This is a genomic window from Mesorhizobium sp. WSM4808, from assembly GCF_055811675.1.
Genome location: NZ_JBVVQX010000004.1, coordinates 57,672 through 172,385, shown reverse-complemented (window position 1 = coordinate 172,385; position 114,714 = coordinate 57,672). Strand labels below are relative to the sequence as shown.

At 62.9% G+C, this 114,714-nt stretch carries 104 protein-coding genes and 1 pseudogene (2 of these 105 running past the window's edge); 59 read left to right on the top strand and 46 right to left on the bottom strand.

What is annotated here, in order from left to right; genetic code table 11:
• From AC0L2U_RS08530 to AC0L2U_RS08505, 6 genes are all read left to right on the top strand, one after another.
• Positions 1 to 47: the 3' end of an Lrp/AsnC family transcriptional regulator gene (locus AC0L2U_RS08530; RefSeq protein ID WP_127332244.1), read on the top strand. The gene continues 424 nt to the left of window position 1, outside the view; 47 of the gene's 471 nt are visible here — the last part of the coding sequence; its start codon lies beyond the left edge, outside the window; the stop codon is at positions 45 to 47.
• Between the two features lie 404 nt (positions 48 to 451).
• Positions 452 to 937 carry a dUTP diphosphatase gene (dut, locus tag AC0L2U_RS08525; RefSeq protein ID WP_127396467.1) on the top strand — a complete coding sequence of 162 codons (486 nt, stop codon included), beginning with the start codon at positions 452 to 454 and terminating at the stop codon, positions 935 to 937.
• On the top strand, positions 937 to 1,599 hold the full coding sequence (locus tag AC0L2U_RS08520) for an HAD family hydrolase (protein ID WP_127408497.1): 663 nt from the start codon (positions 937 to 939) through the stop codon (positions 1,597 to 1,599). The genes dut and AC0L2U_RS08520 overlap by 1 nt, the downstream gene beginning before the upstream one ends.
• Positions 1,600 to 1,671: 72 nt before the next feature.
• Positions 1,672 to 2,526, top strand: coding sequence for a hypothetical protein (locus tag AC0L2U_RS08515; protein WP_127808109.1), 855 nt, complete (start codon positions 1,672 to 1,674; stop codon positions 2,524 to 2,526).
• An 80-nt stretch (positions 2,527 to 2,606) separates the two neighbouring features.
• Positions 2,607 to 3,410 (top strand): isocitrate lyase/PEP mutase family protein, encoded by an 804-nt coding sequence (locus AC0L2U_RS08510; RefSeq protein ID WP_128287500.1) that lies wholly within the window; start codon positions 2,607 to 2,609, stop codon positions 3,408 to 3,410.
• A 14-nt stretch (positions 3,411 to 3,424) separates the two neighbouring features.
• Positions 3,425 to 4,423, top strand: a complete 999-nt coding sequence (locus AC0L2U_RS08505; RefSeq protein WP_127398287.1) for a proline racemase family protein — start codon at positions 3,425 to 3,427, stop codon at positions 4,421 to 4,423.
• 9 nt (positions 4,424 to 4,432) lie between these two features.
• Here AC0L2U_RS08505 and AC0L2U_RS08500 read toward each other — a convergent pair whose 3' ends face one another.
• On the bottom strand, positions 4,433 to 5,143 hold the full coding sequence (locus AC0L2U_RS08500; protein ID WP_473601733.1) for a sulfate transporter family protein: 711 nt from the start codon (positions 5,141 to 5,143) through the stop codon (positions 4,433 to 4,435).
• A 175-nt stretch (positions 5,144 to 5,318) separates the two neighbouring features.
• Entirely contained in the window at positions 5,319 to 6,236 is a 918-nt protein-coding gene (locus AC0L2U_RS08495; protein ID WP_127321750.1) for a DMT family transporter, read from the bottom strand.
• A 221-nt stretch (positions 6,237 to 6,457) separates the two neighbouring features.
• Here AC0L2U_RS08495 and AC0L2U_RS08490 point away from each other — a divergent pair, with 221 nt between their 5' ends.
• Both AC0L2U_RS08490 and AC0L2U_RS08485 read left to right on the top strand, forming a co-directional pair.
• Positions 6,458 to 7,450: an adenosine kinase gene (locus AC0L2U_RS08490; protein WP_292133643.1), complete on the top strand. Its 993-nt coding sequence runs from the start codon at positions 6,458 to 6,460 to the stop codon at positions 7,448 to 7,450.
• 391 nt (positions 7,451 to 7,841) lie between these two features.
• Positions 7,842 to 8,544 (top strand): annotated as a pseudogene (locus AC0L2U_RS08485) (antitoxin Xre/MbcA/ParS-like domain-containing protein).
• An 87-nt stretch (positions 8,545 to 8,631) separates the two neighbouring features.
• Here AC0L2U_RS08485 and AC0L2U_RS08480 read toward each other — a convergent pair.
• Together AC0L2U_RS08480 and AC0L2U_RS08475 are read right to left on the bottom strand one after the other, a co-directional pair.
• Positions 8,632 to 9,459 carry a hypothetical protein gene (locus tag AC0L2U_RS08480; protein WP_128289493.1) on the bottom strand — a complete coding sequence of 276 codons (828 nt, stop codon included), beginning with the start codon at positions 9,457 to 9,459 and terminating at the stop codon, positions 8,632 to 8,634.
• A gap of 190 nt (positions 9,460 to 9,649) precedes the next feature.
• Positions 9,650 to 11,929 (bottom strand): NADP-dependent malic enzyme, encoded by a 2,280-nt coding sequence (locus AC0L2U_RS08475; RefSeq protein WP_127395289.1) that lies wholly within the window; start codon positions 11,927 to 11,929, stop codon positions 9,650 to 9,652.
• Between the two features lie 213 nt (positions 11,930 to 12,142).
• Here AC0L2U_RS08475 and mutS point away from each other — a divergent pair, with 213 nt between their 5' ends.
• Positions 12,143 to 14,872 carry a DNA mismatch repair protein MutS gene (gene mutS, locus AC0L2U_RS08470; RefSeq protein ID WP_473601732.1) on the top strand — a complete coding sequence of 910 codons (2,730 nt, stop codon included), beginning with the start codon at positions 12,143 to 12,145 and terminating at the stop codon, positions 14,870 to 14,872.
• Here mutS and AC0L2U_RS08465 read toward each other — a convergent pair whose 3' ends face one another.
• The 3 genes from AC0L2U_RS08465 to AC0L2U_RS08455 all read right to left on the bottom strand — a co-directional run bounded on the left by AC0L2U_RS08465 (position 14,873) and on the right by AC0L2U_RS08455 (position 18,743).
• On the bottom strand, positions 14,873 to 15,718 hold the full coding sequence (locus AC0L2U_RS08465) for an aldo/keto reductase (protein WP_292660543.1): 846 nt from the start codon (positions 15,716 to 15,718) through the stop codon (positions 14,873 to 14,875). It lies immediately after the preceding gene.
• A gap of 84 nt (positions 15,719 to 15,802) precedes the next feature.
• Complete coding sequence (copM, locus tag AC0L2U_RS08460; RefSeq protein ID WP_127321683.1) at positions 15,803 to 16,195, bottom strand: CopM family metallochaperone; 393 nt, start codon at positions 16,193 to 16,195, stop codon at positions 15,803 to 15,805.
• 43 nt (positions 16,196 to 16,238) lie between these two features.
• On the bottom strand, positions 16,239 to 18,743 hold the full coding sequence (locus AC0L2U_RS08455; protein WP_473601731.1) for a heavy metal translocating P-type ATPase: 2,505 nt from the start codon (positions 18,741 to 18,743) through the stop codon (positions 16,239 to 16,241).
• 185 nt (positions 18,744 to 18,928) lie between these two features.
• Here AC0L2U_RS08455 and AC0L2U_RS08450 point away from each other — a divergent pair, with 185 nt between their 5' ends.
• The 7 genes from AC0L2U_RS08450 to AC0L2U_RS08420 all read left to right on the top strand — a co-directional run bounded on the left by AC0L2U_RS08450 (position 18,929) and on the right by AC0L2U_RS08420 (position 27,239).
• Positions 18,929 to 19,747 (top strand): glycosyltransferase family 25 protein, encoded by an 819-nt coding sequence (locus AC0L2U_RS08450; RefSeq protein ID WP_127395943.1) that lies wholly within the window; start codon positions 18,929 to 18,931, stop codon positions 19,745 to 19,747.
• A gap of 78 nt (positions 19,748 to 19,825) precedes the next feature.
• Positions 19,826 to 22,627 (top strand): [protein-PII] uridylyltransferase, encoded by a 2,802-nt coding sequence (locus tag AC0L2U_RS08445; protein ID WP_292696702.1) that lies wholly within the window; start codon positions 19,826 to 19,828, stop codon positions 22,625 to 22,627.
• 46 nt (positions 22,628 to 22,673) lie between these two features.
• Positions 22,674 to 24,281, top strand: a complete 1,608-nt coding sequence (gene murJ, locus AC0L2U_RS08440; protein WP_128289498.1) for a murein biosynthesis integral membrane protein MurJ — start codon at positions 22,674 to 22,676, stop codon at positions 24,279 to 24,281.
• A 172-nt stretch (positions 24,282 to 24,453) separates the two neighbouring features.
• Positions 24,454 to 25,521 carry a tryptophan--tRNA ligase gene (trpS, locus tag AC0L2U_RS08435; protein ID WP_127256391.1) on the top strand — a complete coding sequence of 356 codons (1,068 nt, stop codon included), beginning with the start codon at positions 24,454 to 24,456 and terminating at the stop codon, positions 25,519 to 25,521.
• A gap of 93 nt (positions 25,522 to 25,614) precedes the next feature.
• Positions 25,615 to 26,106: a universal stress protein gene (locus AC0L2U_RS08430; RefSeq protein WP_013528063.1), complete on the top strand. Its 492-nt coding sequence runs from the start codon at positions 25,615 to 25,617 to the stop codon at positions 26,104 to 26,106.
• 155 nt (positions 26,107 to 26,261) lie between these two features.
• Positions 26,262 to 26,831 (top strand): NifU family protein, encoded by a 570-nt coding sequence (locus AC0L2U_RS08425; RefSeq protein ID WP_023811631.1) that lies wholly within the window; start codon positions 26,262 to 26,264, stop codon positions 26,829 to 26,831.
• A gap of 81 nt (positions 26,832 to 26,912) precedes the next feature.
• Entirely contained in the window at positions 26,913 to 27,239 is a 327-nt protein-coding gene (locus AC0L2U_RS08420; protein ID WP_127269475.1) for an NIPSNAP family protein, read from the top strand.
• A gap of 111 nt (positions 27,240 to 27,350) precedes the next feature.
• Here the strand turns inward: AC0L2U_RS08420 and AC0L2U_RS08415 are convergent, their stop codons facing one another.
• Positions 27,351 to 27,968, bottom strand: coding sequence for a L,D-transpeptidase (locus tag AC0L2U_RS08415; protein WP_292660555.1), 618 nt, complete (start codon positions 27,966 to 27,968; stop codon positions 27,351 to 27,353).
• A gap of 226 nt (positions 27,969 to 28,194) precedes the next feature.
• Between AC0L2U_RS08415 and cueR the strand changes: the two genes are divergently transcribed.
• From cueR to AC0L2U_RS08395, 4 genes are all read left to right on the top strand, one after another.
• Complete coding sequence (gene cueR, locus AC0L2U_RS08410; RefSeq protein WP_128362966.1) at positions 28,195 to 28,617, top strand: Cu(I)-responsive transcriptional regulator; 423 nt, start codon at positions 28,195 to 28,197, stop codon at positions 28,615 to 28,617.
• Between the two features lie 58 nt (positions 28,618 to 28,675).
• The gene (locus AC0L2U_RS08405; RefSeq protein ID WP_127382669.1) at positions 28,676 to 29,107 is read left to right on the top strand and encodes an OsmC family protein; all 432 of its coding nucleotides are present in this window, start codon (positions 28,676 to 28,678) and stop codon (positions 29,105 to 29,107) included.
• A gap of 941 nt (positions 29,108 to 30,048) precedes the next feature.
• A complete protein-coding gene (locus AC0L2U_RS08400; protein ID WP_128289500.1) occupies positions 30,049 to 30,309 on the top strand; it encodes a hypothetical protein in 261 nt (86 codons plus the stop codon).
• A gap of 124 nt (positions 30,310 to 30,433) precedes the next feature.
• A complete protein-coding gene (locus AC0L2U_RS08395; protein WP_128289501.1) occupies positions 30,434 to 30,754 on the top strand; it encodes a hypothetical protein in 321 nt (106 codons plus the stop codon).
• A gap of 23 nt (positions 30,755 to 30,777) precedes the next feature.
• On the opposite strand, the gene AC0L2U_RS08390 is transcribed toward AC0L2U_RS08395, so the two are convergent.
• Positions 30,778 to 30,948: a hypothetical protein gene (locus AC0L2U_RS08390; RefSeq protein ID WP_164895742.1), complete on the bottom strand. Its 171-nt coding sequence runs from the start codon at positions 30,946 to 30,948 to the stop codon at positions 30,778 to 30,780.
• A 128-nt stretch (positions 30,949 to 31,076) separates the two neighbouring features.
• On the opposite strand from AC0L2U_RS08390, the gene AC0L2U_RS08385 reads away from it, so the two are divergent.
• On the top strand, positions 31,077 to 31,577 hold the full coding sequence (locus AC0L2U_RS08385) for an MmcB family DNA repair protein (RefSeq protein WP_164895743.1): 501 nt from the start codon (positions 31,077 to 31,079) through the stop codon (positions 31,575 to 31,577).
• 29 nt (positions 31,578 to 31,606) lie between these two features.
• On the opposite strand, the gene nhaA is transcribed toward AC0L2U_RS08385, so the two are convergent.
• From nhaA to AC0L2U_RS08360, 5 genes are all read right to left on the bottom strand, one after another.
• A complete protein-coding gene (gene nhaA, locus AC0L2U_RS08380; RefSeq protein ID WP_473601730.1) occupies positions 31,607 to 32,803 on the bottom strand; it encodes a Na+/H+ antiporter NhaA in 1,197 nt (398 codons plus the stop codon).
• 297 nt (positions 32,804 to 33,100) lie between these two features.
• A complete protein-coding gene (locus tag AC0L2U_RS08375; RefSeq protein ID WP_013528072.1) occupies positions 33,101 to 33,664 on the bottom strand; it encodes an ActR/PrrA/RegA family redox response regulator transcription factor in 564 nt (187 codons plus the stop codon).
• An 85-nt stretch (positions 33,665 to 33,749) separates the two neighbouring features.
• On the bottom strand, positions 33,750 to 35,081 hold the full coding sequence (locus AC0L2U_RS08370) for an ActS/PrrB/RegB family redox-sensitive histidine kinase (RefSeq protein WP_127808125.1): 1,332 nt from the start codon (positions 35,079 to 35,081) through the stop codon (positions 33,750 to 33,752).
• A 207-nt stretch (positions 35,082 to 35,288) separates the two neighbouring features.
• A complete protein-coding gene (gene hrpB / locus AC0L2U_RS08365; protein ID WP_127808126.1) occupies positions 35,289 to 37,751 on the bottom strand; it encodes an ATP-dependent helicase HrpB in 2,463 nt (820 codons plus the stop codon).
• 47 nt (positions 37,752 to 37,798) lie between these two features.
• Positions 37,799 to 38,689: a DMT family transporter gene (locus tag AC0L2U_RS08360; protein WP_127397038.1), complete on the bottom strand. Its 891-nt coding sequence runs from the start codon at positions 38,687 to 38,689 to the stop codon at positions 37,799 to 37,801.
• A gap of 28 nt (positions 38,690 to 38,717) precedes the next feature.
• Here AC0L2U_RS08360 and AC0L2U_RS08355 point away from each other — a divergent pair, with 28 nt between their 5' ends.
• The 17 genes from AC0L2U_RS08355 to AC0L2U_RS08275 all read left to right on the top strand — a co-directional run bounded on the left by AC0L2U_RS08355 (position 38,718) and on the right by AC0L2U_RS08275 (position 54,551).
• Positions 38,718 to 39,407, top strand: a complete 690-nt coding sequence (locus AC0L2U_RS08355) for a PIG-L deacetylase family protein (RefSeq protein WP_127273168.1) — start codon at positions 38,718 to 38,720, stop codon at positions 39,405 to 39,407.
• Between the two features lie 277 nt (positions 39,408 to 39,684).
• Positions 39,685 to 41,016 carry an ABC transporter substrate-binding protein gene (locus tag AC0L2U_RS08350; protein ID WP_027039732.1) on the top strand — a complete coding sequence of 444 codons (1,332 nt, stop codon included), beginning with the start codon at positions 39,685 to 39,687 and terminating at the stop codon, positions 41,014 to 41,016.
• Positions 41,017 to 41,142: 126 nt separating this feature from the next.
• Positions 41,143 to 42,090 carry a carbohydrate ABC transporter permease gene (locus AC0L2U_RS08345; protein ID WP_032901495.1) on the top strand — a complete coding sequence of 316 codons (948 nt, stop codon included), beginning with the start codon at positions 41,143 to 41,145 and terminating at the stop codon, positions 42,088 to 42,090.
• On the top strand, positions 42,087 to 43,037 hold the full coding sequence (locus tag AC0L2U_RS08340) for a carbohydrate ABC transporter permease (protein WP_013528079.1): 951 nt from the start codon (positions 42,087 to 42,089) through the stop codon (positions 43,035 to 43,037). Before AC0L2U_RS08345 ends, AC0L2U_RS08340 begins: the two co-directional genes overlap by 4 nt.
• Positions 43,034 to 43,240 carry a hypothetical protein gene (locus AC0L2U_RS08335; protein ID WP_127320730.1) on the top strand — a complete coding sequence of 69 codons (207 nt, stop codon included), beginning with the start codon at positions 43,034 to 43,036 and terminating at the stop codon, positions 43,238 to 43,240. Before AC0L2U_RS08340 ends, AC0L2U_RS08335 begins: the two co-directional genes overlap by 4 nt.
• 2 nt (positions 43,241 to 43,242) lie before the next feature.
• Positions 43,243 to 44,355, top strand: a complete 1,113-nt coding sequence (locus AC0L2U_RS08330; protein WP_127398595.1) for an ABC transporter ATP-binding protein — start codon at positions 43,243 to 43,245, stop codon at positions 44,353 to 44,355.
• Entirely contained in the window at positions 44,348 to 45,361 is a 1,014-nt protein-coding gene (locus AC0L2U_RS08325) for an ABC transporter ATP-binding protein (protein WP_127398593.1), read from the top strand. The genes AC0L2U_RS08330 and AC0L2U_RS08325 overlap by 8 nt, the downstream gene beginning before the upstream one ends.
• A gap of 55 nt (positions 45,362 to 45,416) precedes the next feature.
• The gene (locus AC0L2U_RS08320) at positions 45,417 to 47,060 is read left to right on the top strand and encodes a dihydroxyacetone kinase subunit DhaK (RefSeq protein ID WP_127808128.1); all 1,644 of its coding nucleotides are present in this window, start codon (positions 45,417 to 45,419) and stop codon (positions 47,058 to 47,060) included.
• Positions 47,061 to 47,132: 72 nt separating this feature from the next.
• Positions 47,133 to 47,735: a dihydroxyacetone kinase subunit DhaL gene (dhaL, locus tag AC0L2U_RS08315; RefSeq protein WP_127811273.1), complete on the top strand. Its 603-nt coding sequence runs from the start codon at positions 47,133 to 47,135 to the stop codon at positions 47,733 to 47,735.
• Positions 47,732 to 48,121 carry a dihydroxyacetone kinase phosphoryl donor subunit DhaM gene (gene dhaM, locus AC0L2U_RS08310; protein WP_013528085.1) on the top strand — a complete coding sequence of 130 codons (390 nt, stop codon included), beginning with the start codon at positions 47,732 to 47,734 and terminating at the stop codon, positions 48,119 to 48,121. The genes dhaL and dhaM overlap by 4 nt, the downstream gene beginning before the upstream one ends.
• Before the next feature lie 21 nt (positions 48,122 to 48,142).
• Positions 48,143 to 48,445 carry an HPr family phosphocarrier protein gene (locus AC0L2U_RS08305; protein ID WP_127271907.1) on the top strand — a complete coding sequence of 101 codons (303 nt, stop codon included), beginning with the start codon at positions 48,143 to 48,145 and terminating at the stop codon, positions 48,443 to 48,445.
• Entirely contained in the window at positions 48,429 to 50,015 is a 1,587-nt protein-coding gene (gene ptsP / locus AC0L2U_RS08300; protein ID WP_127808130.1) for a phosphoenolpyruvate--protein phosphotransferase, read from the top strand. Before AC0L2U_RS08305 ends, ptsP begins: the two co-directional genes overlap by 17 nt.
• An 11-nt stretch (positions 50,016 to 50,026) precedes the next feature.
• Positions 50,027 to 50,449, top strand: coding sequence for a hypothetical protein (locus AC0L2U_RS08295; RefSeq protein ID WP_473601729.1), 423 nt, complete (start codon positions 50,027 to 50,029; stop codon positions 50,447 to 50,449).
• A gap of 90 nt (positions 50,450 to 50,539) precedes the next feature.
• Complete coding sequence (gene dhaK / locus AC0L2U_RS08290) at positions 50,540 to 51,526, top strand: dihydroxyacetone kinase subunit DhaK (protein WP_473601728.1); 987 nt, start codon at positions 50,540 to 50,542, stop codon at positions 51,524 to 51,526.
• Between the two features lie 63 nt (positions 51,527 to 51,589).
• On the top strand, positions 51,590 to 52,615 hold the full coding sequence (locus AC0L2U_RS08285) for a nucleotidyltransferase family protein (protein ID WP_127808132.1): 1,026 nt from the start codon (positions 51,590 to 51,592) through the stop codon (positions 52,613 to 52,615).
• Positions 52,616 to 52,737: 122 nt separating this feature from the next.
• Positions 52,738 to 53,595, top strand: coding sequence for a glycosyltransferase family 2 protein (locus AC0L2U_RS08280; protein ID WP_245481811.1), 858 nt, complete (start codon positions 52,738 to 52,740; stop codon positions 53,593 to 53,595).
• Positions 53,592 to 54,551: a glycosyltransferase family 4 protein gene (locus tag AC0L2U_RS08275; protein ID WP_127808134.1), complete on the top strand. Its 960-nt coding sequence runs from the start codon at positions 53,592 to 53,594 to the stop codon at positions 54,549 to 54,551. The genes AC0L2U_RS08280 and AC0L2U_RS08275 overlap by 4 nt, the downstream gene beginning before the upstream one ends.
• 217 nt (positions 54,552 to 54,768) lie before the next feature.
• On the opposite strand, the gene AC0L2U_RS08270 is transcribed toward AC0L2U_RS08275, so the two are convergent.
• The 4 genes from AC0L2U_RS08270 to AC0L2U_RS08255 all read right to left on the bottom strand — a co-directional run bounded on the left by AC0L2U_RS08270 (position 54,769) and on the right by AC0L2U_RS08255 (position 57,741).
• On the bottom strand, positions 54,769 to 55,755 hold the full coding sequence (locus AC0L2U_RS08270; RefSeq protein ID WP_473601727.1) for a serine kinase: 987 nt from the start codon (positions 55,753 to 55,755) through the stop codon (positions 54,769 to 54,771).
• Entirely contained in the window at positions 55,752 to 56,186 is a 435-nt protein-coding gene (locus AC0L2U_RS08265) for a lasso peptide biosynthesis B2 protein (protein ID WP_128363470.1), read from the bottom strand. Before AC0L2U_RS08265 ends, AC0L2U_RS08270 begins: the two co-directional genes overlap by 4 nt.
• Positions 56,186 to 56,470, bottom strand: a complete 285-nt coding sequence (locus AC0L2U_RS08260) for a PqqD family protein (RefSeq protein WP_013528093.1) — start codon at positions 56,468 to 56,470, stop codon at positions 56,186 to 56,188. The genes AC0L2U_RS08265 and AC0L2U_RS08260 overlap by 1 nt, the downstream gene beginning before the upstream one ends.
• A gap of 239 nt (positions 56,471 to 56,709) precedes the next feature.
• A complete protein-coding gene (locus AC0L2U_RS08255) occupies positions 56,710 to 57,741 on the bottom strand; it encodes a DUF2259 domain-containing protein (protein WP_473601726.1) in 1,032 nt (343 codons plus the stop codon).
• A gap of 143 nt (positions 57,742 to 57,884) precedes the next feature.
• Between AC0L2U_RS08255 and AC0L2U_RS08250 the strand changes: the two genes are divergently transcribed.
• From AC0L2U_RS08250 to AC0L2U_RS08240, 3 genes are all read left to right on the top strand, one after another.
• Positions 57,885 to 59,792, top strand: coding sequence for a propionyl-CoA synthetase (locus AC0L2U_RS08250; RefSeq protein ID WP_292336381.1), 1,908 nt, complete (start codon positions 57,885 to 57,887; stop codon positions 59,790 to 59,792).
• Positions 59,793 to 59,905: 113 nt separating this feature from the next.
• Complete coding sequence (locus AC0L2U_RS08245; RefSeq protein ID WP_027039748.1) at positions 59,906 to 60,988, top strand: acyltransferase family protein; 1,083 nt, start codon at positions 59,906 to 59,908, stop codon at positions 60,986 to 60,988.
• 245 nt (positions 60,989 to 61,233) lie between these two features.
• On the top strand, positions 61,234 to 61,992 hold the full coding sequence (locus AC0L2U_RS08240; protein ID WP_127395428.1) for a metallophosphoesterase family protein: 759 nt from the start codon (positions 61,234 to 61,236) through the stop codon (positions 61,990 to 61,992).
• A gap of 76 nt (positions 61,993 to 62,068) precedes the next feature.
• On the opposite strand, the gene AC0L2U_RS08235 is transcribed toward AC0L2U_RS08240, so the two are convergent.
• From AC0L2U_RS08235 to AC0L2U_RS08210, 6 genes are all read right to left on the bottom strand, one after another.
• A complete protein-coding gene (locus AC0L2U_RS08235) occupies positions 62,069 to 64,456 on the bottom strand; it encodes a polysaccharide biosynthesis tyrosine autokinase (RefSeq protein ID WP_473601725.1) in 2,388 nt (795 codons plus the stop codon).
• A gap of 225 nt (positions 64,457 to 64,681) precedes the next feature.
• Complete coding sequence (locus AC0L2U_RS08230; RefSeq protein ID WP_127269746.1) at positions 64,682 to 65,578, bottom strand: UTP--glucose-1-phosphate uridylyltransferase; 897 nt, start codon at positions 65,576 to 65,578, stop codon at positions 64,682 to 64,684.
• Positions 65,579 to 65,652: 74 nt separating this feature from the next.
• Entirely contained in the window at positions 65,653 to 66,621 is a 969-nt protein-coding gene (locus AC0L2U_RS08225; RefSeq protein ID WP_127808139.1) for a glycosyltransferase family 2 protein, read from the bottom strand.
• Positions 66,611 to 67,561, bottom strand: a complete 951-nt coding sequence (locus AC0L2U_RS08220; protein ID WP_127321007.1) for a glycosyltransferase family 2 protein — start codon at positions 67,559 to 67,561, stop codon at positions 66,611 to 66,613. The genes AC0L2U_RS08225 and AC0L2U_RS08220 overlap by 11 nt, the downstream gene beginning before the upstream one ends.
• On the bottom strand, positions 67,561 to 68,556 hold the full coding sequence (locus AC0L2U_RS08215; RefSeq protein WP_473601724.1) for a glycosyltransferase family 2 protein: 996 nt from the start codon (positions 68,554 to 68,556) through the stop codon (positions 67,561 to 67,563). Before AC0L2U_RS08215 ends, AC0L2U_RS08220 begins: the two co-directional genes overlap by 1 nt.
• A gap of 40 nt (positions 68,557 to 68,596) precedes the next feature.
• Complete coding sequence (locus AC0L2U_RS08210) at positions 68,597 to 69,769, bottom strand: glycosyltransferase (RefSeq protein WP_473601723.1); 1,173 nt, start codon at positions 69,767 to 69,769, stop codon at positions 68,597 to 68,599.
• Positions 69,770 to 69,957: 188 nt separating this feature from the next.
• On the opposite strand from AC0L2U_RS08210, the gene AC0L2U_RS08205 reads away from it, so the two are divergent.
• Together AC0L2U_RS08205 and AC0L2U_RS08200 are read left to right on the top strand one after the other, a co-directional pair.
• Entirely contained in the window at positions 69,958 to 71,454 is a 1,497-nt protein-coding gene (locus AC0L2U_RS08205) for a lipopolysaccharide biosynthesis protein (RefSeq protein ID WP_127380405.1), read from the top strand.
• Positions 71,455 to 71,506: 52 nt separating this feature from the next.
• Positions 71,507 to 72,529 carry a phosphoribosyltransferase family protein gene (locus AC0L2U_RS08200; protein WP_127396117.1) on the top strand — a complete coding sequence of 341 codons (1,023 nt, stop codon included), beginning with the start codon at positions 71,507 to 71,509 and terminating at the stop codon, positions 72,527 to 72,529.
• 18 nt (positions 72,530 to 72,547) lie between these two features.
• Here AC0L2U_RS08200 and AC0L2U_RS08195 read toward each other — a convergent pair whose 3' ends face one another.
• From AC0L2U_RS08195 to AC0L2U_RS08160, 8 genes are all read right to left on the bottom strand, one after another.
• The gene (locus tag AC0L2U_RS08195) at positions 72,548 to 73,627 is read right to left on the bottom strand and encodes a glycosyltransferase (protein ID WP_127267654.1); all 1,080 of its coding nucleotides are present in this window, start codon (positions 73,625 to 73,627) and stop codon (positions 72,548 to 72,550) included.
• A gap of 74 nt (positions 73,628 to 73,701) precedes the next feature.
• Entirely contained in the window at positions 73,702 to 74,151 is a 450-nt protein-coding gene (locus AC0L2U_RS08190; protein WP_127267655.1) for a hypothetical protein, read from the bottom strand.
• A gap of 13 nt (positions 74,152 to 74,164) precedes the next feature.
• On the bottom strand, positions 74,165 to 75,607 hold the full coding sequence (locus AC0L2U_RS08185) for a GMC oxidoreductase (protein WP_127808143.1): 1,443 nt from the start codon (positions 75,605 to 75,607) through the stop codon (positions 74,165 to 74,167).
• A gap of 92 nt (positions 75,608 to 75,699) precedes the next feature.
• Positions 75,700 to 77,031, bottom strand: a complete 1,332-nt coding sequence (locus AC0L2U_RS08180; RefSeq protein ID WP_127808144.1) for a UDP-glucose dehydrogenase family protein — start codon at positions 77,029 to 77,031, stop codon at positions 75,700 to 75,702.
• Between the two features lie 67 nt (positions 77,032 to 77,098).
• Positions 77,099 to 77,956 carry an endo-1,3-1,4-beta-glycanase ExoK gene (gene exoK, locus AC0L2U_RS08175; protein WP_127808145.1) on the bottom strand — a complete coding sequence of 286 codons (858 nt, stop codon included), beginning with the start codon at positions 77,954 to 77,956 and terminating at the stop codon, positions 77,099 to 77,101.
• A 149-nt stretch (positions 77,957 to 78,105) separates the two neighbouring features.
• The gene (locus tag AC0L2U_RS08170; protein ID WP_127322326.1) at positions 78,106 to 78,501 is read right to left on the bottom strand and encodes a single stranded DNA-binding domain-containing protein; all 396 of its coding nucleotides are present in this window, start codon (positions 78,499 to 78,501) and stop codon (positions 78,106 to 78,108) included.
• A 291-nt stretch (positions 78,502 to 78,792) separates the two neighbouring features.
• A complete protein-coding gene (locus tag AC0L2U_RS08165) occupies positions 78,793 to 79,815 on the bottom strand; it encodes a glycosyltransferase family 2 protein (RefSeq protein WP_127808146.1) in 1,023 nt (340 codons plus the stop codon).
• A gap of 95 nt (positions 79,816 to 79,910) precedes the next feature.
• Complete coding sequence (locus AC0L2U_RS08160; RefSeq protein ID WP_127808147.1) at positions 79,911 to 81,041, bottom strand: nucleotidyltransferase family protein; 1,131 nt, start codon at positions 81,039 to 81,041, stop codon at positions 79,911 to 79,913.
• A 513-nt stretch (positions 81,042 to 81,554) separates the two neighbouring features.
• On the opposite strand from AC0L2U_RS08160, the gene AC0L2U_RS08155 reads away from it, so the two are divergent.
• The 6 genes from AC0L2U_RS08155 (at position 81,555) to AC0L2U_RS08130 (ending at position 87,476) form a co-directional block, all read left to right on the top strand.
• Positions 81,555 to 81,707 (top strand): lasso peptide, encoded by a 153-nt coding sequence (locus tag AC0L2U_RS08155; protein ID WP_013891488.1) that lies wholly within the window; start codon positions 81,555 to 81,557, stop codon positions 81,705 to 81,707.
• A gap of 137 nt (positions 81,708 to 81,844) precedes the next feature.
• Positions 81,845 to 82,159, top strand: a complete 315-nt coding sequence (locus AC0L2U_RS08150) for a PqqD family protein (RefSeq protein WP_127289880.1) — start codon at positions 81,845 to 81,847, stop codon at positions 82,157 to 82,159.
• Positions 82,143 to 82,721, top strand: a complete 579-nt coding sequence (locus tag AC0L2U_RS08145; protein WP_128363272.1) for a lasso peptide biosynthesis B2 protein — start codon at positions 82,143 to 82,145, stop codon at positions 82,719 to 82,721. The genes AC0L2U_RS08150 and AC0L2U_RS08145 overlap by 17 nt, the downstream gene beginning before the upstream one ends.
• The gene (locus AC0L2U_RS08140) at positions 82,718 to 84,640 is read left to right on the top strand and encodes a lasso peptide isopeptide bond-forming cyclase (RefSeq protein WP_127808149.1); all 1,923 of its coding nucleotides are present in this window, start codon (positions 82,718 to 82,720) and stop codon (positions 84,638 to 84,640) included. The genes AC0L2U_RS08145 and AC0L2U_RS08140 overlap by 4 nt, the downstream gene beginning before the upstream one ends.
• Positions 84,641 to 84,699: 59 nt before the next feature.
• A complete protein-coding gene (locus tag AC0L2U_RS08135) occupies positions 84,700 to 85,623 on the top strand; it encodes a phosphoenolpyruvate carboxykinase (ATP) (RefSeq protein WP_473563726.1) in 924 nt (307 codons plus the stop codon).
• A gap of 8 nt (positions 85,624 to 85,631) precedes the next feature.
• Positions 85,632 to 87,476: an ABC transporter ATP-binding protein gene (locus AC0L2U_RS08130; protein WP_127808151.1), complete on the top strand. Its 1,845-nt coding sequence runs from the start codon at positions 85,632 to 85,634 to the stop codon at positions 87,474 to 87,476.
• A 97-nt stretch (positions 87,477 to 87,573) separates the two neighbouring features.
• On the opposite strand, the gene AC0L2U_RS08125 is transcribed toward AC0L2U_RS08130, so the two are convergent.
• Entirely contained in the window at positions 87,574 to 87,849 is a 276-nt protein-coding gene (locus AC0L2U_RS08125) for a hypothetical protein (RefSeq protein ID WP_023811582.1), read from the bottom strand.
• Between the two features lie 601 nt (positions 87,850 to 88,450).
• Here AC0L2U_RS08125 and AC0L2U_RS08120 point away from each other — a divergent pair.
• On the top strand, positions 88,451 to 89,128 hold the full coding sequence (locus tag AC0L2U_RS08120; protein ID WP_127808152.1) for a sugar transferase: 678 nt from the start codon (positions 88,451 to 88,453) through the stop codon (positions 89,126 to 89,128).
• A 100-nt stretch (positions 89,129 to 89,228) separates the two neighbouring features.
• A complete protein-coding gene (locus AC0L2U_RS08115; protein WP_164761652.1) occupies positions 89,229 to 90,494 on the top strand; it encodes a polysaccharide biosynthesis/export family protein in 1,266 nt (421 codons plus the stop codon).
• A 191-nt stretch (positions 90,495 to 90,685) separates the two neighbouring features.
• On the opposite strand, the gene AC0L2U_RS08110 is transcribed toward AC0L2U_RS08115, so the two are convergent.
• The 5 genes from AC0L2U_RS08110 to AC0L2U_RS08090 form a co-directional block, all read right to left on the bottom strand.
• Positions 90,686 to 91,999: an O-antigen ligase family protein gene (locus tag AC0L2U_RS08110; protein ID WP_127395548.1), complete on the bottom strand. Its 1,314-nt coding sequence runs from the start codon at positions 91,997 to 91,999 to the stop codon at positions 90,686 to 90,688.
• 184 nt (positions 92,000 to 92,183) lie between these two features.
• A complete protein-coding gene (locus AC0L2U_RS08105; protein ID WP_127395547.1) occupies positions 92,184 to 93,011 on the bottom strand; it encodes an SDR family NAD(P)-dependent oxidoreductase in 828 nt (275 codons plus the stop codon).
• A gap of 88 nt (positions 93,012 to 93,099) precedes the next feature.
• Entirely contained in the window at positions 93,100 to 93,594 is a 495-nt protein-coding gene (locus AC0L2U_RS08100) for an acetone carboxylase subunit gamma (RefSeq protein WP_127328812.1), read from the bottom strand.
• Positions 93,591 to 95,795: a hydantoinase B/oxoprolinase family protein gene (locus AC0L2U_RS08095; protein ID WP_127395546.1), complete on the bottom strand. Its 2,205-nt coding sequence runs from the start codon at positions 95,793 to 95,795 to the stop codon at positions 93,591 to 93,593. The genes AC0L2U_RS08100 and AC0L2U_RS08095 overlap by 4 nt, the downstream gene beginning before the upstream one ends.
• 13 nt (positions 95,796 to 95,808) lie before the next feature.
• Positions 95,809 to 97,968, bottom strand: coding sequence for a hydantoinase/oxoprolinase family protein (locus tag AC0L2U_RS08090; protein WP_127808153.1), 2,160 nt, complete (start codon positions 97,966 to 97,968; stop codon positions 95,809 to 95,811).
• 112 nt (positions 97,969 to 98,080) lie between these two features.
• On the opposite strand from AC0L2U_RS08090, the gene AC0L2U_RS08085 reads away from it, so the two are divergent.
• On the top strand, positions 98,081 to 98,860 hold the full coding sequence (locus tag AC0L2U_RS08085) for a helix-turn-helix transcriptional regulator (protein WP_127397718.1): 780 nt from the start codon (positions 98,081 to 98,083) through the stop codon (positions 98,858 to 98,860).
• 52 nt (positions 98,861 to 98,912) lie between these two features.
• On the opposite strand, the gene AC0L2U_RS08080 is transcribed toward AC0L2U_RS08085, so the two are convergent.
• Together AC0L2U_RS08080 and AC0L2U_RS08075 are read right to left on the bottom strand one after the other, a co-directional pair.
• Positions 98,913 to 99,206 carry a type II toxin-antitoxin system RelE/ParE family toxin gene (locus tag AC0L2U_RS08080; RefSeq protein ID WP_348629729.1) on the bottom strand — a complete coding sequence of 98 codons (294 nt, stop codon included), beginning with the start codon at positions 99,204 to 99,206 and terminating at the stop codon, positions 98,913 to 98,915.
• Positions 99,203 to 99,484: a type II toxin-antitoxin system ParD family antitoxin gene (locus AC0L2U_RS08075; RefSeq protein ID WP_023811572.1), complete on the bottom strand. Its 282-nt coding sequence runs from the start codon at positions 99,482 to 99,484 to the stop codon at positions 99,203 to 99,205. Before AC0L2U_RS08075 ends, AC0L2U_RS08080 begins: the two co-directional genes overlap by 4 nt.
• Positions 99,485 to 99,763: 279 nt before the next feature.
• Between AC0L2U_RS08075 and AC0L2U_RS08070 the strand changes: the two genes are divergently transcribed.
• From AC0L2U_RS08070 to AC0L2U_RS08060, 3 genes are all read left to right on the top strand, one after another.
• On the top strand, positions 99,764 to 101,938 hold the full coding sequence (locus tag AC0L2U_RS08070) for an alpha-ketoacid dehydrogenase subunit alpha/beta (protein WP_127808154.1): 2,175 nt from the start codon (positions 99,764 to 99,766) through the stop codon (positions 101,936 to 101,938).
• Between the two features lie 84 nt (positions 101,939 to 102,022).
• Positions 102,023 to 103,585, top strand: a complete 1,563-nt coding sequence (locus tag AC0L2U_RS08065) for an ABC transporter substrate-binding protein (protein ID WP_292702040.1) — start codon at positions 102,023 to 102,025, stop codon at positions 103,583 to 103,585.
• A gap of 119 nt (positions 103,586 to 103,704) precedes the next feature.
• Positions 103,705 to 104,934 (top strand): aminotransferase class III-fold pyridoxal phosphate-dependent enzyme, encoded by a 1,230-nt coding sequence (locus tag AC0L2U_RS08060; RefSeq protein ID WP_128287583.1) that lies wholly within the window; start codon positions 103,705 to 103,707, stop codon positions 104,932 to 104,934.
• 33 nt (positions 104,935 to 104,967) lie between these two features.
• Here the strand turns inward: AC0L2U_RS08060 and AC0L2U_RS08055 are convergent, their stop codons facing one another.
• The gene (locus AC0L2U_RS08055) at positions 104,968 to 105,705 is read right to left on the bottom strand and encodes a GntR family transcriptional regulator (protein WP_127267755.1); all 738 of its coding nucleotides are present in this window, start codon (positions 105,703 to 105,705) and stop codon (positions 104,968 to 104,970) included.
• 146 nt (positions 105,706 to 105,851) lie between these two features.
• Between AC0L2U_RS08055 and otnK the strand changes: the two genes are divergently transcribed.
• Complete coding sequence (otnK, locus tag AC0L2U_RS08050) at positions 105,852 to 107,225, top strand: 3-oxo-tetronate kinase (RefSeq protein WP_128287584.1); 1,374 nt, start codon at positions 105,852 to 105,854, stop codon at positions 107,223 to 107,225.
• Positions 107,225 to 107,863, top strand: a complete 639-nt coding sequence (locus tag AC0L2U_RS08045) for a class II aldolase/adducin family protein (protein ID WP_127322881.1) — start codon at positions 107,225 to 107,227, stop codon at positions 107,861 to 107,863. The genes otnK and AC0L2U_RS08045 overlap by 1 nt, the downstream gene beginning before the upstream one ends.
• A 105-nt stretch (positions 107,864 to 107,968) precedes the next feature.
• Here AC0L2U_RS08045 and AC0L2U_RS08040 read toward each other — a convergent pair whose 3' ends face one another.
• The 5 genes from AC0L2U_RS08040 to AC0L2U_RS08020 are packed head-to-tail and all read right to left on the bottom strand — an operon-like array spanning position 107,969 to position 113,241.
• Positions 107,969 to 109,240, bottom strand: a complete 1,272-nt coding sequence (locus AC0L2U_RS08040; protein WP_473601722.1) for a CaiB/BaiF CoA transferase family protein — start codon at positions 109,238 to 109,240, stop codon at positions 107,969 to 107,971.
• A 37-nt stretch (positions 109,241 to 109,277) separates the two neighbouring features.
• A complete protein-coding gene (locus AC0L2U_RS08035) occupies positions 109,278 to 110,309 on the bottom strand; it encodes an ABC transporter ATP-binding protein (protein WP_127328823.1) in 1,032 nt (343 codons plus the stop codon).
• On the bottom strand, positions 110,306 to 111,382 hold the full coding sequence (locus tag AC0L2U_RS08030; protein ID WP_473601721.1) for an ABC transporter ATP-binding protein: 1,077 nt from the start codon (positions 111,380 to 111,382) through the stop codon (positions 110,306 to 110,308). The genes AC0L2U_RS08035 and AC0L2U_RS08030 overlap by 4 nt, the downstream gene beginning before the upstream one ends.
• A 3-nt stretch (positions 111,383 to 111,385) precedes the next feature.
• On the bottom strand, positions 111,386 to 112,228 hold the full coding sequence (locus AC0L2U_RS08025) for an ABC transporter permease (RefSeq protein WP_473601720.1): 843 nt from the start codon (positions 112,226 to 112,228) through the stop codon (positions 111,386 to 111,388).
• Positions 112,228 to 113,241 carry an ABC transporter permease gene (locus AC0L2U_RS08020; RefSeq protein ID WP_127380424.1) on the bottom strand — a complete coding sequence of 338 codons (1,014 nt, stop codon included), beginning with the start codon at positions 113,239 to 113,241 and terminating at the stop codon, positions 112,228 to 112,230. Before AC0L2U_RS08020 ends, AC0L2U_RS08025 begins: the two co-directional genes overlap by 1 nt.
• Before the next feature lie 185 nt (positions 113,242 to 113,426).
• Between AC0L2U_RS08020 and AC0L2U_RS08015 the strand changes: the two genes are divergently transcribed.
• On the top strand, positions 113,427 to 114,236 hold the full coding sequence (locus AC0L2U_RS08015; protein ID WP_127808161.1) for an IclR family transcriptional regulator: 810 nt from the start codon (positions 113,427 to 113,429) through the stop codon (positions 114,234 to 114,236).
• 132 nt (positions 114,237 to 114,368) lie between these two features.
• On the top strand, positions 114,369 to 114,714 hold the 5' portion of the coding sequence (locus AC0L2U_RS08010; RefSeq protein WP_127328828.1) for an SDR family NAD(P)-dependent oxidoreductase. It continues 407 nt past the right edge of the window; only the first 346 of its 753 coding nucleotides appear in the window; the start codon lies at positions 114,369 to 114,371; the stop codon falls past the right edge of the window.

The window sequence follows — 114,714 nt, the reverse complement described above, 5'->3', positions numbered from 1 at the left end:
TGGAGGAAATCAAGGAAACGACCGTCGTTCCGATGGAACTGCGTTAGGGGCAGCGCATGTGGGATTGGGTAGTGTCTCGGTATGAACTGGGCGCTTCTGGTCTTTAGGTCCGGTGGGCCTCGTGTAGCCTTAGCAATTCTGACTTGGCATCCACCAAAACCTGTTTCCAATGAGCGATATCGTCCGGCGTCGCTGGTTCTGGCAAAGCGTTTGCTGCATAGGCCTTCAACATGGCCTCAGCGAGACGCTTGCTAGACTCTGCAGTGCTTCTCAATAGGGCTAAGATGTCGGGTTGGTCATCGGCCTGATTATCCATGCGGCCAACATATCGAAATTCGAACAGTTAGGCGACAAACTACCGGACCGGCCATCGTGCCGCCCAAAAGAAAGCCGTTGATAGAATTACAGTCGAGTTGACCGAATCGCCGTTCGCGCCGATAGGATCGATTTTATGCGCGCAGCCCTTCAAACTTCCTCCGTCATCGGTCCGACCGTCGGCTTCGTCAGGTTGCCGCATGCTGAAGGACTTCCCCTTCCCGCCTATGAAAGCACTGGTGCCGCCGGCATGGATCTGCGCGCCGCTGTGCCGGACGACCGGCCGCTGCTGATCCTTCCGGGAAAGCGCGCTCTGGTGCCGACCGGGCTGATCCTGGAAATTCCGGAAGGCATGGAGGGCCAGGTGCGGCCCCGCTCCGGACTTGCTTTCAAGCACGGCCTGACCGTCCTCAACACGCCCGGCACCATCGATAGCGACTATCGCGGCGAGGTGAAGGTGCTGCTGATCAATCTCGGCGATGAAGACTTTGCCGTGACGCGCGGCATGCGCGTCGCCCAGATCATCTTCGCTGCGGTGGCCCAGGCGACCGTGGAAGAGCGCAGTCTGGCCGGTGGTACGGCGCGTGGCGCGGGCGGGTTCGGATCGACCGGCACCGCCTGATGCCTGAACTGCCTAAGCTTGTCATCTTCGACTGCGACGGGATCCTGGTCGATACAGAGAATTTGGCCAATCGGCGTCTCGCCGAATGGCTGACTGCTGCCGGCTATCCGACAAGCTTCGAATATTGCCGCAAGAATTTCTCCGGCCGCAGCATGGCGTCGGTGCAGAAAGAGATCGAAGAAGAGACCAGCGTCAGGCTCGGCGCCGGTTTCGTCGATCGCTGGAACGCCGGCCTGCCGGACCTGTTTGCCCACGGCGTCGAAGCGATCCCCTACGTCCGCGAGTTCGTCGAAGCCGTGCGTTCAGCCGGTATCGCCTATTGCGTCGCCACCTCGGCCCGGGTGTCGAAGATGCACATCACGCTTGGCCAGACCGGGCTGCTGCCGCTGTTCGAACACGCGATGTTTTCCTCGACCATGGTCAGCCGTGGCAAGCCGTTCCCGGACCTGTTCCTGCATGCGGCCAAGACCATGGGCTTCGCGCCTGCCGACTGCATCGTCATCGAGGACAGCGTCGCCGGCACGCAGGCCGGGATCGCCGCCGGCATGCGGGTGTTTTCCTACCATGCCGATCCCTATTCCGACCGCGCCGGCCTGATCCAGGCCGGCGGCATCCTGTTCGACGACATGCGCGAGCTGGCCGGGCTGGTGCCGATCCACTGACCTGATCTTCAGCCTGCAGCTGTACGCCTCGATTGTCCGTGCTAGCTTGGCGCCGCCAACTCGAGGCCACGCATGAACCCCAGCCTGCTCCGCCTCATCCTCGCCTTGATGCTGGCGCCGTTTCTATGGACCGCGGCCGGCGCGCAAGCCATCAGCTTTCCGGAGCTCGGCAGCGCTCTGCCCGGCCGCACGGATGTCACCTATCTCGACCTCGCGAGGATGGTCATTCCGGATCTCGCTGCGGACAAGGACGGCTTCTATAGGGGTGGGTTGCCGATCGAGATGCGTCATATCGAGGGACCGGACAGCGGCGGTTCGCCGCCCGAGACTTCGGGCTTTTCCAATGCCGCGGTGCTCGCCATCAAGGCCGGCGGCAAGGATCGGCTGACCATGCTGTTCGACCTTGGCGATTCTCCCGACAGCGCCGAAGGCTATGCGGTGCTGGCGCTCTACGACATCACGGCCAAGCCAAAGCTGCTCGACGCCGTCAATGTCGCGCTCGACCGCGGCACCTATTTCCACGAGCCGGGCAGACTTTCGGTCAGCGCCAACGATGACGTCCTCATCACCATGAGCGCGCATTTCAATTCGAGCCAGAACTATGTGATCACGCCGCTGATCATGATCCGCGACGACAAGTTCGAACCGATCGACATGATCTATACGTTCGACGAAAACCTGTGCGCCTACAGCCGCAAGCAGGACGTGACTTTGCAGACCGTAGGCGACGGCCAGCCTTATGCCGCCATCAAGGTGACCGTGACCGACTCTACTGTGCTGAACGGCGAAAGCTGTGACGACACTCCGCCCAGACCAGAGTCCCACGAGATTTCCGTCACCTATCACTGGGACAAGAAGACATCGCGCTACACCAAGGATTCCGACGCGCTGGACAAATTGGCAGGAGAGAACGCCAATCGCTTCTGAACCAACCGCATTCGTTTGCCCGGTCAAATCGGGCAGGATAAAATCCGCTTAGCCACACCGCACATGATGGGGGAACTACCATGGACAAGGGCAAGATCTTTCGCGACCTGCATGCCTCGACCTTCGTCATGCCCAATCCCTGGGATATTGGCACGACGAAGCTGCTGGCCTCGTTCGGTTTCACGGCGCTGGCGACGACCAGCGCCGGCTTTGCTTTTTCACGCGGCCTGCCGGATGGCGCCGTGACCTTCGACCAGATGATCCACCATTGCCGCGAGGTGACGGCGGCGACCAGCCTGCCTGTCTCCGCCGACCTCGAGAAAGGCAAGGGCGACAGCGCCGAGCAGGCCGCCGAAACCGTCTTCGCGGCCGAAGCGGCCGGCCTTGCCGGATGCTCGATCGAGGACCACACCGGCGATCCGGACAAGCCGATCTATGATTTCGCGCACGCCGTCGAGCGCGTTGCGGCGGCGGCGGAGGCGGCGCGGGCGCTGAAGCGCGATTTCGTCTTCACCGCGCGGGCGGAGAATTTCCTGTGGGGCAAGTCCGACCTCGACGACACCATCAAGCGGCTGCAGGCCTTCGAGAAGGCCGGCGCCGACGTGCTCTATGCGCCCGGCATCGGCGACGTCGAGATGATCCGCACGCTCTGCTCGGCGGTCAACAAGCCGGTCAATGTCATGGCAAAGCCTGGCTTCACCATCGCCGACCTCGCCATGGCCGGCGTCAAGCGCATCTCGCTCGGGCCGTGGCTGACCAATTTCGCCTATGGCATGCTGGAAACGGCGGCGCGCGAGATCCAGCAGGACGGCACCTTCGGCTTCACCCGCGCCGCCATGCCGTTCGGCAAATTGCAAGCCCTCTTCGGCAAGTCTTCAGCTTGAACGGGGCCCATCGCATGACGCTTACCGTCGTCGATATGCATACCGGCGGCGAGCCGCTCAGGATCGTCACCGGCGGCTATCCCAGTGTCCCCAAGGGCACGATCCTGGAAAAGCGCGCCTATGTGCGCGACCATCTCGATCATCTCAGGAAGATCCTGATGTTCGAGCCGCGCGGCCATTACGACATGTATGGCGCCCTGCTGGTCGAACCCGACCTGCCCGGCGCCGACCTCGCCGTGCTGTTCATGCACAATGAGGGCTATTCGACGATGTGCGGCCACGCCATCGTCGCGCTCGGCCGCTACGCCGTAGATGAAGGATTGGTGGCGAAACAGGAACCAATCACGACAGTCAATATCGAGGCGCCGTGCGGGCTGGTCGTCGCCTCGGTCGAGGTCAGGGACGGCAAGGCCGGTGCGGTGTCGTTCGAAAGCGTGCCGGCGTTCCTGTTCGCCGGCGGGCAGACGATAGAGCTGGCGGGCCACGGCACGATCGGCTTCGACGTCGCCTATGGCGGCGCTTTCTACGCGCTGGCCGATTGTCACCAATTCGGGCTCGAATTCGGCAAAAGCCGGGTGCGCGATTTCGTCGATGCGGCAACCGCGCTGACGGACAGGCTCAAGGCCGAATTTCCGCTGTCGCATCCCGACCACGGCGACCTTGCCTTCCTCTACGGCACCATCCTGACCGATGGCCGCGATGCTTTTTCCGATGGGGTGACCAAGAACATCTGCGTCTTCGCCGAGGCGGAGGTCGACCGCTCGCCGACCGGGTCCGGCGTCACCGCAAGGCTGGCGGCCATGCATGCCAAGGGCGAGATCGCGATCGGGCAGACGCGTATGTTCGAAAGCATTGCCGGCTCGCGTTTTTCGGGAGCCGTGGTGCGGACGGCGAAGGCTGGCCCGCACGGGGCGATCATCGCCCGCGTCGGCGGCCGCGCCTATTATAGTGGCAGGACGGAGTTTATCGTCGAAGCGGACGACGAGCTCGGACGCGGATTCCTGTTGCGCTGAAGAAAATGCTCAGCGGCGCGAGGAGCGAGCCACTTCCCGCACCGAGATCGCCTTGTGCAGATGCACCATCACGGCGGCGGCGAAGAGCGGCGTCAGCAGGTTGAGCAACGGCACGGCGAGGAAAGCCGCGATGAGCAGCCCGGCGAGAAACACCGTGCCGGCATAGTGCCTGCGCAAGGCCCTGGCCTCTTCTTCCCCGCGAAAGCGCATGGCAGCGAATTCGAAGAACTCGCGCCCGAGCAGATAGCCGTTGACGATAAAGAAGGCGGCTATGTTGACGCCCGGCACCAGCAGAAGCAGCAGGGCGACGATGTTGCCGAGAATGACGACGGCGAGGAATCGCGCCGACAGCACCAGCGAGCGCAGCGCCGGCATGGCGCGACCGGTCGGATCGCCGGGATAGTCGGTGCGCTCGACCACTTCGGCGATATCGTCGAGGAACAGGCCGGCGACAACAGCCGTCACCGGCGCGATGAGCAATGCCATGCCGAAGGCAAGCGCTATCGCGGCGATGATGCCACCCAGCCAGCCGGCCCAGGACGGTATGCCGGGCAACAGCGTCTGCAGCCACGGCAGGGCGAGCCACTCGACGAGGCTGGTCAGGCCGAACCACAAGGCGACAAGCGCCAGCAGCGTCAGACCCAATGTCTTGAGGAACACGGCCCGAAAGGGAGGCGAGAGCAGCTCGAAGGCCGCAGTGCGGGCAGCGTCGAAAATCACCGTGCTTTACCCCCAGGTCACACCAGACACCGTCGAAAAGGCGGATACTTCCGAGATAAGCAGAGCACGGCATGAGCGCAAGCAGGCCGGTTCTTTTGCTTTGACGCAGTCCCCAAGGGGAGAGCGCTATGCGCTTTTCCCGGGAAAACCGCTTCGAACTTGTCCTGGAATTGCTCTACCGCGCAAATGCTGGCTTTCGAACCGGAATGGTCATGGCGGCGACCCCAGCCACGACAAACCCCATGCCCAGCCATGCCGTCGAGCCTAGGCTTTCGCCGAGGAAAAGGGCGCCGATGCCGACGCCGATCGGCACCCGCAGATAGGCCTGCGAGGTGGTGCCGACCGAACCCAACGTGTGGATGAGGCGGAAATAGATGACGAAGGCCAATGCGGTGGAAAACACCGACAGGCCGAGCAGGGCCAGAATCGATGCGGCCGAAGGCGCCAGCGTCCACGGCTGGTCGAACACCAGACTGAGGGGCACGAGGATGACGGCGCCGCACAGCATCGAACCGGCGGCAGGCAGCATCGGATCGAGACCCTTGAAGCCGCGGCCGAAAATGGCGGCCCCGGCATAGCAGATTGTTGCCGCTACGATGGCCAACTGCGCCCACAACTCGTGACCGAGACCACCCAGTGCCTGCGTGCCTATGATGAGACAGATGCCGGCAATGCCGGCGCCGACGCCAATCAGCTTCCGCACCGTGACCGGCTCGTGGCGGGTGATGAGCGCTGTCAAGAGGAAGGTGAAGATCGGCGAGGTCGCGTTCAGGATGGTGGCGAGGCCGGCATCGACCGAACGTTCCGCCGCGGCGATCAGGGTGAACGGGATGACGCTGTTGAGGCAGGCCTGGAAGGCGAAGCGGCGCCAGCTTGCCGCATCGCCCGGCATGGCGAGCCCGCGCCAGCGGAGTATGGCAAACAGGATACCACCGGCAATCAGGGTGCGGGCGGCAATGAAGGTGACCGGCGGGATGGTTTCGACGCCGATCTTGATGAAGGTGTAGGAGGCGCCCCAGAGCACCGCCAGCACGACGAGCAGCGCAAGGTCGGTGGTCATGTCGTTCTTTGCAGGCTCGTTCTTTGTCGGCATGGCTCGCCTTCAAACGGGATCGGGTGAGCCAGGCTTGTAGGCGGTCCGGCGATGAAATGCTTCGGCCACGGTCGAATTGTCATAGCGCCTCGCGGCTGATGCGCCTTTTGCCTGTTCCGCCAAAGTTGCGTGTCACGCCCTAGGCAAACCGGTTTCAAATCGCTAGACCCGCGCCGGACCGGCGTGGCAAGAAGCCGGCTCGGGTTTTGGCGGAGATTTTGATGCCGGATTATGACGTGCTTTGCATCGGCAATGCCATTGTCGACATCATCGCCCAGTGCGACGAGGAATTCCTCGAGACCAACGGCATCATCAAGGGCGCGATGAACCTCATCGACACACAACGCGCCGAACTGCTCTACAGCCGCATGGGCCCGGCGATCGAGGCCTCCGGCGGCAGCGCCGGCAACACGGCGGCCGGCGTCGCCAGCTTCGGCGGCCGCGCCGCCTTCTTCGGCAAGGTCTCCAACGATGCGCTCGGCGAAATCTACGCGCACGACATCCATGCGCAGGGCGTCGCCTTCGACACCATACCGCTCAAGGGTGAGCCGCCGACGGCGCGCTCGATGATCTTCGTCACGCCCGACGGCGAGCGCTCGATGAACACCTATCTCGGCGCCTGCGTCGAGCTTGGCCCTGAGGATGTCGAAGCCGACAAGGCGTCTGGCGCCAAGGTCACCTATTTCGAAGGCTATCTGTGGGACCCGCCGCGCGCCAAGGAGGCAATCCGCCAGACGGCGAAGCTGGCGCACGCAGCAGGCCGAGAAGTGTCGATGACGCTATCGGATTCGTTCTGCGTCGACCGCTACCGCGACGAATTCCTTGAGCTGATGCGTTCGGGCACGGTCGACATCGTCTTTGCCAACAGCCACGAGATCAAGTCGCTCTACCAGACGTCGTCGTTCGACGAGGCGCTGGCCCAGATCCGCAAGGATTGCCGGATCGCCGCCGTGACCCGCTCGGAAAAAGGCTCGGTGATCGTGCGCGGCGACGAGACCGTGGTCATCAAGGCGACCGCCATCAAGGAACTGGTCGACACGACGGGCGCCGGCGATCTCTATGCCGCCGGCTTCCTGCATGGCTACACGCAAGGCCGCGACCTGCAGACTTGCGGCGACCTTGGCTCACTGGCGGCCGGATTGGTGATCCAGCAGATCGGCCCCAGGCCACGGCAGAATCTGCGCCGCGAGGCTGAGCAGGCGGGGTTGCTGTAGAGAAAGCTCTTCCCTTCTCCCCCTGTGGGAGAAGGTGTCGCCGAAGGCGACGGATGAGGGGTGCTCCAGCTTGGCACTGACGGTACTCCGTCCAACACCCCTCAACCGTCTTGGCGCTGCGCGCCAATCCACCTTCTCCCACAGGGGGAGAAGGGAAGGCCGCCTCCGCTTCTCACCGTCGCGCGGCTGTCACACATCGCACCTACACGCAATCGAGGCGCCTCGCGACTGACATTTCGGGCGCCAACAGCCAGTTGGGGTGTCAAGAAATGCAAGACAGCAAGCTGTCGGGCCGCTGTATCTGTTGCCGCCGCGATTTCCGCTTTCCGCTCTAGAAGTCCAACAACCGGCCGCATCCGTGGGAGGAGCGTGCGGCCCGGAAGACAGATGCATGAACAGATTTCAGACAACCGCCGTCAAGCAGGACGACTTCGCCGAGATGGTCGCGGAGGACGTCGAACGCGCGCTTGCCCACTATGACGAGGCCATCAACAGGCCAACCATGGTCTCGGTCGGCAAGATCGCCGGCAGCATAGCATCCGCCGTCACCTTGCTGTCGCCGAAGCACCAGCGCGCTATCGACGCTATCCATGCCGACCTTCCCGGCCTGGCCTCGAAATTCGTGCGCGCACTGGCGGCCGAGGCCGCGCGCCGCAGCGAAGCCGGCATTGCCGGCGCTACAAATCCACCGACGACCCTGTTGGCCGATGTCGAGCCCCCTTCGCTGCCAAAGTCCGACGACCTCGAATCGATGCTGATCGAGGACTGGGCGGGCCGCGTCGCCGGCTCGACCTACCTGGAAGAGAATTTACGTATCGCCCGCTCGACGCTGCATCGCTGGCAGCGGCGGGGCGACGTCATCGCCTTGCGCAAGGGCGGCCGCAAACATGTCTTCCCGCTGGCGCAGTTCGTCGACGGCAGGCCGGTGGCGGGCATCCGCGACGTGCTGTCCCTGATCAGCAATCCCAGACCTGGCGTGGCTGTGGCTGACGCGCCCCTCGGCGCAGCTCGATGGCCGCGTTCCCATCGACCTGCTCCGGCATGATCAGGTCGACGAGGTCGTCGAGGCCGCGCGCGTGTTCGCGCCGGGGTGAGGGAGTTATTGTTGCAGATAGTAGGATCGGTTAATGTCCTCCCGGGTCTGCGAACTATAGTTCGCAGACGGTAATAATACTGTTGCGCTACTCCAAGCGAAAAAGACCACGCATTAGACCCTTGAGTCTTCCACTTCCCAAGGAATCCTCTTCTGCAACCGGAACTGGCGCAATCTGTCCGATTGACTTACTGGGAAATCTCTTGACCTTCCCTCGTTTGTATTTGGAAACCATTTCCGATTTCCACTTCTCATAATTTCTTGTTTTAAGATTCCGTTTCGTCGATATTATCTGATTAAAATGCAAATCGAAATCACGTTCAAAAGCATTCGGAGAAGATACCAAATCGTGTATCAACATAGCGAGTGCTTCAAGCAGCGACAATTTGAACCGAACTGACAAAGCGTTCTCTTTTTTTAACGCTGCTATCATAGAGTTTGATATATCTGTCTCTTCCGAGTTCAGTGGCCTGCTCCACTGCCCGTGCGCCAGGGTATTTCGCATTTCAATTATAGGAGCCAAATCATTCTTAATAACGTCCGCAAGCGCACCATATCTCATTAGCGCAGTAGGCTTTAGCGTGTGCTCGGACAGATTTGCTTTCGGTACTCCGTAGCGCTTGCGGTATCCCAATTCGAGTGACGATTGCCACGACTCAATCTGTGAACGCTTGTCCGATATTTTCTTGCGGGCCGAGTCATCAAAACCAGAGGGCTCATATAGAAGCTTTTTTAAGCGGCACTCAGCCCAAGCTCCAGTGAGCAGCAAGAGGATTTTGATCAGCGTATCTGTTGACGGCTTATCTTCTCTGGCGAGGGCCGCACGTAGCTCTCGCTCAGTGTGAACGATGCCATCGTGCACAGCCTGCAAATTCAGAACGTGGGCTTTGTAGAGACCTGGTGCACTGAGGGCCATTAATTCAGAACTCCCGGCCACCAAAAGGCAATATCACTTGCCCTTTGGTGGCCGGGAATCGAACCCGACTAGACTCCTTGCGGCATGTTTCCATTACACCATCACCCAGACTCTTCGATCGCATAGCTTGCAATACTGGTCAAGTAATCATCAGCGAATAATTGACAGCAATACAGTTCTTGCCACAACGTCAAGTCCCCGCCGTATACGCCGCAATCGCCGCCATGTTGACGATATCGCTGTCCTTGGCGTTCAGCGACACGATCTGAACCGGCTTGTTCAGCCCCACCAGCAGCGGGCCGATCACGGTCGAGCCGCCGAGTTCCTGCAGCATCTTGGTCGAGATCGAGGCCGAGTGGAACGCCGGCATGATCAGCACATTGGCCGGGCCGGTCAGCCTTATGAACGGATATTGCGCCATGGCCCGCGCATTGAGCGCCACGTCGGCGGCCATTTCGCCGTCATATTCGAAATCGACGCGGCGCTTGTCGAGGATACGCACGGCTTCCTGGACGCGTTCGGAGCGCTCGCCCTGCGGATGGCCGAAGGTGGAATAGGCGAGCATGGCGAGCCTCGGCTCATAACCCATGCGGCGGGCGAAGCCCGCGGCCTCCTCGGCGATGTCGGCGATCTGCTCGGCATTCGGCATATCGTGCACGGCGGTGTCGGCGACCAGCACGGTCTTGCCTCGCGCCAGCACGATCGAGACGCCGATGACGCGGTGGCCGGGCTTGGCGTCGATGACGCGGCGGATGTCGTCGAGCGCGGTCGAATAGTTGCGGGTGACACCGGTGACGATGCCGTCGGCATCACCCAGCGCCACCATGCAGGCGGCGAAGTGGTTGCGGTCGTTGTTGATCAGGCGCTGGCAGTCGCGGAACAGGAAGCCTTTGCGCTGCATGCGCTCGTAGAGATAGTCGGTGTAGATGCCGTTGCGGCGCGACAGCCTGGCATTGATGATCTCGATGCCTTGCTTGTTGAGGTCGATGCCGGCGTGCTTGGCGTTTTCCTTGATGACGTCGTCGCGTCCGAGCAGGATGGCGGTGCCGAGCCGCTGGTTCACATAGGAGACGGCGGCACGCATGACCTGTTCCTCCTCGCCCTCGGCGAAGACGATGCGCTTGGGCTGGCGGCGCACCCGGTCGTAGATGCGCTGCAGGGTCGAGGCGATCGGGTCGCGGCGGGCCGACAGCTCCTGCGCGTAGCGGTCGAGATCGAGGATCGGCTTGCGGGCGACGCCTGAATCCATCGCCGCCTTGGCGACCGCGATCGGAATGGCCGAGATCAGGCGCGGGTCGAACGGCACCGGGATGATGTAGTTGGGGCCGAATTTCGGCCGGTTACCCTGATAAGCGGCGGCGACATCGTCGGGCACATCCTGGCGTGCCAATGCCGCCAGCGCCTGCGCGGCGGCGATCTTCATGTCGTCATTGATGGTGGTTGCCCTGACATCCAGCGCGCCGCGGAAGATGTAGGGAAAGCCGAGCACGTTGTTGACCTGGTTGGGATAATCAGAACGCCCGGTGGCCATGATGGCGTCGGTGCGGATTTCGGCGACCTCCTCCGGCGTGATTTCCGGGTCGGGATTGGCCATGGCGAAGATGATCGGGTTCTTGGCCATCGACTGCACCATGGCGGTGGTCAGCGCGCCCTTGGCGGAGAGGCCGAGGAAGACATCGGCGCCATCGAGTGCCTCGGCGAGGCTGCGCGCCTCGGTCTTGACCGCATGCGCCGATTTCCACTGGTTAATGCCTTCGGTGCGGCCCTGGAAAACGACGCCCTTGGTGTCGCACAGGATGATGTTTTCCGGCGCAAAGCCCATCGCCTTCATCAGCTCGATGCAGGCGATGCCGGCGGCGCCAGCGCCGTTGCAGACCATTTTTGTGGTCTTCATGTCGCGACCGGTGATCTCCAGCGCGTTGATCAGGCCGGCGGCCGAGATGATCGCGGTGCCGTGCTGGTCGTCGTGAAAGACGGGAATGTCCATCAACTCGCGCAGGCGCTGCTCGATGATGAAGCACTCCGGCGCCTTGATGTCCTCGAGATTGATGCCGCCGAAAGACGGCCCGAGGAAACGCACGCAGTTGATGAACTCGTCGGCGTCCTCGGTGTCGACCTCGAGATCGATGGAATCGACATCGGCGAAGCGCTTGAACAGCACCGCCTTTCCCTCCATCACCGGCTTGGAGGCCAGCGCGCCGAGATTGCCTAGACCGAGGATGGCCGTGCCGTTGGAGATGACGGCGACCATGTTGCCGCGCGTCGTGTAGTCGAAGGCGCGGCTGGGGTCCTCGGCGATGGCCAGAACCGGAACCGCGACACCAGGCGAATAGGCGAGGCTGAGGTCGCGCTGCGTTGCCATCGGCTTGGTGGCGACGACCTCCAGCTTGCCCGGCCGCCCCATGGCGTGGAATTCGAGCGCTTCCTGCGCACTGACGGACGGACCGCTGTTCTCGGTTTTCCTGGCCATGATGTTCTTGATTTCCTCGCCGGTGCAGCACCTCCTTGAAGCGGGTGCTTTGTTTCGGTCCGAATTAAGACCACGCGCCGCCGCGTGTAAACCGCCAGCGCGCGGGAATCGCCGTCCGCATCGGCAATTGCGGACAAGCTGCCGTCCCGTCGTCCCCTGTTTTTCGAAGCGCCGGCATTAAACCGCATCATCACATCTGCTAGCGTGCCGCGCATGAACATGCACAGCCCGAACGAGCCAGACGCCCCCGAGGCGATGACGCCGGCGCCGACCGTCCATGCCGGCGCCACGCCGATGATCGAGCAATTTATCGAGATCAAGGCGGCGAACCCCGATTCGCTGCTGTTCTATCGCATGGGCGATTTCTACGAGCTGTTCTTCGATGATGCCGAGAAGGCGAGCCGGGCGCTCGGCATCGTGCTGACCAAGCGGGGGAAGTATCAAGGGCTCGACATCCCGATGTGCGGGGTGCCGGTGCATGCCGCCGACGACTATCTGCAAAAGCTGATCGGCCAGGGCTTCCGCGTCGCCGTCTGCGAACAGATCGAGGATCCGGCCGAGGCCAAGAAACGCGGCGGCAAATCGGTGGTGCGCCGCGACGTCGTGCGGCTGGTGACACCGGGCACCATCACCGAGGACAAATTGCTGGCGCCCTCGGAATCGAGTTTCCTGATGGCGCTGGGGCGGGTGAAGGGCGGAGCCGATCACAGTTTCGCGCTGGCCTGGATCGACATCTCGACCGGCGCCTTCCGCGTCACCGACACCACCGCCGACCGGCTGCTGGCCGACATCTTCCGTGTCGATCCGCGCGAGCTGATCGTCGCCGAGCCGGTGTTCCACGATCCGGAGTTGAAGCCGGTGTTCGAGGTGCTCGGCCGCGTCGCCAGCCCGCAGCCACCATCACTGTTCGATTCGGCCTCGGCCACGGGACGCATCGGCCGCTTCTTCGATGTGGCGACACCGGACTCCTTTGGCGCCTTTTCGCGCGCCGAACTGTCGGCGATCTCCGGCGCCATCGCCTATGTCGAGAAGACGCAGAAGGCCGAGCGCCCGCCGCTGTCGCGGCCCGAGCGCGAAGAGCAGGGCTCGACCCTGTTCATCGATCCGGCGACACGCGGCAATCTGGAACTGCTGCGCACGCTGTCGGGCAGCCGCGAAGGGTCGCTGTTCAAGGCGATCGACCGCACGGTGACCGGCGGCGGCGCAAGGTTGCTCGCCGACCGGCTGATGGCGCCGCTGACCGATCCCGCGGCCATCGGCGCCAGGCTGGATTCGGTGTCGTTCTTCCGTTCCGAAACGCGGCTCTGCCAAGCGGTGCGGTCGAGCCTGAAGAGCGTTGCCGACATGCCGCGCGCACTGTCGAGGCTGGCGCTCAACCGGGGTGGGCCGCGCGACCTTGGCGCGCTGCGCGCCGGCTTCGAGGCGGCAGTCGCGATCGCCGAAATCTTTGCCGCGACCGCCCTGCCCCCGGAACTTGCGGCGGCATTGGCCGCCATCCATGCTCTGCCCGAGGCGCTGGCCCAGCATCTGACCCAGGCGCTTGGCGACGAACTGCCGCTGCTCAAGCGCGATGGCGGCTTCTTGCGCGGCGGCTACCATGCCGATCTCGACGAGATGCGGGCGCTGCGCGACGAATCGCGAAAGGTGATCGCCGGGCTGGAGCGCTCGCTGATCGACGAGACCGGCATCCGCTCGCTGAAAATCCGGCACAACAATGTGCTTGGCTACTATATCGAGGTGACCGCCAACCATCATGCGGTGATGACCGGCAGCGATGGCGCCAAGGCGCGCTTCATCCACCGCCAGACCATGGCCAACGCCATGCGCTTCACCACGACCGAGCTCGCCGAACTCGAGACCAAGATCGCCAATGCCGCCGACCGGGCGCTCAGCATCGAGCTTGCCGCCTTCGACGCGCTGACGATGGAAGCGGTCGGTGAAGCGGAGAATATCCGCGCCGGCGCGGATGCGCTGGCCGTGCTCGACGTCTCGGCGGCGCTCGCGCTTTTATCGGAAAGCGAAGCCTGGTGCCGGCCGGTGGTGGATTCCAGCCTTGCCTTCGAGATTGCGGGCGGGCGGCATCCGGTGGTCGAACAGGCCTTGCGCCGTTCGGGCGAAGGCCCGTTCGTTGCCAATGATTGCGACCTGTCGCCGGATGGCAGCGCCAGGAACGGCGCGATCTGGCTTTTGACCGGCCCCAACATGGGCGGTAAATCGACGTTCCTGCGGCAGAACGCCCTGATCGCCATCCTGGCCCAGACCGGCTCCTTCGTGCCGGCGACCTCCGCCCATATCGGCGTCGTCGACCGGCTGTTCTCGCGGGTCGGCGCCTCGGACGATCTGGCGCGCGGCCGCTCGACCTTTATGGTCGAGATGGTCGAGACGGCGGCGATCCTCAACCAGGCCGGTGAACGCGCGCTGGTGATCCTCGACGAGATCGGCCGCGGCACCGCCACTTTCGATGGCCTGTCGATCGCGTGGGCGGCGGTCGAATATCTGCATGAGAAGAACCGCTGCCGGGCGATCTTCGCTACTCACTTTCACGAAATGACCTCGCTGGCCGGCAAGCTGGCGCGGCTCTCCAACGTGACCATGCGGGTCAAGGAATGGGAAAACGACGTCGTCTTCCTGCACGAGGTCGGCAAGGGGGCCGCCGACCGCTCCTACGGCGTGCAGGTGGCACGGCTGGCCGGCCTGCCGGAAGCGGTGGTCGACCGCGCCAAGGAAGTGCTGCACCAGCTTGAGGAAGGTGAGGTTTCGGGCAAGACGAACCGGCTGGTGGACGATTTGCCGCTGTTTTCGGTGGCGGTGAAGCGGGAAGCGCCGAAGCCGCCCAAAAGCGATGCGCTGGGTATGGCGCTCGGCGAGATCAATCCCGACGAGATGACGCCGCGCGAGGCGCTGGAAGCGCTCTACCGGCTGAAGGGGCTGGCGGGGATATAGTCAGATCATCTCCAACCCGCGCTTGCGCGCTGGTGGCGGGAAGGCGCGGTCGAGATCGGCGATGTCCTGCGGCGTCAGCTTGATGTCGAGCGCCGCGACATTCTGGCGGACATGCTCCTGGCTGCTGGCTTTCGGGATGGCGATGACGCCCTCCTGATGCATGACCCAGGTCAGGGCGATCTGCGCGGAGGTCGCATCGTGGCGAGCGGCGACCGCGTCGAGCCTGGCATTGCGCGCCAACGCGCCCTGCTCAACCGGCGAATAGGCCATCAGCGGAATGTTGCGCTGCCGGCTCCAGGGCGCCAGGTCGAATTCGAGGCCGCGCCGGACCAGATTGTAAAGCACCTGGTTGGTCTGGACATTGCCGCCATCGGGCACGCCAATCAGCTCTTCCATCTCGTCGGTGTCGAAATTGCTGACGCCCCAGTGGCGGATCTTGCCGGCCTTTTTCAAGGTCTCGAAAGCCGCGACCGTTTCGGTCAGAGGCACGCTGCCAGGCCAATGCAAGAGATAGAGGTCGATGCGGTCGGTGCGCAGGCGTTTCAGGCTGTTTTCGCAGGCGCGCTGCACGCCCGCGCGTGAAGCGTTCGACGGTAGAACTTTCGAGACCAGGAAGGTCTCGTCTCGGCGTCCGGCGATAGCGTCGGCCACCACCTCCTCGGCACCGCCGCTGGCATACATTTCAGCGGTGTCGATCAGCGTGATGCCGAGGTCGAGGCCGAGCTTGAGGGCGTTGACCTCAGAGGTGCGGCGACTGTTATTCTCGCCCATTTTCCATGTGCCCTGGCCAAGCACCTGAACGGCTTCGCCTGAGGGCAGTTTGGTGGTTCTGATGGTCGACGGCATTGCGGGCTCCATTTGGGCCGATCGCATCACAGGCTGGACGAGAAATCCAGAGGCGTTCTCGCCGCGCTGACGATGGCTGAAGACTTACTTCACCGGATGGGCGGCGAGCCAGGCCTGCATCTGCTTGATCTCGGCTTCCTGCGCGGCGATGACGCCTTCGGCCAGCTTGCGGATTTCCGGATCCTTGCCATTGGCGAGTTCGACCTTGGCCATGTCGATCGCACCCTGATGGTGCGGGATCATGCCTCTGACGAAATCGACATCGGCATTGCCGGTATAGTCGGACGCCATCATGTCGGCATGCATCTTGTCCATCGCCGCCTTGTAGCCTTCCGTCGAAGGGCTGGTCGCATCCGCCGCCATGGCGCCCATGTCGTGTTTCATCTCTTCGCTTTGCGCCGGAACGCTTTCGAGGAAGACGGCAACCAGCATTCCGGCTGCCATCAGCAGCAGCACGAGTTTTTTGGCGAAGGTCATTCATGGTCTCCTGTTGGATGGGTTTCGTATTTGGGGGCTTGGATCAGAGTTTCAATGTTCTCAGCCGCAACGCGTTTGCGATCACCGACACCGAAGACAGGCTCATCGCCGCCGCCGCCAGCATCGGCGACAGAAGCGTGCCGGTGAGCGGATAGAGCACGCCGGCGGCGACCGGCACGCCAAGCACATTGTAGAGGAAGGCAAAGAACAGGTTCTGGCGGATGTTGCGGATCGTCGCCTGCGCCAGCGTGCGGGCGCGCACGATACCGTTGAGGTCGCCCTTGACCAGAGTGATACCGGCGCTTTCGACAGCGACATCGGCGCCAGTGCCCATGGCGATGCCGACATCGGCAGCTGCAAGGGCCGGTGCGTCGTTGACGCCGTCGCCGGCCATGGCAACACCGGCGCCTTTTGCGCGCAGTTCCTCGACAAGGGCTGCCTTCTGTTCCGGCAGCAGGGCGGCGCGGACCTCGTCGATGCCGAGGCTTCTGGCGATCGCGTTGGCCGTGCGTTCATTGTCGCCGGTCGCCATGATGATGCGCAAGCCGCTTTCATGCAGCGCCTTGATCGCCTCGGCCGTCGTTGCCTTGATAGGGTCGGCGACGGCGACGATGCCGGCCAGCTTCTTGTCGACAGCGACGAACATCGCCGTCTTGCCTTCGAGTTGCAACGCCTCGGCCTTGGCAGAGATGGCTGCGATGTCGACGCCAAGGTCCGCCATCATCGCGGCATTGCCGAGCGCGACCGTCTTTCCCGAGACCGAACCGGACACGCCCTTGCCGGTGACCGCCTCGAAGGCGCTGGCCTCGGCAACGGTCACGCCGCGCGTAGCAGCGCCGTCGACGATGGCTTCAGCCAGAGGATGCTCCGACCCCTTCTCCAGACCGGCGGCAAGCGCCAGCAATTCCTCCTCGGAAAAACCGTTTGCCGCAACGACATCGGTCAGCTTCGGCCGGCCTTCGGTCAGCGTCCCCGTCTTGTCGACGATCAGCGTGTCGACGGAAGCGAAGCGTTCGAGTGCTGCGGCCTCCTTGATCAGCACACCGGCGTGCGCTCCGCGCCCGGTGGCGGTCATGATCGACATCGGCGTGGCGAGGCCGAGCGCACAGGGGCAAGCGATGATCAGCACCGACACCGCCGAGACGATGGCAAAGATCAGGCTGGGCTCGGGTCCAAACACGGCCCAGGCGATGAAAGCGACAATCGCGACAAGGACGACGGCCGGGACAAAGTAGAAAGAAACGCGATCGGCCAACCCTTGAATCGGGGCGCGCGAGCGCTGCGCCTTGGCGACGAGATCGACGATGCGCGCCAGCGTCGTCTCGGCGCCGACCTTCTCAGCGCGCATGATCAGCGCACCATTCTTGTTGAGCGTGCCGCCGGTCAGCGCATCGCCCTCGACCTTCTCGACCGGCAACGGCTCGCCCGTGATCATCGATTCGTCGATCGAGGATCGCCCTTCCAGCACCGTGCCATCGACCGGCACGGCGTCACCGGGGCGTATGCGCAGGCGATCGCCGGCCTTGACGGCGTCGAGCGGCACATCCCCTTCGGACCCATCGGCGGCGATCAGCCGCGCGGCCTTCGGCGCGAGATCAAGCAAGGCGCGGATTGCCGAGCCGGTCTTTTCACGGGCGCGCAGCTCCAGCACCTGGCCAAGGAAGACCAGCGCAACGATGACGGCAGCAGCCTCGAAATAGACCGGTACCGCACCGCCATGGCCGCGGAACTGATGCGGAAAAATGTCCGGAAACAGCGTGGCTACGACGCTGTAGAGATAGGCAGCACCAACGCCGAGCGAGATCAGCGTCCACATGTTGGGGCTGCGGTTGACGAGCGAGTCCCAGCCCCGGTGGAAGAAGGGGAAGGCGGCCCAAAGCACCACCGGACTTGCCAGGACCAGTTCGATCCAGACTTTTGCCCGGTCCTCGACCAGACCTTCAAACGTCAGGCCGATCATGGGTGCCATGGCGATGATCAGAAGGGGGACCGACAAGGCAGCGCTCACCCAGAACCGCCTGGTGAAATCGACCAGCTCGGGATTTGGCCCTTCGTCGCCCGTTGGTACGCCCATCGGCTCCAGCGCCATGCCACAGATCGGGCAGGATCCTGGCTTGTCGCGGATGATTTCGGGATGCATCGGGCAGGTGTATTGCGTGCCTTTGGGCATCGGCTGCGGTGCCGGCCTGTCGCCGAGATATTTTTGCGGCTCCGCCTCGAATTTCGCCTGGCAGGCGGCCGAGCAGAAGTGAAAGCCCTGGCCTTCGTGGCGGGCAAAGTGCCTGGCTGTCGCGCGGTCGACGCTCATACCGCAGACCGGATCGGTGGCCGTCAGGAATTTTTCCGGCTCGGCGACGAATTTCGCGCGGCAGCCCTGGCTGCAGAAATGATAGGGATGGCCATTATGCTCGGTCGTCGGCTTGCCGGCGACCGGATCGACAGTCATGCCGCAGACCGGGTCGCGGACGACGCTCTTCGTGGTGGGCACCGCGCCTTTTGTCGAGCAGCAGCTACCATGCGCGTGATGATCGTGATCGGAATGCGTCATTCGAAAATGCCTCGATGGATCGGTGTGTGACGTGGAGATAGGGCTTCCAGTAACTGGAAGGTCAAGGGCTGTTTCGACTTTTCTTCTCCGGTCCACCGCGCGTCCATCCACCCCAAAAAAAGTCTCACGCGGCAACACCACGCCTGCTAGAGAGCGAGCGTCCCGGGGTGAGATTTTCTTTGGCAATGAAGCGTCTGGTCATCAATCTCGATCGGTCTCCCGATCGCCTTGCCCGTGTGACGGCGGAGTTTGCCCGCATCGACGTCCCATTCGAACGCGTTCAGGCCATCGACGCACGGGATCGGCCGGACCTGGACCAGCTGCCGCAAAATGTCGGATATCGGAACAGGCTGCCATTGACTGACGGCGAGATCGCCTGCCTGCTCAGTCACCGGGCCTGCTGGGCCGCCATCGCGCAAGGCGACGCTCGCTACGGGGCAATCTTCGAGGACGACATCGTCTTTGCCGCGAAAGCCGGCGCATTGCTTCGCGACAGCGACTGGATTCCAGCCGATGCCGAAGTCGTCAAGCTCGAAAGCTATTTTTGCAAGACCGTGATCCGACGCAAGCGCATTGCCATCGGTCACGGCTTTTCCACATCCAAACTCGACGCCGGACATATAGGAACCGCCGGCTACATCATCTCCAGGCAAACCGCGCTCGACCTGATCAAGGCCACAGAGGAGATCGGCATCGCTGTCGACGACCTTGTCTTCAACCCCGAGTTTTCGGTTTTGCGAGGCGAGACGATCTATCAGCTTGTTCCTGCGCTCTGCGCACAAGATCAGTTCCTTGGCGACAGGGCGCTCCAATTGCCAAGCCTGCTCAGGGAAAAGCGCGATATCCAGTGCGCCGTCGGGACCGGGAGACGCAGAAAGACAGCCATAGCGACGGTAAAAGCCGAGGCTCGGCGAATAGGCAAGCGCATTGCCGATTTCTGTCGACTGAAGCGGAGAATGGTCATTCCATTTACTTATCCGAGCCAGAGATCAGCCGGGTCTTGAACCGGCTTTCAACGCCCCATACCCAGCGTCGCGAAAACGCGCTATAGACGCCGCCGAACGGCAAGGCCGGCTGGGTATATGGCAAGAATCTCCCTGAAGCTCGACGAATTGATCGACGGCGAAGCCTTGCGCCGCGAGATGACCGCGCTGACCGCGGCCACGGCGGGCGACGGCTCCGGGCAGGTCGCGCGCAATGGCGTGCTCCAACTGCTCAAGGGACGACTGGCGGAAGGGCGCGCCATTGCCGAACGCATGCTGATGGACGATGGCGGCGGCAGCGCCTGCGCGGCGCGGCTGTCGCACCTCATGGACGAGATCATCCGGGCGCTTTACGATTTCGCCGTCACCCACGTCTACCGGGTCAAGAATCCGTCTTCGGCGGAGCGCATGGCCGTCGTCGCTGTCGGCGGCTACGGCCGTGGAACGCTGGCGCCAGGGTCCGACATCGACCTTCTGTTCCTGCTGCCTTACAAGCAGACGCCGTGGGGCGAACAGACAGTCGAATACATGCTCTACATGCTGTGGGACCTGGGGCTGAAGGTCGGCCACGCCACCCGTAACATCGACGAATGCCTGCGCCTGTCGCGCACCGATGTCACCATTCGCACCTCGATCCTCGAAGCACGTTTCCTGTGGGGCGAGGAAAAGCTCTATGATGAACTGATGCTGCGGTTCGACCATGAGGTGGTGCGCACGACCGGCCCCGAATATGTTCAGGCCAAGCTTGCCGAACGCGATGACCGCCATGCCAAGGCCGGCGAAAGCCGCTATCTGGTCGAGCCCAACGTCAAGGACGGCAAGGGCGGCCTGCGCGACCTGCAGACGCTGTTCTGGATCGGCAAATATTTCTATCGAGTGCGCACCGGCGAGGAACTGGTCGACAAGGGCGTCTTCACCGAGGGCGAATACCGCGAGTTCCAGAAGGCCGAGGATTTCCTGTGGGCGGTACGCTGCCACATGCATTTCCTCACCGGCAAGGCCGAAGAGCGCTTGCATTTCGACATCCAGCGCGAGATCGCCGAACGGCTCGGCTACACCACGCACCCCGGCCTGTCGGCGGTCGAGCGCTTCATGAAGCACTACTTCCTCGTTGCCAAGGACGTTGGCGACCTGACCCGCATCTTCTGCGCTGCGCTCGAGGAGGAGCAAGCCAAGCACGTTCCTGGCTTCAACCGCATCTTCCTGACTTTCTCCAGGCGCAAGCGCAAGCTGGCCGGCACCTCCGATTTCATTGTCGACAACCACCGCATCAACATCGCCGACGACCTGGTGTTCGAGCGCGATCCGGTCAATCTGCTCAGGCTGTTCTGGTTCGCCGACAAGCACGGTCTGGAATTCCACCCCGACGCGCTGAAGCTGCTGACCCGTTCGCTCGGCCTGATCAACAAGTCGCTGCGGCGCGACGAGGAGGCCAACCGGCTGTTCCTCGACATATTGACCTCGGATCGCAATGCCGAACTCAATCTGCGTCGCATGAACGAAGCCGGACTGCTCGGCAGGCTGATCCCGGATTTCGGCAAGATCGTCGCCATGATGCAGTTCTCGATGTACCACCACTACACGGTGGACGAGCATCTGATCCGCTGCATCGGCGTGCTGGCCGAGATCGAGCGCGGCGACGGCGAAAAGGTCCACCCCCTCTCGCACACGCTGATGCCGGGCCTGAAGAAGAGCCGCGAGGCGCTCTATGTCGCCGTATTGCTGCACGACATTGCCAAGGGCAGGCCGGAGGACCATTCCGAGGCGGGGGCCAGGATCGCCGGTCGCATCTGCCCGCATATGGGGCTGTCGCCTGCCGATACCGAAACCGTGGCCTGGCTGGTCGAGAACCACCTCGTGATGTCGATGACGGCGCAGACCCGCGACCTCAACGACCGCAAGACCATCGAGGATTTTGCCGCGATCGTGCAGTCGGTCGAGCGGCTGAAGCTGCTTTTGATCCTCACCGTCTGCGACATCAGGGGCGTCGGACCCGGTGTCTGGAACGGCTGGAAGGGCCAGCTGCTGCGCACGCTCTACTACGAGACCGAATTGCTGCTGACCGGCGGGTTTTCGGAAGTGTCGCGCGCGCAGCGCACGGCGGCGGCGCGCGAGCGCCTGGCCGAGGCGCTTGCCGACTGGCCGGACAAGGCCCGCAAGCGCTATGTCGGCCAACACTACGAGAATTACCTTTTGACCGTCGATCTCGCAGACCAGTTGCGCCATGCCGAGTTCATCCGCGAAGCCGACGTGTCAGGCAACAAGCTTGCCACCATGGTCAAGACCCACCAGTTCGAGGCGGTGACCGAAATCACCGTGCTGGCGCAGGACCACCCCCGCCTGCTCTCGGTCATCGCCGGGGCTTGCGCCGGAGCCGGCGGCAACATTGTCGACGCGCAGATCTTCACGACGTCGGATGGCCGCGCGCTCGACACGATCCTGATCAGCAGAGAATTCGATCGCGACGAGGACGAGCGCCGGCGTGCCGAGCGTGTCGGCCGGCTGATCGAGGACGTGCTGTCGGGCAAGAGTTGGCTGCCGGAAATGATCGAGAAGCGCACCAAGCCGCGGCGCGGCTCCAAGGTGTTCAAGATCCCGCCGCGCGCCGAAATCCGCAACACGCTGTCGAACCGTTTTTCGGTCATCGAGGTCGAGGGCCTCGACCGGCCGGGACTGCTGTCGGAGATCACCGGAACGCTTTCCGACCTGTCGCTCGACATCGCATCGGCCCACATCACCACCTTCGGCGAAAAGGTCATCGACACTTTCTATGTCACCGATCTCACTGGCCAGAAGATAGATAGCCCGGCCCGCATCGCCACCATCCGCAATCGGCTGATGGCAACGCTCGAAGGCATCGTGCCCGAACGCGGCGGCAAGTCCAGGGCGGCGGCCGAGTGACAACGACCATCACTTTGTCCCAATTGCGCAGGCAGTTCCCAAAAGCATGAGCCTCGTCAAGAAATTCGCAACGGTCGCTTCCGGCACGCTGATGAGCCGCGCGCTCGGTTTCGGCCGCGAGATGCTGATGGCTGCCGCCCTCGGTACCGGACCGGTCGCCGATGCCTTCAACGCCGCCTTCCAGTTTCCCAACACCTTTCGCCGGCTGTTTGCCGAGGGGGCCTTCAACGCCGCCTTCGTGCCGCTGTTCGCCAAGGAGATCGAAACCCACGGAACCGAAGGCGCCAAGCGCTTTTCCGAGGAAGTGTTCGGCGTGCTGTTCACGGCGCTGCTGGCGCTGACGATCATCATGGAACTGTCGATGCCGCTGATCGTGCGCTTTCTGGTGGCGCCGGGTTTTGCCGGCACGCCGGGGAAGTTCGACACCACGGTGACGCTGGCGACGATCATGTTTCCCTATCTGATCTGCATGTCGCTGGGCGCGATGATGGCGGGCATGCTGAATTCGTTGCGCCGCTATTTCGCCGCCGCGGTGGCACCGGTGTTCCTCAACATCATCCTGATCGGCGTGCTCGCCTATGCCTGGTACAAGGGCTCGGATGCCCTCACCGTCGGCTACGGGCTGTCCTGGGGCGTGCTTGCCGCCGGACTGGTGCAACTGGCGATCGTCTGGGTGGCGGTGCGCCACGCCGGCATCTCGATCGGCTTCCGCCGGCCGAAAATGACGCCCGCGGTCAAGCGGCTGCTGATCCTGGCGCTGCCGGCGGCCATCACCGGCGGCATCACCCAGATCAACCAGCTGATCGGCACGGCGATCGCCTCGGCGCAGAACAGCGCGGTATCCTCGCTCGCCTATGCCGACCGCATCTACCAATTGCCGCTCGGCGTGGTCGGTGTTGCGGTGGCGATCGTGCTGTTGCCCGAACTGTCGCGGGCGCTGAAGTCGGGCAATCTAATCGAGGCGGCCAATCTGCAGAACCGCTCGGTCGAGTTCACGCTGTTCCTGACGCTGCCGGCAGCCGCGGCACTCTGGGTGATGTCGGAGCCGATCGTGCGGCTGGTCTATGAGCGCGGCGCGTTCGCCGCCAACGGCTCGACGCCGACAGTGGCGGCGATCCTGGCGATCTTCGGCCTCGGCCTGCCGGCTTTCGTGCTGATCAAGGCGTTCACCCCAGGCTATTTCGCCCGCGAGGACACGCGCACGCCGATGATCTTTGCCGCCATCTCGGTGGCGGTGAACGTTACCACGGCGCTGACGCTGTTTCCACGGATGGGCGCGCCCGGCATCGCTGTGGCCTCGGCCGTCGCCGGCTGGGTCAACGCGGTGATGCTGCTCGGCGTCTTGATCCGGCGCGGCCATTGGGGGCGCGACGTGCCGCTGATGAAGCGCATTCCACGGCTGGTGCTGTCGGCGGCCGTAATGGGGGCGGCACTCTATTTTGCCGAGCACTGGTTCGCCGTCAGGCTAGGGCCGGGCTCGCCGCTGGCGGTCAAGGCGACGACGCTGCTGTCGCTGGTTGCCGGCGGAGCGCTGCTTTATTTCATCACCGCCTTCGCCACAGGCGGTGCCGATTTCGGCATGATCCGACGCAACGTCAAGCGGGGATCGGGCAAGTCGGCGCCACCGGTCGCAAAGACCGACCTGGACGAGTAGAGCGCCCGACACGCCCGCAGCGCCGTCTTGATCGCAGCGCCGTCTTCGTCCATAAGCGCGCCGTCGCAAGACTTTCGCCGCGCGCGGTTTCCAGCCGCGCGATTGGCTCCGAAAAGTCTGCAACTTTTCGGAATCACGCTTATACGGCCCTCCACAAGCCATGAGGACAATCATGACCGCCTTCAAGCCACTCGTCTTTTCCGGTGTCCAGCCGACCGGCAATCTGCACCTCGGCAACTATCTCGGCGCCATCAAGAAATTTGTTGCCCTGCAGGACACCTCCGATTGCATCTATTGCGTCGTCGACCTGCATTCGCTGACAGCCCAACTCGTTTATGAAGACCTGGCCGATCAGACGCGGTCGATCACCGCTGCGTTCCTGGCCTCGGGCATCGACCCGAAGAAGCACATCGTCTTCAACCAGTCGCGGGTCATGCAGCACGCCGAGCTCGCCTGGATCTTCAATTGCGTGGCGCGCATCGGCTGGATGAACCGTATGACGCAGTTCAAGGACAAGGCCGGCAAGGATCGCGAGAACGCCTCGCTCGGCCTGCTTGCCTATCCTTCGCTGATGGCTGCCGACATCCTGCTCTACCGTGCCACCCACGTGCCGGTGGGCGAGGACCAGAAGCAGCATCTGGAACTCACCCGCGACATCGCGCAGAAATTCAACAACGACTTCTCCGACCGCATCGCGGCCCTTGGCGTCGGCGTCGAGATGCAGGTCGGCGAAGAGACCGTCAACGGTTATTTCCCGCTGACCGAGCCGGTCATCGGCGGGCCGGCGGCGCGCATCATGTCGCTGCGCGACGGCTCCAAGAAAATGTCCAAATCGGACCCGTCGGATTTGTCGCGCATCAACCTGACTGACGATGCCGACGACATCTCGAAGAAGATCCGCAAGGCCAAGACCGACCCGGAAGCGTTGCCGAGCGAGCTGGACGGCCTGGCCGGCCGGCCCGAGGCGGAGAACCTGGTCGGCATCTATGCGGGTCTCGCCGAGATATCGAAGGCGGATGTACTCAAGGAATTCGCCGGTCAGCAGTTTTCCGTGTTCAAGCCGGCCTTGGCCGATCTTGCAGTGGAAAAACTGGCGCCGATCGCCAGCGAGATGCGCCGCATTTCGGATGACCGCGCCTATGTCGACGCTGTGCTCAAGGACGGCGGCGAGCGCGCCGGCGTGCTGGCCGAAGCGACGATGAAGACGGTGCGCGACATTATCGGCCTGCTGCAGGGCTGATCGCGACATCGGGTGCACTGGCACAAGGCCGGCGACTTGCCGCCGGTCCCCCGCAGTGGCAGATTGCGGCCGCACGACACCGAGTAGATAGACATGGTCTCCAAACGCCTCAGCCGCGAAGCCGGCCATCGCAGGAAATTCCTGACGATCATCGACGACACGCCGGAATGCGAGCGTGCCGTCGCCTATGCCTCGAAACGGGCGCAGAGCACCAGCGGCACGCTGGTGCTGCTCTATGTCATCGTGCCGGACGATTTCCAGCATTGGCTGGGTGTCGAGAAGATCATGCGCGAGGAAGCCAACGCCACCGCGCGCGCCGCGCTCGACAGCTATGCCAACAAGGTGCGCCAGAAGCTCGGCATCGAGCCCGAGATGGTGGTGCGCGAAGGCAAGCCGACGGAAGAGATCCACAAATTGATCGAGGAAGACCAGGACATCGCCATCCTGGTGCTGGCCGCCGGTGCGGGCAAGGAAGGGCCGGGGCCGCTGGTCGGCGCCGTGGCCGGCAAGGGTGCCGCCTTCCCGATCCCGGTGACTGTCGTGCCGCAGAACCTGTCGGACGAGGAAATTGACAGCCTGGCCTGAGATTCTGCTCTTCGGGTGATGCCGGTCCGATGATGGGCGCGAAAAACATTCCGCCAGCCAGCTGTTCCGGCGATGCGTTTCGCTTGAATGTCCAGCCAATTGAGCCTATTTAGAATTGTTCCAAACTAGATGCCCAAACGGGCACGGAGACGGCCATGTTCATCCAGACCGAATCGACGCCAAACCCGGCGACGCTGAAATTCCTGCCCGGCAAGGAGGTGCTTCTGGAAGGCACCGCCGATTTCCGCGATGCCGACAGCGCCGCCGTCGCCTCGCCGCTGGCCGGCCGGCTGTTCGAAATTCCTGGCGTCACCGGCGTTTTCTTCGGCTATGACTTCATCACCGTGACCAAGGATGGCCCCGACTGGCAGCATTTGAAGCCGGCGATCCTCGGCGCCATCATGGAGCATTTCATGTCCGGCGCGCCCGTCATGGCCAAGGCCGGCCCGGCCGCCGAGACCAGCCAGACCGGTGAGTTCTACGACAAGGCCGACGAGGAGCTGGTCATCACCATCAAGGAACTGCTCGACACGCGGGTGCGCCCGGCGGTCGCCCAGGATGGCGGCGACATCACCTTCCGCGGCTTCGAGAATGGCACGGTGTTCCTGCATATGAAGGGCGCCTGCGCCGGCTGCCCATCCTCGACGGCGACGCTGAAGCACGGCATCCAGAACCTTCTGCGCCATTTCGTGCCGGAAGTGCAGCAGGTCGAGCAGGTCTCCTGACGCCCCCTTTAAAATTCTACCCTGCTGACCATCTGGTCCGATTTCTTCGCTTCCGGCGCCTCGGCCAGAAGGAACTCCAAAATGATCTACGAACTTCGGGTTTACCGGGCTTTGCCGGGGCGCTTGCCGGCGCTTCTTGATCGTTTCGACAAGATCACCCTCAAATTGTGGGAGAAGCACGGTATCCGCCAAGCGGGTTTCTTTACCACGCTGATCGGTGCTTCGAACAACGACCTGACCTACATGCTGGCATGGGAATCGCTGGCCGAACGCGAAGAGCGCTGGACGGCGTTCGTGAAGGACCCGGCCTGGACGCAGGCGCGGGAAGATTCCGAGCGTGACGGCCAGATCACCGAGACAATCACCAACCAAATTTTGGCTCCCACCTCGTTCTCGGCGGTGTCCTGACCACCGAGCAGGCGTCGCATCGCGCAAACAACAAAAAACCGGGCCGAATTGCCCGGTTTTCTGCTTGGGACGTCCGTTGTTGCCTAGACGGTCCGCGTACGAAAACTGCCTCTAGAGAACGATGACCTTGGCGCCGACCGAGGCGCGGTCATAGAGGTCGATAATGTCCTGATTCATCAGGCGGATGCAGCCAGACGACATCGCCTTGCCGATCGAATTCCACTCCGGGCTGCCATGCAGGCGATAGCCTGAATCACCGCCCTTGTTGAACAGGTACATGGCGCGCGCGCCGAGCGGGTTCTTCAGGCCTGGCTGCATGCCGCCGGCAAACTTTTCCAATTCCGGCTGGCGCTGGATCATCTGCCTCGGCGGCGTCCAGGTCGGCCATTCGCGCTTGAGCGCAATGTGTGCGGTGCCATGCCACTCGAAGCCCTCGCGGCCGACGCCGATGCCGTAACGAATGGCCCTTCCGTCGCCCTCGATGAAGTAGAGGAACTTGTTCTGCGTATCGACGATGATCGTGCCCGGCCTTTCCGGGCTGTCGTAGTTCACTTCCTGCCGATGGTACTTCATCGGCACTTTCTCGATCGGGATGCGCGGCAGCTGATAACCTGCGTCGGTGATCGCGCCGTAGTTGTTGGAGAATATCTGCGAGCCGATGGTGCTGCAACCGGCGATAGCAGTGGAGAGCGCCAGTGCGGCGATGATTGCAAACGACTTCATGCGCATCAGGTGATCCGGTGCCCCGCCCAACTTCGGCGGCACGAGTCGGCCGCTCTCTCATCATCATTCATGCTGGCATTTGCTTTGCTTGCCAAGCGCGCGATGCCTATATGCCTGCCTTGACGTACCGGTAAGCGTATCACTATGGCATTTTGGCAACAGGACTCACAGGATTGTGAAGCAAATTCAAGGGGCCTGCTCCATGGGTTCCTGGAAATCGAGGAGAACCGTCATGAATGTCGGTGACGCCGCCCACCGCTCCGGCCTGCCGGCCAAGACCATCCGCTACTATGAAGAGATCGGCCTGATCGCCCCGGCGCGCGCCGCCAACGGCTACCGCGATTATTCCGGAGACGACATCCATCGGCTGGCCTTCCTGCGCCGCGCGCGCAATCTCGGCTTTTCCATCGACGATTGCCGCCAGTTGATGGCGCTTTACCAGGATCGCAGCCGCGCCAGCCACAACGTGCGCGAAATCGCCGCCGCCCATGTCACGGCGATCGAGGAGAAAGTGCGCGAGCTGCAGTCGATGCGCTCGACGCTGCAGAAACTGATCCATGCCTGCCACGGCGACGAGAGGCCGGATTGTCCGATCCTTGATGACATGGCGGGGGCGGCGTTGCCCAGCGACAAGGCCGCCTCTGCGCCTGCATAATGACTCTACGTCGACGAGGCCCGACGCCTGGTCGACTCCTGCCGGGAGGACATCAGCAATGGTCTCGATGACCGTCGAACTGCGCAATGTGGAGGACACGCAAGCCGCCATGGGCTGGGCCGGCGGCCACACGATCATCGTCGACCGGCCCGAAGGCAAGGCCGGCGGCATGGGCCTGGGCTTCAATGGCGGCCAACTGCTCGCCCTGGCGATCGGCGGCTGCTTCTGCAACGACCTTCGCTACGTCGCCGAGGAAATGGGTGTAACGCTCAACAAGATCGCGGTGACCGTCACGCTGAACCTCGAAGGCAAGCCTTTGCTCGCGACCTCGTCAATCATGAAGGTTTCATGCACGACGCTGGACGGCTCCGACCCGGCGGAGATCATCACAAGGGCCGCGGCGATTTCCACGGTCAGCAACTCCCTGCGCCAGGGCGTGCCGGTGAGCATTGAAACGGACGCAACGGCGACCGGCTTGTCGGAGGAATGATCCCTGGGAACAGGCGCATTTGGCCGCGTGGATTGTCGGAGACCGCTAAAAAGATCCGCCGCCGGCACGGCAGGGGGATTGACCCAATTTTCTTCGGCATCTGGGCGCGTCAATCTGCCGCTCTATGTCTTCCCTTGTCGCAATGATCAACGATGGAGGTTGGCATGGATCGGCGATTGTTTCTGACTGGAATGCTTGGGCTTGCAGGGGCTGCGACCGTCGTCGCAATCGCGCGTCCTGCCACCGCCCTGGCCGGCATCCCTGATACGGGGCCCGGCATTCTCGATGAACTCGACAAATCATCCGACGACATTCTCGGCCCGGATGGTCCCGATGTTCAGGACGGCGTCGAGTTCGTGCGGCACCGCAGATGGCACCGCCGCCGTCGCCGACGCGGGTGGAGGCGGGTTTGCCGTCGCTATTGGCGCAATGGCTATTGGCGCCGGCGATGCTTCCGCAGATCCTTCTGGATCCACTTCTGACGGGATCACCAAACGCGAAGGCTCCGGCATCCGCCGGAGCCTTCGCTATCGCTGCGGGCTTGAATCCAATCGGCAAAAAAGGCCCGCCGCCCCTCGGCAGCGGGCAGGTCCTGGAGTGCCGGGGGATCAACCCGGCATGGGGTCAACGAGCGGATCACCGGTTGGTTGCAGGGATCGGCCCGGTAGCCTTCCTTTGGGTGGACCGCCACCGGGCCTGACCGGAGCGGGGTGTATTGGGGGAGCCCCGGCTGCTTCCAAAATATCACCTTTCACTTAAATTAGCTTTAGCTAATTTACAGAAAGCCATGCGCCACCCGCAGATGGGTTGCGCACTTCACGGAAGTGTCGAAGCGACGTCTCCCTGCTTATGCCATTCGACATTCGCGGAACTAAAGCGGTTGCATCTGACTTTGGTTGGTAACGCGCAAAGATTTTTTTCTGCTATCTTAAGGTTACTAAGTGGAAATTGATGGGCGCGGCATATCATGTCGATTCGCGCTGACGATCTCTTTGTTTTTCGAGGAACTGCTTGGCGTGTTCCGCCCAATCAGCCGCCGTGACTTTATGCTCCCGAACGGACTTTCTGAAAGCCTTGCGCAGAGCGTCAAGGTCAAAGGCCCATACTTGTTGGCCTTCTTTAGTGTTCGATTTTGCGTCACCCGTCCCCATGGAAGCGACGGTATGCACCGCAAACTCAATCTTTCAAGGATCAATGCCTGACTTCTTTAGGGTATATCCGGGTATGTCACTCCCACTCTGGCGGGCGCGAAGGAAAATATCGCAAAGGAAATAACCGCCAAAGGATGATAAGAAGGGCAGCAAAGAGCCAACCTGAGCGGTTTCGATGGAATTCATTCTGGCTTGCCTAATCTGCGGGGCAATATTCTTAACCGCCGTATTCATTCACAACAGCTGGCTGCGGAGCCACACAAGGGATTGGACGCCGACATCTGCTGAAGTTTTGAAGTTTATTGACGGCGGCGAGGGCCCAAACCGCTATCTGCTGCAATATGTGATTGATGGAACGGTCTACCGCATCGAAACCAGTCCGTGGTTGGTGCCGTTCTGCACCGCCAGCAACGCGGGCTCGCAAATCGACGTGCTAGTCAACCCATATAGCCCGTACCAATGTGCAATCATCGGTAGAACGGGACAGGGCCGGTGAAGCCGCCTACGGCTGGGTAGCGCCTAGAGCCATTTGATAGCTCCTAGAATCAGCACGACGATAGCTGCCATCACATATTCCAGCCCCGGCTTAACCTGCGCACGAAGTTGCGGTGAAAACCGGCACGCCAGCAGGGCGCCAAGCCCACCACCGAGCGGCGTTAGAATCTTGTCGATAAACTCAACGGCATTCATGTCTCAATCCCCCAAACCCAAGCGAAGGCTAGCAAAGCTAGGGTCTTAAGCAAGCGGGTCTGTCAACCATACAATCGCCTTCATAAAACAGGTTCAAACCGTGAACAAAATCTGGCATGGTGCCTGGCATGCCGATCATCTCCCCCATCCTCATCAATCCTCTCATCGACGGCCGCCAGTCCGAACGCGCCATGCTGGTGCGGCGCGGCGTACAGCGGCTGCTCATGGATATGGGCGCACATGTGTTGCCCGAACTGTCGCTGGCCACGGGCCGCCGCGCCGACCTCGTCGCGCTGACCCGGCAGGGAGATATCTGGATCATCGAGATCAAATCCTCGATCGAGGATTTCAGGGTCGACCGCAAATGGCCCGACTACCGGCTGCATTCCGACCGCTTCTTCTTCGCCACCCATCCCGGCGTGCCCTCGGAGATCTTTCCCCAGGAGTGCGGCTTCATCCTCTCCGACGGCTATGGCGCCGAGATCCTGCGCAATGCGCCCGAGCACCGCATGGCAGCGGCAACGCGCAAAGCGCTGATGCTGCGGATCGCGCGGGCCGGCGCTTCGCGGCTGCTGGCGGCAGAGCTTGCCGGCGTGTCGGTGCCGGCGCTGGAGGGTGAGAGCGAGTAGCGATTGTCCCCCAAGTCCTAAGACTGCCTCTACTCTTCACCGTCCTCCACGCCACCCCTGGCGGGCGCCATGAGCAGCACGGCAGCGCCCAGGATAGCGGCGATGAAGGAACCGGCGAGGATGCCGACCTTGACCGCGTCCTGCAGCGCCACGTGGCCGGCGAAGGCGAGCAGGCCGATGAACAGGCTCATGGTGAAGCCGATGCCGCACAGCAGCGATATGCCGATCATGTGCGTCCAGCCGGCATTGGCTGGCAGGTCGGCAAGACCGAGCCGGATGGCAAGTGCCGAGGAGCCGAACACGCCGACCAGCTTGCCGACCACCAGGCCGGCGGCGACACCCAGCGTCAACGGCTCGATCAGCGCACTGATGCTGAGGCCGGCGAGCGAAACGCCGGCATTGGCAAAGCCGAAGATCGGGATGACGAGGAAGGCCACAACCTTGTGCAGGCCGTGTTCGAGCCGGTGCAGCGGCGAATGGTCGAGATCGTGGCCGATCCCGGCGGAGCGCGCGAGCGGGATGGTCAGCGCCAGCGCCACGCCGGCAAGCGTTGCATGGACGCCAGATTTCAGCACCAGGACCCACAGGACGACGCCCAGAGCGAGATAGGGCACAAGCGTCATCACCCGCATGCGGTTGAGCACTACAAGCCCGGCAATGACGGCGAAGGCGGCACCCAGATAAGCCAGCGAAAGGCCGCTGGTGTAAAAGATGGCGATGATGATGACGGCTCCGAGGTCGTCGATGATGGCAAGGGCTGTGAGGAACACCTTCAGCGAAGCCGGCACGCGGCTGCCGAGCAGCGACAGCACGCCGAGCGCGAAAGCGATGTCGGTGGCGGTCGGGATCGCCCAGCCGGACAGGGCTGCCGCATTGTTGCGGTTGACGGCCACATAGACGAGTGCCGGAACCAGCATGCCGCCAGCAGCGGCGATGCCGGGCAGCACGCGCCGGGGCCAGGTGGAGAGCTGGCCGTCCAGCATCTCGCGCTTGATCTCCAGCCCGACGAGCAGGAAGAACACCGCCATCAGCCCGTCATTGACCCAATGCGAGACGCTGAGCGGGCCGAGATAGGCGTGGAGCGCGGAGAAATAGGTTTCGGCGAGCGGCGAGTTGGCGACGATCAGCGCCAGTGCCGCTGCCACCATCAGGATGATGCCGCCGGCCGCTTCGCTATCGAGAAATTCGCGGAAGACGGAAATCGGCCGCTGCTTCAAATCCTGCATGTCGCCTCCGTCATGCCGCCTGTTTGGCGGGCTTCATTGTCCAAGCGCTAGCGCCGCCCCTCACCTGCCTGCCGGCATCCTCTCCCCGTATAGTGACGGGGAGAGGGACGCTGTCATTTATGATTTCGCCAATCACCAACGTTACAGAAACTACGCCTAGGTTGCGGCTAGCCCCTTCTCCCCGTCACTATACGGGGAGAAGTGCCCGGCAGGGCGATGAGGGGCAGCGCTGACTTCGGCGATTGGGCCCTCTCCGCCGCTGGTTACAAACTTGGCCCCAAGCGACACCCTGCGATCCTAACGTGGCGCGCGCTTGGCCAGTATGCGCTGCAAGGTGCGGCGGTGCATGTTGAGCCGGCGCGCTGTCTCGGAGACGTTGCGCTCGCACATCTCATAGACGCGCTGGATATGCTCCCAACGGACGCGGTCGGCCGACATCGGGTTTTCAGGCGGCGCCGCGCGCTCGCCGGCGGTGCGGGTGAGTGCAGCGAAGATATCATCGGCGTCGGCGGGCTTGGAGAGATAATCGACCGCACCGAGCTTGACCGCGGTCACCGCGGTGGCGATGTTGCCATAGCCGGTCAGGATGATGGTGCGGGAATCCTCGCGCTTTTCGCGGATGGCCGCGACCACGTCGAGGCCGTTGCCGTCGCCGAGCCGCATGTCGACTACAGCGTAGGCGGGTGGATTGGCGCGCGCCTTGGCAACCGCCTCCTCGACGCTCTCGGCCGTCTCGACCACGAAGCCCCTGGCTTCCATGGCGCGGGCCAGACGCGTGAGGAACGGCTTGTCGTCATCGACGACAAGCAGCGAGGTGTCCTCGCCTTCAACCATTGCGCCAATATTCTCGTCGCCTGTCATAGTCTCAAAATTCCTGCTGCCTTAATTTTACGCAAATATAGTTCCTGAGCCCGATTGTCCAATTTTTAGAGGTCCTTCAAGGCTCTCAGGCGGTGTCGAACATGCTGGCCGAAGTGATTTCCGGATTGAGGAACACACCACGCGGCCACGATATCTGTACCATGGCGCCCTCGCCCAGGCCGCTCGAATTGCGGAAATCGAGCACGGCACCGGAGCGTTCGAGCAGGGTCTTGGCGATGAACAGGCCGAGGCCCAGACCGCCGCCGGTTTCATTGCCCTGGCGCGTCGACATATAGGGCTCGCCGATGCGGTCGATGATCTCGGCCGGAAAGCCGGGGCCGTCATCTATGATCGAGAAGGTGACGGTGGCCTCGTCCCAGCTCCAGTGCACGGTGACGCTTTTGCGGGCGAAATCGACGGCGTTCTCGACCAAATTGCCGAGGCCGTAGATGACGCCCGGATTGCGTCGCCCGACCGGCTCGGGGCCGATGCGTTCGCCGGGCCGAAGCTGGATCGAGATGCCGAAGTCCCGGTGCGGCGCGGTGACCTCCTCGACCAGCGAGGTCAATGGCAATCGCGAAAGATGCGCTTCGCCCTCGGAGGACAGGCTGGTCAGCCGCTTGAGAATCTCGCGGCAACGCTCGCTCTGCGAACGCAACAGCGTTACGTCTTCCCCATATTTCGCATCCTTGCCGAGCGCCTTTTCCATCTCCTTGGCGACAAGCGCGATGGTGGCGAGCGGCGTGCCGAGCTCATGCGCGGCCGCGGCGGCCAGCCCGTCGAGTGCCGAAAGGTGCTGCTCGCGCTGCAGCACCAGCTCTGTTGCAGCGAGCGCATTGGCCAGAAGCCGGGCTTCGGCGGCCACCCGGAAGGCGTATATGGCGGTGAAGGCGATCGAGGACAGCACCGCCATCCACATGCCGGCGACATAGAGAAAAGGCATCGCCAGCGGCGCGTCCTCATGCCAGGGCAGCGGCAGATGGACAAAGACCAGAAAGGTCGCCGCCGACATGACCAGCCCGCCGAGGATGGCGGTCAGGCGCAGGGGCAGCGATGTCGCCGAAATGACGACAGGCACGGTCATCAGCAGCGAGAACGGGTTGGTGAGGCCGCCGGTCATGTAGAGCAGGCCGGCAAGCTGCAGGCTGTCGAAGATGAGGATGCCGAAGGCGGCAAGCGGCGTCAGCCGATGCGCCGCCGGAAAGCGGAAGGCGAGAAACAGGTTCATCCAGGCCGAACAGGCGATCAGGGCAAAGCAGAGGCTGACCGGCAGCGGAAACTTCAGCCCATAGGCGACGACGAGCACCGTCAGGCTCTGCCCGACAATGGCAAGCCAGCGCAACCGGATCAGCGTGTTGAGGCGCAGTCTCTGGCTCTGCTGGAAATCGGGCGAACGCAAAACGTTGATCATGGCCATGAATTACAGCCGCAGGAGGACAAGCGCTAGTAGCGGTGCGCAGTCGGCATTCGCGATTGACCGAAGCCCCCCGACGTCGTCATCCCTGGGCGAAGCAGGAGCGAAGCTCCGTCACAGAGACCCTGGAATGACGAAGTGGTCGATTTTTGCACCAAATTTTCAAGGGAATCCCTCCTGATCCAAGCGGTCCGCCCAAGCTTCCCGAGGCTAGGTGCCTCTGGGTTTTGCGCGGGCGGTGGCGGTCGCGAGCAGCGGGTTTTCCGGCCAGACATGCTTGGGATAGCGGCCGCGCATGTCGGCGCGCACATCGGCCCAGGAGCCGCGCCAGAAGCCGGGCAGGTCGCGCGTCGTCTGGATCGGCCGGTGCGCCGGCGACAGGAGTTCGAGCGTCAGCGGCACGGCGCCATTGGCGATCGAAGGATGGCGGTCGAGGCCGAACAGCTCCTGCACGCGAATCGCCAGCACCGGCCATTCGCCGTCATAGCGGATCGGCACATGGCTGCCCGACGGAGCATCGAAATGGGTCGGCGCCAGCGTATCGATCCTGCGCTGCAGATCGTGTGGCACGAGGCTGGCCAGCCCGGCCGAGACAACGCCCGCATCGATGGCGGCAAGCGATGCCGCGCCGGACAGGTAAGGCAGCAGCCAGTCGTCGAGGCACTCGATGAGGGCGTCATCCGCCATATCGGGCCAGGGCGCGCCAAGGCCGCGATGCAACCAGCCAAGCCGCTGGCGCAGCGTTTGCGCCTCCTTGCTCCAATTCAGCAGCGACAGCCCGTGCTGGCGCACCGCGTCGAGGACGGCGCGGTCGGCGTCAGCACCGATTGGCGGCGGCAGCATGCGTTCGGCAAGCGTGATGGCGCCAAGGCGCACGGTTTCGCGGACGCGCACGGCGCGCTTGTCGCGGTCGAAGCTCGTTTCACGGCGGACCTCGATCCTGTCCGCCAGCGCGGCGCGGACATCGTCCTCGCCGATCGCTGCCGCCGCCGTGATGCGCGCATTCTGTGCCTTGCCCTGCAGGTCGGCGACGACCAGAAACGGCTCGCCCGCCAGCGGATCGGCGGCGTCGAGCATGGCGCCGGAGCCGTTGGCCAGCACGAAACGGCCACGCTCGCCGCGCGCCTTCGCCACCCGATCCGGCCAGGCGTGGACGAGCAGGGGACCGGCTGCCGCAGCTTCGCTGCCCTTCGCCTCGCCAGCCTGCCTCGCCAGCCGTTCGGCGAGCTGCTTGGCGGCTGTAGCGCGTGGCGATTTTTCCCCACGAAAACGCATCAGCCGCCGCTCCAGATCGGCGCCGTCGCCACCAAGGCCGCGTTCGGTGAGCAGCACGGCAAGCATCGCCGCCTCGAAGGCATGGCCGCTGCCGGTTGCCTCGGCAACCATGTGCGCCAACCGCACCGGCAGGGCGAGCTTGCGCATCGCTGCACCCGCGTCCGTCAGGCGCCCCATGTCGTCGATGGCATCCAGCGCGCGTAGTAGCCCCCTTGCCTCATTAAGGGCCGGAACAGGCGGCGGATCGAGAAAAGCGAGCCCTGCCGGATCGGCAACGCCGAAGGCAGCGCAATCGAGCAGCAGTCCGGACAGATCGGCCTCAAGGATTTCCGGCGGCGTGAAGGCGGGGAGTGCAGCCGTCTGCTCGGCCCGCCACAACCGGATGGCGACGCCTGGCTGCGTGCGCCCGGCACGGCCGGCGCGCTGGTCGGCGGAAGCCTTGCTGACGCGCACGGTCTCCAACCGGGTGAGGCCGCTGGCCGGCTCATAGCGCGGCAGCCGCGACAGGCCCGAATCGATGACGACGCGCACGCCGTCGATGGTGATCGAGGTTTCGGCGATCGAGGTGGCCAGCACCACCTTGCGGCGGCCGGCCGGCTGCGGCTTGATCGCCGCGTCCTGCGCCTTGCCGTCGAGCATGCCGTAGAGCGGGACGATGTCGGTATCGGTGCCGACCTTGCCGGCCAGCCGTTCGGCGGTGCGCTCGATCTCGCGCTGGCCGGGCAGGAAAGCAAGCACGCTGCCGCTTTCGTCGGCGAGGGCGGCGCGGATCGCCTTTGCCATGGCGTCCTCGATGGCGATGCCGGCCGGCCTTTCGTCATAGCGGATTTCGACGGGAAAGGCGCGGCCCTCGCTCTCGATCACCGGCGCGCCCGACATGAGTTTGGCGACACGCGCGCCGTCGAGCGTCGCCGACATCACTGCCAAGCGCAGATCCGGCCTGAGCGCCCCTTGCACGTCGAGCGCCAGCGCGAGACCGAAATCGCCGTCAAGCGAGCGCTCGTGGAATTCGTCGAAGATGACAGCCGAAACACCGGGCAGTTCGGGATCGTCGAGGATCATGCGCGCCAGCACGCCTTCGGTGACGACCACGATCCTGGTCTTTGCCGAAATGCGGTTTTCCATGCGCATGGCATAGCCGACGGTGGCGCCAGGTTCCTCACCAAGCAATTCAGCCATCCGGCGGGCGGCGGCGCGGGCGGCGAGCCGGCGCGGTTCAAGCAGGATGATCTTGCCGGCGCCGAGCCAAGGCGCGTCAAGCAGCGCCAGCGGCACCAGCGTCGTCTTGCCGGCGCCCGGCGGCGCCACCAGCACGGCGCTGTTGCCATGGCCCAGCGCTTCCCTCAGCGCCGGCAGCACGGCGGATACAGGAAGCTCCGGCAGGGGTTTTGTGGTCATGGCGCCCGCATATCAGCGGTTACGGCCAAGGCGCAACCAGAGTCGGTTTAAAGCCGGGTGCGCGAAAACGGGTTCCAGCGCACGGTGCCCAGCCGCGCTTCCTCACGAACCATGGTCAAAAGGCCGGCGCCGCCAACGACCGCCAGGCCAACCAGCGACAGCCCGTCCGGATATTCCTGGAAGAACAACGCGCCGAGGATCACCGCCCAGGCGATCTGCGAATAATGCGTCGGCGCGACGCGGTTGGCGGGCGCGTATTTCATGGCCAGCAGCTGCAGGAATTGTCCACCCGCGGTGAAGGCACCGGCCATTGCCAGCCACAGCAACTGCTTTCCGCTGGGAACAGTGAAGGCGGTGGCGGCGGCACCGATGCCGTTGAACAGCAGGCCGCAACCGACCAGCACGCCGAGCATGGTGGTGCGCTTTTCCTGCTGCGCCAGCGAGCGCATCAGGATGACGCTGGTGGCCGCGAGGAAAGCAACGCCGAAGGCGGCAAGATGGCCGAGATTGAGTTCGCGAAAGCCAGGCCGCACCACCAGCATGACGCCGGCGAAACCGGCGACCACCGCCAGCCAGCGCCAGGGGCCGACCTTCTCCTTGAGGATCACCGTGGAGAGAATGGTGACGCAGAGCGGCGCCAGGAAGATCAGCGCATAGGACTCGGCCAGAGGAATGGTGGTGAAGGCGTAGACGCTGAGCACGCCGGAAGCGATGCCCGCCCAGGCGCGCGCCTGCACCGCCCATGGTCTTTTGGTGCGCCAGAAATCGCGCCAGCGTTCGCCCGCAGGTCGCGTGAAGAATAGGAAGAAGCCCGCGAACAAAGTTATGAAAAAGCCGATCTCGAAGATCGTGAGTTGACCGCCCAGGCTTTTGACAACGGCATCGCTGCCCGAATAGCTTGCGTAGGCGATCAGGGCGAGCAGGATTCCGTTCGTCACGTTGTTCCAGTTCCGGGGAGAGAGTGATTTGAAAATCCTGGCGCTCGGTGCCCATCCGGACGACATCGAGATCTTCATGTTCGGTACGATGGCCGCCTATGCCGCGCAAGGCGCAGAGCTCACTTTTGCCATGGCCACGGATGGTGCCAGGGGCGGCACGAGTGATCCCGCTGTTCTCGCTCGTGTCCGTCGCGATGAAGCAACGGCCGCGGCTGCGCTGGTAGGCGCAATGCCACGCTTCCTCGACTTTCCGGACGGCGAGTTGGTGGCCGATGCAGCGCTGATCGGAGCTCTGAAAGCACTGATTGGTCAAACCGGCCCGGATCTGGTGATCACGCATGCGCCCAACGACTATCATGCCGACCATCGCGCGCTGTCGGACGGCGTGCGCATCGCGGCGTCTTTCGCCGTCCCGGTGCTGCATGCCGACACGATGGGCGGCACCGGTTTTTCGCCGACGCACTATGTCGACATTTCCGCCCATGCCGACGTCAAGGCCGAAGCGATCCGAATGCATCAGTCGCAGGATCCCGACCGCTTCGTCGACATCGCGCGGACACAGAACGCCTTTCGCGCCGGCCAGTGCAACGGCGCGCAAGGCTCCTCGGCCGAAGCCTTCCGCTTCGAACCGTCGTTCCCGTTTGCCGATATCCGTATGCTGCTGCCGCCGGCACCGCCGATCCGGAAGGTGATGGTGAGCACCAGAAGGGTCGGTTGAGAAGCCGAGGCGACCCCACGTCCTGGTCACAATCGGCCTGAACAGCTTCGGTAAGCCGACCAGCGAGCCGCGCTTCTCCAACGTTTTCAGACATCGCGATAAGCATGCTGCGGCGCAGCAACGAATTCGCTTGCTTTGTTTAGTAAAAATTGCATCACTAAACAAATTACTAAACATCCGCAGCGTAACCGCGCAGCCATGTTTGGGCCCCTGAGGAGAGGGGTTGAGGGCTTTTTGAAACCGTCATCCGGGCGCGTTTCGCAAATGGGAGGAAGTCATGAAATCGAGCTTGAAACTGGCGTTGGGACTGACCTCGGCGATCACAGCGTCGACAGCCGTCTCGAACGTCGCGCACGCTGAAGACCTGACGCTGTGCTGGGCCGCCTGGGACCCGGCCAACGCGCTTGTCGAACTGTCCAAGGATTTTACCAAGGAAACCGGCATCGGCATGAAATTCGAGTTCGTGCCATGGACCAACTATGCCGACCGTTTCCTCAACGAGCTGAACTCGCACGGCAAATTGTGCGACCTGATCATCGGCGACAGCCAGTGGATCGGCGGCGCTGCCGAGAACGGCCATTACGTCAAGCTGAACGACTTCTTCGACAAGGAGAAGATCAGCATGGACGATTTCGTGCCGGCAACCGTCGTCGGCTATTCGGAATGGCCGAAGAACACGCCGAACTACTGGGCGCTGCCGGCCATGGGCGACGTCGTCGGCTGGACCTATCGCAAGGACTGGTTCTCCAAGCCGGAACTGCAGAAGGAATTCAAGGAGAAGTACGGTTGGGATCTCGGCCCGCCGACCACTTTCGACCAGTTGAAGCAGGTCGCCGAGTTCTTCCAGAAGCGTGAGATCGACGGCAAGACCGTCTACGGCGCCTCGATCTACACCGAGCGCGGCTCTGAAGGCATCACCATGGGCGCCATGGACGTGCTCTACAGCTATGGCTTCCAGTACGAAAACCCCAAAAAGCCCTACGAGATGGAAGGCTTCGTCAACTCCGACAAGTCGGTGAAGGGGCTGGAGTTCTACAAGGCGCTCTATGATTGCTGCACGCCTCCGGGTGCCTCGAACAGCTATATGGGCGAAGGCGTCGATGCCTTCAAATCCGGCCAGGTGGCGATGCACATGAACTTCGCCTTCACGTGGCCGGGCCTGCAGAAGGACGAGAATGTCGGCGGCGACAAGATCGGCTACTTCGTCAACCCGAAGGGGCCTGACGGCGAGCAGTTCGCCCAGCTCGGCGGCCAGGGCATCTCCGTGGTGTCCTATTCCGACAAGCAGGAAGCGGCGCTGAAATACATCAAATGGTTCGCCAACAAGGACGTGCAGGCCAAATGGTGGTCGCTCGGCGGTTATTCCTGCCTCAACGCGGTGGTCAAGGATCCGGGCTTCCCGGCCAGCCAGCCCTACGCGCAGACCTTCCTCGACTCGATGGCCATCGTGAAGGACTTCTGGGCCGAGCCGAGCTACGCCCCGCTGCTGCAGGCCTCGCAGAAGCGTTTCCACGACTATGTCGTCGCCGGCCAAGGTTCGGCCAAGGATGCGCTGGACGGCCTGGTCAAGGACTGGACGCAGGTCTTCCAGGACGACGGTAAGATGTAACTGGGGCAAGATGTAACCCGGCTCCTCCCGAGCTCGACCCATGCGTCCCGTGCCGCCCTTGGCACGGGACGCAGTTCAGATAAATTCCATGACAGAGACGACCAAGTGACCGAAGCAGGACTCACCATGCTCAATCGGACCGCGGAGAACGTTGCCCGGGCGACGCCGGAACCGTTGGCCCGCAAGGTCCGGGGCATCAGCGACAAGGGCCTCGCCTGGCTGTTCATCTCGCCGACGATCCTGTTGCTGCTGGCCATCAACATCTTCCCGCTGTTCTGGGCGATCTATCTGTCGTTCACCAACTACCGCGCCAACCGCCCGAACGAGGTGGTGAAGAACCTCGGCTTTGCCAACTACCAGCGCATCCTCGGCGACAAGGATATCTGGATCGCCATGCAGACGACGGCGCATTTCGTGTTCTGGACCATCCTGCTGCAGACGCTGATCGGCTTCACCCTGGCCTGGCTGATCGACAGGAAGTTCCGCGGCCACGCCTTCTGGACGACGCTGATCCTGGTGCCCATGATGCTGTCGCCGGCGGTGGTCGGTAATTTCTGGCGCTTCCTCTACGAGCCGCAGATCGGCCTGTTCGCCTACGCGATTTCCTTCGTCACGAGGATTCCGCCGACCGATATCCAGATGCTCTCCAACGTGTCGCTGGCGCCCTGGTCGATCATCATCGTCGACACCTGGATGTGGACACCCTACGTGATGCTGATCTGCCTCGCGGGCCTACGCTCCATCCCCGAATACATCTACGAGGCGGCCGAGGTCGACCGCGCCTCCAACTGGCGGCAATTCTGGTCGATCACGCTGCCGATGGCGCTGCCCTTCATCATGCTGGCTGTGCTGTTTCGCGGCATCGAGAACTTCAAGATGTTCGACATGGTCAATCTGTTGACCGGCGGCGGGCCGGGCTCGACCACCGAGGTCGCCTCGATAACGCTGAAGCGGCAGGCTTTCGAAAGCTGGCGCACCGGCTATTCCTCGGCCTTCGCAATCATTCTTTTCGTGGCGGTGTTCGGCCTCGCCAACATCTACGTCAAGGCGCTCAACAAGGTGAAGCAGAGATGAGCCTGACCACAGCCCATTCGGTCGTCGCACCGAGCAGCAACTCGAAACGGATCGCCGGCACGATCATCGTACTTTACGCACTGATCTCGATCGTGCCGCTGCTGTGGATCTTCGCCACCAGCTTCAAAACGCCGCCGGATTCGATCGCCTATCCGCCCAAGATCCTGTTCCAGCCAAGCCTTGAGGGCTACTGCAATCTGTTCACGACGCGGACCCGGCAGACGCCGGAATACATCAACTCGCTGGGCCCGGCGACAGGCTTCTGCGACGAGACCACGCGCAAGCGCAACATGGTGATCGCCGGCCCGTCCAACTTCCTGCCGCGCTTCGTCAATTCGCTGATCATCGCCTTCGGCTCGACTTTCTGCGCCGTCTTCCTCGGCACGCTGTCGGCCTACGGCTTCTCACGCTTCAAGGTGCCGCTCGCCGACGACCTTTTGTTCTTCATCCTGTCGACGCGCTTCATGCCGCCGATCGCCGTCGCCATTCCGATCTATCTGATGTACCGCGAGCTTGGCCTGTCGGACACGGCGCTCGGCATGATCCTGCTCTACACGGCGGTCAATGTTTCGCTGGCGGTGTGGCTGCTGAAAGGCTTCATCGACGAAATCCCGCGCGAGTACGAAGAGGCGGCGATGATCGACGGCTATACACGGCTGCAGGCCTTCTGGCGCACCGTGCTGCCGCAAGCGACGACCGGCATTGCAGCGACCGCGATCTTCTGCCTGATCTTCGCCTGGAACGAGTATGCGTTCGCGGCACTCCTGACCTCGGGCACCGCGCAGACCGCGCCGCCCTTCATCCCAACCATCATCGGCGAAGGCGGCCAGGACTGGCCGGCGGTCGCGGCCGGCACGACGATCTTCCTGGTGCCGATCCTGGTCTTCACCATTCTGCTCCGCAAGCAATTGCTGCGCGGCATCACCTTCGGCGCGGTGCGCAAATGAGCATGACCAAGCCTCAGAAACGCAAGTCGCGCTGGCCGGTCTGGGCCAGGCGCGGGCTGATGGAAAACATCGCCACGGCGCTGATCGCCATCGGCTTCCTGATGCTGTTCCAGCCCTTCGCGCTGTCGCTCTACACCTACTCCTTCATCACCATGCTCGCCGGCACCGTGATGTTCATCATCGTCTCGAAATTCCCGGAATAATCATGGCCGAAATCCGCGTCCAGCACCTGAGAAAGGCCTTCGGCGATTTCGTTGCCGTGCAGGATTCCAACTTCGTCGTCGAGGATGGCGAGTTCTTCGTCATGCTCGGGCCGTCGGGCTGTGGCAAGACGACGACCTTGCGCATGATCGCCGGGCTCGAACTGCCGACCGGCGGCCAGATCCTGCTCGGCGGCGACGACGTCACCATGCTGCGGGCACGCGAGCGCGACATCGCCTTCGTCTTCCAGCTGTTCGCGCTCTATCCGCACATGAACGTGCGCAAGAACATCGGCTTCCCGCTGTTGGCGCAAGGCATGCCTTCGGCCGAGATCCGCACCCGTGTCGAGGAAACAGCAAAACTGCTGCGCATCGATCACCTGCTCAACAAATCCGTCTCCGGACTTGCCGGTGGTGACCGCCAGCGGGTCGCGCTCGGCCGCGCCATCGTGCGGCGGCCAAAATGCTTCCTGATGGATGAGCCGCTCGGCACGCTCGACACCGAATTCCGCGATTTGATGGTCCATGAACTGCGCGAACTGCACAACCGCATCCGTGCCACGACGGTCTATGTCACGCACGACCAGATGGAAGCGATGTCGATGGCCGACAAGATCGCCGTGATGAACCATGGCGTCATCGAACAGTTCGGAAGCCCACGCGAAATCTACGACCGCCCGGCAACCATGTTCGTCGCCGACTTCATTGGCTCGCCGCCGATGAACTTTTTGGGATTTGGCGGCGGGGTCGCCAAGGGTGCCAGGGAGATCATCGTGCAAGGTGCGAAGGTCGCGGTGCCGGAGGTACGAGAGGACATCGCACCCAGCGACATGGCCCTTGGCATCCGCCCGGAGCACATACGCTTCGACGACGCCTCCAAGCTGCGCGGCGCCATCTACGGCACCGAATATCTCGGCACCACGCAGATCGTCGCGGTCGAAACGGCGGACGGTATCATCAAGGCACGCGTGCCGGCCGAAATCCGGCTGTCCACCGGCGACCATGTCGGCCTGACGCTGAGCAGCGCGCGGCTGTCGCTGTTCGAGAAGGGATCGGGCCGCGCAGTGAGAACCGCGATCCACGATGTCGCCTCGGAGCGGAGGACCCAGCATGGCTGAGGTGCACATCAAGAACGCGACCAAGAGTTTCGGCGATCATGCCGCCGTCAACGGCCTCGACCTGCACATAGCAGATGGCGAATTCGTCGTGCTGCTCGGGCCGACCGGGGCCGGTAAGACAACGACGCTGCGGCTCATCGCCGGGTTGGAACGGCCGGATACCGGCACGATCGAGATCGGTGGACACAACGCCACGACGCTGTCGCCGGCCGAGCGTGACACCGCCTTCGTCTTCCAGCAGTATTCGCTCTATCCGCATCTGTCGGTATTCGACAACCTCGCCTTCCCGCTGCGCTCGCCGGCGCGGAAAATGCCGGAGGACCAGATCCGCCGCCGGGTCGAGGAGGTGGCGAAGATGGTGCGCATCCATCACAAGCTCGCCAATCGCTCGACCAAGCTTTCGGGCGGCGAAATGCAGCGCGTTGCCATCGGTCGCGCGCTGGTGCGCAAGCCTTCGATCTATCTGATGGACGAGCCGCTGTCGTCGCTCGATGCCAAGCTGCGCGGCGATCTCAGGCTCGAGCTGAAGCGCATCCAGACCGAACTCGGCGCCACCATGCTTTATGTCACGCATGATCAGATCGAGGCGATGACGATGGCAGACCGCATCGGCATCCTCACCGAGGGCGTGCTGGTGCAGATCGGTTCGCCGCGCACCATCTATTCCGAGCCGGCAAACCTTCATGTCGCGGCAAGGCTCGGCCAACCGGCGATCAATCTTCTGCCGACCGGACTGCTGCCTGATGCCGGCGCGCCAGCCGGGACCAAGACGATCGGCGCGCGCACCGAACATCTTTCGATCGCGAAGGCTGCGAATGGTCATGCCGACGGCGTCGTCGACTGGGTCGAGCATCTCGGTGATCAGAACCATTTGCATGTGACGGTGGGGACCAAGAAACTGGTGACGCTGACCGATCCCGACACGGATCTGGCGCAGGGCGACAAAGTGGTGATCCGCTACCGGGCGCCGCTGTATTTCGGCGCCGATGGACAGCGATTGATGTGAGCGGTTTTCGGTGATTCAGCACCGGTTTTGACTTTGCCAGTATGGGACGAATTCGATGAAGCACTTTTTCAATCGCAGGGAAACGATCGTCACCGAGGCGCTCGACGGCCTGTTGCGGACCATCGGATCAGGCGATCTCGCGCGCCTCGACGGCTATCCCGAGATCAAGGTCATCCTGCGCGCCGACTGGGACAAGACGAAAGTCAGTGTCGTCTCCGGCGGCGGGGCCGGGCACGAGCCGTCCCATGCCGGCTTCGTCGGCAAAGGCATGCTGACGGCGGCGGTCTCAGGCGAGATCTTTGCCTCGCCGAGCGTCGAAGCCGTGCTGGCCGCCATTCGCGCAGTCACCGGCCCGGCCGGCTGTCTGTTGATCGTCAAGAACTACACCGGCGACCGCCTCAATTTCGGCCTGGCCGCCGAGAAGGCGCGCGCCGAAGGATTTCATGTAGAGATGGTGATCGTCGCCGACGACGTCGCGCTGCCTGATATCACCCAGCCGCGCGGCGTTGCCGGCACCTTGTTCGTGCACAAGATCGCAGGCCATCTGTCGGCGGCCGGCCACGATCTGGCATTCGTCGCAACGGCCGCTCGCGCGGCGGCGAAGGATATCGTTTCGCTCGGCATGTCGCTGTCGTCCTGCTCGATCCCCGGCCAGCCGCACGAAGACAGGTTTGGCGAGAACGATGGTGAACTCGGCCTCGGCATTCATGGCGAGCCGGGCGTCGAAAGGATTGCGGTGCAGAGTGCCGACAGACTGGTGGCGATCATGGTGGAGCGCCTCGCGGCACGGCTTGATCCCGAGGCCACCTACGCCTTGCTGATCAACAATCTCGGCTCCGTGCCGCCGCTCGAAATGTCTGTCGTCGCCAATGCGGTGCTTGCATCGCCGCTCGCCAAGACCATCAAGCTGACGATCGGCCCGGGCCCGCTGATGACGGCGCTCAACATGAACGGCTTCTCGCTGTCGCTGATCCGGCTGGATGCGGCGCGCGAAACCGCCTTGCAGGCGCCGGTCGGTCCGCACGCCTGGATGCCGGCAAAGCCGGTTGTTTCACCTGCCGTCGTGCCGATGGCGAAAGCGGCCGGACAGAGCGCGGCACGCAAGCCCAGCCAGGATGCGCGCACGAAGCGTCTAGTCGTCACGGTCTGCGAACGGCTGATCGCGCTCGAAGCGACTTTGAACGGATTGGACGCCAAAACAGGCGACGGCGACACCGGCTCGACGGTGGCGACCGGCGCGCGCAGTGTTCTCGAGCGGCTTGATGCGCTGCCGCTTGCCGAGCCGGCGGCGACCCTTGGCGCGATAGGTGACATTTTGAGCGCCTCGATGGGCGGCTCCAGCGGCGTGCTGCTGTCGATCTTCTTCACCGCCGCGGCGCAAGCTCTGGAGAGCGGCGCAAACCTGGCCAAGGCGCTGCTTGCCGGCCTCGAGCGAATGACTTTCTATGGCGGCGCAAGGATGGGGGATCGCACGATGGTCGATGCCCTGGAGCCTGCCCTCAGAGCGCTCGATGCCAGGAGCGTGGAAGAAGCGGCTGTGGCGGCCCGACGTGGCGCCGAGGCCACCGCTGCCATGGACAGGGCAAAATCCGGGCGGTCCGCCTATGTCGGCAGCAAGCTGCAAGGCGTGGCCGACCCCGGCGCCTATGCAGTGGCCGAGGTTTTCGCGGCGGCGGCCGCGCTGCATGAAGCGGCCTGATTCATGCTCCAATTGTCGAATGAGCGTTCTTTCGATACTGCGGGCGGCATGGAAACCGGAAATGCGGGTGACATGGCGGCGTTGAACCTTGCCAGGCTGATCGCGGCCGCTGCGGATACCATTGCCGCTCACGCCCAGGAGTTGACGGCGCTCGACCAGGCGATCGGCGACGGCGACCACGGGCTGAACATGAAGCGCGGCTTCGAGGCCGTGCGCGCGGAAGCCGAAGCATTTTCGGCCAAACCGCTGCCCGATGCCTTGAAGGCGATCGGCACCAAGCTGGTGATGACGGTCGGCGGCGCCTCCGGCCCGCTATTCGGCACCCTTTTCCTGGCACTCGGCAAGGAGATTTCAGCGGCGCCTGATCGCGCCAATCTGACGGCGGCGTTCGGCAAGGCGATCGAAGCGGTGGCAGCACGGGGCAAGTCGCAGGTTGGACAAAAAACCATGCTCGACGTGCTGCAGCCGGTGCATGACGCGTTGCTGCAGGGAAAGACGGCGCCGGAAATCGCAGGTATCGCCGATGCGGCCGCCGAGGCGACCGTGCCGATGAAGGCCCGGCGCGGCCGTGCGTCGTTCCTTGGCGACCGGTCGATCGGCCACATGGATGCCGGTGCACGCTCGACCGCGCTTCTGGTGTGCACGATCGTCGAAACGCTGGAAGGTCAGCCATGAGCAATGTCGGCATCGTCATCGTTTCGCATTCGCCGCTGGTTGCCGAGGGCACGGCCGACATGGTGCGGCAGATGGTGGGCGACGAAGTGCCGCTTGCATGGTGCGGCGGAAACGGCCATGGCGGGCTCGGCACCAATGTCGAGGCGATCATGGGCGCCATCGACAAGGCCTGGTCGGAAGCCGGTGTCGCCATTCTGGTCGATCTCGGCGGTGCCGAGACCAACTCGGAAATGGCGGTGGAGATGATCGGCGAGCCACGCTCGCACAAGATCATCGTCTGCAACGCGCCGATCGTCGAAGGCGCGGTGATGGCGGCGACCGAGGCCTCCGGCGGCGCCTCGCTCCGGGAAGTGGTGGCGACGGCACATGAATTGTCGCCGTCGTGAGTGAACGGGAAGTTTGAAGACATGTCCGCATCCGCCGAAGCGACCGTTGTGATCACCCACGAGGTGGGCCTGCACGCGCGTCCTTCGGTGAAGTTCACCAAGCTGGCCAAGAGCTTTGCCGCCGAGGTGGAAATCGCGCTTGCCGCCAACGGCCCCTGGTTCGACGCCAAGAGCATCGTCAAGGTGATGGCGACCAAGGCGCCGAAGGGTACGCTGTTGCACATCAGGGCCAGCGGAGACGGCGCCAATGATGCCGTCGACGCGCTGGTCGAACTGGTGCGGCGCGATTTCGACGAAGGCGCGGACCATGCCCGAACCGCTTAGGATTAAAGGCATTTCGGCCTCGGCCGGTTATGCCGAAGGGCCGCTGTTCGACCTCGACCAGACTGTCGGCTCCTATGTCGGCAAAGAAACAGCCGACGATGAGAAGGCCGCGCTCGAAACCGCAATCGGCATTGCCACGGGCCGTCTCACTGCAATGATCGGGATGGCCGAGGGCGATGCCGCCGACATTCTCGAGTTTCAGATCGCCATGCTGCAAGACGATGCGCTGAGCAGCCCGGCCTTTACCGCGATCCGCTCCGGCCTGCCAGCGGACAAAGCATGGCGGCAAGCGCTTGATACTGAGACTGCCGGCTACGATGCTTCGGACCAGGATTATTTCCGCGCGCGCGCCGCCGACATCCGCGATATCAGGGACCAGGTGCTGCGGGCTCTGTCGGAGGTTGGCAACGTCGAGCCGCCCGCCGGCGCCATCCTCTATGGCGAGGATATCGCGCCGACGCGTTTTCTCGAAACCGACTGGAGCAGCGGCGGCGGCATCGCGCTGAGGGCGGGCAGCACCGCCAGCCATGTCGCCATGCTGGCGCGCTCGCGCGGCGTACCCATGATCGTCGGTCTCGGTGCTTCGCCGGCTCATCTCGCCGGCATCGCCCTGCTCGACGCCGAACATGGCGGCATCGTGGTGTCGCCCTCCAGGACCGAAATCGCCGCTTTTCGGCAATCCTGCGCGTCGTTCTCTGCGCGCCGCAACCGGGCCGGGACATTCCTGGCGCGGCCGGCGGTCACCAAGACCGGCAGGGCGGTGCGGGTGCAACTCAACATCGCCGACCCGTCCGAGGTCGACGGCATCGATATCGCCACCTGCGACGGGGTCGGGCTGATGCGCACCGAATTCCTGTTCGGCAAGACGCTGCCGGACGAGGGGACACAGTATCGCGCCTATCGCAAGGTGCTGGAATGGGCTGGTGACAAACCGGTGACGATCCGCACCGTCGATGCCGGCGGCGACAAGCCGGTGCCCGGCTTCACCATCGAGGAGAGCAATCCGTTCCTCGGCCTGCGCGGAATCAGGCTGTCGCTGGCAAGGCCGGAGGTGTTTCGTGTACAGATCCGGGCACTGCTGCGCGCCGCGGTGCACGGCAATCTGAAAGTGATGTTTCCGATGATCGCCATTGTGGAGGAATACCGACAGGCAGCGGCGATGTTCGCCGAGGAGCAGACCGCACTTGCCGCGCGCGGCATCGCGAGCAAGATGCCGCCGCTCGGCATCATGGTCGAGGTGCCGTCGGTGGCGATCCTGCCGGAAGCCTTTGCTGATGCCGCCTTCTTCTCGATCGGCTCCAACGACCTCACCCAATATGTCATGGCGGCTGCCCGCGACAACTCTGCCGTGGCTCATCTCAATTCGGTCCGTCATCCAGCCGTGCTGCGGCTGATCGCTGCCGTGACCGCGTTTGGCGAACAAGAAAAAATACCGGTCAGCCTGTGCGGCGATGCCGGCGGCGATCCGGCCTCGATCCCGTCACTGCTCGAGGCCGGCCTGCGCGATCTTTCCGTCGCTCCGGCGCAACTCGCCATGGCCAAGGCGGCCATCGCGGACGTTTCTGTCTAGGCGCGGCCGGCATGGCCGACATCAAACCCGAACCTGGCTCCGAGGACGCGATCCGCGCCTACAAGACGATCCTGTCGCACGTCATCGACCAGCGCCCGTCCGGCATGCGCCAGCGCCTCGCCGACGCGCTCGGCAAACACCGCAGCTTCGTCACCCAGATTTCCAGTCCTGCCTATTCAATTCCGATCCCGTCTAAACATTTGCCGGCTATATTTTCGGTCTGCCATTTCAGTCCGGTTGAGCGCGATCAGTTTCTCGCCGCCTACCATCAGGCGCATCCGGGGAAAATTTCGGTCGCGGCAGGCATGCGCAAGACGCGGCATGTCTCGCTTGTGGTGCCGGATTTCGGCGACGACAAGCAGAACGCCGCACTCGACAAAGCGGTGAACGACTTTATCCAGAAGATCACCAGCATCACCGGCAAGGGTAGCTGATCGAACTCTTTGTTTTACGCAATTCCGGAAAAAACCGCGACACATTTTTCCTGGAATTGTTTGGAAGGCCTATTTCGGGAGGAGACGATCGTGAAGAAGTTCATGAACTCGGTGGACACGGTGCTGACCGAGAGCCTCGACGGTTTCGTGGCCGCCCATGCCGACATCCTGGTGCTTGGCGACGAGCACAAATTCATCCGCCGCAAGACCTTGCGGCCGGGCAAGGTGGCGTTGATCTCCGGCGGAGGCTCCGGCCACGAGCCGCTGCATGGCGGCTGTGTCGGGCACGGCATGCTCGACGCCGCCTGCCCCGGCCAGGTGTTCACCTCGCCGACGCCGGACCAGATGCTGGCGGCGGCGCAAGCCGTCGACACGGGCGCCGGCTGCCTGTTCATCGTCAAGAACTATGAAGGCGACGTGATGAACTTCGAGATGGCGGCCGAAATGTCGGAAGGCATCCTGCAGATCGTGACCAATGACGATGTCGCCGTCGAGAATTCTTCCTATACGACGGGCCGGCGCGGCGTCGCCGGCACGTTGGTGGTGGAAAAGATCGTCGGCGCGGCCGCGGAACATGGCCTGGCGCTGGCGCCGTTGAAGGCGCTAGGCGACCGCGTCAACACGGCCACCCGCTCGATGGGCGTGGCGCTGACCAGTTGCACCGTGCCGGCCGCGGGCAAGCCGACTTTCGATATCGGCGATGGCGAGATGGAATTCGGCGTCGGCATCCATGGCGAGCCCGGCCGCCGGCGCGACACGCTGAAAAGCGCCGATGCGATCGCGCAGGAGATCTGTGCCGCAATCCTGGGCGATCTCGGCGACCGGGCGAAGGGTCCGGCGCTGCTGTTCGTCAACGGCTTCGGCGGCACGCCGCTGATGGAGCTCTATCTGATGTACAACAGCGCGCGCGCGATCTTCGAAAAACACGGCGTGACGGTGACCCGTTCGCTGGTAGGCTCCTACGTCACCTCGCTCGACATGGCCGGCTGCTCGATCACGCTGACCATGCTCGACCACGAGACGACCGCATTCTGGGACACGCCGGTGCACACAGCAGCGCTGCGCTGGGGCATGTAAAGCTGGCTTCCACCCTGCTTTTCTGCAACATCTTTCCCTTTAATCGCAACATTGTCCGGGTTGATGCTGCCACCGCTTACCCCTGCCGAAGAAAAGCTGCTGCTGCGCTACGCAGATCCGGAAGCGCCGACTGTCGACGTCGATAATTTGCCGGCAAAGACGCTGATGTCGCTGCTCGACAACGCCGAATTCCATGGCGTCCTGCCGATCATGCTGCGCAAGCTCAGCGGCGACGCGCAACTGCCATCGGATCAGGAGCTGGGAGACAAACTGGAGGACCTGCGCCAGAAGGCAACGATCGCCACCGGCCAGTCGATGCTGTTGAAGTATCATGGCGACCGCATCATGAAGGGACTGGCGGCGGACAATATTCCGGCGCGGATCGTCAAGGGGCCGGTCTTCGCGCGAAAGCTCTACCGCAACGTCGCCGACAGGCCGTTCACCGACATCGACATCCTGGTCGAACCCGCCAATCTGGCCAAGGCAAATCGGGTGATCGCGGCATGCGGCTTCGAGCTTGGCAGCAACGAGGCCGAGTCCTACGAATTGCAGGAATTCAAATGGCTCGAAAAGGAGAATTCCAGCCTGCTGGTCGAACTGCATGGCGACCTCGTGCATGACACCGGCATGCGGCGGCGCCTGTCGCTGGGTTTCCCTGAATTGCGCGCCATCGACGGCGACGCGACAGACACACCGGCGGCTCTTCTGACAATCGCCATCGTGCACGCCGCCGGCGGCCACAAATTCCACCGGCTGCAGCTTTGCGTCGACGTGCTGCAAGGCGTGCGGGCGCTGCAATCACCCGAAGCGGAAGCACGCCTCTTCGACGCTGCCCGTACCACCGGCATCGAGCTCGAGTTGGCAATCGTGCTCGATGTGACCGGCCAGTTGTTCGACGAAAGCCGAGCGCTCGACCTCGCCGGCCAGATCAAGCCCGATCTCTCCATACGGCTGGCCAGACGGTTGATCACCACGAATACGCTGCTCGGCGTCAATTCCAGGGATAAGCTTGGTTCGCGCCTACGCCGCGACGCCTTCCGCTGGATCCAACGGCTGGCCAGGGCCAGAGCAATTCCAGGAAAAGTGTGAGACGTTCTCTCCCGGAAAAGCGTCGCGCCATCACCTCAGGTCGGAAAGTGATGGCGCTCTTGGCTTGACCGCTCTGAGTCTTTAGCCTGCGTCGGGAAGCACACGACGAAGGATTGAGGAATTTGGCCGATCTCAATACCCACATTGCGAATGCTGCGCGTGATCGGAGTTCCCCGCGAGTCGTCGCGGTCCTTACAACACGGAACGAAGAACGGTTCGTTGCCGGATGTCTCGAGAACCTCTTTCGTCAAGGCGTACAGGTCTACATCTGCGACAATCAGTCGACGGACCGAACGCTTGAGATTGCCCAGCGCTACTGCGGAGCCGGATTGATAGGATTCGAAACCATCCCGCATAACGGCTGGTATTGCTGGGAGCACCTTCTTCGTCGCAAAGAGGAACTGTTTCGGTCGCTCGAAGCAGACTGGTTCATGCATGTTGACGCTGACGAGATCCACCTCCCGCCGACTTCGTACTCATCGTTGGTCTCCGCCATTGCGGCAGCCGACGCACTCGGCTTCAATGCAATCGAATCTTCCGAGTTTACGTTCATTCCTACCAGGGAAGCTCCCGATCACGACAATCCCGATTATCAACACACGCTGCGCACCTACTACCCGTTCCGGCCGACCTCCCCACACTGCGTCCGTGCCTACAAGAAACAGGACGGCCCCATGGAGATTGCGTGGTCAGGCGGCCATCTCGTACGGTTCGCGGGTCCGGTGAGGCTTTACTCCGAGCGTTTTCGCATGAAGCACTATCTGTTCCTTAGCGCAGAGCACGCCGCATGCAAGTATGCTGGCCGCCGGTTTCTGAGCGAAGAGGTCATTGGTCGTGGCTGGCACGGATGGCGACCCCGCTTGCGATCAGAGGATATTCTGCTGCCGGACGCCAGCCAGGTGCGCGCCAGCGCGACGGACGACGATCTGGACGAGGCCAATCCATGGTCGGCACACTGGCTTGAGCGGTACGCCTCGTGAATGAGGTACACCTCCCCCGCGTCCTGGCGATCGCGGATCGACCCGGCTGGGCGATTGATCGCAAGACCCAAAATCTCCGGCGCGTGCTGGAAAGAAGGTTCGAGATCGTCCAACGATTTCAACATGATGTGACTGAGTCGGACGTGAACACGGCGGACATCGTGCTCATCTTCTATTGGCTCCAGATCTCGAAGCTGCCCCTGCCGGAATCGGCCCTCGCCGGGCGGTCTGACAGGCTGCTCATCGGGATCTGCAGCCACAGAGAGCTGGAGGGCGAATTCCGCGAGCCCGGGCTCGCCGCCCTGCACCGGCTGGCGCGCGCTGTCTTTGTCAACAATCGGCAGCTCGAGCACGAATACGGTCCTCTACTGCGTGTTCCGGTCCACTACACGCCCAATGGAGTCGACACGACGTTCTTTTGTCCCGCACAAGAGCCACAACCCGGTTCTGGCGAGCTCCGTGTCGGATGGGCGGGAAGTCTCGGCAACCATGGTCCAGCACATCGCGGCTTCCACGACGTCATCGAGCCCGCGGTAGCGGCCGTGCCGGGCGCGCGCCTACTGACGGCGATTCGCGAGCAACGCTGGCGTAGCCATGACGAGATGCCCGACTTCTATCGGGATCTCGACGTTTATGTCTGCGCCAGCCTCAGCGAAGGCACTCCCAATCCTTGCTTGGAGGCGGCGGCGTGCGGTGTCCCTTTGGTGACCACCCGTGTGGGAAACATGCCCGAGCTGATTCGGGATGGCGACAACGGGCTGTTCTTCGATGGAACTGCGGAGGGGCTTGCGAACAAGCTAGCCTTGTTGCGGGACACGCCATCGCTCCGGTCGAGGATGGCCGCCCGCATGATCGAGACGATCCAAGAGTGGGATTGGGGCGTGCAGGCGGAGAACTACGCGCGCATGTTTGCCTCGTTGCTTACTGCGGGCGGAGCTGTCGGGCCCATGAGATGAGCGGCTTCGGGTGTGCCCTGCCAAACCTGACCTTTGTAGCGCCATTCGAGTTTTCCCGGACCCTTGCTCTTCCGTACCTCGCGCAGCAAGGATAACGAGGCGGCGCTGCGCTTAAATCGTTGTTTTTGCGCAAAACTGCGAAGTAGAAGCACTCCGAAACACGCTATCCCCACGCCCTTGGGAACAAGGAATAGCGGCCCCACGTTGCCTGGGGTATTCAGTCCCGCGTCGTCAGAGCGGCGCTGATCAGTGCCGCAGCGTCAGCCGGGCGCGCGCCCACCTCCAACCGGAAGGTCGGCACCGCATTGACCACCCCGGCGATGGTCGCCAGCCGGCGTTTCTGCATCGGCAGCAGCCCGGTCATACCGGTGCGGACGTTGTCCACCGCCAGTGCCACCATTGCGTCAGTGCCGGCCATGGCGACGAGCCGGCTCTGGCTTCCGGCGGAACGCGCCAGGTGCAGAAGGGCCGCCACCGGCCGGGCGGACGCGTTTTCCACCCGCACGATCCCGGCCAGCCGCTCGAGCGAGATGGGCTGTTCGCCATTGCGATCCCAGGTCTGGCCAAGGCAGGGCGCCACCTGCGGGATCATCTCCGCGGTCTTCCGATGAATCTTGACGGCGCGCGGCAGACCCCAGGCTACGACCTTGCCCGAAGTGGCATTCACGATCATGGCGTCGTCGGAGCAGAGGCCAAAGCCCTGAGTTGCCAGCGCGAGCGACGTTGTGGTCTTGCCGGTGCCGCTCGGAGCATGGATCAGCACCACCGCATCGCTGTCCGGCAACGTCAAGCCGGCAGTGTGCAGCATATGCTGGCCACCGGCGTCGAGCGCGGCGTCCAGGACCAGCATCGACGGCGTCCAGGCGGCTTTCGTTCCGGTGCGAATCCGGAGTTCGGCCCAGCCCGCCACGCCGTTGATGGCAACGGTCTGACGCTCGGGAAAGACCAGATGGATGATACCACTATCCTCGAACATCCGGCAGGGACCATCCTCCGGCACCTCGCCATCGAAGACGAGGGATCCGTTGGGTGCCTCGTCCAAGGTGTCTGTCTCGGCGATCTCGAGACGAAAGTCCGGCTCGACGGGTTCCGCGATACGCAGGCTGCCCAGCATGCGGTCGAAATCCTGCCACAGCTCCGGGCGCTCGGCCGATATGCCAAGGATCAGGCCGTTGAGACCATAGCAGGCTGAAGGTCTGGTCAAGCGGGACGCGCCTTTATGGCATCGGCATGATGACGATAGATTTCGACCATGCCGGGAAGCTTGTCGCTGACCACCGGCCTGCCATCGAGGCAGACCCAGCAATGCGCTGCCAGGCGCTGCGCTTGCATCGACTGCGGATCGACGCCGAAGCGCAGGTCCGGATCGAAGCCGGCCAGGCGCAGGAAACGATGACTTAGCAGACCCTCCCTCAGGCACCTGCGGTCACGCATCAGCCAGGGACGGCGGACGGCGCGGTTGACCTTGGCGACGATGTAGGCGGACGGCAGACCGCGATAGGGCGTCGACGAGGCGAGCGGCGCCCATTTGAGCACCTCCTCGAAGCTCCGGTTGGTGACCAAGACCGGCATCAGCCGCGCGCTTGCCCAGAGATGGCAGCGAAACAGAGCGCGCAGGAGCGGGCCGTCAGCCATCAAGCACCTGGCGCGGCGAGGATACCTTCAGAGATCAGATCCGTGGCGAGTGCCGCCATGTCCTGATCGAGCGTCCCCTTGTCGACCTCGAACTCCTCGCAAAGCAGGTCGACGATCTGGTCGAGGTTGCGCGCGCCGTCCACCTTGTCGAGAAAGGCTTCGGTCGTGCCGTTGCATGTATAAAGCTGGCCGCTGCGCGCCAAAAGCACGACTGCGCCATCGCCCACATGCTGCACCGAGGCATCCTCGGCCAGCCGCAGAACGGTTCCAGAGACTATTTCCACCACGCCCCTCCAAGCCACGCTCATCCCGGAAATCAGATAGCGCGGAGGTGGAGCGCTGTCTATCAGCCGATCATGGGAGCCCAGTGCACGGACCAACGGCTTTGCTGACGGATTCTCCGCGCCAGTCGCGTTAGAACCTGCTCGGTTGCGTCTTCCCGGCCGCATTCGTCCCAGAAATAGTCATCGATGAAATGTGACAAGCAGCGGGCCTGCCGGCAGCGGACGTTGCATTTCTTCCCCTAAGTAAGGTAAAACCTGTCCGGGTATTGGGGAGATAGCGTATGCGTTACAATTGGGAGCGGGCTCCGACGAGCTTCGAACGTCACAGAAAAGCGCTGGCCACAGCCATTTTGATCGCTGGCGGCATTGGCCTCATGCTTGTGGCCCTGCCGATCTAGAAACAACCTTTCAGACAGAGCGGCTGCCGGCGCCTGGGCGTGACCTCTCAGCGTGGCTGCCCGGTCACCGCGAGGAAGCGGCGATCGCGCCCCTCGAAGGCTGAAACGCTGCACCAGCACAACGATCACCGCCGGCTTGCCGGCCGGGGTGAGTTCGTAGGATTCCGACAGGCTGTAGGAGGTCGGGCAGTTTCTTGAGCCCGGCACGGTCTTGTCCTCGTGCAGGATCTTGATCGGCTTGCCGTCCTGGCCATGCAGCGTCAGCCGGAAGCCGAGCGCCTTGCCTGCCTTTTCACCTTGAAGTGCCTGGTCACGCTGCTGTGTCGTTGCGAAACTCGCCGAACAATCGCTCGTGCTGGCCGCCAGGATTTCGTCGAGCTGGATGGTCGAAATGCCTGTTTCGCCATGGAGCGGCGACAGCCATTTCTGCGACACCTGCTCGAGGCGAGAAATATCGTTGTAGGCAACCGTTTCGCCCGGAAAGGTGAACTTGTCGGAAGCCGCCTGCTCGGCTGGGAATGTGATGGCATATTGGGCGAGAATGGGCGCCGCCTGAGCGGCGGCCTGCGCCCTCGCCTGCTCCAGCGTCAGTGTCGCCTCCTCCGTCTGGTCGACGACAAGGATCGGCTTACCGCCAACGAACTGATCCGTGCGGGTATCGATGATATCGATCTGCGACCATCCAGAGTCCGAGGCGCCGGCGTCGAGCGTTCCATATTGCTCGAAGGCGAAATAAGCGCCATCCGGCGAAAAGCCGATGATGTGCCGTGCCGCGGCATCGCCAGCCTGAGCGATTCCAGCGGAGATCGCGAGCACGACACCCATGACCAATGGGAGCGCAAGGCGCCCGATGATCCGCACAGCAGCAAACATCCCCACTCCAATCTCGTATCGCAATTTCATAGCTGCTTGCCCCCAAGCGCCAGGTCGATATCGGCCGTACAATGGCGTGCATTTGCGGCCAAGGGTAGAGCGCGCTATCTGGAGGGAAGAAAATCATTCCTGGGGAGGTATGGATGGCTTCACGCTATCACGAGGTCTATGAAGGCTGGAAACGCGACCCGGAACGCTTCTGGGCGGACGCAGCCGGCGCCATCGACTGGTATTCGCCCTGGGACAAGGTGTTCGACGCCACGGCTGGCGTCTATGGCCGCTGGTTCACCGGCGCCACCTGCAACACCTGCTACAACGCCATCGACCGCCATGTCGCCGGCGGGCGCGCCGACCAGATCGCACTGATCCATGACAGCGCGATCACGGGAACGATCAGGAAGTTCACCTATGCCGAGTTGAAGCGCGAGGTGGTTGCACTCACCTCGGTGCTGAAGAACCGTGGTATTCGCAAGGGTGACCGCGTCATCATCTACATGCCGATGGTGGCCGAGGCGGCCATCGCCATGCTCGCCTGTGCCCGCATCGGCGCCGTGCATTCGGTGGTCTTCGGCGGCTTTGCCTCGCATGAGCTTGCCACCCGCATCGACGATGCCAGGCCGAAGCTGATCATTTCGGCATCCTGCGGCCTGGAGCCGGGCCGCGTCGTTGCCTACAAGCCGTTGCTCGACAAGGCGATCGAGATCTCCCGCCACAAGCCGGACGCCTGCCTGATCCTGCAGCGCGACCAGTTGCGCTGCGAGTTGAAGGAGCATTTCGACATCGACTACGCCGATGCCGTCGCTCGCGAACGGGCAGCGGGCGCCAATGTCGATTGCGTGCCGGTGCTGGCCACCGATCCGCTCTACATCATCTACACATCGGGCACGACCGGCCAGCCCAAGGGCATCGTGCGCGACAATGGCGGCCATATGGTCGCGCTGAAATGGACGATGGAAAACGAGTTCGGCGTCAAGCCGGGCGAGGTGTTCTGGGCGGCGTCCGATGTCGGCTGGGTGGTCGGCCATTCCTACATCGTCTACGGACCGCTGCTGCATGGCTGCACCAGCATCCTGTTCGAAGGCAAGCCTGTCGGCACGCCCGATGCCGGCACCTACTGGCGGGTGATAGCGGAGCATGGTGTCGTAGCCCTTTTCACCGCACCGACCGCGTTCCGCGCCATCAAGGGGCAGGACCCGAAGGGCGAGTTCATTGCTAAATACGACCTCTCGAGGTTCCGCACGCTGTTTCTTGCCGGCGAGCGCGCCGACCCGGAAACCATCAAATGGGCGGAGCAGAAGCTGAATGTGCCTGTGGTCGACCATTGGTGGCAGACCGAGACCGGCTCGCCGATGACGATCAATCCCGCCGGCCTTGGCCTGCTGCCGGTGAAATACGGCTCGCCCGGCGTGCCGATGCCCGGCTACGACATCCGCGTGCTCGACGATGGTGGCCATGAGGTGCAGCGGGGCACGCTGGGCAATGTGGTGATCAAACTGCCGCTGCCGGCCGGCTGCCTGCCGACGCTGTGGAATGCCGATCAACGGTTCCGCCAAGCCTATCTCGACGAGTTCCCCGGCTTCTACAAGACGGCGGATGCCGGCATGGTCGACGAGGACGGCTATCTCTACGTCATGGCTCGCACCGATGACATCATCAACGTCGCCGGCCACCGGCTGTCGACCGGCGCCATGGAAGAGGTGCTTTCGGCCCATCCCGATGTCGCCGAATGCGCGGTGATCGGCATTGCCGACGCCATGAAGGGCCAAGTTCCGCTGGGCTTCGTGGTGTTGAATGCGGGTGTGACGCGTGACGTCGGCCTGATCGAGAATGAAGTGGTCGGCCTTGTGCGCGAACGCATCGGCCCGGTTGCCGCCTTCAAGACGGTGGTGACGATCAAGCGCCTGCCCAAGACGCGTTCGGGCAAGATCCTGCGCGGCACCATGCAGAAGATCGCCGACAAGGAAGAATGGACCATGCCGGCGACGATCGACGATCCGGTCATCCTCGACGAGATCACCAAGGCCCTGAAGGAACGCGGAATCGGACTTTGAGCCACTGAAGGGTGGGCCGCGGACGACCTTTTCGATCGGCAAGCAATACTTTTATTGTGCGACGCAGCAATGCACCCTAAAGTCGTTCGCGGGGGGACATCGACAAAGGTCGCATGGCTCAGCAGAAGATTACATTTGGTGGCGTAGACATCCTGCGCTTTCTCGCCGCCGTCATGGTCATGGTCTACCACTATGGCTTCTGGGTGTGGGCGTATCCGGACGGTGTTTCGGCGCGCGCGACGGGCGGCGTTCCCCCGCAGCCGGCAATAGGCGCCTGGGTCGAATCCGGCTGGGTCGGCGTCCAGATCTTCTTCGTCATCAGCGGTTTCGTCATCGCCTTCAGCGCCGAAAGGTCGACACCCCTGCAGTTTTTCGAAGCAAGGGTGAAACGGCTGGCGCCGGCGGTCTGGATCTGCGCACCGGTCACGGCGGTGGTGCTGCTGCTTGTCGGGCTCAGTTGGCCGACCGATGCCGTCATCAGGCTCCTACGCACCGGCCTGTTCGTTCCGTACGCGCCTTGGGTGGACAGCGTCTACTGGACGCTGGGCATCGAGATCGCCTTCTATGCCATCGTCTGGATCCTGCTCAGCTTTGGCCGCTTCCATCTGATGGAGATTGTGGCCGTCGCCATCGGCTTGGTCAGCACGCTGTTCTGGTGCCTCTACTATCCGCTCGGCTGGGCCGATCTTGCCGAAACACGCACACTCGACCTGCTGCTGGTGCATCACGGCGTTTTCTTCGCCACCGGCGTCATGCTGTGGCTGATGCGCATCAAGGCGGTGACAGGCGCCCGACTTGCCTTCTGCGCCCTGTTCCTGGCCGGTGGTGTGCTGCAGATCGCCAGTTCAGTCGACGTTCATATCCTGAAGGTCGGGCGGGATATGCCGTTCGCGCCGCCGATCCTCATCTTCCTCATCGGCATCGCGCTGATGGCATGGTCGCTGCGGCTCGACCTCTCCTGGAGCGGCTGGCGCCGGATCGGGCTGATGACCTACCCGCTCTACCTGCTGCACGATGTCGTCGGCGCGGCCCTGCTCGGCATCCTGGTTCGCGCCGGTCTGCCACATCTGTTCTCGATGGCGGTCGTCGGCGCGACGATGATCGCGGCAAGCTGGCTGGTGGCGATCGAGGCCGAACCACGCATCCGGCTGCTGCTCGACCACACCGTTTTCCGTTATCGGCTCAAGGCAGCCTGACGACGATCCGGCAGACCGGGCCGGCCGCCGACCTAAAGCATGTCGCGCCTGAGCGATTCAGGCCCGCTTCAGGCCTTTGTTTCCACAGATCGTTGTCCCAAGACCGAGCTCATTTCTGAGCGACATGCATTGCGGTCCCGACCCGGCGGGGCTGCATTTTCCACGATTGCGGAATTCTCCGTTTCGGGCATGATAACAGGCACTTATGCCTTCCGTATGAGAGCTTGCCTCGAGACGCCCTGCACGTGAACCTGTTCCAGCGAAAACCCCGCATCGCGGCGCGTGCGCGCCTCGATATCGACATGCAGGACGCCGTCGTCTATGCGATCGGTGACGTGCATGGCTGCTACAAGGAACTCCGTGCCCTGGAGCAGAAGATCCTGCTCGATTCGCTTCGCTTCCAGAGCCGCAAGATCATCGTCATGCTTGGCGACTACATCGACCGGGGGCTTCAGTCGGCGCGGGTGCTGGATCACCTCCTGGCGCCGCCGCCGAAAGGGTTTCAGCGCATTTGTCTTGCCGGCAACCACGAAGTGGCGATGCTGAACTATCTCGACGGAAATCTGTCCCGCGAGCCCTGGCTGGCGACGGGCGGCCTGCAAACCCTGTTTTCCTATGGCATCGATCCGGCGCGCCTCGCCAGCCTCTACGGGAGCAGCGCGCAGATCGACCGACGCATAAGGGAGATCATTCCAGATGATCACGTCAGCTTCCTGCGCGGGCTGCCGATCATGGTCCGTTCGCGGAAGTTCGTGTTCGTCCACGCCGGCATCAGGCCCGGCGTCGACCTTGCGGCGCAAACCGACCACGACCTGGCCAACATCCGTTCGGACTTCTTCGAGGCAACGCACCTGCTCGACCGCTGGGTGGTGCACGGGCATACTCCGGTGGACGTCCCGAAGCTCGAAGGGCGCCGGCTCGGCATCGACACAGCCGCCTTCCAGAGCGGACGCCTGACCGCCGTCAGGATCGCCGACAAGCAAGGCAGGCTGATCTTCTCTTGACGCGCATCGATATTCAGGTGTGCTGACCTGAAGATCGATACACTTCAGAGAGGGTCCACTCGCGCAACGGTCGACGTCACACCGGCGCCTTGCCGCGCACTTCCGACTTTTCCAGATAGTAGCTCGAATATTTATCAAAGAATTTTTCCGAGCCGCCGAACGATCCGTATTTGGCCAGTTTCTTCAAATCGACCTTGTTCAGCACCGCGCCGACGATCTTGTTGGCGACATAGGGTTCGGATTCCAGCATCGACCTGACCATCGCGCGCGGGGTGCGCCCCCACTCGGTGACCAGGACAAAACCGTCGACCAACGGCGCGAAAGCCTTAGCGTCGACCACCGGTCCGAGCGGCGGCAGATCGACGACGATGTATTCGAACGTCTCCTTGGCGTTCTCGATGAAGCGTCGCATGCCGGCCGAGGAGAGAAGTTCGCTGGTATGCGAGAAGTGACCGCGCAGCACCGCCGGGATGATCGCCAGCTTCGTCTGCCTGTCGATCTTGCCGACGGACTGCCAGGTCTGGCCACTGACCACCGCTTCCATCAAGCCCTGCTCGGTTTCCATGCCAAGGCCCCGGCTGAGGCCGGGATTGCGCAAGTCGCCGTCGATCAGCAGCGTCTTGGAGCCATTGGCGGCGAGCAAGCCGGCGAGATTTGCCGCGACCGTCGACTTGCCTTCGCCGGGAAGCACCGAGATGACGCCGATGACGCGGCTGCCTTGCCCTTCCATCACGACGTCGAAGGCGATCTTGGCGCTGCGCAGCGTTTCGGAGAACATCGAGGCTGGAGAATCGATGCTGACCCGCATGCGCGCCCGCCTTTCGGCCGCCGACAGCGATTGGGTGGTCTTGGCGTCTACCTGGGTCTCGCCCGGCTTTTCGTCCTTGCCGAGCTTGCCGCCGATCGTCGGGAGATAGCCGAGGAATTTCAGGTTGACGCGGTCGCGCACGTCCTCGCCGGTCCTGAAGAAGCGTTCGTTGAACTCGTTCAGCCCACCAAAGCCGGCGCCCATCAGCAGGCCAAGCACCAGCGAAAGTCCGAGCACGACGATGGTGCGCGGGCTCGAGGCCGCCATCGGCATCGACGCGTCGGAGATGATGCGGATCTTGCCGACAGGGAAGGATTGCTGTTGCGCAGCTTCCTCATAGCGGCCGAGGAATGTCTGATAGAGCGTGGTGAGCGCCGTCGCCTGCTGATCGAGTTCACGCAGCTTGACTTGCGTCTGGTTGTCGACGGAACTCTTGCCCTGTGCGGCCGCGACGTTGGCCCGGAGCGCGGTCTCGCGTGCCTGCGCCACCTCATATTCGTTGCGATAGCTTTCGGTCAGCTGCTTCAGCTCGCCGAAAATCTGCGTCGATATGTCGGCCTTCTCCTTGGAGAGAGCCACCGCCTGCGGGTGCTCGGGGCCGAAATTCGCCTCGACGTCCTGCAGACGCTTGGCCACCGTGAGGTAGCGGGTCTTGAGCGCCGATATGACCGAGCTGCTCGGCTGGTCGCTCGATATGGCGGCATCCTTGAAGGCGTTTTCGGAGCCGCTGTCGACAATGGCTTTGTACTGCTGGTAGCGGGCGCTGGCGCGCGCGGTGTCGGCCTGCGCCACGATAAGCTGGGCGTTGAGGTCGGAAAGCTGCTTGTCGCTCATCAGCTGGCCATCGCTGTTGGCGGCCAGCCCGTGTTCGGCCCTGAATTTCTCAACCGCAAGCGAAGCTGCCTGCGAGCTCTGGCGCAGCTCCGTCAACCGGCCCTGGAGCCAGACCGCAGCCCGCTCGGTGGCATCGAAGCTGGCGTCGAGCTGATCGGCGAGATAGGCATCGGCGTAGGCCTTGGTGATCGCGTTTGCCAAAGCCGGGTCCGTCGCCTGATAGCCGAGCGCGATGACGTAGCTTCGCCCGATGCGTTCAGCACGGATCTCGTTCTGCAAGTTGAGGATCGCGTAGTCGCGGCGCGACGTGGCGATCAGCGCATCGCGGGCGGCCGGGTCGAGCTTGCTGAAGTCAGTGCCACCCGGCATGGAAGAGTTGGGGCGGACATACTGGATCAGGCCGCGGATGAGGCCTATGCCTTGGGCAAGCGCCGACTGGGGCGGATTCATGAATGTGTCGTTCTGGTCGAGCTTCAGCTTGTCGACGACCACGGCGGCAAGCCGCGTCGAGGTCAGGATCTCGATCTGGCTCAGGATCGCCGAATCGGTCTGCATGGTTGTCGACGTCGCCGAAATGTCGTCGACGATTTTGTTCAAGCCCTCATCGATCAGCACGCTGGCGACCGACTGATATTTAGGCGGCGTCGTCTGCAAATAGAGCAAGCCCAGGAAGAGACCGATGACGGCACACACGGCAACCACCTTGGCCTGCCGTGCGGCCATGCCAAGCAGCCGCTCGATATCGATGAAGTCTTCGCCGTCTCCTGCGTCCGAATTCGGCAATGGCATCCTCTTGTCGAGAGGAAAGTTGGCATAATTCATCTTCGGTCCAATTCTAGAGCCGGTCCATCGCAATGGACTCTATCTCACTGTTTCAACATGATCTTTTCCGGAAACCGGGACCCACTTTCCGGGATCATGCCTTGGCTTGCAGGCGCCTCGAAGATCGGGAGCATCGCCAGAAGCGAAGCAAGCGTCGTGCCAGACGGCGAGAACCTGCCGGCCCCTCTTCGCCGGCCATCTGACCATGCTCCCGAAAGATGGGCATTATGCGGCTTCTTCCTGGCGTTCATGCGACCGGACGAACTCCTGAAGCATCTCGAAAACCGGACCCTTCATGTCGTCGCGCGCCAGCGCGAAGGCGATGTTGGCCTGGATGAACCCTTCCTTGGAACCGCAGTCGAACATGCGACCCTTAAAAGGCTGGGCGAAGAACGACTGATCCTTCGACAGACGAACCATGGCGTCCGTCAATTGAATCTCGTTGCCGGCGCCGCGCTGCTGATTGCCCAGAAGCGCGAAAATCTCGGGCTGCAGGATGTAGCGGCCATTGATGTAGAAATTCGACGGCGCATTGGCCGGCGCCGGCTTCTCGACCATGGCCGTCACCTCGAAACCGCCACCGATCTCGGCGCCACGGCCAACGATGCCGTATTTGTTGGTCTCGCTCGGTTCGCAACGCTCGACGGCGATCACGTTGCCGCCCGTGCGCTCATAAAGCTCGACGGTTTCGGCGAGGCATCCGCGCCCGCCGAAGGACACCATGTCCGGCAGCAGCAAGGCGAAGGGCTCATTGCCGATAACCTCGCGCGCGCACCAGACGGCATGGCCGAGGCCTTGCGGCGATTGCTGGCGGATGAAGCTGGTGGCACCGGCCACAGGCAGCATGCTTTCGAGCGCCTCCAACTGGGTCTTCTTGCCGGTCTGCTCCAGGGTGCCGATCAATTCCGGATGCAGGTCGAAATAGTCCTCGATCACCGCCTTGTTGCGGCCGGTCACGAAGACGATGTGCTCGATGCCCGCCTCGAAGGCCTCGTCCACCGCATATTGCACGACAGGCCTGTCGACCACGGGAAGCATTTCCTTTGGCATCGACTTGGTCGCCGGCAGGAATCTTGTTCCAAGCCCCGCCACCGGTATCACGGCCTTCCTGATTTTCTTCATCGCAAATTCCTTCTGAGGAGATCGACTTCAGTCCATTCACAGGCCACGAAAAATCCCTCCATGTGCCTGCATCTTCACCTCCCCGCCCCAACGGCAAATTGTGCCGCCATTCTTCGCAACCGCACGGCGATCGGCATGCCCATATGCCTGACCGCCGCCGGGTCGCTGAGCGCTGTCCGGATCGCCTTGAGTGGGGACCGCGCCTTGATGTGCTGTACCAGTGACAGAAACGATGCCGCCTTGCGCAGGCTGCGGCCGCGCCGGGCGAACGCGGCCTGCGCGGCCTCATCCATCCGATGGGTTTGAGCGAACACGGCATCCGCCCTGCGCATCGCTTCGACGTGGTGAAGCTCGAGCACGCGCGAGATGGAGCCGCTGCGGATATGATAGGCATAGCCGATATCGGGCTCGACGACGCATTTTCCGCCCCTGGCCAAGGCGCCGGCAAACAGGATGTAGTCTTCGCCGATCCTCAGCTTTTCGTCGTAGCGAAGCCGGTTTTCGTTCAGGAACGCGCGCTGGAAGATCGGCTTGAGGTAGCCGAGGTTGAACTTGGATTCGAAGACGACGTTGCCGGCGATGTAGGTGGCCAGCGAAATCTCGCGCAAGCCTTCCAGATACTGCCGCGGAAACATCGCGTCCTCGATGACGCCATCCTCGCGAACGACCTGCAGATTGTCGACGGCGATCTGGGCATCCGCGCTTTCGGCACGAGCGATCATGGCCGCGAGCCGGCCGGGAAGGACCGCGTCGTCGGAATCGAGAACCGCGATCCATCTGCCGCGGGCGGCGTCGAGGCCGGCATTCCTGGCGCCGCCAGGGCCGCGGTTGCTGGCCAGGGCGACGACACGGACGATATCCCCGGGGTAGGCCCGCGCCACGTCGAGCGTCGCATCGCGCGACTTGTCGTCGACGACGATGATTTCGACGCTGACACCCTTCTGGGCGATGGCGCTGGCAATCGCCCGATCAAGGGTCGCCTCGGCGTTGTAGGCGGCAATAACGAAGGAAACATCCGGGACAGAGCTGACGTCAGGCTGCACGTTTGCCTCCCTCCTGTGGCGACGGCTGGCCATAGAGGCGAATTTCGCGGATGCCGACGAGGCCGCTGACGACACCAACATGCATAATGCCGCGCAGCACGCTGCGGTTCCTGCGGACTGGACTGACGACGACCGGAAGTGCCGAGGCGAAGCAATAGATGGCCTTTGCCGAGGCCAGGCCGACCTGCTTGACCAGGCCTATGCCGCTGGCGCTGCTGCCCAGGAGATGGCCATGCGTCTGGCCGACGCGAAAGCGGCGGCGGCCGAGCCATTCGAATGCCGCCCTTGAGCGCGGCACCACTTCGTCGACCCACGCCTCGGGCGCGAAGGCGATGCGGCCGCCGGCCTTGTGCATCTGGTCGAAGAATTCGGTGTCCTCGCCGCCGGTCTGGCCACGCGCCAGGCTGAAGCGGCGGCCGCGCAGGCTGTCCGAGCCCATCCGCAGCAGAACATTGCAGGTGTAGCCGGTGCGGATCTCGCCGCGCACCCAGACGGGCAAGGTCGAATGGAAATCGCCGCGCCGCATCCAGTCCGGCGCATCCGGGCGATAGCGCGCCCTGACCGGGCCGAGCACGACGGCGACACCGCTTTGCTGCGCCATCGCGACCAATTCGGCGAGCCATTGAGGCGTGGCCGTTTCGTCGTCATCAATGAAGGCGACGAAATCCGCTGTGCTCGCATCGAGGCAGGCATTGCGGGCGATCGAGATGTTGCGCGCCGGGGCATGCCGATAGTGGATCGGTACCGTCAATTCCCGCGACAGCGCCGCCACCAGGTCACGGGCCGTCGGGGTGTCGTCATTGTCGGCGACGATAATGCGGATATCGAATCCCGCCGGCATCTCCATCGCGTCGAGCGAGCGCAGCGTGTCAGCCAGCTCCGGCCGGCGGAACGTGCAGACGCCGATGTCGATGCTGCGGTTCTTTGCCGACACCGCCATCAGGCCACTCCGCGTCGCGAGCCGAGGCCGAGAAGCTGCAGCCAGAAGCCAACCGACCAGCCAAGATGCATGACCATGGCCGAGACACCGGCCAGCGCAACGTCAGCCTTGCGCTGGCGGATAGCCGTCACCAGCCCGTAGCCCAGGCACACCGACACCCACAGCAACAAAGGCACTGCCGCAATCCAATGCACGAAGGAGAAGGCCGCAAGAAGAACCACCGGGAAGACCGCCAGCGGCACCATCTGCCGGATCTTTGGGATGACGCGGTGCTTCAGCACATTCTTGGCACGCCCGCGACCGTAGCCGAGATACTGGAAATAGAGGCCTGAGAGCGAGGCGCGCGGATAATAGACCATCTGCGTCTTGCCACTCATCCAGATCTTGTAGCCCGCCTTGCGCAGGCGATAATCGAGCTCGGCGTCCTCGTTATGGCTGAACGCTTCGTCGTAGCCGCCGACGGCGCCGAATGCCGATATCCGCATCAGTGCATGATGGCCGTGATCGATCCACTGTCCCTGCGAAAGATGCCGATGCTTCGAGCCGCCGGTGCCGAGCTTGGAGTTCTGCGCCGCGGCGGCCGCCTTCTGCACGGCACCGCTGCCGCTGGTCAGCATCGAAACGACAACCGAATCCGCTGATGTAGCCAGAGCTTCCTCGACCAGCCGGTCGCAATAATCGTCGGGATAACCGCCATGCGCATCGATGCGGATGAGATAGTCGGCACCATCGCCGAAGGTACCGACGGCGAGATTGATCGCCGCGCTCTGGATGCGCCGCTTGTTGTGGAGCAGGATAACCCGCGGGTCCTTGGCAATCACATCCTCGACGATGGAAAGCGTGCCGTCGGTGCTGCCGCCGTCGGCGACGATGATCCGGGCGCCAAGCCGGGCGGCCGCGGGCCGCAATTGATCGAGCAGCGCACCGATATGGGCGGCTTCATTCAGGCATGGAATGACGATCAGGCTGGATGAGGGTTTGTCCGTCTGCGTCATCAACCTCTGTCCATCTTGCCTCTGTCCATCCTTGGCCATCCTATGCCAATGCCTCGGCGGCAAAGGAGCCGGGCACGGCCGTCAGGCTGCGCAGCCGCTCGACAAGCGCCCGGCAATCGCTGCGATCGTAGCTCCAGGTCCTCGGATTGCGGGCCAGAACGCGCTCCTTCAGCCTGGCGAAGCGGTGCTCTTCCACCTTGCCGAGCACGGCTTCGAGCGCTTCGGGCGACGCCTGCGGCAACAGCACGCCGATATCCTGCTGTTTGAGGAACCGCCCGGTCTCGGTGTTGCCCATCGAGATCGGCACCGCTCCGAAACGGCAGCCTTCATAGAGCCGGTTGGGCAGAAGCCATTCGGAGTTCTGCCCCGCCTCGAAGAAATCGATCGCCCACGAAAAATGGACATCGTTGTAGATCGCCGCCATGTCTTCCGGATTGCGGTAGGCCCCGAGAAACGACAGCCACGGCTCGGCTTCGACAAAGCCGTGAAAGTCAGGGAATTCCGACAAAGCCGGACGTCCGCGCAGCACGATCTCGAAGCGGCCCTCCATGCGGCGGGAGAAATCGGCCAGCAGCTCGAGCGAGCGTCGGCAGCGCAGCGCACCGAACCAGCCGATCCGCCATGGCGGACCGACCGGGCTCTCTTCAGTCTCCGGAGCGCCGGGCAAGATCGTCGCGGCCTCGAAATATTTGTTTTCGACCAGCTCGATGGGTGCCGCAACCTGGCCGAACGGCTTGAAATAATTGGCGATAAAGGCAGGAGAACTGGTCACCAGCAGCTTCACATCCCTGGCCAGAAAGCGCTCGGTGGCGCGCAGCGCCTTGCCCAGGACATCGTTGCGCAGCACAAGCCGATGAATGTCGAGGCACTCGTATACGATCGGAACCGATGCACCGAAGGCTGACCTGGCGCGGCGGGCAAGCGCCAGCATTTCCAGGTTGCGCGCGATGATGAGATCCGGTTTTGGCATACCGCCAAGCTTCGAGCCTATCGAAACGGCTGCTTTGGCGACGGCCGCGAGGCGTTGGCCGAATCGCCCGTCACGCGTCGCGCCGAGGTCGATCGGCCGCAGTCCCTCGATATCCGCAATCGGATTCGCGGTGCGACGGAAGCCGGCCAAAGTGACCTGGGCCCCACCTGCCCTGAGCATCGTGATCCGCCGGCGCACCGCCGGGTCGGAAACGTCGTGCACAAGGTACAAGACATGCAGCATAAAAACTCGACCGCTGTTGGCCCACCCGAGGGAATGCTAGTACAGGTCTTGCTGCATCGCAACATTTTTGGTGCGGCGGCCCACGTTTTCTGTTGCACTGCAAAATTATTGCCGTAGTTTGTGGTCGGCGGCGGTCGTGGATTTTCGGGCTCGGAAATCCACGTAAAAAAAAATCAGGAATCCTGAATTTGGAAGCCAATGCATTCGATCCGCCAGAAGGCTCCTTGCGCAAATCGGTTGGGCGCGGCGCGGTTGTCACGGCCATGGCGCAGTCGGTGCGGGTCGCGACACAGATCCTGTCCGTTATCGTCTTGTCGCGGTTGTTGTCGCCACAGGATTTCGGCGTCGTGGCGATGTGCGCGCCGGTGCTTGCCTTTATCGCCCTGTTCCAGGATTTCGGCCTGACCCAGGCGACGATCCAGAAGTCGGGCATCCGGCATGAGGAGGTGAACTACCTCTTCTGGATCAATGTCGCGGTCAGCGCGATCCTGGCTTGCGTGCTTGCGGGTGCGGCGCCGCTGGTTGCCGCCTTCTACGGCGAGCCGCGCGTGACGGGTCTGGTGGCTGCGTTCGGGCTGCAGATCATGGCCTATGGGCTGGGCGCCCAGCATCTGGCGCTCTTGACACGCCGCATGCAGTTCGGCCGGCTGGCCGTCATCGACGTCGCCAGCGCCATTGCCGGGCTTGCGGTGTCGATCGCCTGGACCTTTATCGATCGCTCCTATTGGGCCCTGTTTGCCGGCACGCTGACCGGTGCCGTGCTGCCGACGCTCTGCTATTGGGCGAGCTCGCGCTGGCGCCCGGGCCTGCCGCGCAAGGTCGCCGGCATCGGCGAGCTGATCAATTTCGGCGCCGGCATCACCGGCTTCAACTTCGCCAATTTCTTTGCCCGCAACCTCGACAATGTGCTGATCGGCAAATATTGGGGCGAGGCGCAACTCGGCCTCTATGACCGCGCCTACAAGCTGCTTCTGTTTCCGCTGAGCCAGATCACCAACCCGCTGTCGAAGGTGATGGTTCCGGCGCTTTCGAGGCTGAAGGATGAGCCGGATCGCTACCGCAGCGCCTACCTGCGCGTCATGCCGCTGATCCTGCTGGTGGCGCTTCCCGGCGTCGCCTTCGCCACGGCGATGTCGGATGTGCTGATCCCCTTCGTGCTCGGCGAGCAATGGCGCGCAAGCGCCTCGATTTTCCTGGCGCTGGGCTTTGCCGGGCTGCTGCAGCCGCTCAACAATCCGGCGGGGTGGCTTTTCGTCAGCCAGGGCCGCTCCGGCGATTTCATGCGCTGGGGCGTCATAACGGCCGTGACGTCGGTGCTGGCCTTCATGCTCGGCCTGCCCTATGGCGCGCTGGGCGTGGCGATCGCCTATGCGATCAGCGAATATCTGCGGACGCCGTTCCTGTGGCTCTATGTCGGCAAGAGCGGGCCGCTTCAGGCGCACCATGTACTTCGCGCGGCAACGCCGTTCGTGCTTGGCGCCCATCTGGCACTGGCCGGCATCTGGTTCATCAAGCCAGCGCTGCCGCAGCAGCATGTCGTCGCCCTGGCCAGCGGCGCCGTGCTCGCCTACCTCATCACCATCGTCATCGCACTGGCATTCGCCTCCGGCCGCGAAGCCTTGCGCGAGGCCCTCAAGATGCTGCCGGCAAGGCTGCCTGCGGCGGCGGCGCGCGAAGCGCAATAATTTGGGCGTCTTCGACTGCTACCGACATCTCCTCCAGGACCAGGTCTGAACCATGCACTACCGATCGATCTCCGATATGAACGACGCCATCGTCAGGGGCCTGCACCGGCTGCCGCGCGACATCGACCTGGTGGTCGGTGTGCCGAGAAGCGGCGTTTTGGCAGCGACGCTGGTCAGCCTTGCCGCGAACATCCCGATGACCGATCTCGACAGCTTCCTGGAAGGGCGTATCTATACGTCTGGCGTCACCAAGCGCCGTGCCGCTCTCGACCGCAAGGTTTCCGAGATGCGCAAGGTGCTGGTGATCGACGACAGCGTCGCCGGCGGCAACGCCATGCGTGACGCACGCGCCCGCATCCAGGCTGCGGGCATCAAGGCGGAGTTCACCTTTGCCGCCGTGTTCGGCCTTGAGCCCCAGCACCAGGAAACCGACCTTGTCTTCGAAGTCGTGCCGCATCCGCGCATGTTCCAGTGGAACTTCATGCATCATAAATTCCTGGCGCAATGCTGCGTCGACATTGACGGCGTGCTGTGCCTCGATCCGACAGAGGCGGAAAACGACGACGGCCCGGCCTATGAACAATTCCTCAGCGAAGCGCGGCCGCTCCATGTCGCGACCCACAGGATCGGCTGGCTGGTCACCAGCCGGCTGGAGAAATACCGCGCGCTCACCGAGGCATGGCTCGCCAAGCATGAGATCAAATACGACCAGTTGATCATGCTCGATCTGCCGAGCAAGGCGGAACGGCAACGGCTCGGCGCGCATGGCAGTTTCAAGGCCGATTTCTACCGCAAATCCGATGCCATCCTGTTCATCGAGAGCGAGCACGAACAGGCGCTGAGGATCACCGAACTGTCAGGCAAGCCGGTGCTGTGCGTCGAAACGCATATGGTCAGCTTTCCCAACACGCTGTCGCTGCCGGCACTTGGCCAGGCGGCCAGAAACCTGCCGGCAAGGCTGCGGCAGATCAAGTCGCAAGAGGGCCGCAAAAGCGCCGCCAAGACCATTGCCCGCGCGCTGCTTGGCGCCCGCGGCTACGAGACGCTGAAAAGCCGGGTCAAACGCCCGGCCTGACCTGCTCAGGCGGCGCCGTCAGGCCGCCTGCCGCGCGCGTTGCTGCATGGCCCTGTCCAGTATCGAGAAGAAGGTGATGAACTGGCGATCGGGATCGAGTTCCGGGCGCCCGGCGAAGCTGCGGGCGAGGCTGGAAAGCCGGTCATATTCCTGATTGTCGTTCCACAGCCGCCTGACGGCCGCGACCCAGTCGGCCAGCGGTGCATCATAATCCAGCACCACGCCACCGGAGCCAATCGCTTCGGGCAGACCGCCGCGCCGCGAGCCGACAACGGGGATTCCGCTGCAATGGGCCTCCGACGCGACGCGGCCCCAGGCCTCTTCCCACTTGCTGGGAGCAAGCAGGATCTTCGTGCGGCCGTAGACCGTCTTCATGTCGCTGGTGCGGCTCTCCAGGACGACATTGCCCAAGGGAGCGATCGTCTGCTCGATCCGCGCCCGGTGATCGTCGTCGAGCTTCCAGCTTTCGACGAACAGGAATGGAATTTCGCGGCAGGCGCCGGCGATCCGCACCGCGAGCTCGAACCCCTTTTCCTCATAAGGGTTGATCAGCGTGACGAACTGGCCCGTCGTCGGCGTCGAGTAGTGCGCCGGGTTGATGGTTGGCGGGATCACCACCGCCTCGATGCCGAACTCCTGTCTGTAAGTACGTGCGGTGAAGTCAGAATTGGCGATGTAAAGCGCGGAATGCAATTCGCGCAGATCGCCGCCCAGTTCATGGAACTCGACATTGCGGAGATAGACGACCAGAGGCACGCCCTCCGCCTGCAGCGCCTTGCCGATCGGAACCGATTTGTGACACTGGACCACGGCGACATCGGGCTTCAGCCTGTCGACGGCATAGCCCGCTGCTTCCCAGGGAAACCAGGCCCGCACCACCGGATAGCCGGGATAGCTGTCGACAACCGCCGGCTGCCGCAGCAGCTTCATCTTGGCGCGCGCCTTGAAGCCGAAGACACCATCACCGAACAGGGCGGCGAGCACAGCGGCTTCATGACCGTGCTCGATCAGCTGTTCGGCCAGATGATGCGTGCTCGACTGAACGCCGCCGCTGAACTCGGGCGGGTAGCCGTTGCCGCCTGCAAAGAGAACTTTCATGATCGGGCTCCTTGTCGCATCTCGTATTCCTTGCTCGGAGACAACAGGCAAAGTCCGCCGCCTCGCTTTCGACGTCAGGCAAGTTTCGGCGGCTCCAGATTGGCGAAGGGATTGGTACACGATTGCCAGCCGGTAAATCGGATCGGGTCGTTGGGCGAACTGCGCCAGGCATAGTCCGTCAGCATATGGAATTCGGCGACCACCCAGCGGTCGAAATGCACTAGATCTTCCCGCTTTCGCTCGGGCAGCAGGCGGCGTGCTGCGCCCAATTTGAGTTCCTCCACCAGCGTGACGGCGTCGCTTAGTTTTTCGCTTGGAAAGTTCCACGGATTCCTGTTGCGGAACGCCAGCACGAACTGCTGCAGATGCTCGATGCGGATGTTCAACTTGCCAAGGTATTTTTCCAGCGTGACGCGCACCAGATCCTCGTCCGAGAACGAGGAAACGGCGGCGTAGGCGACCCCTGTCGAAACCACTCCGCCAGCCATGACGGCCAGGGCCGAGCGTCTGGAAATCTCGATCATGCGATACCTCCTTTCACGCGATCCGGCTCGCCGCCCGCAAGGACAGCGCTGCCGCGGTCAGGCTCGGGTTGGCGCAGGAGCAGCTCGGATAGGTGCTGGTGCCGACGACGACCAGATTTCTGAGCTGGTGGTGGATCATGCCGCTGTCGATGACCGAATCGGCTGGGCCCGTACCCATCCTCAGCGTGCCCTGGACGTGCGATTCGCTCGGCCGAATGCCGCGGTCGAAGAGCTTTTCGACCGGCAGCGGCGCCAGAAGGCCAGGCAATTTCTCCAGAGCGCGCGCCATGCCCTTCACCGCATAGTCCGATGGCGCCTTGAAGCTGACGAAGGCATTCTCATCCTCGTCAAGCGTGACGAAGTTCTCGGGATCGAGCAAGTCCTCGGTGACCACGACAAGCGGCAGCGCCTGGCGTAGCCGCCCTTTTTCGGCACGCAGTCCGTGCTGCCAGCGGTTCTCGAAATAGACCAGTGCCGCCGCATGCTCCGATCGGTGAGGACCATCATAGAGGCCGAAATTCAGGCCGGTGGTGATGGTGCTGCCATCGAAATTGTCGACGCCGTCCAGATAGACCTCGAAATTCCAGCCGTAGGATTCATGCAGGCCGCTGCCGACGAATTCGCCGCCCAGGCCGGATCGCAGCATGATCGCCGCGCTCTGGATGGCATTGGCGCCGAGAATGAAGAGATCGCCGCTGACCTGGTATTCCTTGCCGTCATGGCGGAACGTGACCGAACGGACAGCGCCGCCGACGTGATCGAGCCGGCGGACTTCCGCACCGAGGCAGACCGAGACGTCGGGATGCTCGAAGACGTGCATCAACCCGTTGTTGACGGTGAATTTGGCGTCGACCGGGCACAGCCAGCAACGCAGATTGGCACAGCACGAGGTGCGTTGTGATGTCGGCAGCCGCGCCCGCGCGGTTGGCATGACAAAGTGCTGGCCGGGCTGCGCCGCCTTCATCACCCTGTCCGGTGTCGACATGCGATGCGGCGGTTGCGGAAACGGCTTCGAGCGGGGCAGCATCGCCGCCATGTCGGGATCGCCGGAGATCGACATGATGTCTTCCGCGTCGCAATAGAACGGCTCGACGTCGTCATAGCTGATCGGCCAGTCATTGCCGATACCGTAGGTGCTTTTCAGCCGGAAATCATTGGGATGAAATCTTGGCGTCTGCGCGAACCAGCAGTTCGTCCCGCCACCCAGTCCGATCGTGTAGTTCCACGGCTTGTTGGAATTGGTCTTGTAGGTCGTTTCGTCTTCGATGTCGGTGTTGACGTTCTGCTCGAGCTGCCATTCATGGGTGTTGTGGCGCCCCCACTCCAGCACCAGAATGCGTGCCTTTCGGCGCTTGGCGAACTCGTGCAGGAAGAAGGCCGAACCGAAGCCGGAACCGATCGCTACGAGATCGAAATGATCCTTGGTGATTTGCTCCGGCTTTACGTCCAGCACCATCGGCTACAACTCCACACAGAAATACGCTCTCAGTCCCAGCGCCCGCAGGCCATGTGCGGACCGGTATTGCATCCGTCTGCCAGGGCCTAGTCTCATGCCGCCATTCTGCCGATCGAGTGATATTCGATGCCGTGGCGGGCGATGACCTTGGGGTCATAGAGGTTGCGGCCGTCGAAGATGACCGGCGTAATCAGCGCATCCTTTACCGCGTCGAAGGACGGCGCGCGAAAGCTCTTCCATTCCGTGGCGATCAGCAGCGCATCGGCACCGCGCAGCGCTGCCTCCTTAGTGCCGCACAGAAGCAGGTCGTCGCGCAACCCGTAGATGGCCTGGCATTCCTGCATCGCCTCGGGATCATAGGCCTGCACATTGGCGCCGGCCTTCCAGAGCGCTTCCATCAGGACGCGCGCCGGCGCCTCACGCATGTCGTCGGTGTTGGGCTTGAAGGCCAGGCCCCAGAGCGCAAAGGTCTTGCCTTTGAGGTTGCCCTTGAAATAGCGGTCCACCTTGTCGAAGAGAACCGATTTCTGTGCGTTGTTGCGCTCCTCGACGGCGCGCAGCAGCTTGGCGTCGAATTTGACGCCTTCGGCGGTCTTGATCAGCGCCCGCACGTCCTTGGGGAAGCACGAACCGCCATAACCCAGACCCGGATAGATGAAATGGTAGCCGATGCGGGGATCGCTGCCGATGCCCTTGCGGACCTCCTCGATGTCGGCGCCGAGCTGTTCGGCCAAATTGGCCATCTCGTTCATGAAGCTGATCTTGGTCGCCAGCATACAGTTGGCGGCATATTTGGTGAATTCGGCGCTTCGCACGTCCATCACGATCATCTTCTCGTGGTTGCGGTTGAACGGCGCGTAGAGTTCGCGCATCACAGCCTCGGTGTCCTCGCTGTCGGTGCCGACGATGATGCGGTCCGGCTTCATGCAATCGGCGACCGCGGACCCCTCCTTGAGGAACTCGGGATTCGAAGCGACATCGAAAGCCAGGTCCTCGCGGCCTCTTTTCTTCAACGTGTCGGCAATCCTGGCCTTCACCTTTTCGCAGGTGCCGACCGGCACCGTAGACTTGCCGACGACGATCTTGGGTTTATCCATTTCGCGGCCGATGGTCTCAGCGACGGCCAGCACATATTTGAGATCGGCCGAGCCGTCCTCGCCCGGCGGCGTGCCGACCGCGATCATCTGGATCTCGCCATGCCTGACAGCGGCGGCGGCATCGGTGGTGAACTTGATGCGGCCGGCGGCATGGTTTTCCTTAACGAGGTTTTCCAAACCGGGTTCGAAAATGGGAACCAGGCCCTGGTTGAGCCGCTCGACCTTGGCGCCGTCGATGTCGACGCACACCACCTGGTGCCCGACTTCGGCAAGGACCGCAGCCTGCACGAGGCCGACATAGCCAATTCCAAACACCGTCAAATTCATTCGGTTTCATTCCCATGCAAGGCAGCGGACCGTTTTCGGTCCCGCCGGTTCAAATCGACTTTCCCAACTACTTTACACTGCATGCCAGCGATTCCGGAAATTGACAGGGTTCGCCGAGCGCCGTGAAGGCAACCCGCTCGATCTGCAGGGAAAGCTTGCGGCCCGGATCCGCGAACGCTCCCATCCAACCCTTCATCGTATCGCTGCCCCAAAAGCTGAAGAATATCTTCTGTGCATGGCTGGGCAGCTTCGCCGGGTCGGTAATCGTGTTCACCAGCTGGCCGTTGACGTACCATCGCAAGCTGTCCTTCTGCCAGACGAAGGCGTAGTCGTTGAAGGCGTTCTCCGTGCCGCCAGGCACGTCGACCAGCTTCTCGTTCTTGCCCTTGCCCGCGATATAGGCATTGACCTGCACCTTGGAAGTGTCCTTGGTCAGCACCTCGAAGTCGATCTCGTCCCAGGGCTGCTTGTCGCTGGGACCGATATAGGTGAAGAACGCCGCGTTGAGGCCGGAGCCGGTATCGGTCTTCAGCCGTGCCTCATAGGTGCCGTAGCCGAAGCGCTGCTTGGTCTGTATCTCGCCGCAGACGTAGTCGCGATCCTTCAGCGTCTGCTTTTCGAAGCCGAGCGACAGCACATTATTCGACAGTTCGACCATGCCTTTCGACCAGGTGCAATTCTGATGGCTGCCGTTGTTCCAGCCGTCGGAAACATACCAGCGCGCGCGATCGAAGCTTTTGAAATCATCGACGAAGGACGGCGATGTCGGAATTTCCTGGGCGTAGGAAGGGGTTGCCAGGAAACCGCCGAGAGCAGCCAGCAGCAACGCACCGAGCGACCCCAGCCGTCGCCAGGCGGCTTGTCCGGTCCGATATGCGAGAGGCGGCGCGTCAATTGCCGTCGTAGGTTTCGGATTCGACTTCATATCAAACTCACCTTTGCGCTGTGTGTCCCCAACCCAAAGTCGACGTGCGAACCGCTCCTGAACGGGCCAACCTTGACCTTCCCTGTGACCCTCTCGATTGCTTCCCGCCTTGCATCAAATCTGTTGCAACAGTTCCGAGCCTTCACGTTTCAACCTCTGCCGGCGCCTGCCGGCCAGGCGAATTCCGCCGAGGCGGCCGAATCGGCGTCCTCGTCGAAGACCATATCCAGCGAATGACGGAGCTCTTTCATCATGCCGTCCTGGCGCGACAGCGCCGCAATGCGGCGTTCGCAATTCAGGATCGACTGTGTCAGTGCGCTGACTTCCGAAGACCGCTTGTCGGAAGCTGAGCCGTTTTCCATGGCTTCGACCAGGAAGGCGGCGTTGGTCGACGTTGTCCGGTAGCGATTCTCAAGCCCGGTTCTCTCGGCCTCGATCTCGGCCGCAATCTGTTCGAACAGCTTTGCCAGACGATCAAGACGTGAAACATCGGCCTGCCGGTCGCGGGCCGGATCCCTTGATCTGAAACCGAATATCGAGGCCATGAACTCAGATCCCTGTCATCGCCGGCTTGTGGGCCGGGCTTCTGGCCGATCCCCGCAGCCGGGGCTAAAAAATTCGTGTTGCGTTGTCCTGCTCCTTTTGAGGGAGAGACATCGGACCAATCCGATCGGGGGCCAGTTCGGCTGGTCGTCCACTATGCTGCACCGCAACATAGACTGCCATCGTCGGAGCCGCGAGGCAACCACCCAATTCGTAAACTCATAAATCTGGCCGAAATGGTTTGCGTGATGACGTGCTGCGAGCGGACAAATCGCAAGCACCGGGGTCCGCTCTCAGCGTTCCTTGCCCGTGCTGGTTCCGGCCATCAGAAAGCGCAGCGGCGGCACAGGCTTTTGGCTGGACATAAGGCCGACGCGACGAAACAGCGCCTCGAGCTTGTCGGAAGCCACGCCCTGGACGATGGCGACGAGGTTGGACAGGCTGGCGAAAGCGTAAGCCGCGGCCGATGCCAGCCCCCGCTCAGCCTTGACGTCAAGGAAATTGCGCAGCCGATATTTGTCGCGCACGTGCCGTTCATGCCGCCGCAGCACCGCCTTCGAGCCTTCCGGCAGACTGTCGATCGCCAGCAGCGCCAGATCCGCATCGGCCAAACGCTTCAGGTCCTGAGTCTTGTGGCGGCCGCTCAAAGAATCGGCGCGGACGACGGCGCCGTAGCCGCAGGAGCGAATGACCTTGAACCGCGCCCCGCATGCGACCGCGCGGGCGTAGAGTTCATAGTCCTCGCCCAGCCGCAGGCTCTCGTCGTAGCTCAACCCGTGGCGGTCGAGGAAGGCACGGCTGATCACCGGCTTCAAGAAGCCCAGTTCGCCCCTCTGCACGCGGCGCCTGGAGATGTTGCCTTCGACGAAGCGCTCGAAATCGAGGAATTCCGGATCGGCGGCAAATTGCGGCGCCACGATTTTCGTCGCGTCGCCCGTCGCATCATCCCTGATCAGCATGATGTTGTCGGCTGCGAAATCCCAATCGGCGCCGGCAAACAGGTTGCGAAACCGGCCTTCGAGGAAAAAATCGTCGGCATCAAGAATGCTGATGAACGGCGATTTCGAGCCGGCGATGGCTGCGTTGCGGGCAAAGGAGGGGCCGCGATTGACATCGAGGCGCATCACGGAGAGCCGCCCGCTGCCATCATCGGCGGATCGTGCGACATCGGCGGTGTGGTCGGTAGAGGCATCATCGACAACGACGACCTCCGCCACTTCCGGTTCGCGCAACGCGGATGCGATGGCGACGGCGATTGTCGCTGCCGCGTTTTTTGCCGCGATGATCACGCAGACCTCGGATTTCGTCATCGACATGGATTTGCCTCTCGTACAGGTAATATCGATTTGCCCTCGCCCCATACTCCTTCGATGCCCTACAGAATTGCCATCAACACCCAATTTGCCTTCATTCAGCGACTCCCCGGCCGCTCGAAGATGCGGCGGCTGATATCGGCGGACGCCGCCCAACCGGCTTCGGCCAGATAGCGGACCGGCGCGCGGCCGCACAGTTCCCACAGCACCGTTCGCCGCTGTGGCCACCGCAGCGACGGCAGCCATGGCGCGATGACCATGCTGAGCAGATCCTCATTGCCGATGCGCGACAGGATCCTGGTCGCGCGCTGCGACAGCAGCGTGCCACCGCCGCCGAGTAGCACATCGGCGGCGCGCAGGCCAAGCAGCAGCGTGTCGTCCAAACCTTGCACGGTTGCGGCATCGAGCAAACGCTGCTGATCCGCCTCGTCGAGGCGGGCGGCGCTGGCACCGATATCACAGACGTAGCCCGCGCAGGGTTCCCGGTTGAAAAGTGCCTTGGCGACGCTGATGCAGGACAAAAGCAAAGTATCGGCCACCGAGGTGAACGGCACCGTCGCACCGGCGATTTCGACCTGTCGCTTGCGCCGCAGGAACCCGTCCGCGTCGCGCGGGCTTGGCGAGCCGGGCTGCTGGAGGCGGTAGTGGAGATCTACCGTGGACGACCTCGGCCCGTCGTCCCGGGTCATGTGCTGTTCGCCGAGGAAGCGGACCCACCAGACGGAGTTCGACTTGCCTGATACCTCATAACCGATCTGGCGAAGCGCATCACGCGCCCTGAAAAATCCGAGCGGCGAAACCAGGATGTCGACATCGCCGGACGGCTTCATGAAGTGGTCGTCGTAGAGAAGCTGCTGCTGGAACGGACCCTTCAGAAAAACAAAATCGATCTCGCTGGCGCGCAGCACATCATGGACCGCCATGGAATCCATGATGCAGGACGCGTTCATCGAAACCGTCCTCCTGCGGTAGGTGTCGAGCCATCGGAAAAGCTCAGGCGGCCTCTCAAGCGCGGGTGCGCGCGAAAGGGCCTTGAGGACAAAGGTGGCGACCTTGTTCAGCCTGGCGATGTCGGCAATTTTGGCACCGTCCAGATCACGCATCGAAATGTCGCCCGCGCCGGCGTGCGGCCCGGCGAAATACAATCGCAGGCAGGCCTGCACGCAGGCCACCTCGTCGGCACAGCCGGCGGTGCGCAATCGTTCGTATGAGCCGTCAGGCAAGGCCATTTAGCGCACAATCTCCCAAGAAAGCGGTTTGCGCGAACACTTATGCTGCATGTGCGAAGCAAACATCACCAAAAACCTCGATGCCGTAAAGCCTTTCCTTTTGCAGTGCGAATTTTTGCAACCGAAGCGCCTATCGAGATCGCATCGTAAAGAAGTGAGAACCGCGGCTGAAATATCCTTGCCAAGTCTTTTAGCCGATCCCCGGCCGAATTTTCCAAACAGAAAATTCTTCCATTAGCGAAGCCTAAAAATAAGCACAAAGCAAACGACTTATGCAAGCAAAATCATATGCTTAAAGAATCAGCACAGGCGCTGCCATCATGCCCAAGAAATCGGCTAAAAAGTGACAAGTTTTAGGCATGGCCGCTCATGTCCTGACGCCAGCAACGTAATTGATTAACGGAAAGTAAAACAGTCTTGACTCATAAATGCTGCCGTGCAGCTATTGCATTGCAGCATAAAAGTGCTGACGGCACTCGACAGGCCGTTTCCAGTCCTAAATCGGAGAGTAAAATGGAACAGAATGTTGAAAAGCATGAATACGAGACACCAAGCCTGACGGTTCATGGTTCGATTGAGACCATCACCCAGGGTGGCGGCGGCAACACGGCGATCGACGCATCGTTCCCCGCGCACACGCCGATCGGCGACCTGACGTTCTCCTGAGACTTATAGCCGTTCCAGAGTGACATTTTGGGACTCTGGATTCAAAAGCAGACGTAAGAGGGGTCGGGGGGGCCAGCCTCCCGACTTCTCCTGCGCCAACCGGAGATGTCGAAGCGTTTTGTCAGTGAGGTGCGGGGATGAACTGGAAGCAATCCGACCATGATCTGGCCGACCACGATAGCGTGAGTGCGACCAAGGATGCCGTGGCTTGCGAGTTCGGCGATGGCTTGGCGCTGCTCAATCTCAAATCCAATGTCTACTACAGCCTGAATGGCGTCGGCGCCTTCATCTGGGATTTGATCCAGGAGCCCCGGTCGATCGGCGACATCCGCAGCGCCGTGCTTGCGCGATATAATGTCGACCCGGTGCGCTGCCAGGCCGATGTCGACGCATTGCTGAAGGGCCTGACTGATAATGGGCTTGCGAGACGGCATCATGAGGCACTTGTCTAAGCCGGTCCAGCACAAGGCGCTGGTTTCGCAGGCCATAGTTTCGCGGGCCATAGTTTCGCGGACCCTGGTTTCTCGGGCCACGGCTTTACGGCAGGAACCTGCGAGGGAAACAGGCTTCAAGCAGTCGAAGCGCGGCGGAAGCCGGCACGGGCTGGTCAGGATTTTCTCCCTGAGCGGCTCGGAAATGATCTTCCTTGGCCATTGCCTGCTGGTGGTGGCGACAGTTCGGCTGGGGCTGACGCTGCTGTCCTACAATCGTGTACGCAGCCTGGTGACGCGGCTCGACGCGCGGCAGTGCGCCTCGATGGGTGAACTGCGGCGTGTCGCCTGGGGTGTTGCCGCCGCGGCCCGTTTCGTCCCTTACGCGACATGCCTGACCCAGGCGCTCTCCGGCCAGTATATTCTCGCCCGCCAAGGCAATGAATCGACAATACGCATCGGCATCGAACGTGGTACGGGCGAGCAGTTGAAAGCACATGCTTGGCTGGTCAGCGACAACCATATCGTGCTTGGCGGATCGGTCGACGGCTTCGCCCATCTCGTCGACCACGGCAGCCGATGAGCGGCGTCGCCGGAATCCTGCTGCGCGGAGCACACGCACCGGCGGTCGCGGCGGCAGACATTCAGCAAATGCTGGCGCGCATGCGCCATCGCGGTCCCGACGGCGGTTCATGGTGGCTGGACACCAGCATCGCCCTTGGCCACGCCTGGCTCAACACATCGGATGAGGTCGGTCCAGGCCCTTTGTCGATGGCTGGCGACCGGCTCGCCATCACCGCCGATTGCCGGCTGGACAACCGTGACGAGTTGCTAGCCAGGCTCGGTATCCGCGACCAGTCGGTGGCCGACGCGATCGTGCTGATGCGGGCCTATCTGCGTTGGGGCGAAGCCTGTCCGGAGCATCTGCAAGGCGATTTCGCGTTCGCCATCTGGGATGACGAGCGGCAATCGCTGTTTTGCGCGCGCGATCATTTTGGCGTCAAGCCGTTCTACTACCACGCGGCGGACCGGCGTTTTGCCTTCGCGTCCGAGATCGGGCCGATCCTGGGGGTCGAAGGTATCCGCGCACGTGTCAGCGAGCGCCAGATCTCCGGCTTCCTGGCCGGGCTTCCCGACGACCCGCAGTCGACCCCCTACAGCGATATATTCAGCCTGCCGGCCCGCCACAGCCTGACCGTCACCGCGCAACAGGTGATGTTGCGTCGATACTGGCAGATCGAGCCGTCGGCGCGGCCCTTGCGGTCGGATGCATCGGAGGAATTCGCCCATCTTTTCTCGCAATCGGTGCGCAACCGCATGCGAGGGACCTCGGCAGTCGGCGCAATGTTGAGCGGCGGCCTCGATTCCTCATCTATCGCCTGTGTCGCCGGCCTGCAGAATGCCGCTGCGCGCAAGCCGAAGCTGCCGACCTTCTCGCTGGTTTTCGAGAAGGGCTCGCCGATGGACGAGCGGCCCTTCATCGATGCCGTTCTCGACCAGCAGAAGGTCGACGCGACACTGATCCCGGTCGGCAACTATGCCCCTTTCGCCGAATTCGAACGCGTGCTGGAAGAACAGGAAGGAATGTTCCTGGCGCCGGGCCTGACGCTCACCCGCGGTATCTACCGGACTGCCGGCGCCAAGGGCATCAAGGTGCTACTGGACGGCCATGGCGGCGACGAGGTCGTTTCCCAAGGCCATGGTCACCTGCACGAGCTTGCGAATGGCGGCCGATGGATGGATCTGTGGCGCGAGGTCCGCAGCGCCTCCAATACCTATGGCGACAGCACGCTTGGCCTTTATCTCCAGTTCCTGACCCTCTACGGGCCGGCCTGGCGCATCGCCAAGCTGAGGCATCTGGCCAACCGTGCCCTGAACAGTATCCGCAAGCCCGCGCACGTGCAGCGCGCGCGAAGCTGGCGCGACCTGATCAATCCGGACCTTGCCAAGCGCACCGAGCTTGTCGACCGGTTTCACCGGGCCGGCTATATGCCGCCCCGCGTTCAGGCCAGCGACGCCTTGAGCCATCGCTGGATCCTGTCGAACGGCTATGTCCCGCATGCTTTCGAGGTTCTCGACAAGGCCGCCGCCAATTTCGGCGTCGAGCCGCGATACCCATTCTGGGACAAGCCGCTGGTCGAGTTCTGCCTGGCATTGCCGGGCGAGGAGAAGCTGAGCCACGGCTTTGGTCGCTATGTGCTGCGTCGCGCCATGCAAGGCGTATTGCCGGAGGCGGTGCAGTGGCGACGCGACAAGATCGACTTCACCGCCAATCTCGTCAACGGCATGCTGCGCAATCATCGCGACCTCCTGGAACAGCTGCTGGTCTCGGATGCAGGCCGCATCGCGCCTTATGTCAATCTGCCGCAAGTGAGTGCTGCCTATGCGCGACTGCTGCGCCAGCCCGATCAGGCAGCCCCCCTGGATGTCCAGTATGTCTGGCGCTCGGCCTCGCTGTCGCTCTGGCTGCGGCAACTCCAGCACGGCGGGAGCCCCACGTGATGCCGCGCAACGAGCCGATGGCCGCATACAGTGATAATCCCCGTCCGCATGGCAGGGCCATGCGAGAACGCCGCTTCTACCGCGCCTATGGTCTGACCATCGCGTCGGAGGTGATGTTGCCCGAACTGCAGCCGGCGCCGCCCGGGGCGGCGGATGTCGTGATCGCCGTCGGCGCGATCGACCTGCCAAAGCCGGCGCCCGAAGCCGCGACCGACTTTCGCTTCGAGGCGGACCGGCAATATCTGGCCTGGCATGCCGTGGGCGCGTTCCTGATCACCGATTCCAACCGTATCGACATTGAACCGGCGCCCGGCGTCGACGACGCGCTGCTGGCGTTTCCGCTGCTCGGCCCGGTCATGGCGCTGCTCTTGCACCGGCGCGGCCTGCTTGTCCTGCATGCCAGCGCCATCGCCGCCGCCGGCACGAGCGCCATCTTCATGGGTGACAAGGGTGCCGGCAAGTCGACGACCGCAAGTGCGATGATCCGGGCCGGGCATCGACTGCTTACCGATGATGTGGTGGCGCTGGACCTCGCCAATCCGAGTGAGCCAATGACCGTTCCGGGATTTCCGCAGATCAAGCTGGCGGCCGACGCCGCGGCGGCGATCTCGCTCGGGGAAGCGGAAGTGCGGCCGCAAGTGCATCCGGCGATCGACAAGATGCAGCATCGCCTGAACGGTGACTTTTCGGGCGATAAGGTGCCGGCGACCAGGATCTATATCCTCGAGCGCGGCGAAAGGGCTGGCATCACGCCCTTGCCCGCCATTGCCGCCCTGCCGGCCATCATCAAATTCTCCTATGTGACGCGCTTCGGCCGCGCGGCCCTCCCCGACGACTTCGCGGCGGCGCATCTTCAGCAATGTTCATGGATTGCTAACCATATCGGCGTGTACCGGCTGGAAGTCCCGACGGGCCTGGACAGGATCGGCGAAGCCGTGGAGCTGATCGAAAAGGATCTGTCGGCTGGCAGCCGGCGGTCGTGAGCGCAACCATGTCGAAGTCCCCAACCCTTCGCCTGTCGCTGTTTCGAGAAATTGCCGCATTCGGCGCCGCCATTGCCCGGATCGGCGGCCGGCGAACATGGACGGCGCTTTTCTTCCTCATCCTCGGCAGCCTGACCGAGGGCATCTCCATCCTGCTACTCATCCCGCTGCTGCATCTGGTCGGACGCGCCGACCAGGATTTCGCTGTTCGGCTGCCCAACAATGATTTCGTGCGCTGGCTGGTGCCTGACGGCACGCTGCAACTGACGACCGTGCTTTGCATGCTGGTCGGGCTTGTTGCAGCGCAGGCGGCGTTCAATCGCTTCAAGTCGGTCTACATGGCCAAATTGCTGTTCGATTTCGTCAACCGCGTTCGCATGAACCTGTTCGAAAGCATCGGCAAGGCGCGCTGGGGCGTTTTTACCCGAATGCGCAGTTCCGACCTCGATCATGCCCTGACCGGCGACATCGACCGCGTCCAGGGCGCGGCGTTCTCACTGCTGATGCTGGTGCAGATCGCCGTTCTTCTGGCTGGCTATCTCCTGGTTTCCATGTTCATCTCGCCGGTCATGACGCTGTTTGCCGTCGTCATCGGCATGCTGATGTTCGTGGCGCTGCAGCCCTTCCGGACACGGGCCACTGCCTTCGGCCGTGTGCTGACCGCCAATCGACAGGATCAGTACCGGACGGTCTCGGAATTTCTCGGCGGCATCAAGGTGGCCAAGAGCCTGAACGTTGAGGACAGCTATTTCGCGCAGCTGCGGTCGACGCTTGAGAAGATGAAGGCCGACAACATCGACTATGTGCGCAACAGCACCATCGGCACCGCGGTATTCCAAGTGGCGAGCGTGGTGGGCCTGAGCCTGTTCATCTATGTGGCTTTGGTTCGCTTCAACCTGTCGCTGGCCGAGATCGTCGTCCTGCTCCTGGTCTTCATGCGCATCGCGCCGCGCTTCATGGACATGCAGACGCAAGCCCAGCAAGTGCTGATCAACCTGCCCGCCTTTACGGCAATGCGCAGCCTGCAGGCACGTTTCGATGCCGAACGCGAACCAGGCCATACCGAGTTCGCCGACGCCGGGACACTCTCCCTCAATACGGGATTGAATATTCGCGGTGTCTCCTTCGCCTATGGAGATGCTGGCGACAAGGTGGTGGTGAGCGGCATCACCTTCGGCCTGCCGGCCGGCAAGGTCACCGCCCTGATCGGCCCGTCCGGATCGGGCAAGAGCACGATCGCCGATATGCTGCTTGGCCTGCTGGAGCCCACCACCGGCATGATGCTTGTCGACGGCGTCGAGATTGATGCCAGCAATCGCCGTCGCTGGCGCGACCAGGTGGCCTATGTGCCGCAGGACGTGTTCCTCCTGCACGACACGATCGCGGCGAACCTGCGCCTTGCCGCGCCACGGGCCAGCGATGGCGACCTGTGGGCCGCGCTGCATCAGGCGCACGCCGGCGAGTTTGTCGAACGGCTCGACCTCAGGCTCGAGACGGTGGTCGGCGATCGCGGCGTGCGGCTCTCGGGCGGCGAACGCCAGCGCATCGCGCTCGCGCGCGCGCTGCTGCGCAAGCCGTCACTGCTCATCCTGGACGAGGCGACCAGCGCGCTCGACTGGCAGAACCAGTCGCTGATCGCCAGGTCGATCGACGGATTGCGCGGCACGATGACGATCCTGACCATCGCGCACCGGCCGTCGATGATTGCCTTCGCCGACTGGGTGGTGGCGATGGAAAACGGCCGTATCGTCGAGGTCGGCCAATATCAGCGGCTGAAGGAAAAAACCGGCAGCCGGTTGTCGAGGATGCTGTCGGGGGAACAGTCAGAGGGCGAACCCGCCGATGTCGCGTGAGCCGGCGACCAAGACGCGCCGAAACCGATTCACGCGGCGCCTAGTCTCTTGTTTCGAAGCATGCCTACAAACCGGGGGCAGGTTTGAGCAATCTGCATCAATGCAGGCCGCGCCTGGCACCGCCCAGCTTCTCGCTTTCGGCGACCTCTGGTGCGTTCAGTTTGCGCTCGGCGTCACGGGCTATGTCGGCAGGCGTCGGCGCGCTCCTGGCGATCATGGTGTAGATGAGCACGAAATAGCCGGCCTGAATGATCACGGCGCAGATGATGACGCGCACCAATATCGTGCCTATCGACGCTCCGCCCAGCCAGGACCAGCCGACGACGATCGCCAGAGCGAAAATCATCCCGAGGATGAATTTTGGAAGTGCCATACCCAACAGCCCATAAACCGGCTCGGGTATTATCACGATTGCCCCACCCGAGCGCCGTCCCTTGTCATGTGGGCTTGTTAAGGTCGCCCACTCTCGACCGGTTGCTTCCGGCCTTTTCCACCTGTCGTCACCGTGACAGGTATAATTTGCAATTCTATTAAGGCGAGCAATAGGCGGCAAGGGCAACTTCGGATATTTTTGATCGAGCTTTTGCGATCGACTCTGCCATGCTGCAATGCACGCAACGGGAGCTAAGCCGATCTCCTCTCCTCGGCATTTTTCAGTAAGATAGACAATATTAAGTAGTATTTTATACGGTTTTCACCAAGCATCAGGGCATGATAAAGCACTAATTTGCAGCTTGCCTTGGCAAATAGGTAGGTCCGCCTAAAAACCGCCCCACAAAGGCCTCTATTTTTTCGGCCGTGCCCATTTATTGTCACAAATGTGCTAAATACGCCGAAATTTGTGCATGACAAGCTTATTATTTAGTCAATTCATGACGTGACTATTTCAATGGGGTGGTAAATTGTGTGTTGCGCTGCAACATTTTTTTGGTATCGTGCGCTGAACCATTCGTTCAACGCATGGAGTTTACGGCATGAGGGACGTTGCCAAGTCGGCCACGGCGAGCTTTTCGCAGGCTGACATCGATTTTCCGCCACCGATCGGCGGCTTGCTCAAACGCAGCTTCGATATCGCCGGTTCACTGATTGGACTGATCGCACTCAGCCCGCTGTTTGTCATGATAGCGCTGCTGGTCAAGTTTTCCGACGGCGGCTCGATTTTCTACGGTCACAGGCGAATTGGACGCGGCGGGCGGATTTTTCCTTGCCTGAAGTTCCGCACCATGGTTCCGGACGGCGACAGGGTATTGGCAACCTATCTCGCCGCCAACCCGGACGCCAACGCGGAATGGATCGCCACCCGCAAGCTGAAGAACGATCCGCGCGTTACCCGTGTCGGAGCTGTGCTGAGGAAACTCAGCCTCGACGAGCTGCCGCAGATCATCAACATCCTGCAGGGCGACATGAGCCTTGTCGGCCCTCGTCCGGTCGTGCGCGACGAGCTGGAGATCTATGGCACGTCCGCCGTCTATTACCTGAAATCCCGCCCGGGCCTGACCGGCCTGTGGCAAGTCAGCGGCCGCAACGATGTGTCCTATGACAGCCGCGTCGCCTTCGATCGCCACTATGTCGAGAACTGGTCGCTGTTCGAGGACGTTCGCATCATCATCAAGACCGTCCCGGCCGTCTGGATGTCGCGTGGTTCTTACTGACCGGCCGGTGGCCAATGCCAGACATTGGCATCGGCCATTCAACGCAAGCTCATCGGGCGATGGGGCTATAGCGGATCGGAACGTTGAGTTGAAAACAGATTTGTTCGAAGCCTTTCGCAGCGGCCCGGATTCCGGCCGGCTGCGGCGGGCGCGTTTGCTGGCCACATGCCTTGCCATGGCGCTCGTCGTCCCGCACATCGCCGCCGCCGGCGACTATCGCCTCGGCTCGCAAGACAAGCTCACCATCCGCGTCGCCGAATGGCAGACAGTCGAAGGCACATTTCGTGACTGGTCGGCGGTGAATGGCGAGTACACGGTCGGTCCATCCGGTACGCTGTCGGTGCCGTTCGCCGGCGAGTTGCCGGCATCCGGCAAGACCACGTCCGAAATCGCGGCGGCGATCGGCGAGGCGCTGCAGAAAAAGCTCGCTTTGTCGGACCGACCGGAAGCCTCGGTCGAGATGGCGCAGTTCCGGCCCTTCTACATTTCGGGCGAAGTCCAGAACCCAGGCCAATTTCCTTATGTCCCGGACCTGACGGTGTTGAAGGCGATCAGCGTCGCCGGCGGCATCAGGCGCAACGCCGATTACGGCCCCCAGCTCGGCAAGGACCTGGTCACCGCCAAGGGCATGTTCGACATCTCCGACGACCAGCGCATCCGACTGATCGTCAGGCGCGCCCGCATCGATGCGGATATGGCCGGCAAGGCGAGTTTCGACGTGCCGAAGGAGGTCGAGGGCGATCCGAGACTGCCAGCCATCGTGGCGGACGAGATGACGATTCTGACGGCCGACCAAAAGGCGCTGAAGCTGAAACTCGAGGCGCTCGACGACCTGAAGGGGGTTTTGGAATCTGAAATCGAGTCGCTGCAGAAGAAGATCGTCAATCAGCAGCAGCAGGTCGACTTGGCGCAGCAGCAACTCGCCAGCATCGGTCCGCTGGCGCAAAAAGGCCTGATCGCCAATGCCCGACTGCTGGATTCGCGCCAGTCCGTGGCCGACCTGCAGGGCAAGATCCTGGACTACGAAACCGCCATCCTCACCGCCAAGCAGGCGATCAGCAAGGCGAAGCAGGATGCTATCGATGCCCAGAACACCTTGAGTTCAAGTCTCGCCACTGACCGGCAGCAGACCGAAGCCGACCTGAACGAGGCCGCGTTGAAGGTGAACATGCAGAAAGGCCTGATAGCCCAGGCCAGCGATCCCGCGATGGCGGCCGCTATGACAAATGATCAGCAGCCGACCCTGCTCTATTCACTGGTGCGCAATGTCGACGGCAAGACCACCGAAATAGCCGCCAAGGAAGAAACCCCGGTGCTGCCTGGCGATGTGATCAAGATCAAGCTGGCGCCGCTGGCCAGCCAGTAGACCGACTTCCAACACGATCCAGTGTTTCGAGCCAGAGCCTCACCCGACAAATCGGGATGAGGCTCTGGCTCAGTTGTTTGAACATCTCCCTGCGGAAACCATAATAGCCGTCTCGGGATCGAGGCTTCCCGTCCGAGCACATGCTTGCTCAAAAAAGGAAGGCCGCTCCCTTCAGCCCGCGAGATGATAGTTTATGAGGGACCGGCGCCCGCCGGATGGCCGGCATACCGAGGCCAGTCAGTCTCGCCCCCGGCCGCGTCAGCCGGCTCCAGAGCCGGTGACCGCCGCCTGCGGGTAACGGGCAGCCGCGCCAGCTTGAAGAAGCTGAAATACATCAGGAAAGAACCCATGATGTAGGGATTCAGTATCTCGACCTCGACGAAGGAGCGGATCAGCAGCAGGACCATCACGCCGAAAAGGATCACCGAGTCCGCCTGCCATGCCTTGAAGATCACCGCCGAGACGTGGCCGTAGAGCGTGCGCAGCATGATCAGCGACACCAGCGTCGCTCCGACGAAGCCGAGTTCGACGAGGGCCTCGATATAGGTGTTGTGGAAGTGGAAGCCGGTGCGGGTGGTGATGTAGAATTCGTTCCACAGCCGCTCGGCTTCAGCGAAGCCCTGCACCCAATAGGCGGCATAGCCGACGCCGAGAATCGGCGATTTCTGGACCGTGTTCCAGCCTTGCTCCCACAGATAGGTTCGCCCGGTGAGCGTCGAATCCTTGCCGAAGAGGCCGAGGACGAAGTCCATCAGCCCGAGATTCAAGGCGACGAAGGCCGTCACGACCAGCAGCCCCGCGCCGATCAGGAAGATGACCCGGCGATAGCGGCGTGACAGAAGTTTGCTCATCGCAAGAAGCGCCACCAGCGCCAGAACCGCGGGTATCGAGGCCATCGAGGTGGCGGAATGCGAGGCGACCAGGACATAGGCCGACAGCAGCACGACGGGCACCGCCAGTATGAAGCTCAGCCGGCCGCGTCTGTAGAATGCAAGGAAGACAACGCAGAAATAGATGCCGAGCGAGCCGACAAAGCCGATCTGATTCTTGGAGGCGAAGGCGCCGACGAAGTTCACGGTGCCGTCGAGGACATCCTCGGAATAGTTCCCGACCTTCAGCGAATAGAGAAGGACGACGAATATCCCGACCAGCGCCCCTATGGTCAGCGTGCGCACGCTGACGGTGCGCGCAGCTACGTAGGCGCAGGCAATATGGGAAAAATACTGGACCGACGTCCTTGCGGTGACGCCGGGAGCCTGCGACCAGAAAACCGAGAAGCAGATATAGGCCGCAAACAGCAGCGGCAGCCAGGCGCTGGACAGATGCCGCAGAAACCGCCGGTAATCGACCAGGATGAGCGGAAGCCAGACCGCATAATAGGCCAGGATCAAGATTTGGCCGAAGATGACCGAATAAGAAAACGCCCAGATCGAAACGGCTACGGCAAAGGCGCCATAGACCGAATTCTTCTCGGGATCGATAAGCAGGGACTTTGGAATCTTCATCTCAGGGTTCCGCCGACACGACCCAGGGCCGGCAAGCCATGAGCCGGCCGGAATCTTCGCAAATATGGGCGTGCAATAAACGGCGTCTCCATTGTGCAGTGCAATATAACCTATTGCGCCCGGCGCTCAATGGCAAATCCGGTCACCTTGTCTTACAGCGAGGCATCTGCGGAGAGATCAGCCGCTACCAAAGCGCTCCGCCGGTGATCTGGATGTTCTCCATGGTGATGCCCTTGGCGAGATCCGAGCACAGGAACACCGCCAGAGCCGCGATCTCCTGCGGCTGCAGCATGCGCTGCTGCGGGTTGCTTTTGGCGATCTCGGCCATCGCTTCCTCAGCGGTGCGCCCCTTGCCTTGGCGCTCGACGACCTGCGCCACATTGCGGCGCATCAGTTCGGTCTCGACCCAGGTCGGGCTGATCATGACGCAGGTGACGCCATGCGCTGCCCCTTCCAGCGCCACGCAGCGTGTGAGGCCGAGAAGGCCGGCCTTGGACGCGCAGTAGGCTGGGTTGTCCTTCCAGCCGACCGAGGCGGCGGTTGAGCCGATGTTGACGATGCGGCCCCAGCCGCGTTCGATCATGCCCGGCAGTACCGCACGCGTGACGCGGAAGGCGCCCGTCAGGTTGGTATCGACGATCTTGTCCCATAGCGCGTCGGAATGGCCGCAGACCGGCTGCTCCGCGGTCGTCCCAGCGGCATTGACCAGGATATCGGCGGGGCCGATGGCCACCTCGGCGTCAGCCGCGAACCGATTGGCGACGTCGCTGTCGCGCACGTCTAGATGAGCGGCGTGAACCCTCGTTCCGTGGGCGGCAAGAGCCGCACGCACGCGCCCGATCTCGTCCGCGCCGGGATAATAGGCGGCATCGGACCTGTCGGCGCCGGCCGGCGCGATGTAGGAGCCGACGGCGACGTTCGCGCCGGCTTCAGCCAAAGCCGTGGCAATGGCAAAGCCCATGCCCGAGAACCCACCGGTAACGATGGCGCTACGGCCGAAAAGGTTGTTCATGGCGCACGGTCTCCACTTCGTTCCGGGCAGGCAATCAGGCCTGACCGTATTTGGCAATCACACCGGCGCAGCCTCCATCGCCAGCGTTTCATGTTTGCTGGAGCGGTTTGCCTAGCCATTCGCGATAGAAGCCTTCGAGGTCGGGCTCGAAATCGTGGACGATGGGATAGCCAGGTGCCGCCGCTTCCACTTCGTGCAGCGTGCCGCATTGCGGACAGATGAATTCGCGGATCTCCATCCATTCGGGATCGGGGAGATCGCTGTTGGGATAGATTTCGCGCAAAGCCCCCTCGGTGTTGCGGACGTTGATCGCAGCCTTCAGCTTCCAGTTCTTGCGATAGTCGCCGAAGGAGTGGCCGCATTCGCAGCGGGTAATGCGCTCATCGCCGCTCTGGCAGATGAACAGATGGTCCGAGACCGGCAGCAGGATCGGATCTTTCCAGGCGACACGATCCTGATAGACGGCAACCATCTTGAAGAAACGGTCATCGTCCTTGTAGGCACTCATGATCCGCCTTGTCTGTGGCCAGGGCAGCTTGCCTGCGGCCAGATCGCCCAGGACTTCCTTGCTATACGAGGTCATGGCTTTGCTCCCGGCATGAAGATCGATCTGGCATCGACGTTCCAGAACTCGCTGAATTCGCTGGTGAAGCGCGGCGACAGCTTGATCGCGCTGGCGTACATTTTCTTCACCTCGGGGGCGAAATCGGCCTTTTCGACACGACCACGCTCCTTGGCGATCCAATCCACCACAGGGACCGCCTTGGCCAGACGCTCCTTGCGCATGGCGGCGCGGCGCTCGACCGTGGCGTCGATATCGGCGATGGGATAGCCGTCTTCATCGTCCTTCAGCACAATGCCGAAAACCTGGTCCGCCGCTTGCCGGGTGAGAAAGCCGTTCTCGACATCCCAGGCGGTCTTGATCGGATCGCGCTCCAGTACGTCGCCGTAACCACCGCCGCCATTGTAGGAATGGCTGAAGATGTCGCCGGATTTGTGCGGCGCAGTGATGTAGGGGCCCTCGACCACGACATGGTCGCCACCGATGTTCCGCTCGTAGTCGGAGACATGCGGATCGATGCCGGGCGCATGCGCCAGCGGTTCGCCTTTTGCCGCGAGTTCGTGAATGTCTGAGTTGCGCACGGCGCGATGCTTCTGGCAGGTCGGCGCCGGATAACCGCCGCACATGCCGCCATTGTCGAACACGCGCGAAGAATGTTCGGAGGTGTGGAGCCGCAGATGCGACGTCTTGTTGATCAGCCAGGTCGAGACGAAGGAACAGCCGCCGCGATATTTGCCGGCACCGCCGGAGTTGGGCACGATCGAGCGGCCGATATAGACCATCGGCATCGACTGTTCCCAGACCTCGATGTTGCCCATGTCGGATTCCGGGTTCCAGCCGACATAGGCGGTGTCGAGACCATCCTTGATTGCGAGCGCGCCGGAGCCGGCGGCGGCGCATTCAAAATGGGCCATGCCGAACGGCGTGCCGTACTGGCTCTGGCCACCCATTTCGATCATGGGGCTGTTGACCTGACCGACGAAGGCCTCCTCGACGAAGCCACGCGCGATAAAACTGCGCGACAAAAGCCGCTGGAAGACGCCATAGGCTGGCAGCAGCAGCGCCCACGAGGTGGCGGTCGCCACCATCTCGTTGTCGGGATTGGTCCAGGTGCCGTGCGGCAGTTTCAGTTCGGTCGCCATCCAGGCGCCGTCATTGACCAGCCCTTCGAAATTCATGTGCTGGGTCAAGGTGACGAACATGCCGCCATCCATGCCGGCCGGCGTGCAGTTCATCGAATGGTAGCCCCAGGGCTGCGTGCCCTCGAAGTCCATGGTGATCTTGCCGTCGGTGGTGATCTCCATCTCGATCGGGATGTTGTAGAGCCAGTCCGGATCGCCGAGCAGCTGGAAGCCGGGTTTGCCTGCGGTGACGTGGCCGTAAAAAGTGTGGCCGCGATAGATTCCGGGGACGGTGAGCTGGCGGGTGCGGGCGAGCTGGGCACGGCGGCCTTCCTCGATGAACTCCTTCGACACCTTCATCCAGTAGTCGAGGCCGATCTCGGAGATGAGCTGCTTGACGCTTTCGCGCATATCGATGCAGGAGGCGACCTTGGCCTTCTCGTCCAGCACCCAGTAGATCGGCATGCGCAGATTGCGCTCGCAGCGGATGACGTAGTCGCGGCGGATCTCGTCGTTCTCGCCGATCTTCTCGGCGCAGACGAACAGACCCTCGGTGAAGCGCTCCTGCGCGAGACACACATCACCGCCTGGGGTAATGCCGCCGGCCTCCAGCTCGTGGCAGACGGCGCCGGCCCAGCCGACAAGCGTGCCTTCATGAAAGATCGGCACCACGTCCATCACGTCGGGCACCTGCACGGTGCCTATGAAGGCGTCGTTGTTGGCGAAGATGTCGCCTTCGCGGATGCGCGGGTTGTCCTCGTAGCCGTTTTTGATCATCCATTTGATGAAGCGGCTCATCGTATGGACATGCACCATGATGCCGTTGGAGAGAGCGATGGCGTCGCCCTCGGGCGTGTAGATGGCGACCACCATTTCGCCGACCTCGCGCACGCCGGGCGAGGCCGAGATGCGGCGCGCCATTTCGCGTGCCGAGACGCAATAGGCGCGCAGCTTGGTGTGCAGCGTCTCGAATTTCAGCGGATCCTGGTTGCGCAGCGTGAGTTCCGTGATGCCGTCATAGCAGCCGGTCTCCTCCATCAGCCGCTCGGAATCGAGCAGTCTTTCGCGAAGGCGCAGGGCCGAGGCAGGTTTGTCCAACATGGCGGTCGCCCTCTCAAGCGTGGGTGTAGTGCAGCAGCGTCCATTCATCGACATGGACACGGTCCTGCGGATGAACGACGAGCGTGGTGGCGGGATGTTCGATGATGGCCGGGCCGATGACTTCATGGCCGGGCTGAAGCAGATCCATCTCGTAGAGATTGGCCTTGTGCCAGCGCCCGCCGATATAGGCCTCGCGCACGCCCTTGTGGGCGACTGCCGGATCAGACTTGCCGAGCGGCCGCTTGAGCAGCACCGGCTTGACCTTGTCTGCGGTGGCGATCAGCCCGAGTTCGGTGATGGTGAAGCCGGCTTCGCCATAGCGCGACACGCGATGGTTGACCTTGGCATAGACCGCCTCGAACTCGTCGATAACCCCGCGCATGTCGTCGGCCGAACCGACCTCGGCCAGCGGCGCCATGACTTCGACGTCCTCGAGCTGGCCGGTGTAGCGCATCATCAGGAACGGCACGGTCCTGATCTTCTCCCTGGTATGGCCGTCGGCGATCATCTCGTCGACCGCTGCCTTGGTCAGGTCGTTCCAGACCGTGGTGACCTTGGCGCCGAAGGCGGCCAGCGTAGCCCCGTCGGCGCGTGACGGGATGTCGTGCTGGGTGGAGACGGAATGACGCCGCATGAAATCGGCCGTGGTGCAACCGAAGGCGGAGAAGGCGGCCGCGAACTGGAAGGTGATGATGTCCTTGAAGCCGATGCCCCTGGAGCAGCCGGCCAGATGCAAAGGTCCCGAGCCGCCATAGGACAGCAGCGTGAATTCGGAGGGATGGATGCCTTGCCCGGAAATGACCCGGCGCAGCGCGTTGTTGGCATCGGACTCCAGCATGTCGATCATGCCTTCCGCGGCTTCCTCGACACCAACGCCGAGCACGCTGGAGCACTTTTCCTCGAAGGCGCGGCGCGCCTTTTCGACCTGCAGCACGACCTTGCCGCCCAGGAAATAGTGTGGGTTGAGGCGGCCGAGGATGGCGTCGCAATCGGCGATGGTCGGCTCGGTGCCACCGCGATCGAAGCAGATCGGACCGGGATCCGAGCCGGCGCTTTCCGGCCCAAGCGAGACCTTCTTGGTCAGGGGATCGACCTTGAGGATCATGCCGGCGCCGGCGCCGATCGTGTCGAGATGCAGCGTCGGCACGTTGAGCTTGAAACGGTCCATCAGCGGCTCGTTCTCGATCCGCGTCTGGCCGCGTGTGATGACGCCCATGTCGAAAGAGGTGCCGCCCATGTCCGAGCAGATCAGCGAGTCGTTCCCGATCAGCTTGCCGACATAGGCAGCGCCCAGAATGCCGCCGATCGGGCCGGAGATCATGGTTTCATGCAGGCGCGGGTGGTTGATCGAGGTCAGGCCGCCGAAGGAGAGCAATGTCTGCACGCCATATTTGAAGCCGTATTTCTTCGAGACATCCTCAATGCCCTTGAGCTGCTTGCGGCCGCGCGACGTGGCGTAGGCCTCGATCAGCACCGAGTTCAGCCGCGACTGCTCGCGGATGACCGGACGAACCTCGTGGCTGGTGTAGACGATGATGTCGGCACCGGCCTTGTCGACCTCCGCGCGGCAGATCTCTGCGATGCGCTTCTCGTGCACCGGATTGACATGTGAGAAGATGGTCATGATGCAGATCGCCTCGACCTTGTCGGCGATCAATTTTTTCGCCGCGGCGGAGACTTCGTGTTCGTAGAGCGGCAACACGATGTCGCCGAACTGGTCGATGCGCTCGGTGACGCCATGCGTGCGGCGGCGCGGCACCAGCGGATCTGGATGGTGATGGGTGACGGCATGCAGCCGGTCGGCATAGGAATAGTCGGCCCAGGCCTGCAGCCCCCGGCCCATCAGGATCATGTCCTCGAGGCCCTTGGTGGTGATCAGGCCGAGCCGGCGGCCGGTGCGCGACAACAGTGTGTTGAGCATGCCGGTGCCGGAATAGAGCACGACGTTGACGCCGGAAAACAATGATTCCAGCGAGATGCCCCAGGCATCCGCCGCGTCCTCGGCAGACGCGAGAAAACCTTCGGCTTCGTTCTTCGGCGTGGTCGCCGACTTGCCGATCTTGAAGTGGCCGTCCTGATCGACAAGGATCGTGTCGGTCATGGTGCCGCCGGCGTCGATACCGATGACGATTGGATTGCCGACGATGGGGCCGGTGAGATTGGGTTGGGTCACGGTCGCCTCGGGATCTGGTCTAGGTTGACGCAAGGCTAGATTCGATGGGCGGCTTCGCGCCATATGCCTAAAGACATAATGACGGCTGAGCTGACATCGCCGAAAAAAGGGCATGCGCATGGGGACCATCTGGGCGCCGCTCGCCAAAGCGATCGCCGCCACCGGCACGGACAGGCATGTCGACTGCCTGATCGACCTGATCGGCGCGGATATCGAGCACGACCTCGTCACGGTGACGCGCTATTCGACGACGCAGACACCCGAATTCATCAAACACCGACGCTTCTCGGACGAAATGGTCCGGCGCTATCTCGACAATTACTATGTCTTCGACCCGTTCTATGCGTCGTGGCGACGCGAGCGAAGGCTGGGCATCATGCCGCTGAAACGGCTTGCCAACGATGAGGCCAAGCGCGGCCAGTACATAGCCGGCTTCCTGGCGCAGTCGGAGATCTGCGACGAGGTCGGCATCATGCTGGCGGACGGCGGCGACTGGTGCCTCGGCATCTTCCTCGACCGCTCGACCACGCCATTCAAGGACAGCGAGATCGCCCTGCTGGATGAACGGCTGCCGGTGTTCGAGGCGCTGCATGCGCTCGACATCAAGGCGCGCGGAACGGAATTCTCCCGCACGTCAGCGCCGACAGGCCCCGGCGCCTCGCCCCGGCGGGAACCGACCATTCCAGCCAGCCTGTGGCCGGAGCTGTCACTACGCGAGCGGGAATTGGTCCAACTGATCCTCGCCGGTCACCCGACGGCCAACATCGCCGAACGCCTCGGCATCACCGTCGGCACGGTCAAGAACCATCGCCGGCGCATCTACGAGAAGCTCGACATCACCACGGAGCGGGAATTGTTTTTGCAGTTCTTCCAGCATCGGGTCGACCGATAGCCCGGGTTCGGACAGCTAAGCGGGTTACGCTTTTCCCGTTGCAGGTTAGAGCTCATCCTCCCAATTGGCGCCGCCATAGAACACACGGAAGATCACCACTTGGTCGGATTCCACTGTAAAGGTCACCGTTACACGGCGCTCGAAACCGACAACCCGAAGGCCCTGGCCGCAGATCGTCACGGCGTGTTCCGCGCTCCGAGGCGTAGTCGAGACCCTGGCAGTAGGCTTCGATACGCTCGATATAGCGTATGGCCGTGACGTTGCCGGCGGCGATCTCGATGGTGTCGTATATCCATCTTAAGTCCGCTAAGGCTTCCGGCAACAGAACAATATGCCGGCGCTTCACACATCCCTCTTAAAGCGGGCGGCGTGGTGAGCGCGGATGTCGTCAAAAGCCTGGTTGGCTGGGATAACTCGGGAAGGATCCGCCTTCCACCTGTCATAGGTCGGCACAACCTCCTCGCGGAGCCAGCGCTCTACGGCCGCGTCGCGCTCTTGCAGGGCGCGAAGGCCGGCGCGGATCACTTCACTGCTGGTCGCGTAGGTTCCTGATTCAACGAGACGGTCGATGAAAGCAGCCTGCTCTGTTGGCAGGCTGAAGGTGCGCTTTTCGGTGGCAGCCATGATTTCTCCTATAATGTCGGTGTGATTATATCATACCAATATCCAATACGTGAGAAAACCTGTCGGCCCAAGAAACCGACATTGGCGCTGCTAGCAGTCTCAAAATTCCTCTTGCGGAACCGCGCCGTCCCGGCTTAGTCTTTGCCTTCTCGCAAAAATGAAATTTAATTCCATTTGCCTGCAACCTTCTTGCCAGCGTCGTGCCCCCAGGAAAAATGAACGGCCCAATCGACTGAGAAAATATTTGATATATCATCTACCAGAGCGGAAATAGCTGACATGGTCCAGCAGACATCGATCCAGCCATCGGCGCCCTGGTTGCGGCTAGATGTCGATGATTCGGACTGGACCGACGCCGAGGTGTCGAGCCTGGTGCGCTGGTATCACCAGATGCTGCTCATCCGCCGTTTCGAGGAAAAGGTGCTCGATCTGGCCAATGCCGGGCTGGTGCATGGTCCGGCCCACGCCAGCATCGGACAAGAGGCCACGGCGGTCGGCGCCATGTCCGTGCTCGGCACCGGCGACCGCATCAACGGCACCCACCGTGCCCATCACCAGGTGCTGGCCAAGCTTGTCAACGCGCAGACGCCCGGCGGATTCGACCCGCTGCATGATGCTTTCAACCCAGGCATGCAGGGATCGGTTCGCGGCCTGATGGCCGAGATCATGGGCCTCAAGTCAGGCTATTGCGGCGGCCGTGGCGGCTCGATGCATATGCGCGACGATGCCTCCGGCATCCCAGGCACCAGCGCCATTATCGGCGGCAACCTGCCGCACGCGGCGGGCTATGCGCTCGCCGACAAACTGCTCGGCACCGGCAACATCTCGGTCGCCTTCTTCGGCGACGGCACGATGATGGCAGGGCCGGCCTATGAGGCGATGAACATCGCCGCGCTCTACCGGCTGCCGGTGATCTTTTTCGCCGAAAACAATCTCTATGCCGTCTCCACGCACATCAATGAGCAGACGCGAGAGACGCGGCTGGCCTCGCGCGGACCTATGCTCGGCTTTCGCGGCATCGAATGCGACGGCATGGATGTGGTGGCAGTCCACCATGCCATGCGCGAGGCGCGCCGGACGATTGAGGAAGACGGCGGCCCGGTGCTGGTCGAGGCGCTCTGCTATCGGTTTCTACACCAGAGCGGCGCCCGCCCGGGCAGCGAATTCGGCTACCGCACGCGCGCCGAGGAAGACGTCTGGAAAGCGCGCGACCCGCTTGCGACGATGGCGGCTCGCCTGAAGACGATGGGCATCCTGAACGCTTCGGACCTCGGTACACTCGACCAGCGCGTCATGGAGGTGGTCAACACCGCTGCCGATTCCCTGACCGAGATGAGCGGCAACGCGCTGCGCATTCCTGATCATCTGTGGCCGGACCCAAGCGACGTCGACAACCAGATCCGCGGCGATCTTTCCGAACTGAAGGGCGAGCGCTTCCTCGAGATCGAGGACGTGCCGCCGGCCGACACCAGGCCGGTCAAGTTCATGGTTGCCGCGTCCGAGGTGATTGCGCGCGCCATGGAGCAGGACGCGCGCATCATCATCATGGGCGAGGATGTGCACCGGCTGCGCGGCGGCGTTTCGGGCGCCACAAAGGGCGCGCTGGAGCGCTGGCCGGAGCGTGTGCTGGCGATGCCCATCGCCGAGAATGGTTTTGTCGGGGTGGCGCTGGGTGCAGCGCTTTGCGGCTTGCGGCCGATGGTCGAGATCATGTTCGGCGACTTCTGCCTGGTTGCCGCCGACCAGCTGTTCAACGCGGTCAGCAAGGTGCGCCACATGTTCGGCGGCGGCTTTCCGGTGCCAATCGTGGTCAGGGTGCGCGTCTCGCCGCACACCGGCTACGGCTCGCAGCATTCGGGCGATCCGTCCGGCCTGTTCGCCCTGTTTCCCGGCTGGCGCATCGTCGCGCCGACGACGCCCTTCGACTATATCGGCCTGATGAATTCAGCGCTGAAATGCGACGATCCGGTCGTCGTCATCGAGCATGTCGAGCTGTTCCCGAGCGAAGGCCCTGTGCCTGCGGACGACCGCGACTATTGCGTGCGGCTCGGCAAGGCGAAGATCGTCAGGCCGGGCAGCGCCTGTACACTGCTCACCAGCGCCAGCATGGTTGCCGTCGCCAGCCAGGTGGTCGAGGAGACCGGCGTCGATGCCGAGATCATCGACCTGCGCAGCCTCGACCCGACCGGGCTCGACTGGCCGCTGGTGGAGGCCTCGATCCGCAAGACCAACCGGGTAGCCGTCATCGAACAGGTGCAGCGTGGGCTATCGCTTGGCGGACGACTGACACAGGAGATTCAGGATCGCGTGTTCGATTATCTCGATCACGAGATCCTGCATGTGACGGGAAGCCTCTCGGCTCCCGTCGTATCGGCCCCGCTCAACCGCGCCGCACTGGGCGGCGCTGAAAAGCTCAAGGCCGCGCTTCAATCCCTCACTGCCGTGGGTGGATAGAGCGAACGCATTGCCACAAAGATCCGACAAGAAAATGGGAGAACTGACATGAGCATCCTACAGAGAAACAAGACCAGGGCGACGATGCTGGCAGCCGTGCTGCTGGCCACCAGCGCCTTCTGGGCGCCGGCCACGTTCGCGCAGGACAGCAAGCCGCTGGTCATTGCGCGCAACATCGACCTCAACTCGCTCGATCCGCACCGCGCCTTCTGCGACACCTGCCAGATCTACAATTCCAGCGTCTATGAATCGCTGCTGACGCTGGACAAGGACAACAAGCTGATCCCGTTGCTCGCTTCCAAATGGGAAGGCAATGCCGACCAGAGCAGCTTCACCTTCACGCTCGACCCGGCCGCCAAATTCTCGGACGGTTCGCCGGTCGAAGCCAAGGACGTGAAATGGTCCTGGGAGAGGCTGAAGAACCTCAAGGGCAGCGCCTCGTTCCTGATGGACAATGTCGCCTCGATCGAGACCCCGGACGCGCATACGGTGGTCGTCAAGATGGTCGCGCCGAGCTCCGAATTCCTCAACATCGCGGCGGCGCCCTACGCAGCGGTCGTCAACAGCAAGGTTGCTTCCGAAGCCGGCGCCAAGGCCGATGCGGACGCTTCGACGACAGACAATGCCGAGGCCTGGTTTCTGGCGCATTCGGCCGGCAGCGCACCGTTCGTGCTGAAATCCTATGAGCCCAATTCGGAACTGCGGCTGGCACGCAACGACAAATACTGGCGCACGGCGCCGGCGCTGAGCGAAGTCGTCATCCGCCAGACCAAGGATGCGGTGGCCCAGGCACAGATGCTGCAGAGCGGCACCGCCGACATCGCCATGCAGATCGACCCGGACACGGCCAAGACGATGACCGGCAGCGACGTGAAGATCGAGACCGTGCCGTCCTACAATTTCATCTATGTGGCGCTGTCGCCCGGCGCCAAGGCCAACAAGGTGCCACTGACGCCCGAAGTGCGCGAGGCCATCTCGCTCGGCCTCGACCGTCCGAGCATCCTCGACTTCACCATCGGCTCCGAGGGCCAGTTGATCAGCGCGCCGATCCCGCTCGGCTTCCCCGGCGGTTCGGGATTCGAGGCGCAGCCCTATGACGTCGCCAAGGCAAAGGAACTTCTGGCCAAGGCCGGACACGCCGACGGCTTTGAGATGGAAGCGGCGTTTCCCGGCATGAACGTCTATGGCGTTGATCTGTCGCTGTTGATGCAGAAGGTTCAGCAGGATTTGGCCAAGATCAACATCAAGCTCGACCTGCAGCCGATTCCCTTCGCCAACTGGCGCGAACGCGTCAATGGCGACGGCATCCCGATGACCGCGGTGTTCTACGCGCCGGACTATTACGGCACGTCGCAATACGTCGATTATTTCGCCATGACCAAGGGCAGCCCGTGGGCGCGCCGCGCCGGCGCGGAGCGCGACCCGTCGGTGCTCAATCCGAAGGGAGCGGATATCTACAAGGCAGCCCTTGCGGCAAGCGGCGACGAGGCCGCCAAGCTGTGGCACCAGGCCGGCGAGGAGATGATCAAGGACAGGATCATCCTGCCGTTGATCAGCCCGAACCTGATCCTGGCCTACAAATCGGACGTCAAGGGCGTGCGTTACAGCGCCTGCTGCAACCTCCCGCTGGCGGAACTCAGCCACTGAGCGAAAAGATGCGGGAGGCGGCCAGCCGCCTCCCGCTTCCTCATCCTGGACGGTCAGCAAATCCTGTTCTTCCAGCATTAAGATCAATATATGATATATCAATACGCGGAGAACTCGCTATGCCTTCCCTGATCAACTCCAAAGACCAGTTGCTGCGCGAGCGCGCGGCCTCGGTCATTCCGGGCGGCATGTGGGGGCACATGGCGACGCGCTATCTCGGCTCCGCCTATCCGCAATTCTTCGAGCGCGCCGACGGCTGCCGGGTCTGGGATGTCGATGGCCGCGAGTACATCGACCTGATGTGCAGTTGGGGCCCCAATATCCTCGGCCACCATCATCAGGCGGTCGAGGCAGCGGCCGAGCGGCAGCGTCGCCTGGGCGATGCGATGAACGGCCCTGGCGAGGTGTTGGTCGAGCTGGCCGAACTGCTGGTCAAGACCGTCGCGCATGCCGACTGGGCGATGCTGCAGAAGAACGGCACCGACGCCACCACGGCCTGCGTGACGATCGCACGCGCCGGCACCGGCCGGCGCAAGGTGCTGGTCGCGCGCGGCTCCTATCACGGCGCCGTGCCGTGGTGCACGCCTTCGCTCGCCGGCGTCACCGCCGAGGACCGCGCCCATATCATCCATTTCGACTACAATGACGTTGCCAGCCTCGAGGCAGCCGTCGAGCAGGCCGGCAGCGATCTTGCCGCCGTCGTCGTCACCGCTTTCCGCCACGATATCGCCCGCGACCAGGAACTGCCGACCGCCGCCTTCGCCAGACAGGCGCGCGAGCTGACCACCGCCGCCGACGCGGCGCTGATCGTCGATGATGTCAGGGCCGGCTTCCGCATCGATCTCGCCGGCAGCTGGGAACCGCTCGGCGTACGGCCGGACCTGTCCGCTTTCTCGAAGGCGATCGCCAATGGCTATCCGCTTGCCGCGATCACCGGCACCGACCGGTTTCGCGAAGCCGCGACCAAGGTCTATGTGACGGGGTCGTTCTGGTATGGCGCCGTCGCCATGGCCGCCGCGATCGCCACCATCAACACGCTGCGCGACACCGACGCAATCTCCAGGATGACTGAAGCCGGCGACAGGCTGCGCTCAGGCCTCGATGCCGCAGCGAAGAAGCATGGCCTGTCGCTTCGCCAGACCGGCCCGGTGTCGATGCCGATGGTGCTCTTCGACGGCGATGCCGAATTCAAAAAGGCCGACGCCTTCTGCTCGGCCGCCTTGCGCGAGGGCGCCTATTTCCACCCCCGGCACAACATGTTCCTGAGTGCCGCGCATACCGCAAAAGACATAGATCTCGCCCTGCAGGCTGCCGATGCCGGCATGGCCGCAGCCGCGCAGGTGGCGTGACCAGCGCCGATGCGGTGGGAAGGAACAAATCGCTCAGCCGACGGCCGACACCAGGCGGCCGTTCTGCGCCGCGCGGCGCAGTTCCTCCGGCGTGACCGCACCGTCGTTCAGCCGTTCGAGAACCTTGACCAACAGGCGTCCGCCTTCGATCATGTCCTGCTGAATGCCCTTGCGCACGCCGTTCTCGTCACGCGCCCGCAGCGCGTCGAGAATGTCGAGGTGCCGGTGGCGGCCGTCGTAGGTCGGCCTGGCGTGCGGGTATTGATAGTTCACCAGTGGTCCGTTGCGCAGCCAGATGCCCTCGATGATGGCCAGCAACTCCGGCATTTGCGCCGCCTGGTAGATCGAGTGATGGAATTCCCAATTGTCGCGGACGGCTTCGAACCAATGGCCATTGTCCTCGTTGGCAATCAGTCTGTCATGCACCTCGGCCAGACGGTCGATCTCCCGTGGCTCGATGCGCGTTGTTGCCGCCGCCCCCGCCATGCCTTCGAGATGCAGCCGGATGCTGCGCAGTTCCAGATATTGGGCCAGCGACAGCTGGGCGACGGTGATCGAACGGCCAGCCTCCATCTCCAGACCCTTTTCGCGGACCAGCTGCATCAGCGCCTCGCGCACTGGCGTCTCAGACACCTGAAGGCTGGCGGCGAGGTCGCGGATCTTGAAGCGATGGCCCGGCCAGAAACGGCCTTCCATCATGGCGCGGCGAAGCTCCTCGTAGACGCGCGTCGTCAGATTGTCGCGCGCGATCGGCGCGATAGAAGCAGTCACATCCGCTCTCCGTTCTTGCAGTGGCGCAGGCGTCGCCTGCGTCGCGTGGGCTGTGTATATGATACCACGAATGGCCTGACCACCGACATGAGACAGGCAACTGCGAGACGGGCAGCCATGGTGCAGACGGACATGAGACGGGGCGCATGACCGCGACGCCTTCACTCCTGTTCGGCGCCATAGCCGACGATCTGACCGGCGGCACCGAGCTGGCGTCGATGCTGGTGGCGCGCGGCATTCCAACGGGATGCACGGTCGGACTGAGTGCGCCGATCCCACCAGGCAATCTTGCCCATGTGATCCTGCTCAAGACACGCGTCATCGCGGCCAGCGATGCGGTGCGCCAGGTTCTGGCGGCGGCGGACCGGCTGCTTGAAGCTGGTGCCCGGCAGATCTTCTTCAAATATTGCGCCACTTTCGATTCGACACCTGCCGGCAACATCGGTCCTTGCGCCGAGGCGCTGCTCGAGCGCCTCGGCGGCGGCGTCACGCTGTTCACTCCGGCGCTGTGTGAGACCGGCCGCACCGTCTATCAGGGACACATGTTCGGCGGCGCCCAATTGCTGGGTGAATCGCCCAAGCGCTTCGATCCGTTGACGCCGATGACCGATTCCAATCTGGTTCGCGTGCTGCAGGCGCAGAGCAAGGGCAAGGTCGGGCTGGTGCCCTATCTCGTGGTCGATGGCGGGGCGGAGGCCATCCGCAGCGCCGTACGAGAGCGCAACGGGCGTGGCGAGACGCTGCTGGTCACCGACACGATCCGCGAACGCGACCTGGCGGCGATCGCGGAAGCGACTTTCGACCTGCCGCTGATGACCGGCAATTCCTCGGTCGCCGCGCATCTGCCACCGGCCTGGCTCACGCATGGGCTGCTGAATTCAGTCGATCTCGTTACCGCCAGCCTGCCGGCCATAAACGGCCCAGCGGCGGTGCTGGCCGGCAGCGTCGCCGACCGCACCATCGAACAGCTCGAACGCTTTGCGCAAAACAATCCACTGCTGACGATCGATCTGGCCAGCGCCTTCGCCGGCGCCGATGTAGTGGCCGAAGCGCGTGCCTTCGCCCAGCGGCATTTGCCCGGCACGATGATCGCCATTGCCACGACGGCGCCGCAAGCGACGGTCGAAGCGCTGCAGCAGGCGCATGGCCGCAACGCGGTGGCGGCAAAGGCGGAAGAGATGCTGGCCGGGATTGCACACATTCTTGTGCTCGAACTCGGTGTGCGGCGGCTGGTCGTCGCCGGCGGCGAGACCGCCGGTTCGGTGGTCAAGGCGCTCGGCATCGACCGCATCGCCATGGGTGCCTATGAGGGGCCGGGACTGTCGCGTGCCACTGCCCACCTCCCCGGCCTGCCATCCGAGCCGCTGGCGCTGATGTTGAAATCGGGGAAGCTCGGCGGCCCGGATATTTTCGCCGACGTCCTGCAAGACATGACACGGGCGACCACCGTCGCGCCGGCGATCGATATATGGCCACCGGCAAAACCTGTCATGCGGCCAACCACAGGAAAAGCATCGTGATGGACACCGAGACTGCACGCGCCAGCCTGATCACCGCGACGCAGACGCTGGACGCCAGCGGGATGAATGTCGGCACCACCGGCAACATCAGCGTGCGGACGACAAGCGGCATGATGATCACGCCGACGGGAATAGCTACAAGCGCGCTTCGGCCGGAGCAGATGGTGCCGATGCAACTCGATGGCAGCTGGGAGGGGGCGTTCCGGCCGTCGAGCGAATGGGAAATGCACGCCGAGATCTACAAGGCTTTCCCCGAGGCCGGTGCCGTCGTGCATGCCCATCCCGACCATTGCGTGGCGCTATCGTGCCTGCGCGAGGGACTGCCGCTGTTCCATTACATGGTCGCTGGTTTCGGTGGCGATGATGTGCGCTGTTCGGACTATGCGCTGTTCGCGTCAAGCGAACTGGCCAAGGTTGCCGTCGTCGCGCTCAAGGACAGGTCGGCCTGCCTGCTCGCCAATCATGGCATGATCGCTTTCGGCGGCGATCTCGACACGGCGCTCATCCGCACCATCAAGCTCGAGACCTTGGCGCGGCAATACCTTTTGGCGCGCAGCGCCGGTACACCGGTGCTCATCGAGGGCAGCGAGATAGCCGCCATTCGGGGGCGGTACAAGAATTACGGCCAGCAGAAGTAGCCGGCCGAGCAATTCCGGGAACGGCTCTTCGCGCTCTTGAAGTGAAGAACCACTCAGTCGTCGACCCGCAAATGCGAGACGAGGGCTGCCACGTTCCGTGGAAGATCAGGCGGGGATCGGTTCGGCTGCAGGCGCATAGACGCTGATAGCCCCGGAGCCGATCAGTTGGTCGATGGTCTCGGCGCTGTAGCCGAGCACGTCGGCCAGCACGGCAGCTGTGTCCTGGCCCAGCATCGGCGGCGCGGTAAAGTCGGCGGTCAGCTGCGCGGCAAGTCCCTGTGCCGGGCGCACCATGGCGACGGAGCCGAGATGCGGATGCGGCAAGGTCTGGACGAGGCCACGTTCGCGCACATTGGGGCTATCGAAGACTTCCGGTATCGATTTTACCGTGCCGGCCGGCACGCTGGCGGCGGCACAGGTTGCCATCCAGTGGTCGCGTGGCTTGGTCTTGAAGGCAGCCGCCAATTCGGGGATCAAAGCCTCGCGGTTGGTGGCACGCGCGCCTGCTTTGATGAAGCGCGCATCCTTGGCCAGATGCGGGAGTTGCACGACCCGCTCGCACAGCGCCGCGAACTGGCGGTCATTGCCGACGGCCAGCGCGAAGCCGCCATCGGAGGCCTCGAATATCTGATAGGGGACAACCGTCGGATGCGCATTGCCGTAGCGGGCGACCTCGCGGCCGGTGTTGAGGTAACCGCTGCCGACATTGATCAGCAGGCTGAGCGCGCAGTCGATCAGCGACAGGTCGAGGAACTGGCCCTTGCCGGTCGTCGCGCGCTCGTAAAGCGCTGCCAGGATCGACTGCGTCGCGACCATGCCGCAGACGATGTCGGTGATGGCGACGCCGACGCGCATCGGCTCGCCATTGCTCTCGCCAGTGATGGCCATCAGGCCGCTTTCGGCCTGCATGACGAAATCATAGCCGGGCCGTCCGGCATCGGGTCCGGTCTGGCCATAGCCGGAGATCGAGCAGTAGATCAGCCGCGGGTTTGGCGCGCTGAGTTCCTTGAAACCGACGCCGAGGCGGTCGGCGGTGCCGGAGCGGAAATTCTCGACGACGATGTCGGCCTTCGCCGCCAGTTCGCGCACGATGGCCAGCCCCTGCGGGCTTTTCATGTCGAGCGCGATGCTCTGCTTGCCGCGATTGGCGCAGAGATAGTAGGTCGAGACACCCTTGTAGCTCGGCACCGACCACGCCCTGGTGTCGTCGCCACCGTCGATGTTCTCGATCTTCCAGACTTCGGCGCCGAGATCGGCAAGGCTCATCGTTGCCCATGGACCGGCCAGCACGCGGGAAAGATCGAGAACCTTGATGCCTTCGAGCGGCAAGCGCGCGGGTCCTGCCGTACTGGCATTTTCGGAATGGTCCTCAGTCACGATCAAAATTCCTTCGCGGATGAATTCGGCGGGCCTGTCAGACAGTCTTGAACGTGTTGACCGGCTCCGGAAAATGACAGGCGACGCGATGCGAACCGCCAGCCGGATCGAGCGGCGGTTCGACGGCAGCGCAGATCGCCTGCGCCTTGAAGCAGCGCGTGCGGAAGCGGCAGCCGGATGGTGGGTTGAGCGGGCTCGGCACGTCACCGGTCAGTACGATGCGCTCGCGCTTGCGCTCCTTCTCGGGATTGGCGAGCGGCACCGCCGACAGCAGCGCCTGCGTGTAGGGATGCAGCGCCCTCGAATAGAGTTCGGCCGCGGGTGCGATCTCTACGATCTTGCCGAGATACATCACCGCGACCTGGTGCGAGATGTGGCGCACGACCGAAAGATCATGTGCGATGAACAGATAGGATGTGCCGAAAGACTGCTGGATATCCCTGAGCAAATTGAGCACGCCAGCCTGCACCGAAACATCGAGCGCCGAAACCGGTTCGTCGAGGATCACCACTTGCGGGTTGAGCGCAAGCGCGCGGGCGATGACCACGCGCTGGCGCTGACCGCCGGACAGTTCATGCGGATAGCGCTTGCCGTGATCGGGATTGAGCCGCACGAGTTCGAGCAATTCGGCGACGCGCGCCCGGCGGTCGGCCGCCGACATGTCGCTCATGCGCAAAGGTTCGGCGATGTTGTCGGCGATGCGCATGCGCGGATGCAGCGACCCGTACGGATCCTGGAAGACCAGTTGGATGTAGCGCCGCATCAGGCGCATGTCTTCGTGGTTGAGGGCGAGCAGGTTCTGGCCACGGAACCAGCTTTCGCCGCTGGTCGGCTCGATCAGCCGCATCAGGCAGCGTCCGAGGGTCGACTTGCCGCAACCGGATTCGCCGACGAGGCCCAGCGTTTCGCCCGGCGCCAAGTCAAAGGACACATCGGCCACCGCACGCACATGGGCAACCGCGCGATCGAAGACGAGGCCACCGCGAACCGGAAAATCCTTGACAAGATGGCGCACGGAAAGCGCTGCCGCCGGCTTGGTTTCGACTTGAGTTTGCTCCACTGCGCTCATGGGGCCATGCTTCCACTGTCCAGTTCTGCCGCCGCCAGCGAGGCGCTATGGAAGGGCGGCAAGGTCGTCGCGAAATGGCAGGCCGAGAAGCGGCCGCCTATGTCGTGCAAAGGCGGATCCTCGGTCCTGCAGCGTGCCTCGGCATAGATGCAGCGCGGATGGAAGGCGCAGCCGCCCGGCAAGCGCCCAAGTGCGGGTGGCGAGCCATCGATCGAAAACAGCCGCTCGCGGCTTTCCTCGAGATTGGGGATCGAGGCAATGAGGCCGCGCGTATAGGGATGGCGCGGGTCGGCGAACAGCTCGGATACGCCAGCTTGTTCGACGACACGGCCGGAATAGACGACCGCGACGCGGTCGGCATGACCGGCGACGACGCCGAGATCATGGGTAATCAGCACCAGGCCAAGGCCGAGCCGCTCCTGCAACGAACGCAGCACTGCCAATATCTGCGCCTGCACCGTCACATCGAGCGCCGTGGTCGGTTCGTCGGCGATTAGCAAATCGGGATCGTTGGCGACGGCCATGGCGATGACCGCGCGCTGGCGCATGCCGCCGGAGAATTCATGCGGATACTGGTTCACCCGGCGCTCCGGCTGCGGGATCGCCACCAGATTGAGCAATTCCACCGCCCGCGCCATGGCCTGCTTGCGGGTGACGCGCTGATGCAGCCTGACCGCCTCGGCGATCTGGGCGCCGACGGTCATCACCGGGTTTAGCGAGGACAGCGGGTCCTGAAAAATCATGGCGATGCGCGCGCCCCTGATCTTGCGCATTTCGCGTGACGATTTGCCGACCAGTTCGTCGCCGTTGAAGCGGACCGAACCGGTGACGACCGCGTTCTTCGACGTCAGGCCGAGCGCGGCGAGCATGCCGACGGACTTGCCCGAGCCGGACTCCCCGACAATACCGACCACCTCGCCCTTGGCGACATCGAGGTCGATGCCGCGCACCGCTTCGAAATGACTGCCGGCCCGCCGGAATCCGACCCGCAGGCCGCGTATGGACAGCAGCGGCTCACCTTTGCCCGCCTTGTCGACTGCACCCGGCGGCGCTGTAGATATCTGTGCGCTCATCGCTTAATCCGACCTTGGATCGAGAATGTCGCGCAAGCCGTCGCCGATGAAGTTGAAGCCGAGCACGATGGTGAGGATGGCGATGCCGGGACCGAAGGCGATCCACCATTGGTAGAAATGGACGGCGCCATCGGAGATCATCGACCCCCATTCCGGGGTCGGCGGCGTGGCGCCGAGTCCGATGAAGCTGAGCGACGCGGCAAGCAGCACGACCTGGCCAAGATCCATGGTCGCGCTGATCAGCACTGGGGTCCAGCAAAGCGGCAATATGTGCGTGAACAGCACGCGGCGCGGCCTGGCGCCGGCGGCGATCGCCGCCTCGACATGCTCACGCTCCTTCACCTCCAGCACCTGCGCCCGCATCAGCCGGGCATAGACCGGCCACCAGACCAGAACCATGGCGATGGCGGCATTGCCGAGGCCCGGCCCAAGCGACGCCGCGACGGCCATAGCCAGCAGCATCGGCGGGAAGGACAGAGTGACGTCGACAAGCCGCATGATCGCCGCACCGGTCAGCCCGCCGACGAACCCGGAAATGGCACCGAGCAGCGAGCCGATCACCACAGCCGAGACGACGACCAGAACCGCGATCGGCAGCGAATGCGCCGCCCCGTGCAGAGTGCGGGCCAGCACATCGCGGCCGAGTGCGTCGGTACCCAGCCAGTGCGCCCAGCTCGGCGACTGCAGCCGGCGTGCGACCATTTCGAGCGGATCGAACTGCACGACCAAGGCGGCGAATACGGTCATGAACAGCCAGAACAGGATGACGACCGTGCCGATGACCAATGGCGCGGTCAGCCATTCGGGGACCGTCGAGGAGCGGGAGTTGGTGACGACGACTGCCATCAGCTCAACCTCACGCGCGGATTGGCCACCACGTAGAGGATGTCCGTGATGAGGTTGGTGACCAGGAAGGCGAGGCCGCCGACGATGGTGACGCCGATGATCGCCGGGAAGTCGAGCGCGCGCGCCGCCTCGACGGCATAGGAGCCCATGCCGGGCCAGGAAAAGATGGTTTCTGTCAGCACCGCGCCGGTGATCAGATAGGCGAAGGAATAGCCGATGACGGTCAGGGTCGGCACCATGGTGTTGCGCAACGCATGGACGATGACGACGCGGAATTCGCTCGCCCCCTTGGCGCGCGCGGTGAGGACGAACTCGCGGCTCATCACATCAAGCATGTTGGCGCGCACCAGCCGCGATATGGTGCCGGAAACCGTCCAGCCGAGGACGAAGGCCGGCAGAAGCAGGTGCCGGAGCGCGTCCTTGAAGACGGTCCAGTCGCCAGCCAGAAGCGAATCGATGGTCAGGAAGCCGGTGATGCCGGGCGGCAATGCCAGGCGGGCATCGACCCTGCCCGGCCCCGGCAGCCAGTTCAGCATGACGGAGAAGATGAACAACAGGCCGAGCCCCGACCAGAACACCGGCAGCGAAGAGCCGAACAAGGCGAACAGCCGCGCGCCATGGTCGATCAGGCTGTTGCGGAAATAGGCGGCCAGCACACCAAGCACAATGCCGAGCGTGGTGCCGAAGATCATCGCAGCGAAAACCAGTTCGAGCGTTGCCGGCAAGCGGTAGAGAATGTCGGTGCCGACATTGCGCTTGGTGATGAACGAGGTGCCAAGATCGCCGCTCAGCAGATTCCCAAGATATATCATATAGCGTTCCGGCAAAGGACGATCGAGACCCCAGCGCGCCTTGGCGGCGGCCACCACTTCGGGGTTGCTCATCTGCTGTTCGGCGACAATGGCGGTCAGCGGATCGCCCTTGGTCACCGTGGTGATCAGGAAGGCGATGGTGACGATGCCGAGCACCAGAAACGGCATGGCGATAAGCCGGCGCAAAATATAGCGAGACACGTGGCTACCTTCACAAGGACGGGCTTCGTAAGATGGCACAGGGCGCTGGGAGATGCCATCGAGGGAAGCATATTGACAGGGAGGGAAAGCGCCTGTCAAATATAAATGGAATTTAATTTCATTTTTGGGAAAACGCCGGCGACACCGGCCCGACAGGCGGACGACGACGCCAGAAAGACCTCAGCGTGCGCAAGCGAGCCACCAGGGACGAGACGGAGCTTGAAGTCGAAGGCGCGCAGCTTTCGTCGTCGCTGGTGCGCGGGCTCGGCATCCTGCGCGCCTTCCGCCCGGGCGATGCCTCACTCGGCAATCAGGACATCATTGCCCGCACCGGCTTGCCCAAGGCCACGGTTTCGCGCATCACCTATACGCTAAGCGCGCTTGGCTATCTCCTCTACGACAAGGACCTCGGCCGCTACAGCCTGGGACCAGCCACCGTGGCGCTGGGCTATTCGGCACTGAGTTCCAGTGCGGTCGTCCACGTCGCCCGGCCGCTGATGCAACCGCTGGCCGATCTGACGGGGGCGGCGGTGGCGCTTGGCACCCGCGACAGCCTCAACATGGTCTATCTCGCCAACTGCCGGTCGGAGAGCCTTGTCACGCTGCGCCTCAACCCGGGCTCCTACCTGCCGATCTGGAAGACATCGATGGGGCTGGCCTATGCGGCGGCCCTTTCACCTGAGGAGCGCGCTCGCCTTGTGGAGGCTTTGCAGGAGGCCGAGCCGGACAGGGCGGCGATGATCGGGGCGGCGATCGACGATGCGATCGCCCAGTATGCAGACAAGGGCTATGTGACGTCGTTCGGCGCCTGGCACAGCTATATCCATGCGGTCGGCGTGCCGTTCCGTCCGAGTGACGGCTCGCCGCTGGTTGCCATCACCTGCGGCGGCATCGGCGAGATCATCACGGAAGAGCGCGCGCATGCCGAGATCGGACCGGCGCTGGTGGCGATGGTGAAGGCGCTGGGCAGAGAGCTCGAGGGAAATCCCGGGTAACGGGATTGGCCCAGACGATCGGCCTCGCATGCCGGCTTGAACTCGCCTGATGGTGACCGCACAGTCGCAGTCGATGGTATGGCGGTCGCGTGCCGTCATCGTCCATCGGGTTGAGATGATGGGGAAAATAGGATGCCGATGAATTTTACAGGGCGGTTCAGCGATCGAGCGGCGGTGATCACCGGCGGCGCTTCGGGCATCGGTCTGGCAGTGGCTCAGAGGATTGTCGAAGAGGGCGGACGGGTTTCAGTCTGGGATCGCGATCCGGCTCAGATCGAACAGGCCAAAGCCACCCTTCCCGGCCTCCACGGTGTTGCCATCGACGTCGCCGATGCGGCCGGCGTGGAACGCGCCAAGCAGTCGGCGATCGAAGCGCTTGGCGGTGTCGACATCCTGGTCACCAGTGCGGCGATCACCGGGCCGAACATGACGACCTGGAACTATTCGACCGAGGATTGGCAGAAGGTCATCGACATCA

Coding starts and splice junctions, on each gene's coding strand:
- copM (WP_127321683.1), bottom strand. CDS start 16,195: ATGACCTTCGCCAAAAAACTCGTGCTGCTGCTGATGGCAGCCGGAATG.
- AC0L2U_RS08395 (WP_128289501.1), top strand. CDS start 30,434: ATGGAATTCATTCTGGCTTGCCTAATCTGCGGGGCAATATTCTTAACC.
- AC0L2U_RS08505 (WP_127398287.1), top strand. CDS start 3,425: ATGACGCTTACCGTCGTCGATATGCATACCGGCGGCGAGCCGCTCAGG.
- otnK (WP_128287584.1), top strand. CDS start 105,852: ATGACCGCGACGCCTTCACTCCTGTTCGGCGCCATAGCCGACGATCTG.
- AC0L2U_RS08165 (WP_127808146.1), bottom strand. CDS start 79,815: ATGTCGATGACGAAATCCGAGGTCTGCGTGATCATCGCGGCAAAAAAC.
- AC0L2U_RS08140 (WP_127808149.1), top strand. CDS start 82,718: ATGAGCGGCGTCGCCGGAATCCTGCTGCGCGGAGCACACGCACCGGCG.
- AC0L2U_RS08150 (WP_127289880.1), top strand. CDS start 81,845: ATGAACTGGAAGCAATCCGACCATGATCTGGCCGACCACGATAGCGTG.
- AC0L2U_RS08285 (WP_127808132.1), top strand. CDS start 51,590: ATGCTGCCACCGCTTACCCCTGCCGAAGAAAAGCTGCTGCTGCGCTAC.
- AC0L2U_RS08180 (WP_127808144.1), bottom strand. CDS start 77,031: ATGAATTTGACGGTGTTTGGAATTGGCTATGTCGGCCTCGTGCAGGCT.
- AC0L2U_RS08390 (WP_164895742.1), bottom strand. CDS start 30,948: ATGAATGCCGTTGAGTTTATCGACAAGATTCTAACGCCGCTCGGTGGT.
- AC0L2U_RS08405 (WP_127382669.1), top strand. CDS start 28,676: ATGGTCTCGATGACCGTCGAACTGCGCAATGTGGAGGACACGCAAGCC.
- exoK (WP_127808145.1), bottom strand. CDS start 77,956: ATGAAGTCGAATCCGAAACCTACGACGGCAATTGACGCGCCGCCTCTC.
- AC0L2U_RS08035 (WP_127328823.1), bottom strand. CDS start 110,309: ATGAGCGCAGTGGAGCAAACTCAAGTCGAAACCAAGCCGGCGGCAGCG.
- AC0L2U_RS08095 (WP_127395546.1), bottom strand. CDS start 95,795: ATGTTGGACAAACCTGCCTCGGCCCTGCGCCTTCGCGAAAGACTGCTC.
- AC0L2U_RS08210 (WP_473601723.1), bottom strand. CDS start 69,769: ATGCTGCATGTCTTGTACCTTGTGCACGACGTTTCCGACCCGGCGGTG.
- AC0L2U_RS08465 (WP_292660543.1), bottom strand. CDS start 15,718: ATGCCGTCGACCATCAGAACCACCAAACTGCCCTCAGGCGAAGCCGTT.
- AC0L2U_RS08030 (WP_473601721.1), bottom strand. CDS start 111,382: ATGAGCGCACAGATATCTACAGCGCCGCCGGGTGCAGTCGACAAGGCG.
- AC0L2U_RS08190 (WP_127267655.1), bottom strand. CDS start 74,151: ATGATCGAGATTTCCAGACGCTCGGCCCTGGCCGTCATGGCTGGCGGA.
- nhaA (WP_473601730.1), bottom strand. CDS start 32,803: ATGCAGGATTTGAAGCAGCGGCCGATTTCCGTCTTCCGCGAATTTCTC.
- AC0L2U_RS08320 (WP_127808128.1), top strand. CDS start 45,417: ATGAAGCACTTTTTCAATCGCAGGGAAACGATCGTCACCGAGGCGCTC.
- AC0L2U_RS08110 (WP_127395548.1), bottom strand. CDS start 91,999: ATGAAGATTCCAAAGTCCCTGCTTATCGATCCCGAGAAGAATTCGGTC.
- AC0L2U_RS08330 (WP_127398595.1), top strand. CDS start 43,243: ATGGCCGAAATCCGCGTCCAGCACCTGAGAAAGGCCTTCGGCGATTTC.
- AC0L2U_RS08075 (WP_023811572.1), bottom strand. CDS start 99,484: ATGGCTGCCACCGAAAAGCGCACCTTCAGCCTGCCAACAGAGCAGGCT.
- AC0L2U_RS08375 (WP_013528072.1), bottom strand. CDS start 33,664: ATGACAGGCGACGAGAATATTGGCGCAATGGTTGAAGGCGAGGACACC.
- AC0L2U_RS08170 (WP_127322326.1), bottom strand. CDS start 78,501: ATGGCCTCGATATTCGGTTTCAGATCAAGGGATCCGGCCCGCGACCGG.
- AC0L2U_RS08335 (WP_127320730.1), top strand. CDS start 43,034: ATGAGCATGACCAAGCCTCAGAAACGCAAGTCGCGCTGGCCGGTCTGG.
- AC0L2U_RS08490 (WP_292133643.1), top strand. CDS start 6,458: ATGCCGGATTATGACGTGCTTTGCATCGGCAATGCCATTGTCGACATC.
- AC0L2U_RS08120 (WP_127808152.1), top strand. CDS start 88,451: ATGAGGGACGTTGCCAAGTCGGCCACGGCGAGCTTTTCGCAGGCTGAC.
- AC0L2U_RS08305 (WP_127271907.1), top strand. CDS start 48,143: ATGTCCGCATCCGCCGAAGCGACCGTTGTGATCACCCACGAGGTGGGC.
- AC0L2U_RS08220 (WP_127321007.1), bottom strand. CDS start 67,561: ATGGCGGTGTCGGCAAAGAACCGCAGCATCGACATCGGCGTCTGCACG.
- AC0L2U_RS08160 (WP_127808147.1), bottom strand. CDS start 81,041: ATGGCCTTGCCTGACGGCTCATACGAACGATTGCGCACCGCCGGCTGT.
- AC0L2U_RS08445 (WP_292696702.1), top strand. CDS start 19,826: ATGGCAAGAATCTCCCTGAAGCTCGACGAATTGATCGACGGCGAAGCC.
- AC0L2U_RS08195 (WP_127267654.1), bottom strand. CDS start 73,627: ATGAAAGTTCTCTTTGCAGGCGGCAACGGCTACCCGCCCGAGTTCAGC.
- dhaL (WP_127811273.1), top strand. CDS start 47,133: ATGGCGGCGTTGAACCTTGCCAGGCTGATCGCGGCCGCTGCGGATACC.
- AC0L2U_RS08475 (WP_127395289.1), bottom strand. CDS start 11,929: ATGGCCAGGAAAACCGAGAACAGCGGTCCGTCCGTCAGTGCGCAGGAA.
- AC0L2U_RS08060 (WP_128287583.1), top strand. CDS start 103,705: ATGCCTTCCCTGATCAACTCCAAAGACCAGTTGCTGCGCGAGCGCGCG.
- AC0L2U_RS08100 (WP_127328812.1), bottom strand. CDS start 93,594: ATGACCTCGTATAGCAAGGAAGTCCTGGGCGATCTGGCCGCAGGCAAG.
- AC0L2U_RS08515 (WP_127808109.1), top strand. CDS start 1,672: ATGAACCCCAGCCTGCTCCGCCTCATCCTCGCCTTGATGCTGGCGCCG.
- AC0L2U_RS08085 (WP_127397718.1), top strand. CDS start 98,081: ATGCGCATGGGGACCATCTGGGCGCCGCTCGCCAAAGCGATCGCCGCC.
- dut (WP_127396467.1), top strand. CDS start 452: ATGCGCGCAGCCCTTCAAACTTCCTCCGTCATCGGTCCGACCGTCGGC.
- AC0L2U_RS08340 (WP_013528079.1), top strand. CDS start 42,087: ATGAGCCTGACCACAGCCCATTCGGTCGTCGCACCGAGCAGCAACTCG.
- AC0L2U_RS08235 (WP_473601725.1), bottom strand. CDS start 64,456: ATGAATTATGCCAACTTTCCTCTCGACAAGAGGATGCCATTGCCGAAT.
- AC0L2U_RS08295 (WP_473601729.1), top strand. CDS start 50,027: ATGGCCGACATCAAACCCGAACCTGGCTCCGAGGACGCGATCCGCGCC.
- dhaM (WP_013528085.1), top strand. CDS start 47,732: ATGAGCAATGTCGGCATCGTCATCGTTTCGCATTCGCCGCTGGTTGCC.
- AC0L2U_RS08325 (WP_127398593.1), top strand. CDS start 44,348: ATGGCTGAGGTGCACATCAAGAACGCGACCAAGAGTTTCGGCGATCAT.
- AC0L2U_RS08510 (WP_128287500.1), top strand. CDS start 2,607: ATGGACAAGGGCAAGATCTTTCGCGACCTGCATGCCTCGACCTTCGTC.
- AC0L2U_RS08455 (WP_473601731.1), bottom strand. CDS start 18,743: ATGACGCATTCCGATCACGATCATCACGCGCATGGTAGCTGCTGCTCG.
- AC0L2U_RS08480 (WP_128289493.1), bottom strand. CDS start 9,459: ATGGCCCTCAGTGCACCAGGTCTCTACAAAGCCCACGTTCTGAATTTG.
- AC0L2U_RS08130 (WP_127808151.1), top strand. CDS start 85,632: ATGTCGAAGTCCCCAACCCTTCGCCTGTCGCTGTTTCGAGAAATTGCC.
- AC0L2U_RS08045 (WP_127322881.1), top strand. CDS start 107,225: ATGGACACCGAGACTGCACGCGCCAGCCTGATCACCGCGACGCAGACG.
- AC0L2U_RS08230 (WP_127269746.1), bottom strand. CDS start 65,578: ATGAAGAAAATCAGGAAGGCCGTGATACCGGTGGCGGGGCTTGGAACA.
- AC0L2U_RS08105 (WP_127395547.1), bottom strand. CDS start 93,011: ATGAACAACCTTTTCGGCCGTAGCGCCATCGTTACCGGTGGGTTCTCG.
- AC0L2U_RS08255 (WP_473601726.1), bottom strand. CDS start 57,741: ATGTTTGCTGCTGTGCGGATCATCGGGCGCCTTGCGCTCCCATTGGTC.
- AC0L2U_RS08350 (WP_027039732.1), top strand. CDS start 39,685: ATGAAATCGAGCTTGAAACTGGCGTTGGGACTGACCTCGGCGATCACA.
- AC0L2U_RS08250 (WP_292336381.1), top strand. CDS start 57,885: ATGGCTTCACGCTATCACGAGGTCTATGAAGGCTGGAAACGCGACCCG.
- AC0L2U_RS08450 (WP_127395943.1), top strand. CDS start 18,929: ATGAAGCGTCTGGTCATCAATCTCGATCGGTCTCCCGATCGCCTTGCC.
- AC0L2U_RS08065 (WP_292702040.1), top strand. CDS start 102,023: ATGCTGGCAGCCGTGCTGCTGGCCACCAGCGCCTTCTGGGCGCCGGCC.
- AC0L2U_RS08145 (WP_128363272.1), top strand. CDS start 82,143: ATGAGGCACTTGTCTAAGCCGGTCCAGCACAAGGCGCTGGTTTCGCAG.
- AC0L2U_RS08425 (WP_023811631.1), top strand. CDS start 26,262: ATGTTCATCCAGACCGAATCGACGCCAAACCCGGCGACGCTGAAATTC.
- AC0L2U_RS08495 (WP_127321750.1), bottom strand. CDS start 6,236: ATGCCGACAAAGAACGAGCCTGCAAAGAACGACATGACCACCGACCTT.
- AC0L2U_RS08430 (WP_013528063.1), top strand. CDS start 25,615: ATGGTCTCCAAACGCCTCAGCCGCGAAGCCGGCCATCGCAGGAAATTC.
- AC0L2U_RS08215 (WP_473601724.1), bottom strand. CDS start 68,556: ATGACGCAGACGGACAAACCCTCATCCAGCCTGATCGTCATTCCATGC.
- trpS (WP_127256391.1), top strand. CDS start 24,454: ATGACCGCCTTCAAGCCACTCGTCTTTTCCGGTGTCCAGCCGACCGGC.
- AC0L2U_RS08265 (WP_128363470.1), bottom strand. CDS start 56,186: ATGGCTGACGGCCCGCTCCTGCGCGCTCTGTTTCGCTGCCATCTCTGG.
- AC0L2U_RS08125 (WP_023811582.1), bottom strand. CDS start 87,849: ATGGCACTTCCAAAATTCATCCTCGGGATGATTTTCGCTCTGGCGATC.
- AC0L2U_RS08185 (WP_127808143.1), bottom strand. CDS start 75,607: ATGGTGCTGGACGTAAAGCCGGAGCAAATCACCAAGGATCATTTCGAT.
- AC0L2U_RS08200 (WP_127396117.1), top strand. CDS start 71,507: ATGCACTACCGATCGATCTCCGATATGAACGACGCCATCGTCAGGGGC.
- ptsP (WP_127808130.1), top strand. CDS start 48,429: ATGCCCGAACCGCTTAGGATTAAAGGCATTTCGGCCTCGGCCGGTTAT.
- cueR (WP_128362966.1), top strand. CDS start 28,195: ATGAATGTCGGTGACGCCGCCCACCGCTCCGGCCTGCCGGCCAAGACC.
- murJ (WP_128289498.1), top strand. CDS start 22,674: ATGAGCCTCGTCAAGAAATTCGCAACGGTCGCTTCCGGCACGCTGATG.
- AC0L2U_RS08370 (WP_127808125.1), bottom strand. CDS start 35,081: ATGGCCATGATCAACGTTTTGCGTTCGCCCGATTTCCAGCAGAGCCAG.
- AC0L2U_RS08135 (WP_473563726.1), top strand. CDS start 84,700: ATGCGAGAACGCCGCTTCTACCGCGCCTATGGTCTGACCATCGCGTCG.
- AC0L2U_RS08385 (WP_164895743.1), top strand. CDS start 31,077: ATGCCGATCATCTCCCCCATCCTCATCAATCCTCTCATCGACGGCCGC.
- AC0L2U_RS08155 (WP_013891488.1), top strand. CDS start 81,555: ATGGAACAGAATGTTGAAAAGCATGAATACGAGACACCAAGCCTGACG.
- AC0L2U_RS08420 (WP_127269475.1), top strand. CDS start 26,913: ATGATCTACGAACTTCGGGTTTACCGGGCTTTGCCGGGGCGCTTGCCG.
- AC0L2U_RS08070 (WP_127808154.1), top strand. CDS start 99,764: ATGGTCCAGCAGACATCGATCCAGCCATCGGCGCCCTGGTTGCGGCTA.
- AC0L2U_RS08025 (WP_473601720.1), bottom strand. CDS start 112,228: ATGGCAGTCGTCGTCACCAACTCCCGCTCCTCGACGGTCCCCGAATGG.
- mutS (WP_473601732.1), top strand. CDS start 12,143: ATGAACATGCACAGCCCGAACGAGCCAGACGCCCCCGAGGCGATGACG.
- AC0L2U_RS08520 (WP_127408497.1), top strand. CDS start 937: ATGCCTGAACTGCCTAAGCTTGTCATCTTCGACTGCGACGGGATCCTG.
- AC0L2U_RS08415 (WP_292660555.1), bottom strand. CDS start 27,968: ATGCGCATGAAGTCGTTTGCAATCATCGCCGCACTGGCGCTCTCCACT.
- AC0L2U_RS08345 (WP_032901495.1), top strand. CDS start 41,143: ATGCTCAATCGGACCGCGGAGAACGTTGCCCGGGCGACGCCGGAACCG.
- AC0L2U_RS08245 (WP_027039748.1), top strand. CDS start 59,906: ATGGCTCAGCAGAAGATTACATTTGGTGGCGTAGACATCCTGCGCTTT.
- hrpB (WP_127808126.1), bottom strand. CDS start 37,751: ATGACCACAAAACCCCTGCCGGAGCTTCCTGTATCCGCCGTGCTGCCG.